At 61.0% G+C, this 110,242-nt stretch carries 105 protein-coding genes, 4 tRNA genes and 1 pseudogene (1 of these 110 cut by a window edge); 57 read left to right on the plus strand and 53 right to left on the minus strand.

Translation table 11 applies throughout. The annotated features are described in order from the left end of the window. Positions 1-313 precede the first annotated feature (313 nt). The gene (locus NCCP436_RS03375; RefSeq protein ID WP_220802380.1) at positions 314-1,024 is read left to right on the plus strand and encodes an ABC transporter substrate-binding protein; all 711 of its coding nucleotides are present in this window, start codon (positions 314-316) and stop codon (positions 1,022-1,024) included. 25 nt (positions 1,025-1,049) lie between these two features. Here the strand turns inward: NCCP436_RS03375 and NCCP436_RS03380 are convergent, their stop codons facing one another. Beyond that, positions 1,050-1,241, minus strand: a complete 192-nt coding sequence (locus NCCP436_RS03380; protein ID WP_220802381.1) for a hypothetical protein — start codon at positions 1,239-1,241, stop codon at positions 1,050-1,052. A 226-nt stretch (positions 1,242-1,467) separates the two neighbouring features. Between NCCP436_RS03380 and NCCP436_RS03385 the strand changes: the two genes are divergently transcribed. Continuing rightward, complete coding sequence (locus NCCP436_RS03385) at positions 1,468-2,310, plus strand: S1 RNA-binding domain-containing protein (protein ID WP_220802382.1); 843 nt, start codon at positions 1,468-1,470, stop codon at positions 2,308-2,310. A 56-nt stretch (positions 2,311-2,366) separates the two neighbouring features. Further along, positions 2,367-2,442 (plus strand) — tRNA-Thr (locus NCCP436_RS03390). A gap of 178 nt (positions 2,443-2,620) precedes the next feature. Here the strand turns inward: NCCP436_RS03390 and NCCP436_RS03395 are convergent. The 4 genes from NCCP436_RS03395 to NCCP436_RS03410 form a co-directional block, all read right to left on the minus strand. Further along, positions 2,621-3,049, minus strand: a complete 429-nt coding sequence (locus tag NCCP436_RS03395) for a glutaredoxin domain-containing protein (RefSeq protein WP_220802383.1) — start codon at positions 3,047-3,049, stop codon at positions 2,621-2,623. Positions 3,050-3,136: 87 nt separating this feature from the next. Beyond that, positions 3,137-4,198, minus strand: a complete 1,062-nt coding sequence (locus NCCP436_RS03400) for an AI-2E family transporter (RefSeq protein WP_220802384.1) — start codon at positions 4,196-4,198, stop codon at positions 3,137-3,139. Positions 4,199-4,422: 224 nt separating this feature from the next. Further along, complete coding sequence (locus NCCP436_RS03405) at positions 4,423-5,022, minus strand: Yip1 family protein (RefSeq protein WP_220802385.1); 600 nt, start codon at positions 5,020-5,022, stop codon at positions 4,423-4,425. 162 nt (positions 5,023-5,184) lie between these two features. After that, on the minus strand, positions 5,185-5,778 hold the full coding sequence (locus NCCP436_RS03410; protein ID WP_220802386.1) for a DNA-J related domain-containing protein: 594 nt from the start codon (positions 5,776-5,778) through the stop codon (positions 5,185-5,187). A gap of 99 nt (positions 5,779-5,877) precedes the next feature. On the opposite strand from NCCP436_RS03410, the gene ttcA reads away from it, so the two are divergent. The 3 genes from ttcA to NCCP436_RS03425 all read left to right on the plus strand — a co-directional run bounded on the left by ttcA (position 5,878) and on the right by NCCP436_RS03425 (position 8,974). Beyond that, on the plus strand, positions 5,878-6,702 hold the full coding sequence (gene ttcA / locus NCCP436_RS03415) for a tRNA 2-thiocytidine(32) synthetase TtcA (protein ID WP_220802387.1): 825 nt from the start codon (positions 5,878-5,880) through the stop codon (positions 6,700-6,702). 470 nt (positions 6,703-7,172) lie between these two features. After that, positions 7,173-8,237, plus strand: coding sequence for a 3-deoxy-7-phosphoheptulonate synthase (locus tag NCCP436_RS03420; RefSeq protein ID WP_220802388.1), 1,065 nt, complete (start codon positions 7,173-7,175; stop codon positions 8,235-8,237). A gap of 65 nt (positions 8,238-8,302) precedes the next feature. Continuing rightward, a complete protein-coding gene (locus NCCP436_RS03425; RefSeq protein ID WP_220802389.1) occupies positions 8,303-8,974 on the plus strand; it encodes a DNA-3-methyladenine glycosylase I in 672 nt (223 codons plus the stop codon). Here NCCP436_RS03425 and NCCP436_RS03430 read toward each other — a convergent pair. The 3 genes from NCCP436_RS03430 to NCCP436_RS03440 all read right to left on the minus strand — a co-directional run bounded on the left by NCCP436_RS03430 (position 8,964) and on the right by NCCP436_RS03440 (position 12,972). Continuing rightward, complete coding sequence (locus NCCP436_RS03430) at positions 8,964-9,215, minus strand: YheU family protein (protein ID WP_220802390.1); 252 nt, start codon at positions 9,213-9,215, stop codon at positions 8,964-8,966. The genes NCCP436_RS03425 and NCCP436_RS03430 overlap by 11 nt on opposite strands. Before the next feature lie 117 nt (positions 9,216-9,332). Next, positions 9,333-11,072, minus strand: a complete 1,740-nt coding sequence (gene ngg, locus NCCP436_RS03435) for an N-acetylglutaminylglutamine synthetase (RefSeq protein WP_220802391.1) — start codon at positions 11,070-11,072, stop codon at positions 9,333-9,335. Between the two features lie 130 nt (positions 11,073-11,202). Next, a complete protein-coding gene (locus NCCP436_RS03440; protein ID WP_220802392.1) occupies positions 11,203-12,972 on the minus strand; it encodes an N-acetylglutaminylglutamine amidotransferase in 1,770 nt (589 codons plus the stop codon). Between the two features lie 147 nt (positions 12,973-13,119). Between NCCP436_RS03440 and NCCP436_RS03445 the strand changes: the two genes are divergently transcribed. The 4 genes from NCCP436_RS03445 (at position 13,120) to NCCP436_RS03460 (ending at position 14,014) form a co-directional block, all read left to right on the plus strand. After that, positions 13,120-13,557 (plus strand): MarR family winged helix-turn-helix transcriptional regulator, encoded by a 438-nt coding sequence (locus tag NCCP436_RS03445; protein WP_375709464.1) that lies wholly within the window; start codon positions 13,120-13,122, stop codon positions 13,555-13,557. Positions 13,558-13,655: 98 nt separating this feature from the next. Further along, positions 13,656-13,731 (plus strand) — tRNA-Val (locus NCCP436_RS03450). 31 nt (positions 13,732-13,762) lie between these two features. Beyond that, a tRNA-Asp gene (locus tag NCCP436_RS03455) sits at positions 13,763-13,839 on the plus strand. 98 nt (positions 13,840-13,937) lie between these two features. Continuing rightward, positions 13,938-14,014: transfer RNA gene (locus NCCP436_RS03460), tRNA-Asp, on the plus strand. A gap of 147 nt (positions 14,015-14,161) precedes the next feature. Here the strand turns inward: NCCP436_RS03460 and NCCP436_RS03465 are convergent. The 5 genes from NCCP436_RS03465 to NCCP436_RS03485 form a co-directional block, all read right to left on the minus strand. Further along, positions 14,162-15,334 (minus strand): DUF4350 domain-containing protein, encoded by a 1,173-nt coding sequence (locus NCCP436_RS03465; protein WP_220802394.1) that lies wholly within the window; start codon positions 15,332-15,334, stop codon positions 14,162-14,164. Then, the gene (locus NCCP436_RS03470; protein ID WP_220802395.1) at positions 15,331-16,875 is read right to left on the minus strand and encodes a DUF4129 domain-containing protein; all 1,545 of its coding nucleotides are present in this window, start codon (positions 16,873-16,875) and stop codon (positions 15,331-15,333) included. Before NCCP436_RS03470 ends, NCCP436_RS03465 begins: the two co-directional genes overlap by 4 nt. Then, the gene (locus NCCP436_RS03475) at positions 16,862-17,842 is read right to left on the minus strand and encodes a stage II sporulation protein M (RefSeq protein ID WP_220802396.1); all 981 of its coding nucleotides are present in this window, start codon (positions 17,840-17,842) and stop codon (positions 16,862-16,864) included. The genes NCCP436_RS03470 and NCCP436_RS03475 overlap by 14 nt, the downstream gene beginning before the upstream one ends. Then, on the minus strand, positions 17,839-18,558 hold the full coding sequence (locus NCCP436_RS03480; protein ID WP_220802397.1) for an RDD family protein: 720 nt from the start codon (positions 18,556-18,558) through the stop codon (positions 17,839-17,841). The genes NCCP436_RS03475 and NCCP436_RS03480 overlap by 4 nt, the downstream gene beginning before the upstream one ends. Positions 18,559-18,644: 86 nt before the next feature. Then, positions 18,645-19,412: a DUF975 family protein gene (locus NCCP436_RS03485; RefSeq protein WP_220802398.1), complete on the minus strand. Its 768-nt coding sequence runs from the start codon at positions 19,410-19,412 to the stop codon at positions 18,645-18,647. Positions 19,413-19,583: 171 nt separating this feature from the next. Here NCCP436_RS03485 and sbcB point away from each other — a divergent pair, with 171 nt between their 5' ends. Next, positions 19,584-21,026 (plus strand): exodeoxyribonuclease I, encoded by a 1,443-nt coding sequence (sbcB, locus tag NCCP436_RS03490; protein WP_220802399.1) that lies wholly within the window; start codon positions 19,584-19,586, stop codon positions 21,024-21,026. 326 nt (positions 21,027-21,352) lie between these two features. On the opposite strand, the gene mvaT is transcribed toward sbcB, so the two are convergent. Further along, positions 21,353-21,727: a histone-like nucleoid-structuring protein MvaT gene (mvaT, locus tag NCCP436_RS03495; protein WP_220802400.1), complete on the minus strand. Its 375-nt coding sequence runs from the start codon at positions 21,725-21,727 to the stop codon at positions 21,353-21,355. A gap of 278 nt (positions 21,728-22,005) precedes the next feature. On the opposite strand from mvaT, the gene purU reads away from it, so the two are divergent. From purU to NCCP436_RS03510, 3 genes are read left to right on the plus strand one after another with little or no spacing between them, the layout of a single operon-like run. Continuing rightward, positions 22,006-22,857 carry a formyltetrahydrofolate deformylase gene (gene purU, locus NCCP436_RS03500; protein WP_220802401.1) on the plus strand — a complete coding sequence of 284 codons (852 nt, stop codon included), beginning with the start codon at positions 22,006-22,008 and terminating at the stop codon, positions 22,855-22,857. A gap of 50 nt (positions 22,858-22,907) precedes the next feature. Next, positions 22,908-23,336: a CBS domain-containing protein gene (locus tag NCCP436_RS03505; RefSeq protein WP_220802402.1), complete on the plus strand. Its 429-nt coding sequence runs from the start codon at positions 22,908-22,910 to the stop codon at positions 23,334-23,336. Next, positions 23,333-23,515 (plus strand): hypothetical protein, encoded by a 183-nt coding sequence (locus NCCP436_RS03510; RefSeq protein WP_220802403.1) that lies wholly within the window; start codon positions 23,333-23,335, stop codon positions 23,513-23,515. Before NCCP436_RS03505 ends, NCCP436_RS03510 begins: the two co-directional genes overlap by 4 nt. A gap of 63 nt (positions 23,516-23,578) precedes the next feature. Here NCCP436_RS03510 and NCCP436_RS03515 read toward each other — a convergent pair whose 3' ends face one another. After that, complete coding sequence (locus tag NCCP436_RS03515) at positions 23,579-25,456, minus strand: methyl-accepting chemotaxis protein (RefSeq protein ID WP_220802404.1); 1,878 nt, start codon at positions 25,454-25,456, stop codon at positions 23,579-23,581. Positions 25,457-25,618: 162 nt separating this feature from the next. On the opposite strand from NCCP436_RS03515, the gene NCCP436_RS03520 reads away from it, so the two are divergent. After that, positions 25,619-27,097, plus strand: a complete 1,479-nt coding sequence (locus NCCP436_RS03520) for a helicase HerA-like domain-containing protein (RefSeq protein ID WP_220802405.1) — start codon at positions 25,619-25,621, stop codon at positions 27,095-27,097. 45 nt (positions 27,098-27,142) lie between these two features. On the opposite strand, the gene NCCP436_RS03525 is transcribed toward NCCP436_RS03520, so the two are convergent. The 5 genes from NCCP436_RS03525 to NCCP436_RS03545 all read right to left on the minus strand — a co-directional run bounded on the left by NCCP436_RS03525 (position 27,143) and on the right by NCCP436_RS03545 (position 32,786). Continuing rightward, on the minus strand, positions 27,143-27,391 hold the full coding sequence (locus tag NCCP436_RS03525) for a hypothetical protein (RefSeq protein WP_220802406.1): 249 nt from the start codon (positions 27,389-27,391) through the stop codon (positions 27,143-27,145). A gap of 406 nt (positions 27,392-27,797) precedes the next feature. Further along, positions 27,798-28,703, minus strand: a complete 906-nt coding sequence (locus tag NCCP436_RS03530) for a DMT family transporter (RefSeq protein WP_220802407.1) — start codon at positions 28,701-28,703, stop codon at positions 27,798-27,800. A gap of 492 nt (positions 28,704-29,195) precedes the next feature. Then, positions 29,196-30,299: a DUF1513 domain-containing protein gene (locus NCCP436_RS03535; RefSeq protein ID WP_220802408.1), complete on the minus strand. Its 1,104-nt coding sequence runs from the start codon at positions 30,297-30,299 to the stop codon at positions 29,196-29,198. Between the two features lie 2 nt (positions 30,300-30,301). After that, a complete protein-coding gene (locus tag NCCP436_RS03540; RefSeq protein ID WP_220802409.1) occupies positions 30,302-31,363 on the minus strand; it encodes an imelysin family protein in 1,062 nt (353 codons plus the stop codon). A 10-nt stretch (positions 31,364-31,373) separates the two neighbouring features. Beyond that, the gene (locus NCCP436_RS03545; protein WP_220802410.1) at positions 31,374-32,786 is read right to left on the minus strand and encodes a di-heme oxidoredictase family protein; all 1,413 of its coding nucleotides are present in this window, start codon (positions 32,784-32,786) and stop codon (positions 31,374-31,376) included. Between the two features lie 263 nt (positions 32,787-33,049). Between NCCP436_RS03545 and NCCP436_RS03550 the strand changes: the two genes are divergently transcribed. Then, a complete protein-coding gene (locus NCCP436_RS03550) occupies positions 33,050-33,760 on the plus strand; it encodes an AzlC family ABC transporter permease (protein WP_220802411.1) in 711 nt (236 codons plus the stop codon). Next, entirely contained in the window at positions 33,760-34,089 is a 330-nt protein-coding gene (locus NCCP436_RS03555; protein WP_220802412.1) for an AzlD domain-containing protein, read from the plus strand. The genes NCCP436_RS03550 and NCCP436_RS03555 overlap by 1 nt, the downstream gene beginning before the upstream one ends. Positions 34,090-34,155: 66 nt before the next feature. On the opposite strand, the gene NCCP436_RS03560 is transcribed toward NCCP436_RS03555, so the two are convergent. From NCCP436_RS03560 to NCCP436_RS03585, 6 genes are all read right to left on the minus strand, one after another. Further along, positions 34,156-34,497: a HopJ type III effector protein gene (locus NCCP436_RS03560; RefSeq protein WP_220802413.1), complete on the minus strand. Its 342-nt coding sequence runs from the start codon at positions 34,495-34,497 to the stop codon at positions 34,156-34,158. Further along, positions 34,497-34,787 carry a DUF1244 domain-containing protein gene (locus NCCP436_RS03565; RefSeq protein ID WP_220802414.1) on the minus strand — a complete coding sequence of 97 codons (291 nt, stop codon included), beginning with the start codon at positions 34,785-34,787 and terminating at the stop codon, positions 34,497-34,499. The genes NCCP436_RS03560 and NCCP436_RS03565 overlap by 1 nt, the downstream gene beginning before the upstream one ends. A 65-nt stretch (positions 34,788-34,852) precedes the next feature. After that, positions 34,853-35,224, minus strand: coding sequence for a dihydroneopterin triphosphate 2'-epimerase (gene folX, locus NCCP436_RS03570; RefSeq protein ID WP_220802415.1), 372 nt, complete (start codon positions 35,222-35,224; stop codon positions 34,853-34,855). Then, complete coding sequence (folE, locus tag NCCP436_RS03575; RefSeq protein ID WP_220802416.1) at positions 35,224-35,784, minus strand: GTP cyclohydrolase I FolE; 561 nt, start codon at positions 35,782-35,784, stop codon at positions 35,224-35,226. Before folE ends, folX begins: the two co-directional genes overlap by 1 nt. A 21-nt stretch (positions 35,785-35,805) precedes the next feature. After that, positions 35,806-36,516: a dihydromonapterin reductase gene (gene folM, locus NCCP436_RS03580; protein ID WP_220802417.1), complete on the minus strand. Its 711-nt coding sequence runs from the start codon at positions 36,514-36,516 to the stop codon at positions 35,806-35,808. Between the two features lie 176 nt (positions 36,517-36,692). Next, positions 36,693-37,316, minus strand: a complete 624-nt coding sequence (locus NCCP436_RS03585; protein WP_220802418.1) for a hypothetical protein — start codon at positions 37,314-37,316, stop codon at positions 36,693-36,695. Positions 37,317-37,482: 166 nt separating this feature from the next. Here NCCP436_RS03585 and NCCP436_RS03590 point away from each other — a divergent pair, with 166 nt between their 5' ends. The 3 genes from NCCP436_RS03590 (at position 37,483) to NCCP436_RS03600 (ending at position 39,943) form a co-directional block, all read left to right on the plus strand. Then, a complete protein-coding gene (locus NCCP436_RS03590; RefSeq protein WP_220802419.1) occupies positions 37,483-37,935 on the plus strand; it encodes a flavodoxin in 453 nt (150 codons plus the stop codon). A gap of 126 nt (positions 37,936-38,061) precedes the next feature. Further along, a complete protein-coding gene (locus NCCP436_RS03595; RefSeq protein WP_375709465.1) occupies positions 38,062-38,838 on the plus strand; it encodes a class II aldolase/adducin family protein in 777 nt (258 codons plus the stop codon). 193 nt (positions 38,839-39,031) lie between these two features. Beyond that, the gene (locus tag NCCP436_RS03600; RefSeq protein WP_220802420.1) at positions 39,032-39,943 is read left to right on the plus strand and encodes an SDR family oxidoreductase; all 912 of its coding nucleotides are present in this window, start codon (positions 39,032-39,034) and stop codon (positions 39,941-39,943) included. Positions 39,944-40,032: 89 nt separating this feature from the next. Here NCCP436_RS03600 and NCCP436_RS03605 read toward each other — a convergent pair whose 3' ends face one another. The 5 genes from NCCP436_RS03605 to NCCP436_RS03625 all read right to left on the minus strand — a co-directional run bounded on the left by NCCP436_RS03605 (position 40,033) and on the right by NCCP436_RS03625 (position 44,916). Continuing rightward, positions 40,033-40,734 carry an ABC transporter ATP-binding protein gene (locus NCCP436_RS03605; RefSeq protein ID WP_220802421.1) on the minus strand — a complete coding sequence of 234 codons (702 nt, stop codon included), beginning with the start codon at positions 40,732-40,734 and terminating at the stop codon, positions 40,033-40,035. A 2-nt stretch (positions 40,735-40,736) separates the two neighbouring features. Continuing rightward, complete coding sequence (gene livG, locus NCCP436_RS03610; protein ID WP_220802422.1) at positions 40,737-41,504, minus strand: high-affinity branched-chain amino acid ABC transporter ATP-binding protein LivG; 768 nt, start codon at positions 41,502-41,504, stop codon at positions 40,737-40,739. Beyond that, on the minus strand, positions 41,501-42,757 hold the full coding sequence (locus NCCP436_RS03615; RefSeq protein ID WP_220802423.1) for a high-affinity branched-chain amino acid ABC transporter permease LivM: 1,257 nt from the start codon (positions 42,755-42,757) through the stop codon (positions 41,501-41,503). Before NCCP436_RS03615 ends, livG begins: the two co-directional genes overlap by 4 nt. Continuing rightward, complete coding sequence (gene livH, locus NCCP436_RS03620; RefSeq protein WP_220802424.1) at positions 42,754-43,677, minus strand: high-affinity branched-chain amino acid ABC transporter permease LivH; 924 nt, start codon at positions 43,675-43,677, stop codon at positions 42,754-42,756. The genes NCCP436_RS03615 and livH overlap by 4 nt, the downstream gene beginning before the upstream one ends. Before the next feature lie 117 nt (positions 43,678-43,794). Beyond that, entirely contained in the window at positions 43,795-44,916 is a 1,122-nt protein-coding gene (locus NCCP436_RS03625; protein WP_220802425.1) for a branched-chain amino acid ABC transporter substrate-binding protein, read from the minus strand. Between the two features lie 283 nt (positions 44,917-45,199). Between NCCP436_RS03625 and NCCP436_RS03630 the strand changes: the two genes are divergently transcribed. Then, a complete protein-coding gene (locus NCCP436_RS03630; protein WP_220802504.1) occupies positions 45,200-45,517 on the plus strand; it encodes a DUF2288 domain-containing protein in 318 nt (105 codons plus the stop codon). 68 nt (positions 45,518-45,585) lie between these two features. Continuing rightward, the gene (locus tag NCCP436_RS03635; protein ID WP_220802426.1) at positions 45,586-45,954 is read left to right on the plus strand and encodes a DUF5064 family protein; all 369 of its coding nucleotides are present in this window, start codon (positions 45,586-45,588) and stop codon (positions 45,952-45,954) included. A gap of 26 nt (positions 45,955-45,980) precedes the next feature. On the opposite strand, the gene NCCP436_RS03640 is transcribed toward NCCP436_RS03635, so the two are convergent. From NCCP436_RS03640 to pyrC, 3 genes are all read right to left on the minus strand, one after another. Next, on the minus strand, positions 45,981-46,199 hold the full coding sequence (locus NCCP436_RS03640) for a bacterioferritin-associated ferredoxin (RefSeq protein ID WP_220802427.1): 219 nt from the start codon (positions 46,197-46,199) through the stop codon (positions 45,981-45,983). A gap of 167 nt (positions 46,200-46,366) precedes the next feature. Further along, the gene (gene rnt / locus NCCP436_RS03645) at positions 46,367-47,041 is read right to left on the minus strand and encodes a ribonuclease T (protein WP_220802428.1); all 675 of its coding nucleotides are present in this window, start codon (positions 47,039-47,041) and stop codon (positions 46,367-46,369) included. Continuing rightward, positions 47,038-48,084: a dihydroorotase gene (pyrC, locus tag NCCP436_RS03650; protein ID WP_220802429.1), complete on the minus strand. Its 1,047-nt coding sequence runs from the start codon at positions 48,082-48,084 to the stop codon at positions 47,038-47,040. The genes rnt and pyrC overlap by 4 nt, the downstream gene beginning before the upstream one ends. Before the next feature lie 130 nt (positions 48,085-48,214). Here pyrC and NCCP436_RS03655 point away from each other — a divergent pair, with 130 nt between their 5' ends. Both NCCP436_RS03655 and NCCP436_RS03660 read left to right on the plus strand, forming a co-directional pair. Beyond that, entirely contained in the window at positions 48,215-49,135 is a 921-nt protein-coding gene (locus NCCP436_RS03655; protein ID WP_220802430.1) for an OmpA family protein, read from the plus strand. Between the two features lie 116 nt (positions 49,136-49,251). Next, positions 49,252-50,469 carry an argininosuccinate synthase gene (locus NCCP436_RS03660; RefSeq protein WP_220802431.1) on the plus strand — a complete coding sequence of 406 codons (1,218 nt, stop codon included), beginning with the start codon at positions 49,252-49,254 and terminating at the stop codon, positions 50,467-50,469. A gap of 163 nt (positions 50,470-50,632) precedes the next feature. On the opposite strand, the gene nadE is transcribed toward NCCP436_RS03660, so the two are convergent. Continuing rightward, positions 50,633-51,460 (minus strand): ammonia-dependent NAD(+) synthetase, encoded by an 828-nt coding sequence (gene nadE, locus NCCP436_RS03665; RefSeq protein ID WP_220802432.1) that lies wholly within the window; start codon positions 51,458-51,460, stop codon positions 50,633-50,635. Positions 51,461-51,849: 389 nt separating this feature from the next. Here nadE and NCCP436_RS03670 point away from each other — a divergent pair, with 389 nt between their 5' ends. Continuing rightward, entirely contained in the window at positions 51,850-52,386 is a 537-nt protein-coding gene (locus NCCP436_RS03670; RefSeq protein ID WP_259651434.1) for a cytochrome b, read from the plus strand. 221 nt (positions 52,387-52,607) lie between these two features. Here NCCP436_RS03670 and NCCP436_RS03675 read toward each other — a convergent pair whose 3' ends face one another. Beyond that, positions 52,608-54,488 (minus strand): DEAD/DEAH box helicase, encoded by a 1,881-nt coding sequence (locus tag NCCP436_RS03675; protein WP_220802433.1) that lies wholly within the window; start codon positions 54,486-54,488, stop codon positions 52,608-52,610. A 151-nt stretch (positions 54,489-54,639) separates the two neighbouring features. Between NCCP436_RS03675 and NCCP436_RS03680 the strand changes: the two genes are divergently transcribed. After that, positions 54,640-55,536 carry a DMT family transporter gene (locus tag NCCP436_RS03680; protein ID WP_220802434.1) on the plus strand — a complete coding sequence of 299 codons (897 nt, stop codon included), beginning with the start codon at positions 54,640-54,642 and terminating at the stop codon, positions 55,534-55,536. A 46-nt stretch (positions 55,537-55,582) separates the two neighbouring features. On the opposite strand, the gene mnmC is transcribed toward NCCP436_RS03680, so the two are convergent. Continuing rightward, positions 55,583-57,544, minus strand: coding sequence for a bifunctional tRNA (5-methylaminomethyl-2-thiouridine)(34)-methyltransferase MnmD/FAD-dependent 5-carboxymethylaminomethyl-2-thiouridine(34) oxidoreductase MnmC (gene mnmC, locus NCCP436_RS03685; protein WP_220802435.1), 1,962 nt, complete (start codon positions 57,542-57,544; stop codon positions 55,583-55,585). Positions 57,545-57,716: 172 nt separating this feature from the next. Here mnmC and pap point away from each other — a divergent pair, with 172 nt between their 5' ends. After that, positions 57,717-59,198 carry a polyphosphate:AMP phosphotransferase gene (gene pap / locus NCCP436_RS03690; protein WP_220802436.1) on the plus strand — a complete coding sequence of 494 codons (1,482 nt, stop codon included), beginning with the start codon at positions 57,717-57,719 and terminating at the stop codon, positions 59,196-59,198. Between the two features lie 124 nt (positions 59,199-59,322). Beyond that, a complete protein-coding gene (locus NCCP436_RS03695; protein ID WP_220802437.1) occupies positions 59,323-59,943 on the plus strand; it encodes a LysE family translocator in 621 nt (206 codons plus the stop codon). A gap of 14 nt (positions 59,944-59,957) precedes the next feature. Here NCCP436_RS03695 and plsB read toward each other — a convergent pair whose 3' ends face one another. Together plsB and NCCP436_RS03705 are read right to left on the minus strand one after the other, a co-directional pair. Continuing rightward, entirely contained in the window at positions 59,958-62,441 is a 2,484-nt protein-coding gene (plsB, locus tag NCCP436_RS03700; protein WP_220802438.1) for a glycerol-3-phosphate 1-O-acyltransferase PlsB, read from the minus strand. 114 nt (positions 62,442-62,555) lie between these two features. After that, positions 62,556-63,398, minus strand: a complete 843-nt coding sequence (locus tag NCCP436_RS03705) for an EamA family transporter (RefSeq protein WP_220802439.1) — start codon at positions 63,396-63,398, stop codon at positions 62,556-62,558. Positions 63,399-63,627: 229 nt separating this feature from the next. Between NCCP436_RS03705 and NCCP436_RS03710 the strand changes: the two genes are divergently transcribed. Next, a complete protein-coding gene (locus tag NCCP436_RS03710; RefSeq protein WP_220802440.1) occupies positions 63,628-65,508 on the plus strand; it encodes a diguanylate cyclase domain-containing protein in 1,881 nt (626 codons plus the stop codon). 53 nt (positions 65,509-65,561) lie between these two features. Here NCCP436_RS03710 and NCCP436_RS03715 read toward each other — a convergent pair whose 3' ends face one another. The 3 genes from NCCP436_RS03715 to NCCP436_RS03725 form a co-directional block, all read right to left on the minus strand. Continuing rightward, the gene (locus NCCP436_RS03715) at positions 65,562-66,113 is read right to left on the minus strand and encodes a hypothetical protein (protein WP_220802441.1); all 552 of its coding nucleotides are present in this window, start codon (positions 66,111-66,113) and stop codon (positions 65,562-65,564) included. 66 nt (positions 66,114-66,179) lie between these two features. After that, positions 66,180-67,376 (minus strand): MFS transporter, encoded by a 1,197-nt coding sequence (locus NCCP436_RS03720; RefSeq protein ID WP_220802442.1) that lies wholly within the window; start codon positions 67,374-67,376, stop codon positions 66,180-66,182. Positions 67,377-67,516: 140 nt separating this feature from the next. Then, complete coding sequence (locus NCCP436_RS03725) at positions 67,517-68,218, minus strand: glutathione S-transferase N-terminal domain-containing protein (protein WP_220802443.1); 702 nt, start codon at positions 68,216-68,218, stop codon at positions 67,517-67,519. A 172-nt stretch (positions 68,219-68,390) separates the two neighbouring features. Here NCCP436_RS03725 and NCCP436_RS03730 point away from each other — a divergent pair, with 172 nt between their 5' ends. Both NCCP436_RS03730 and NCCP436_RS03735 read left to right on the plus strand, forming a co-directional pair. Then, positions 68,391-68,828 carry an HIT family protein gene (locus NCCP436_RS03730; protein WP_220802444.1) on the plus strand — a complete coding sequence of 146 codons (438 nt, stop codon included), beginning with the start codon at positions 68,391-68,393 and terminating at the stop codon, positions 68,826-68,828. Between the two features lie 86 nt (positions 68,829-68,914). Continuing rightward, the gene (locus NCCP436_RS03735; protein WP_220802445.1) at positions 68,915-69,337 is read left to right on the plus strand and encodes a 3-isopropylmalate dehydratase; all 423 of its coding nucleotides are present in this window, start codon (positions 68,915-68,917) and stop codon (positions 69,335-69,337) included. Positions 69,338-69,354: 17 nt separating this feature from the next. Here NCCP436_RS03735 and NCCP436_RS03740 read toward each other — a convergent pair whose 3' ends face one another. Genes NCCP436_RS03740 through dapE form a run of 4 tightly spaced genes read right to left on the minus strand, consistent with a single transcriptional unit; the run spans position 69,355 to position 71,857 of the window. Next, positions 69,355-69,726, minus strand: a complete 372-nt coding sequence (locus NCCP436_RS03740; protein ID WP_220802446.1) for a hypothetical protein — start codon at positions 69,724-69,726, stop codon at positions 69,355-69,357. 5 nt (positions 69,727-69,731) lie between these two features. Next, the gene (locus NCCP436_RS03745) at positions 69,732-70,541 is read right to left on the minus strand and encodes a putative RNA methyltransferase (protein ID WP_220802447.1); all 810 of its coding nucleotides are present in this window, start codon (positions 70,539-70,541) and stop codon (positions 69,732-69,734) included. Between the two features lie 6 nt (positions 70,542-70,547). Beyond that, positions 70,548-70,718, minus strand: coding sequence for a hypothetical protein (locus tag NCCP436_RS03750; protein WP_220802448.1), 171 nt, complete (start codon positions 70,716-70,718; stop codon positions 70,548-70,550). Beyond that, a complete protein-coding gene (dapE, locus tag NCCP436_RS03755) occupies positions 70,715-71,857 on the minus strand; it encodes a succinyl-diaminopimelate desuccinylase (RefSeq protein WP_220802449.1) in 1,143 nt (380 codons plus the stop codon). Before dapE ends, NCCP436_RS03750 begins: the two co-directional genes overlap by 4 nt. Before the next feature lie 171 nt (positions 71,858-72,028). Between dapE and tcdA the strand changes: the two genes are divergently transcribed. Both tcdA and NCCP436_RS03765 read left to right on the plus strand, forming a co-directional pair. Beyond that, entirely contained in the window at positions 72,029-72,838 is an 810-nt protein-coding gene (tcdA, locus tag NCCP436_RS03760; RefSeq protein WP_220802450.1) for a tRNA cyclic N6-threonylcarbamoyladenosine(37) synthase TcdA, read from the plus strand. A 156-nt stretch (positions 72,839-72,994) separates the two neighbouring features. Continuing rightward, a complete protein-coding gene (locus NCCP436_RS03765) occupies positions 72,995-73,735 on the plus strand; it encodes an ABC transporter substrate-binding protein (RefSeq protein ID WP_259651435.1) in 741 nt (246 codons plus the stop codon). Positions 73,736-73,759: 24 nt separating this feature from the next. On the opposite strand, the gene NCCP436_RS03770 is transcribed toward NCCP436_RS03765, so the two are convergent. The 4 genes from NCCP436_RS03770 to NCCP436_RS03785 all read right to left on the minus strand — a co-directional run bounded on the left by NCCP436_RS03770 (position 73,760) and on the right by NCCP436_RS03785 (position 76,964). Next, entirely contained in the window at positions 73,760-74,170 is a 411-nt protein-coding gene (locus tag NCCP436_RS03770) for a SufE family protein (RefSeq protein ID WP_220802452.1), read from the minus strand. Further along, positions 74,167-75,372, minus strand: coding sequence for an aminotransferase class V-fold PLP-dependent enzyme (locus tag NCCP436_RS03775; protein ID WP_220802453.1), 1,206 nt, complete (start codon positions 75,370-75,372; stop codon positions 74,167-74,169). The genes NCCP436_RS03770 and NCCP436_RS03775 overlap by 4 nt, the downstream gene beginning before the upstream one ends. Positions 75,373-75,545: 173 nt before the next feature. Continuing rightward, complete coding sequence (gene dapD / locus NCCP436_RS03780) at positions 75,546-76,580, minus strand: 2,3,4,5-tetrahydropyridine-2,6-dicarboxylate N-succinyltransferase (protein WP_220802454.1); 1,035 nt, start codon at positions 76,578-76,580, stop codon at positions 75,546-75,548. A 36-nt stretch (positions 76,581-76,616) separates the two neighbouring features. Beyond that, positions 76,617-76,964, minus strand: a complete 348-nt coding sequence (locus NCCP436_RS03785) for an ArsC family reductase (RefSeq protein WP_220802455.1) — start codon at positions 76,962-76,964, stop codon at positions 76,617-76,619. Positions 76,965-77,115: 151 nt separating this feature from the next. On the opposite strand from NCCP436_RS03785, the gene NCCP436_RS03790 reads away from it, so the two are divergent. Then, entirely contained in the window at positions 77,116-78,750 is a 1,635-nt protein-coding gene (locus tag NCCP436_RS03790) for a Na+/H+ antiporter (RefSeq protein WP_220802456.1), read from the plus strand. Positions 78,751-78,784: 34 nt separating this feature from the next. Here the strand turns inward: NCCP436_RS03790 and dapC are convergent, their stop codons facing one another. Then, on the minus strand, positions 78,785-79,981 hold the full coding sequence (gene dapC / locus NCCP436_RS03795; protein WP_220802457.1) for a succinyldiaminopimelate transaminase: 1,197 nt from the start codon (positions 79,979-79,981) through the stop codon (positions 78,785-78,787). 227 nt (positions 79,982-80,208) lie between these two features. Here dapC and NCCP436_RS17755 point away from each other — a divergent pair. Further along, positions 80,209-81,216, plus strand: a pseudogene (locus NCCP436_RS17755) (cache domain-containing protein); the annotation flags it as partial. A 90-nt stretch (positions 81,217-81,306) separates the two neighbouring features. Beyond that, positions 81,307-82,071 carry a methyl-accepting chemotaxis protein gene (locus NCCP436_RS17760; RefSeq protein WP_375709467.1) on the plus strand — a complete coding sequence of 255 codons (765 nt, stop codon included), beginning with the start codon at positions 81,307-81,309 and terminating at the stop codon, positions 82,069-82,071. Positions 82,072-82,105: 34 nt separating this feature from the next. Here the strand turns inward: NCCP436_RS17760 and NCCP436_RS03805 are convergent, their stop codons facing one another. Continuing rightward, positions 82,106-84,808, minus strand: a complete 2,703-nt coding sequence (locus tag NCCP436_RS03805; RefSeq protein WP_220802459.1) for a [protein-PII] uridylyltransferase — start codon at positions 84,806-84,808, stop codon at positions 82,106-82,108. Between the two features lie 69 nt (positions 84,809-84,877). Next, positions 84,878-85,666, minus strand: coding sequence for a type I methionyl aminopeptidase (gene map, locus NCCP436_RS03810; RefSeq protein WP_220802460.1), 789 nt, complete (start codon positions 85,664-85,666; stop codon positions 84,878-84,880). 276 nt (positions 85,667-85,942) lie between these two features. Here map and rpsB point away from each other — a divergent pair, with 276 nt between their 5' ends. The 21 genes from rpsB to eno all read left to right on the plus strand — a co-directional run. Then, positions 85,943-86,686 (plus strand): 30S ribosomal protein S2, encoded by a 744-nt coding sequence (rpsB, locus tag NCCP436_RS03815; protein WP_220802461.1) that lies wholly within the window; start codon positions 85,943-85,945, stop codon positions 86,684-86,686. Positions 86,687-86,798: 112 nt separating this feature from the next. Beyond that, positions 86,799-87,662 carry a translation elongation factor Ts gene (gene tsf / locus NCCP436_RS03820; protein ID WP_220802462.1) on the plus strand — a complete coding sequence of 288 codons (864 nt, stop codon included), beginning with the start codon at positions 86,799-86,801 and terminating at the stop codon, positions 87,660-87,662. 282 nt (positions 87,663-87,944) lie between these two features. Continuing rightward, the gene (pyrH, locus tag NCCP436_RS03825) at positions 87,945-88,688 is read left to right on the plus strand and encodes a UMP kinase (RefSeq protein WP_179624470.1); all 744 of its coding nucleotides are present in this window, start codon (positions 87,945-87,947) and stop codon (positions 88,686-88,688) included. Further along, positions 88,685-89,242: a ribosome recycling factor gene (frr, locus tag NCCP436_RS03830; RefSeq protein WP_220802463.1), complete on the plus strand. Its 558-nt coding sequence runs from the start codon at positions 88,685-88,687 to the stop codon at positions 89,240-89,242. Before pyrH ends, frr begins: the two co-directional genes overlap by 4 nt. Before the next feature lie 16 nt (positions 89,243-89,258). Further along, the gene (gene uppS, locus NCCP436_RS03835; protein ID WP_220802464.1) at positions 89,259-90,011 is read left to right on the plus strand and encodes a polyprenyl diphosphate synthase; all 753 of its coding nucleotides are present in this window, start codon (positions 89,259-89,261) and stop codon (positions 90,009-90,011) included. Beyond that, on the plus strand, positions 90,005-90,820 hold the full coding sequence (locus NCCP436_RS03840; RefSeq protein WP_220802465.1) for a phosphatidate cytidylyltransferase: 816 nt from the start codon (positions 90,005-90,007) through the stop codon (positions 90,818-90,820). Before uppS ends, NCCP436_RS03840 begins: the two co-directional genes overlap by 7 nt. Next, positions 90,817-92,001: a 1-deoxy-D-xylulose-5-phosphate reductoisomerase gene (gene ispC / locus NCCP436_RS03845; protein ID WP_220802506.1), complete on the plus strand. Its 1,185-nt coding sequence runs from the start codon at positions 90,817-90,819 to the stop codon at positions 91,999-92,001. Before NCCP436_RS03840 ends, ispC begins: the two co-directional genes overlap by 4 nt. A gap of 58 nt (positions 92,002-92,059) precedes the next feature. Further along, positions 92,060-93,412 (plus strand): sigma E protease regulator RseP, encoded by a 1,353-nt coding sequence (gene rseP, locus NCCP436_RS03850; protein WP_220802466.1) that lies wholly within the window; start codon positions 92,060-92,062, stop codon positions 93,410-93,412. Positions 93,413-93,498: 86 nt separating this feature from the next. Beyond that, a complete protein-coding gene (gene bamA, locus NCCP436_RS03855; RefSeq protein WP_220802467.1) occupies positions 93,499-95,934 on the plus strand; it encodes an outer membrane protein assembly factor BamA in 2,436 nt (811 codons plus the stop codon). Positions 95,935-95,978: 44 nt separating this feature from the next. Then, positions 95,979-96,482 carry an OmpH family outer membrane protein gene (locus tag NCCP436_RS03860; RefSeq protein WP_220802468.1) on the plus strand — a complete coding sequence of 168 codons (504 nt, stop codon included), beginning with the start codon at positions 95,979-95,981 and terminating at the stop codon, positions 96,480-96,482. Between the two features lie 2 nt (positions 96,483-96,484). Further along, positions 96,485-97,540, plus strand: a complete 1,056-nt coding sequence (gene lpxD / locus NCCP436_RS03865) for a UDP-3-O-(3-hydroxymyristoyl)glucosamine N-acyltransferase (RefSeq protein ID WP_375709466.1) — start codon at positions 96,485-96,487, stop codon at positions 97,538-97,540. Positions 97,541-97,588: 48 nt separating this feature from the next. Then, positions 97,589-98,029, plus strand: coding sequence for a 3-hydroxyacyl-ACP dehydratase FabZ (fabZ, locus tag NCCP436_RS03870; RefSeq protein WP_220802470.1), 441 nt, complete (start codon positions 97,589-97,591; stop codon positions 98,027-98,029). Continuing rightward, positions 98,026-98,802, plus strand: a complete 777-nt coding sequence (gene lpxA, locus NCCP436_RS03875) for an acyl-ACP--UDP-N-acetylglucosamine O-acyltransferase (RefSeq protein ID WP_220802471.1) — start codon at positions 98,026-98,028, stop codon at positions 98,800-98,802. Before fabZ ends, lpxA begins: the two co-directional genes overlap by 4 nt. Before the next feature lie 77 nt (positions 98,803-98,879). Beyond that, positions 98,880-100,016, plus strand: a complete 1,137-nt coding sequence (gene lpxB, locus NCCP436_RS03880; RefSeq protein WP_220802472.1) for a lipid-A-disaccharide synthase — start codon at positions 98,880-98,882, stop codon at positions 100,014-100,016. A 14-nt stretch (positions 100,017-100,030) separates the two neighbouring features. Further along, on the plus strand, positions 100,031-100,621 hold the full coding sequence (rnhB, locus tag NCCP436_RS03885; protein WP_220802507.1) for a ribonuclease HII: 591 nt from the start codon (positions 100,031-100,033) through the stop codon (positions 100,619-100,621). 68 nt (positions 100,622-100,689) lie between these two features. After that, positions 100,690-104,220, plus strand: coding sequence for a DNA polymerase III subunit alpha (dnaE, locus tag NCCP436_RS03890; RefSeq protein WP_220802473.1), 3,531 nt, complete (start codon positions 100,690-100,692; stop codon positions 104,218-104,220). A gap of 241 nt (positions 104,221-104,461) precedes the next feature. Next, entirely contained in the window at positions 104,462-105,412 is a 951-nt protein-coding gene (locus NCCP436_RS03895) for an acetyl-CoA carboxylase carboxyltransferase subunit alpha (protein ID WP_220802508.1), read from the plus strand. A gap of 57 nt (positions 105,413-105,469) precedes the next feature. Continuing rightward, positions 105,470-106,792 (plus strand): tRNA lysidine(34) synthetase TilS, encoded by a 1,323-nt coding sequence (gene tilS, locus NCCP436_RS03900; protein ID WP_220802474.1) that lies wholly within the window; start codon positions 105,470-105,472, stop codon positions 106,790-106,792. Between the two features lie 150 nt (positions 106,793-106,942). Further along, the gene (locus tag NCCP436_RS03905) at positions 106,943-108,574 is read left to right on the plus strand and encodes a CTP synthase (protein WP_220802475.1); all 1,632 of its coding nucleotides are present in this window, start codon (positions 106,943-106,945) and stop codon (positions 108,572-108,574) included. Positions 108,575-108,577: 3 nt separating this feature from the next. After that, positions 108,578-109,423: a 3-deoxy-8-phosphooctulonate synthase gene (gene kdsA, locus NCCP436_RS03910; protein ID WP_220802476.1), complete on the plus strand. Its 846-nt coding sequence runs from the start codon at positions 108,578-108,580 to the stop codon at positions 109,421-109,423. A 146-nt stretch (positions 109,424-109,569) separates the two neighbouring features. Further along, on the plus strand, positions 109,570-110,242 hold the 5' portion of the coding sequence (gene eno / locus NCCP436_RS03915) for a phosphopyruvate hydratase (protein WP_220802477.1). The gene runs 617 nt beyond the window's last position; only the first 673 of its 1,290 coding nucleotides appear in the window; the start codon lies at positions 109,570-109,572; its stop codon lies off the right edge, out of view.

The raw sequence follows: 110,242 nt of genomic DNA on the forward strand, positions 1-110,242 counted from the left end.
CCATATTAGAACCAAATCGTGCTTTCTTGCACACAAAAGAAATAAAGCCTGTGTCTCCATCTCTAAATTGTCTTGCTTTGCCTGAATGCTTTCGATAGGAACGGCCGTATCAGCGAACTGGGGCTGCTGTGCCGGGCCTATTCGCCTTTAGGCATGCTCTCTCCCGTATGGATGTCGGAGGCTAACCAGCCTGGTTGCCGGCTGGAGCTGCGGATTACCAGTAGTACAGGGCTGGTGATGAAGCAGCCCGTGTGGCTATGCTCTGAAGGGAAGCCGGCAGGGGGATGCGATGTCTGGAAGATGGTTGGGAGCCATGCTGGCATGCCTGAGTCTGCCTGTAGCTGCCGAAGTGCTGAACATCGGTTTTGGCACGCACAAACCGCCCTATGTGTTCGAAGGGGAATCGCGTGGTCTGGAGTACGAGCTGGTTGTACGTGCGTTGGAGCTGGCCGGATTCGAACCGGTGGCCTATTACGCGCCCAGCGAGCGACTGCACCTGATGCTGCGACGCGGGGAGATCGATGCAATCACCACCACCCATGAGCACAGCGGGGTGAAGGCGTATTATTCGGACGTCTACATTCGCTATCAGAACGTAGCGGTGGCGCTAGCCAGCCGTGGCTATCGTATTGAGCGTATAAGCGATCTGGGTCAGTACTCGGTCAGCGCTTTCCAGCGTGCCCGTCTGCTGCTGGGACCAGAGTTTGAGCGCATGGCCATGAATAACCCGCGCTATCGCGAGGAGGCGCTGCAGATCAACCGCAATCGGCTGCTTTACAGTGGTCGTACCGATGTGGTGATCGGTGACCGCCTGATCATCCGTTACCTTGACCGGGAGGTGGCTGAACAAGTGGATGTCAGCCAGCCGCTGGCCTGGTTCGATGTCTTTCCTCCGACCTACTACCGCATGGGTTTTCGTGAGGAGGAAGCGCGTCGGCGTTTCGATCAGGGGCTGCTGCTACTGCGCGAGAGCGGGGAGTACCAGGCTATCGAGCGCCGCTACCGGTTGCCGGAAAGCCACTGAATGGCCTCGACGTCGGCAGGGGCTGTTACTTCTTGCTGATGGTGATCTGCCGCGTGCCGCCGTAGGTCTGGCCGCTGACGCCCTTGGCGATCTGCTGGATTTCTCCGCCATTCTGCAGAAAGGCCGCAACCTGCGCCTCGATGGACTCGCGGGTCTCTACTGCCGGGGCGGGTTTGCTGACTTTGTTGGCGGAGGATTTGACGCGGAGGGTAGCCATGACCTGATCTCTTGAAGGCGGGCGGCCGGCCATTATGCCTCATCGGGCCGGATTCTGCTTGTCCAGGCTGTTGGCAAGGTTCCGAGTAGCCTTCGCTGAAATCTGGCAAAGCCCGGGCTCGTCTGTCTTGCAGCGCATCCGACCGGTCGTCGTATGGCTCGCAAGACTGCCCGGTAACAGGCGGACTGGCGTAGAATGGCCGACTGTCTTGACGAGGTAAAACGCCATGGCCCTGATCGGTCGGATGAATTCTTTGCAAGTGCTGCGGCACACCGATTTCGGCTTGTATCTGGACGGCGGCGCCGACGGCGAGATCCTTCTGCCCAAGCGCTACATCCCAAAGGACGTGCCAAGCGGGGAGGATGACTGGCTCAACGTATTCGTCTACCTCGACAGCGAGGATCGGCTGATTGCGACCACGTTGCGGCCGAAGATCCAGTTGGGTGAGTTCGCCAGCCTCAAGGTGGTCGACATAAACCGCATAGGCCTCTTTCTCGATTGGGGTCTGCCTAAGGATCTGCTGCTGCCGCATTCGGAGGAGAAACGCCCGCTACAGGTGGGTGACTACTGCGTAGTCCATCTGTACCTCGATAAGCGCAGCCGCCGCCTGACCGCCACGGCCCGGCTGGATCGCTACTTGGACCAGACCCCGCCGAACTACCGGGTCGGGCAGGAAGTGGATTTGCTGGTGGTCGAGCGCACCGATCTGGGTTTCAAGGCCATCGTTGACGGCACGCACTGGGGGCTGATCCACAAGAACGAGCTATTCCGCTTTATCCGCAGTGGCATGCGTGAAAAGGGTTACATCCGCGAGGTGCGGGCAGACGGCAGGATCAGCCTGAGTCTGCAGCCGCTGGGGCGCGAGGCGGCCGACAGCCTGACCGGGCAGATACTCCAGCGCCTGCGCGAGCAGGATGGGGTTCTGGCGCTGGGCGACAAGAGCCCGCCGGAGCTGATCAGCGCGCAGTTCCGCGTCAGCAAGGGCAACTTCAAGAGGGCCATTGGCGGCCTCTACAAGCAGGGCCGGATTCTCATACACGACGACCATATCGAATTGGTCGATAAATGATGTGCGAATGACTTGAGTGCGCGCCTCGCAACTCGCATAATTCTCCGCGTTTTCAAGCCGGTGTAGCTCAGCTGGTAGAGCAGCGCACTCGTAACGCGAAGGTCGCAGGTTCGACTCCTGTCTCCGGCACCAGTAGAATCAAGGCCAGCAGCGATGCTGGCCTTTTTTGTTGGCCTCTTTTTCGACTTTTTGTCCAAATCCTGTCCATCTGATCTAGAGGGCAGTCGATGGCGTCTTTCCGTAAGCGTGGCGAGCTGCAGTGGTAAGCTCGTATCAACCGCAAGGGCGTTAATAACGGGTTTGCAATGCGTTACTGGTAGATGCGCTGGAAGCCGGTCACGCTGAAGCCGTTCATTCGCCGCTCACCAACCAGAATGATCGGTACGCCGTTTCCGCCCAGGGCGTCGTAGGCCTGGCGGGCGCGTGAGTCTTTCTCGATATCGTGCTCGATGAAGCTGATGCCGCTTTGCTGGAAGTACTGGCGCGCCTGCTTGCAGTAGCCGCACCAGGCGGCCGAATACATGAACACTCGCTTGGAGGTGCTGGCGGCTGTGGGGGAAAGTTTCTCGTAGTTGACGCTCTCGTAGGAGTTGACGCGTAGCGGGAGGCGCTCGGCCCGATCCTGGTTCTGTGGGCGATCGCCGAAATTCACTCGGCCGTTTTCATCCGTCCATTTGTAGATTTCGCCAGTGGCGATCAGGGGAAGGGTGGCCAGCAGGGCTAGGGCGAATCGCCTCATGTAGTGGGCTTCCATGCTCGTTGGGAAAGGCAAGCATAGCCCGGCGCCATCTGGGTGCGGAAGGCGCCGGCTGTATCCTGTTGGTGGTCAGCCGGGCAGACGAGTTTCCGGCCGGGGATCGAGCAGGTTCCAGCATGCGATAAACAGCGCGGCTATCAGCGGGCCGATAACGAAGCCGTTAAGGCCGAGCAGAGCCAGACCGCCGAGTGTGGAAATGAGGATCAGGTAGTCGGGCATGCGGGTGTCCTTGCCGACCAGTATTGGCCGCAGGATGTTGTCCACCATGCCGATTACCAGCACGCCGAAGGCAGTAAGAATCAGCCCTTGCCAGAGGCTGCCGCTGAGCATCAGGTAGGCCGCCACCGGGGCCCAGACAATGCCGGCGCCGGCAGCCGGCAGCAGTGACAGAAAGGCCATCAGTACCCCCCAAAGGAGCGGGCTGGGAATGTCCAGTAGCCAGAAGATCAGCCCACCAAGTGCGCCTTGTACAACCGCTACCACCAGGTTGCCTTTGACCGTGGCGCGTACCACACGGGTGAACTTGATCTGCAGTCGGTGCTTGGTGGAGTCCTCCAGCGGGATGGTGTCGCGAATGCTGCGGATTAGAGGGCGACCGTCACGTAGCAGGAAGAACAGCAGGTAGAGCATGACGAAGAAACCGACGAAAAACTCGAAGGTGCCCTGGCCTATGGCAAATACCTGGGTGGCCAGGAGCTGGCTGCCGGTCATGGCGAGTGAGGAGATTTTTTTCTGCAGTCCTTCCAGGTCGTGTAAGCCGATATTTTCGAGCTGCTGCTGCGCCGAAGGAGGCAGCATGGCGACGAAGCGGGTGACGTATTCGCCAATGTTCAGTTCGCCGGACTCCAGCCTTTGATACAGCGCACTGCCTTCAGCCACCACCGCCGAGGTGATGAAGATCACCGGCAGAATTGCCACCAGCAGGCAGATGGTCAGGGTCAGCAGGGCCGACAGGTTGCCGCGTCCTCCTGTTCGGCGAATCAGGCGGTCCTGTAATGGGTTGAACAGCACCGCCAGCACTACGGCCCAGAATATGGCGCCGTAGAACGGCAGCAGAATCCAGAAGAAGGCCACCGTCACCAGGAGGAGCAGGAGGATAAAGGCTTTGTTCTTGAAGGTCGGGTTTGGCATGGCGGCGTCCCTGTGGAGTTGTTTCCGTTAGTCCACCGGCTGTGGGCAAAGTGCCCGCTGACGCCTGTGGCAGCGGGCGAGTTCGGATGAGGGACAGGTTCTTTTCGTACGGATCGGGCGTTGTTCGTGGGCAGACGTTGCAGACTGATCGATAGGCTTGCGGAACGGTGAGGATGTTCTGCGTGGGGGAAGGTTGGGCCGCCAATTGGCGGCCCCGTGCAGGGTTAGCTGACGTAGACAGGGCCGATTCCCAGACCCCAGAGGATTACCGAGCTGGCTATCATCGCCACCAGCACGACCAGCCCCACGGCCAGTACCGAGCTGGAGAACATGAAGCCTTCGTCCTTGGGAATGTTCATAAAGGTCGGGATGCCGACATAGAGCAGGTACACCGTGTAGCAGATGGCTGCCGTGCCCACCACCATGGCCAGCCACAGGTGTGGGTAGAGAGCCGCGAGGCCGCCGATAAACAGCGGAGTGGCATTGTAAGCAGCGAATACGATGCACTGCGTGAGGCTGGGGTTGGCGTCGTAGGTTCGGGACATCCAGTGGATAAAGGCGCCCATCACCGCCACTCCGGCAAGCATCGCCAGATAGGAGAGGATGGTCATTACCATTGCACTGCTTTCGGTCAGCATCACCGGCGGGCGGTCGCCGATGGCCCAGCCGACCTGGGTGGTGCCAATGAAGGCCGAGATGGCCGGGATGGCTGCAAGCACCAGGACATGAGTGAGGTACATGTGGCTGATGGTTTCTTCCTCGCCACGTATTTCTTGCCATTCTTGATCAGGATGGGTGAGGAGCCCCCAAACGTGGTGGATCATGTCAGACACCTCCTTTCTTATGACGGTCGCCCCCCAGTGGAAATCCGGTGTGCTGACGCGACGCCGGCTGCTGCTCCGAATCTGTGCGACCTTATGCCGCAGTATAGGCGGCGGCTGAAGAACTCGTGGTGTCTGGAGTTAGAGCAAATTGCTCTCTCGGATTTAGTTGTAATAGCGTGTCAGAATTTCCATGGCCTTGTTGATCGACTGTAGCCGCTCTGTGCTGCCGCCCCGATCCGGATGGTGCTGACTGACCAGTTGCCGGTAACGGTGCTTGATACGAAGCATGTCCAGCGGTGCGCCGTCGTCCAGTTCGAACAGCTCCAGTGCCGCCTGCTTCTCTTGACTACCCTGCATGCGTGTCCAGAAACTGGTGAGCAGTCGCTCTACCTCCCGCTCGTCGGTGTCACGCAGATGAGTAAGGTCCAGGTAGTAGTCGCGCATCCCGTCCTGCTCGCTAAGTGCCGCCGTTCCTGGTTCGTAGGGCAGCAGGCGAATACGCAGCGGGCTGATTTGCAAGAGATGGCTTTGCTGCTGCCAGAGCCGGTCGCGCAGGCGGTAGAGGGCGTTGAACAGCAGGAAGTGGGTGCGAAACAGCACCAGCTTGTCGCTTAGCGGCAGATTGGGCAGGTGTCCGCTATGGCGGCTTTTCAGCGCCTGGATGAGGTCATACTCAGCCAAGCCCTCTGGCGTGGCCTGCAGCACCTGGAAGAGCTGATCGCAGAGGTCGAGGTTCGGGTCGAGATCGTCAGTCATCGGCGCAGCCTAGCATTTAACCGAGGACGGGGTAGGGCCTGCGCGTCATTGTGCGTAAAATGGCGCGCTTTCGTTCTCACCCCCGGATTTCGACGCATCATGGGCACTCTTTCAGTTAACCAGAACAAACTGCAAAAGCGCATTCGCCGCCTGGCCGGCGAGGCCATCACCGATTTCAACATGATTGAGGATGGTGACAAGGTGATGGTCTGCCTGTCCGGCGGCAAGGACAGTTACACCATGCTGGACGTGTTGCTGTATCTGCAGAAGGTTGCCCCGATCAAGTTCGAGATCGTTGCGGTAAACATGGATCAGAAGCAGCCAGGTTTCCCTGAGCATGTGCTGCCGCAGTATCTGGAGTCCATCGGCGTGGACTATCACATCATCGAGAAGGACACCTACTCGGTGGTGAAGGAGAAGATTCCGGAGGGCAAGACCACCTGCTCGCTGTGTTCGCGCCTTCGCCGCGGCACGCTGTACACCTATGCCGATGAGATCGGCGCGACCAAGATGGCGCTGGGGCATCATCGTGACGACATCCTGGAAACCTTCTTCCTCAACATGTTCTACGGTGGCACGCTCAAGGCCATGCCGCCCAAGCTGCTGTCGGACGACGGCCGCAATGTGGTGATCCGCCCGCTGGCCTACTGCGCCGAGGCCGATATCGAGGCCTACGCCAAGCTCAAGGAATTTCCGATCATCCCGTGCAATCTGTGCGGCTCGCAGGAAAACCTGCAGCGCCAGGTGGTCAAGGACATGCTGCGTGAGTGGGAGCGCAAGAGCCCGGGGCGTACCGAGATCATGTTCCGTGCGTTGCAGAACGTGCATCCGTCGCAACTGGCCGATCGCAATCTGTTCGACTTCCGCAGCCTGAAGATCGACGATAACGCCACGCCGCGCTTCGTCGATGTGATGAGTCTGTAATCCGCTTCGCTGCACGTGCCGCTTGCCAGGCTGTGAAGGCCTGGAGTATGGTTCGGCCATCGTTTTGGAGAATTTCATGCTGTCCAGTCTCGTTAACCTGCTATCCTCGCAAGCCGGCGCTACTCGCGCTGCGCTGGTGCGTGCGCAGCAGGTTCTGGCAGTGGCGTATTACTTTTTTGGGTATTGGTTTAGCCATAGGCGCGCCTGATACCCCACAGGCGGCCTGAGCACACAGGGTCGCCACCAGAGACGTTTCCAGAAAACCCCCGGTCGGCAACCCGACCGGGGGTTTTGTTTTTTCCGGCCAGAAACGGCCACAGATCGAGGAATCACAGATGAACCGTTATCAGCACTATTACCGTAGCTACTGGCGATTTAGCAGCCTCACCGACCTCTCGACATCCTTGTCTCGAACTACCAGATAGAGCCGTCGCGGCACCGCCCGCGCCGGCCAGGGAAACCACCAGATCATGAACGCTTCCGTCTCCGCCCAACTGATTTCCACCGCTACTCCAGTTACCCGCCGCAGTGCCAAGTCACTGCCCAGCCCCAGCGTATTGCGTCAGCGTCTGCCGCTACCGACTCCTCTTGCCGAACGTGTTCAGGCCGACCGTGCAGCCATTCGTGCCGTGCTTGACGGTCGCGATGACCGCCTGCTGGTGGTCGTCGGGCCCTGCTCGCTGCACGATCCGGTCGCAGCCCTTGAATACGCCGAGCGCCTGGCCGAGCTGGCGCCGCAGGTCTGCGACCAGTTGCTGTTGGTTATGCGCGCCTACGTGGAAAAGCCACGTACCACCGTCGGCTGGAAAGGCCTGCTATACGATCCGCATCTCGATGGCAGTGGCGACATGGCCGAAGGCCTGCGCCTGTCGCGTCAGTTGATGCTGGATATCCTCGCCCGTGGCCTGCCGCTGGCCACCGAGCTGTTGCAGCCGTTAGCCGTCGGTTACCTGGATGATCTGCTCAGTTGGGCGGCGATTGGCGCGCGTACCACTGAGTCACAGACTCATCGAGAAATGGTCAGCGGTCTGGATCTGCCGGTCGGGTTCAAGAACGGCACTGACGGAAGCGTCGGTATTGCCTGTGACGCCATGCGTTCAGCGGCGCACCCGCATCAGCACTTCGGCATCGACGAGCTTGGTCATCCGACGTTGCTGCAAACCACCGGCAATCCGTACACTCATCTGGTACTGCGTGGCGGTCATGGCGCGCCGAACCATGATCCGGCCAGTGTTGCCACTGCCCGTGAGGCGCTGCAACGTCAGGGTATTGCGCCGCGCATCATGGTCGATTGCAGCCATGCCAACAGCGGCAAGGATCCGCTGCGCCAGCCGGCGGTACTGGACAGCGTGATCGATCAGCGCCTGGCCGGCGATACCAGCCTGCGTGGGGTGATGCTGGAAAGCCACCTGTTCGATGGCTGTCAGGCGCTGGGGGGCGAGCTGCGCTATGGCGTTTCGATTACCGACGGTTGCCTGGGCTGGGATGGCACTGAGGTGGCTCTGCGCCACGCGGCCGAACGCCTGCGCGGATGAACGGCTTGCGAGGGCATGGCTTGTACGTGCAGGCTTGCTTATCCGTTTCCTGACAGGGTCGATCCATGCGTGACTACAAATGGCTGCACGAATACTGCCTCAATCGCTTCGGCTCGGCACAGGCGCTGGAGGAGCGTCTGCCGCAGCCGCGCAGTGATGCCGAGCTGCGCGCATTGGCCGACGACCGCTATTTGTCACTGATCAGCCAGCGTATCTTCCGCGCCGGGCTCAAACACAGTCTGGTGGATGCCAAGTGGCCGGCATTCGAGGAAGTGTTCTTTGGCTTCGATCCGGAAAAGGTGGTGCTGATGGGCGGTGAGTGGCTGGAGCGGCTAATGCAGGATGCTCGGCTGATCCGTCATCTGGGCAAGCTGAAAAGTGTGCCGCGCAATGCCCAGTTCATTCTCGATGTGCGTCGCGAGAAAGGCAGCTTTGGTGCATTGATTGCCGGCTGGCCGGTTGGCGATATCGTTGGCTTGTGGAAGTATCTGGCCAGGCATGGCAACCAGCTCGGTGGTTTGTCTGCACCACGATTTTTGCGCATGGTGGGCAAGGATACCTTCATCCCCACCGATGATCTGGTGGCGGCATTGAAGGCGCAGGGGGTGATCGACAAGGCACCGACCAGTCAGAAAGAGCTGGCGGCAGTGCAGGCCGTTTTCAACCAGTGGCAGGCCGAGAGCGATCGGCCGCTGTGCCAGCTATCGGTTATGCTGGCGCATACGGTCAATCACTGAGCGACTCCTGCAGCGCTTCCAGCCATTCGCGCGGTACATCGCGCCGCAGCGCCAGCTGGCACTGCTGGCTTTCCGGGTCGAACACGATAACTGCCTCGCCCCGCTCCAGCGCCCGACGCACGCGCAGCACGCGGGTTTCAAGCGGGGTTTCGTCGCCATTGTCGGTGCCATCACGAGTCACGAAGTCCTCGATCAGGGCGGTGAGCGTGTCGGCTTGCAGCAGGTGAGCGGGGATCAGCACGGTAGGAGGCTCCTGTTAAGGTGCCTATGATAGAGACGTAGTCCATTCTGCAACACCTGCTGCGACTGCTCTGAGCTCTGGCGGTTGCGTTTGTGACATCTGGCGTGCCCTGGCTGGTCAGCGTGGCGCCTGACTCAGCGGAAACAGCAGATCGACGAAGCGCTCGGCAGTCGGCTGCGGTTCGTGGTTGGCCAGGCCGGCCCGCTCGTTGGCCTCGATGAACACGTAATCGGGTTGATCGGCTGCAGGTACCAGCAGGTCGAGGCCGACAACCGGGATTTCCAGGGCGCGGGCGGCCTTGATCGCCGCGTCGCGCAGTACCGGGTGGAGAATCGCGGTGACGTCTTCCAGGGTGCCGCCGGTGTGCAGGTTGGCCGTCTTGCGCACGGCCAGACGCTGGCCGGCCGGTAGTACGCTGTCGTAGTCGAGGCCGGCGCCGTGCAGCGTGCGCAGGGTTTCGGCGTCCTTCGGGATACGGCTCTCGCCACCGGTGGCGGCCTGACGGCGGCGGCTCTGGGCGTCGATCAGTTTGCCGATGCTGTGGAGACCATCGCCGATGATCTCGGCCGGTCGACGGATCGCTGCGGCCACTACCTCGTAGCCGATCACCAGGATGCGCAGGTCATGGCCTTTGTGATAGCTCTCCAGCAGCACGCGCTGATCGAATACGCGGGCGCGTTCGATGGCTTCCTGCACTTCAACTGTCGTACGCAGGTCGACCGCCACACCCTGGCCCTGCTCGCCATCCACCGGCTTGACCACTACCGACCCGTGCTCGGAGAGGAAGCTGGCATTGTCTTCGGCGCTGCCGGCCAGGCGCTGGGCCGGCACGCTGAGACCGGCGCGCGACAGGGTGCGATGGGTCAGGCGCTTGTCCTGGCACAGGGTCATGCTCACGGCGCTGGTGAGGTCGCACAGCGACTCCCGGCAACGAATGCGCCGGCCGCCATGGCTGAGGGTGAACAGTCCGGCCTCGGCGTCATCCACCTGCACCTCGATGCCGCGGCGCAGGGCCTCGTCGACGATGATGCGCGCGTAAGGGTTGAGTTCGTCCTGGGGACCGGGGCCGAGAAACAGTGGCTGGTTGATGCCGTTCTTGCGCTTGAGGCTGAAGGTCTGCAGCTCGCGGAAACCCAGCTTGGCGTAGAGCTTCTTGGCCTGCTTGTTGTCGTGCAGCACCGACAGGTCGAGGTAGCTCAGGCCGCGGCTCATGCCGTGCTCGATCAGGTGACGTACCAGCACTTCGCCGACCCCGGGACGACTGCAGTGAGGGGCTACTGCCAGACACCACAGGCTGCTGCCGTTTTCCGGATCATGGAAGGCACGCTGGTGATTGAGCCCCATGACGCTGCCGATCACCGCGCCGCTGTCTTCGTCCTCGGCCAGCCAGTAGGTCGGGCCGCCTTCGCTGTAGGGGGTGAGCTTGGCCTGGTCGATGGGCAGCATGTTGCGGGTCTGGTACAGGCAGTTGATCGCCTGCCAGTCCGCTTCGTTCTGCGCACGGCGAATGCGAAAGCCACGGAAACTGCGGCGCGCCGGACGGTAGTCGGTGAACCACAGGCGCAGCGTGTCGGACGGATCGAGAAACAGCTGTTGCGGTGCGTGAGCGAGCACCTGATGTGGTGCGGCGACATACAGGGCGATATCGCGCTCGCCGGGTTGCTCGTTGAGCAGCGCTTCGGCCAGCACGGTGGGGTCCGGGTAGGTGTGACCGATCAGCAGGCGGCCCCAGCCGCAATGGATGGCCTGCGGCTGACTTGGCTGGCTGGCGTGATCTTCAGCCAGGCGCGCTTGCAGGCGCTCGTAGGAGGGCGTCTGGCCGCGCAGCAGGCGTTGGTTGAAGGCAGTGGAGCGCATGGAATAGTCCCTGTCCGTGTTCATTACGTCCGGTCTGAGCCGGATCGTCATTGAGTCGCGACAAATCCCGGCTTTGCCGGGCTACGACCATTGATCCCGCAGGAGCGGCCAAATGGCCGCTCCTTCTCTGTTACAGACCCTGTTCGCTCAGCCACAGGTTGAGCGCCGCCAGTTGCCACAGCTTGGAACCGCGTAGCGGTGTGAGCTGGCTCTGCGGGTTGGTCAGCAGCTGGTCGAGCATGTTCGGGTTGAACAGGCCGCGATCCTGGCTCGGATCGAGCAGCAGGTCGCGCACCCAGCCAAGGGTCGCGCCCTCCAGGTGCTTGAGACCGGGAACCGGGAAGTAGCCCTTGGGCCGGTCGATCACCTCGCTGGGAATGAGTTGGCGCGCGGCTTCCTTGAGCACGTACTTGCCGCCTTCGGGCAGCTTGAACTGAGCCGGAATACGCGCGGAAAGCTCGGCCACGCGGTAGTCGAGGAACGGTGTGCGTGCCTCCAGGCCCCAGGCCATGGTCATGTTGTCCACGCGTTTGACCGGGTCATCGACCAGCATCACCGTGCTGTCCAGGCGCAGCGCCTTGTCCACCGCCGCATCTGCCCCCGGCATGGCGAAATGCTCGCGAACGAACTCGCCGGCCATGTCGTCGGTCAGCCAGGCCGGTTGCACGCAGGCTGCGTATTCGTCGTGCTCGCGGTCGAAGAAGGCCGCGCGGTAGGCGGCGAAGGCATCCTTGGCGCCGTCGACCTGCGGGTACCAGTGGTAGCCGGCGAACAGTTCGTCGGCGCCCTGGCCGCTCTGCACCACCTTGCAGTGCCTGGCCACTTCCCGCGAGAGCAGGTAGAAGGCGATGCAGTCATGGCTGACCATCGGCTCGCTCATGGCGCGGAAGGCTTGCGGCAACTGCTCGAGAATCTCGTGCTCGCCGATGCGCAGCTGATGGTGGCGGGTGGCGAAGCGCTGGACGATCAGGTCCGAATACTGGAACTCATCACCACGTTCGCCGCCGGCGTCCTGAAATCCGATGGAGAAGGTCAGCAGGTTCTCCACACCCGCTTCGCGCAGCAGGCCGACCAGCATGCTCGAATCGACGCCACCGGAGAGCAGCACGCCGACGTCGACGGCGGCGCGCTGGCGAATGGCCACGGCCTCGCGCATGGTTTCCAGCGTCTGATCGCGCCATTCTTCAAGGCCGTAGCTGGCCTCGTCACCTTGCGGGCCGAACTGCAGCGTCCACCAGGTCTTCTGCTCGACCTTGCCGTCGGCGTCGATGCGCATCCAGGTGGCCGGTGGCAGTTTTTCCACGCCTGCCAGGATGGTGCGTGGCGCCGGTACCACGGCATGGAAGTTCAGGTAGTGGTTGAGCGCGATCGGGTCGAGCGTCCCGGCGATATCGCCGCCCTTCAGCAGGGCCGGCAGCGACGAGGCGAAGCGCAGGCGTTCGCCGGTACGCGACAGGTACAGCGGTTTGACGCCGAGACGGTCGCGGGCGATGAACAGGCTCTGTTTGTCGCGCTCCCAGATTGCGAAGGCGAACATGCCGTTGAGCTTGGGCAGCAGGGCTTCACCCCAGGCGTGATAGCCCTTGAGCAGTACCTCGGTGTCACCACCGGAGAAGAAGCGGTAACCCAGTGCTTCCAGTTCGCTGCGCAGTTCGGGGTAGTTGTAGATGGCGCCGTTGAACACCATCGAGAGGCCGAGATCGCTGTCGATCATCGGCTGGCCCGAAGCCTCGGCCAGATCCATGATCTTCAGGCGGCGATGGCCCAGGGCGATGGGGCCCTGACTATGAAAGCCATGGGCGTCGGGGCCGCGAGGGGCCAGGTGATGAGTGATGCGCTCGACTGCCGCCAGATCCGCGGGGCGTCGATCAAAACGTAGTTCTCCAGCTATTCCGCACATGGTTCCTTACCGGTGTTGCCGTTGGGGAGTGAGGGCGTCGGCGTGCCGAGCCTTTTACACCCAAACAAAACAATGCTTTCATGTCAAACTTTGTTATGAGGTAATTTGCTGGTTATGGCTGGAAATAACATTCCATTTGAAACCGATATGGCGGTTACTCAGGAATTCGAGATGCTGTTGTTTCAGGCCTTACGACGGCTTCAGCAGGCTGGTGAAGTGCACGCCAAGCGCCTGGCCCGCTTTGGTGGGCTGACTCCCGTGCAACTGATGGTGTTGCAGGTGCTGGCGAGGGAAACGCGGCTGACGGCCAGTGCACTGAGCAGTCGGGTCAGCCTTACCGCGGCGACGCTGTCCGGTCTGCTAGACCGACTGGAGGAGCGGGGGCTGTTACAGCGTCAGCGTGATGATCAGGACCGGCGCCGGCAGTGGTTGTTGATTAGCGATGCCGGTCGGGAACTGATTCGGCAGGCACCCTCGCTGATGCCGCCGGAGTTCAACCGTCGTTTTGCCGCGCTCAGCGACTGGGAGCGGTATGCACTGGCTGCTGCGCTGTTGCGTGCGGCCGAGCTGTGCGGGGAGGAGTGAAGACGAGTGGTCGGCACCGGTTTCTCATGAAAAAAATCAAGCAGGGTATTGACTTAGCCTCGCTGCCTGAATAAAGTGCGCGCCTCGCTAAGGCACATGGGTGGTTAGCTCAGCCGGGAGAGCATCTGCCTTACAAGCAGAGGGTCGGCGGTTCGATCCCGTCACCACCCACCATAGCGAAATCGGACGCAAGTCCGGCCGACGCGCAGCGGTAGTTCAGTCGGTTAGAATACCGGCCTGTCACGCCGGGGGTCGCGGGTTCGAGTCCCGTCCGCTGCGCCATTATTTTCCAGCACGATCAAGGTCGGGCTGAGATGGCAGGCCAGAAAGGCTGTCATCAGAAGTTACAGAGTTCTATTGGACGCAAGTCCAGCCGACACGCAGCGGTAGTTCAGTCGGTTAGAATACCGGCCTGTCACGCCGGGGGTCGCGGGTTCGAGTCCCGTCCGCTGCGCCATATCAAACCCGCAGGCTTTCAAAAGCCTGCGGGTTTTTGCTTTTCTGGCGCCTTCAGAGTTGCTCTGGCCGGCAGCATTCCCATGCCGCTCTTTGGCTGTGTCCGGAGGGCCAGCCTGCGCTTGGCGGTGGGAGCGTCAGGCCTGCGTCAGAGGGCGTTGCGCAGGGTCTGCAGCTGGGCAACCTGCCGGGTAAACTCGATGACTGATAGAGGCTTGTGTGCCAGCGGGCGCATCGCCTGACTGATTTGCCGGGAAGGCAGTCGGGTCAGCCGGCCGAGGACCTGCCACTGTTCCGCCACAGGCAGTTTCTCGTAACCGGGGTAGCGCCTCCGTGCGCGGCGCTGGATGTCCTGTTGCAGACCTTTGAGCAGGCCGCCTTGGCCGATGTGGCGAAGTTGGAAGTCGGCGCTGGCGCGCAAATGTTCCTCCAGGTGGCGGCGCGCCATGCTGGCCGGCGCTTGCAGTGGGCCCTGGCGCAAGCCGTGATGGCAAAGCATTGCCGTCAGCAGCAGGGCAAGGACAAGCAGGGCCAGGGGAAAGTTTCGTAGCAGCAACTTCAGCAGGTTGTCGCTATCTGTCTGGTAGACGAGTGTCACCGTGCTGTCCTGGCTCAGGTACCAGAGCAGCCAGGCATGGTCATAACGCCCGATGCTCTGGTTTTGCCAGATCCACGGGTCGCTGAGTACGGTGACCAGCCCGTCGCCGTGATAAAGCTGCAGCAGATGGGTGGCCTGGGCACTATTGGCCCAGGCATGGGCCCGGTTATCGGCGTCGTAAAGGTGATAGTCGGTGTCGAAGGCGACATAGGCCGGCTGATCTTCATTCTCCAGATATAGCCGGGTCAGCTCAGGGTAGGGGTTCTCTTCCTGTTCCTCGGCCAGTGCTTCTTGGTCCTCCAGTTCGTTGCTTAAATATTGCTGGATGCCGAGCAGGTCGAGCAGCAGATCGCCGCTCCGGCCCTCGTCCTCGTCCCACAAACGCTCGGCTACCAGCACGAGATGGCCGCCGTTGGCTGTCCACTGCAACAGGCGCTCGGCCTGGCGCGGGGTCATGTCGCTGCGGTCGGCCAGCAGCATCAGAGTGTGTCCGGGAGCGGGCAGCGTGCCGGTCAGGTTCAGGCTTTCGCTGTGAGTGATGGAAACTCCCTGGCGACGCAGGAAATGCTCTGCTGCCAGATAGGGATTTTGCCGGGCTTCTGGAGCAGGGCCGTGCTTGATCTCCTCCTGGTAGGGTTCCAGTCTGCCCAGCAGGTAACTGCCCAGCAGGCCTGTCACCAGTAGCAGGATCATGCTCAGGCTAAAGCCAAGGCGTCGGCTCATGAGGGCTGCTCCGTATCGAACAGGCTGCGCCAGCCTTGGCACAGCGCAGTTCGCAGTGCTTCCTCGGGCAGGCGGTGGCCGTAGGCCATGGCTTGCCAGTGGTGAGTCAGTTGCTGGCTGTAGTCCGTCAGATTCTGCTGCTGTAGGCCGGTAATCAGTTGCAGTACCTCGCCTTCGGTGTGCGATGACTTCAGCGGGAGCTGCTGTTCATGCAGCAGGCGGCTGAGCAGCGCCCGGTAGAGCAGCCCCAGTGCGGCACGAGGTTGTTCGGCCCAGAGGTGTTCGGCTTCACTGGCAACGTCCTGTGGGAGGCTTTCCGGGGTCAGTTCCAGGCCGAATAGCTGCTCGGGGGGGCTTGCCCGGTGTCGCTGCGGCAAACCAAGGCGCTCTCCGAAAGCGAGCAACCAGTGCTTGTAGCGCCAGAGTGCATAGGTGATCAGAGCGGCTAAAGCGCCCCACAGCAGTACCTCGAAGACCTGTGCGAGTGCTTTGAGTTGCAGGTTTTCCAGCAAGAGGTACAGGTACTCGAGCAGGACGGATCGATCCGTTTCCTTTTCCTGCTGCTCGTCGTTCAGGCGCCAGCGGGTGATGTTCTCACGGTGCTCGAAAGGTGGTTCGTCGAGTAGTTGCGTGATGCTCTGCTGCGCGGCCTGGCTGGTAAGTGGCTGTTTGAGCAGGCGCGGACTGTCGGGGCTGTTCTCGCTGGCCTGGAGCGGTGTTTCTGCCCAGACGTTCTGGCTTGGTGTGCCCAGCAGCACCAGGCAGCCCAGCAGCAGGGCGTAGGCGCTGCCGGTCAGGCGTTGGCGCAGGCGACGGAAGGTCAGTTCTATGTCCCAGGCCTCCAGCGCGGTGCGGCGGTTGAGGTAGAGGGTGAAGCCGCAGGCCACGTAGACCGGCTCCCAGACTACCAGTGCCAGCACATAAAGCAGGTTGGACAGATGCTCCAGCCATAGCCAGTGACCGCTGTTGTCCGAGAGCATGGTTTCCCAGCTCCAGTCATCATGTAACTGCGCCGGCAGCATCAGATAGAGCAGTGCGGCCAGCCCCATCCAAAGGATCAGTTCCAGGTGGACGCCGAGCACGGTTAGCCAGGTAGCTGCTCCGTTGTCGCGCTGACCGAGGACGATCAGGCGTTGACGGCGGGCCTTGCCTGACAGACCTTCCAGTTGTAGTACCGGCAGGTCGAAGCTGCGGGTCAGGCTTAGCCGGCGCCAGGTCAGGCTGGCCAGCAATTGTGGTCGCAGCAGGCGCGGTAGCGTGCGCAGGGACTGCTTCAGCGACGGTACATTGCCGAACAGTGCCTGTGACAGGATATACAGCGGCAGGCGTTCATAGGCGGGCTTGAGCCACCAGAAGAGCAGCATGACCCAGCTCGGATACTGCCAGAGCAGGGCGCAGAGCAGGGCGAACAGGGGCAGGGTGACCAGTGCCCAGCTGGCCATCAGCAGGCCGGCGTGGCGCCGCGCAAGCAGTACGCCGAGGTCGACGGCCTCCCAGGCCGTACGCGGGCGAATGGCCACGCTGGCTTCAGTCAGGCGCATGCTGCCTCCGTCCGGTCAGCAGCAGGTAGCACAGTACCAGGACCCAGAGCCCGCCGCCGACGGCATACTTGACCTGAGGGCTGGCAACCGTAGTGGATGACCAGAAAGCCTCGATGAAGGCTGCTGCCAGCAGGAACAGGATTACGCCGGCAACCAGCTGGATGGCCTTGCCGGCGGCCAAGCGCAGGGCTTCGCTGCGGGATCGCCGGCCTGGGGCGAGTAGCGCCCAGCCGAGTTTGATGCCGGCGGCTCCGGCCAGGGCGATGGCGGTCAGCTCGAAAGCGCCGTGGCCGATGACGAATGACCAGAAGGGTTCGCCGTAGCCGATACGTGTCAGGTGGCCGGCTATGGCGCCGATCATCAGGCCATTGAAGAGCAGGAAGAACAGGCTGCCGAGACCCAGCAGCAGTCCGCTGGCGAAGGTCTGAAAGGCGATGCCGATATTGTTCATGATGTAGAAGCCGAACATCAGCCAGTCGTCCTCGGCGCCACGATCACCGAAGCGCCCCAGACGACGGGCCTGCGGATCGTACATGCGTTCCATCTCGGCAACGTTGCTGGCGTCGAGCAGGCTGTAAATCAGTTCCGGATACAGATAGGTGAGCAGCCCCATCAGGCCCAGGCTGCCGAAGAACAACAGACCGGCGGCGCACACCGCCCGCCATTCTCGGCGTACGAGGCGTGGGAAGTCCCCGAACAGGAAGCGAACCATCTGCGCGGCGATGGTACTGCGGTGCCGGTAGAACTGTTGATGACCGCGTAGCGCCAGTTGCTGCAGGTGGTCGACCAGGTGGCTGCTGTAACCGCGTGCCTGAGCTAGCGCCAGATGCTGGCAGATCTGCCGGTAGCTGGCGGCGAAGTTGCTGCAGTCGGCATCCTTACGCTTGCGTCGTTCGAGTTGCTCAAGCAATTGGGCAAAGGATTGCCAGTCCTTTTGATGACGACTTTCGAACAGGCCCTGCTTCATTTCGACTCCCCCAGCAGGCCGTGGGCAATACCGTTGAGGCAGTCCTCGGCCTGGTTCTGCGGTACCTGCAATGGTTCGGCCAGCAGCCCGGCCAGTTCGGCACGGCGGGCAGTGGGCAGCTGACCGCCGCGCTCGGCGAAACCAAGCAATGCACGTTGTTCTTCCAGGCTCAGAGGGAAGGGAGCTTGCCGCGCAACAGCTTCGGGCAGTTCTGCTGGTACTGGTGGTATGTCGCGATAGACCACCAGTGTGCCGGCGGCGATGTCGCCTAGGCGCTTGAAGGCCCGATGGTTCAGACAGCTGAGAATGCCCAGCATGTAACCGAACGGCATCAGATCTACGAAGCGCAGCAGGTTGCGGGTCAGAGAGGCTGCCCAGCCGACAGGGGTGCCGTCGTCATGGATCACCCGCAGGCCAAGCAGCTGCTTGCCGGGCGAGCGGCCCTGATTGAGTACTTCAAACAGCACCATGTACCACCAGGTGACGAGAAACACGAGAATGCTGATCAAGCCCATGCCGAGCTTGCCCAGCAGGGCAAGTCCGAGGGCGGCGATCCCCAGAATTACCCCGCGGATTCCCAGGTCAATGGCAAAAGCCAGAGCTCGTGGTAGCAGTCCGGCTGGTCGTAGATGCAGGTCGATGCCTTCCGGTGTCTCGACCCGGTGGCGGGTGTCCAGTGGCGACGGCTGGGACGGAGCGCTTGAATTTGGCGGCATCGGCGAACTGCACAGATAAATCCCGATGCTAGCGAGCAGCGGGTAAGAAACGCAACCGGGCCGCTTCCGCAGCCCGGTGAACGGGTTTAACGACTTACGGGGAGAACGCCGAAGATGGTGCGGTAGAGCACGCCCATCGCTACGGTCAGCAGCGGAATGCTCCAGATCAACCCGATACCGAGCGGAATGGCGCTGAGCATAAGGATCAGACTGAGCAGCAGAAACAAGCCGAAGACCTTGAACCAATGTTGGCTGATGGCTTTTCGCGAGGTTTCCAGTGCCTGCCATGGGGAAAGACCGCGTTCGACTACCAGCGGAATTGCCAGCAGATAGGCCACCGCCAGATAGAGGCCGGGAATCAGCAGCAGGATCATGCCGATATAGATCAGCGCCATCATCACCAGAGCGGTGATGACCAGGGGAACGGTGCGGCCGAAGTGACTGAAGATTTCGTTAAAGCTTAGCGGCTGATCGGCGGCCCGGCGGATGCCTACCATGTTGATCCCAGCCATGAACGGATAGGCCAGAGCCGAGGCCAGCAAAGAAATCAGGAGTTCGCCGATCAGTGCAGCAAACGGGTTTTCGCTAATTACACCGAAGATACCGAAGATACCGAAGATGCCTCCGAAGATGAGTGTGGCGACGAACATCACCGCGTAGAACAGCAGAAAGCCACCTATGATGATGCCTTTGGTGCCTTTCACCTTGCTCCAGGACTCGCTCAACAGCTCGCCGATGCTGAAGTCGTAACTGCGGGCCAGCGCTTGCTCAACACTGGGTGTCTCCCTGGCGTCAGGTTGCAGCAGGTCGCTGGTGGGGGCTGCATAGGGATTGTGGGAGGGGCTGTCGCTCATGGAAGCATCCTTGCAAGGGGAGGAGGCAATCAGCTAATCCTAGTGGTCAGCTGGGGGGGCAGCAAGTCTGGACCTGTGATGGCTGTGCGCTGGTTCAAGCTTCGTTGGCGCGGTATGGAGCAGCGCCGATGTTAGACTGGCTGCCTTAAGGGATCAGGAAGGAAGCCGTCGATGACTGCCAGCATCTTCTGGTACGACTATGAAACCACCGGTATCAACCCCCGCTGTGACCGACCGTTACAGGTGGCCGGCATTCGTACCGATGAGGCACTCAATCCCATTGGCGAGCCGTTGAACCTCTACTGCAGGCTCAGTGACGATATTCTGCCGCATCCGGCGGCCGTACTGGTTACCGGTATTGGCCCGCAGGTGCTCAAGGCGCGGGGGCTGGACGAGGCCGACTTCGTTACCCGAGTGCATGCGCAGCTGGCGCTTCCCGGAACCTGTGGTGCGGGCTACAACACCTTGCGTTTCGATGATGAGGTCACTCGCTACAGCTTCTACCGCAATTTCTTCGACCCTTATGCTCGTGAGTGGCAGGGCGGCAACAGCCGCTGGGATCTGATCGATCTGGTGCGCACGGCCTACGCTCTACGGCCGGAGGGAATCGACTGGCCGCAGGAAGACGGGCGGGTGACGTTGCGTCTGGAGCAGTTGACGCGGGCTAACGGTATCGACCACGGCCAGGCGCACGACGCTCTCTCCGATGTGCGCGCCACCATAGGTCTGGCGCGCCTGCTGCGCGAGCGCCAGCCGCGCCTGTATGCCTTCCTCTACCAGTTGCGCAGCAAGCATCGCGTGCTGGAACAGATCCGCTTGTTACAGCCGCTGCTGCATGTTTCCGGGCGCTTTTCGGCTGCACGTCACTACCTGGCGCCGGTGCTGCCGTTGGCCTGGCATCCGCGCAATCGCAATGCCCTGATTGTCTGCGACCTGCAGGCTGATCCGAGCGTGCTGTTGGAGCTGGATGCCGAGACCCTGCGTAGTCGCCTGTATACCCGACGTGAAGAGCTGGAAGAGGGGCAGGCACCGGTTCCGTTGAAGCTGCTGCATATCAACCGTTGTCCGGTGGTTGCTCCGGTGTCGGTACTGCGTGATTCGGACCGGCAGCGTCTGCAGCTGGATTGGACGCTCTGCGAACGGCACGCGCAATGGCTCAGGGAGCATCAGGCTCTCTGGCAGGAAAAACTGGCGCTGATTTACCAGGATGAGTCGTTTGCTTCTGTCATCGATCCGGAACAGCAGCTTTACGATGGCTTTATCGGGGACCGCGACCGGCGTCTGTGCGAGCAGGTGCGCAGCAGCGCGCCGGAGGAGTTGGCTGCGCGTCACTGGCCTTTCGATGATCCGCGCCTGCCCGAGTTGCTGTTCCGTTACCGGGCTCGCAACTTTCCAGGCAGTCTTTCCGAGAGCGAGCGGCAACGTTGGTTCGATTTCTGTCGCCAGCGCCTGAGCCTGGCAGAGTTCGGCGCGCCCAATACTCTGGAGCAATTCCGCCAAGCGCTGGAAACGGTGCGAGCCACTTGCAGTCAGGAACAGCTGTCGTTGCTGCAGCAATGGCTGGCTTATGCTGAAGGTTTGCAGAAACGTTATCTGAGCGGTGAGCGAAAGTGACCAATCAGACAGGGACGCATGGAGGAAAGCTGAGGCTGCTCAAATAATGGCGATTGACTGGTAGTGCTGTCGAAATTGGAAAGCACATCTCTAGAGAAGTTATTCCGCTCGGGAGGGTTTTCGATAAACCTAATCTGGTGAATCCACGTGGTATTGCAGAAGTCTGCAGTTCAGGCGCGCGGAGATGGCGACGGGCGAAAAAATTTCCTGATGGGCTTTTCACTGTGCGGTACTGGGCAGCCTTTTTACGATATGGAAACCGTGCCGCCTCGATGGGGCCATAAAAAACGCCAACAAAGGCTGGCGTTTTTTGCAGCAAGGGAAGCTTAGCCCAGCAGAGTGGCCCAGCTTTCAACCACGTCGGCGCCCCATTTGACTTTCCATTCTTTCAGAGTCTTGTGATTGCCGCCCTTGGTTTCAATCACTTCGCCGCTGTGTGGGTTCTTGTACTGCTTAATTTTGCGCGCGCGCTTGGCGACCGGCTTGCTGGCGCGCACGTTCTTGCCGGACTTGACGGTTTCAGGATCAAGCAGGGCAATGATATCGCGCAGGGATTTTTGATATTCGCCCATCAGTGCGCGCAGTTTGCCTTCGAACTCCAGTTCTTTCTTCAGCTTGTCGTCTTGCGACAGGCTTTTCAGGCGTTCTTGCAGCTCCCTGATATTTTCTTCGATACTGCGGTATTCGGTGATCAGCGACATGGACATTACCTTGGCGTGAATTAGTTGTGGCTGTGTACAGTGAAGTAATAGTAATCAGGCCTCATAAGCAAGTAAACACCGTATAAACAAATAACTTCGCAGCAGTGCTACGACATGTTGCCAAAAACCATTACTAATATGGCATCTTGCAAACCTTGAAAAAGTTCAGCGACAGTCGCAGGTGGGCTGTTGCTCGAAGGCTATTGCGCTGGCTGCTGCAGTTTTGCCGATGCCTCGTTAGAATGTGCGACTTTTGCGCCTTCACTGGGGTTATCTATATGCGCACTTTCAGGCTAGTCATTTCCTGTCCGGATCGCGTCGGTATCGTTGCCAAGGTCAGTAGCTTCCTGGCGACCTACAACGGCTGGATCACCGAAGCCAGCCATCATTCAGATACCCAGAGTGGCTGGTTCTTCATGCGCCACGAAATTCGTGCAGACTCGCTGCCGTTCGATCTGGACGGATTCACTCAGGCCTTTGCGCCCATTGCCCGCGAGTTTTCCATGGAATGGCGCATCACCGATTCTGCGCGCAAGAAGCGCGTGGTATTGATGGCCAGTCGTGAATCACACTGTCTTGCCGATCTGCTGCACCGCTGGCACAGCAATGAATTGGACTGCGAAATTCCCTGCGTGATTTCCAACCACGATGATTTGCGCAGTATGGTGGAGTGGCACGGTATTCCTTACTACCACGTACCGGTCGACCCGAGTGACAAGGCTCCGGCTTTTGCCGAGGTGGAGCGCCTGGTGGCCGAGCACAATGCCGACGTGGTGGTGTTGGCGCGCTATATGCAGATCCTGCCGCCTGCGCTATGTCGCGAGTATGCGCAGCGAATCATCAATATCCACCACAGCTTCCTGCCATCCTTCGTTGGGGCCAAGCCCTACCATCAGGCCTCGCGTCGCGGAGTCAAACTGATTGGTGCCACTTCGCACTATGTGACGGAAGAGCTGGATGCCGGGCCGATCATCGAACAGGACGTGGTGCGCGTGTCGCACCGAGACGATATCGAGGAAATGGTGCGGCTCGGTAAGGATGTGGAGAAGATGGTTCTCGCCCGTGGTCTACGCTATCACTTGGAGGATCGGGTTCTGGTGCATGACAACAAGACGGTCGTGTTCGACTGATCAGCCGGCACCAGTACTTCGCCAGGAGGTATAGCGCCAGGAGGTTGTGCATGCTCAGTTCCATCAAGGTTCGGGACTATATGACCCGGCATTTGGTGACCTTTCGCGCCGAGACCGACTTGTTCTGTGCGATTCATCGGCTGCTGGAGCACCGCATTTCCGGCGCCCCGGTAGTTAATGAGCAGGGTGAACTGATTGGCCTGCTGTCGGAAGGAGATTGTCTGAACGGGATTCTTTCCGGAGCTTATTACGAGGCCACAGGGGGGACTGTCGGTGCCTACATGACCCGGGCTGTGGAAACAGTATCGCCGGAAACCGATATCATCGAGGTGTCCCAGCGTTTTCTGCGCGGGCACCGTCGGCGCTTTCCGGTAGTGGAGGAGGGGCGTCTGGTCGGACAGATCAGCCGTAGCGATGTGCTGCGCGCTGTCAAATCCATTGCTCAGCATGATGACAACTGGGAGCTGAGGAGCCATTGAGCGACGATCCACTGGAGCGGGCAACCGCCAAGGCGCCTCCGACCCTGGGCGAAGGCTGTGTGCGGCGTTTTGATCCGGATGCATTGAGCGACTCAGCCGGAACCGAGTTTGCAGACGCTGCCGAGCTATGGCGCAGGCTGCAGGAAGATTCGAAGGAAAACGACGAGCAGGATGGCTGAGCCTTGTCCGAGACGGGCGCGAAAAGCTCGCGCCCGCCTGTTCAGCTCACGGCAGTTGCCCGATCAGATGCGGAAGCTGTCGACCAACTGCTTGAGGCGTTCTGCCTGCTGTTCCAGATCTGCGCAGGCGCGCAGGGTCGCCTGCAGGTTTTCCACGCCTTCCTGATTGAGGGTATTGATCTCGGTGATATCCATGTTCAGCGACTCGATCACCGAGGTCTGCTCTTCGGTGGCGGTGGCCACTGACTGGTTCATTCCGTCGATTTCGCCAATGCGTGCAGTTACGGTTCCCAGGCGCTCGCCAGCCTGGTTGGCGATGTTCACGCTGTCCTCGCTGTAGCGTTGGCTTTCGGTCATGGTGGTGACCGATTCGCGCGAACCGACCTGCAGTTCTTCGATCATTGTCTCGATTTCCTGCGCCGACTCCTGGGTGCGGTGAGCCAGGTTGCGTACTTCATCGGCTACTACGGCGAAGCCACGTCCGGCTTCGCCGGCTCGTGCCGCTTCGATGGCTGCGTTGAGCGCCAGCAGGTTGGTCTGCTGGGAAATGCTCTTGATCACTTCGAGAATCTGGCCGATATCCACGGTCTTGCTGTTGAGGTTCTCTATCTTGTTGCAGGCATCGCTGATCTTTTGCGAAAGCTCGTTCATCGAGCGGATGGCCTGCTGCACCACTTGCCCGCCATCCTCGGCTTCGTGTCGGGCGTCGGTTGCCTGTTTTGAGGCTTCGGCGGCGTTTCGGGCAATCTCCTGAGCTGCGGCGCCGAGCTGATTGATTGCTGCCGCCACGCTGTTGGTTCGGCTGGCCTGCTCGTCGGAGTTGGCCATTGAGGAGTTGGAGGCTCCTAGCACCAGTTTGGCGACTTCGTTGACCTTGGCGGTGGCTTGGGAGACTTCACGGATGGAGCCATGGATGCGTTCGACGAAGCGGTTGAATGCGTTGCCCAGGGCTCCGAACTCATCATTGGATTGAATGCTCAGGCGCTTGGTCAGGTCACCCTCGCCCTGGGCAATATCCTCCATGGCCCGGCCCATGGCATGCAGGGGCTGCATCAGTGCGCGGATCAGTACGCCAAGCAGAGCAATGATCAGGATCACTGCGATGATCGTGGCGATGATGGCGGAGGCGCGGAACTCGGTCAGCATGGAGTAGGCACTGGCTTTGTCGACGGACAGGCCTACGTACCAGTTTACCGACGGCAGGCCGGTGATCCGGCTGAAGGTGTAGATGCGTGACTGACCGTTGTAGTTGACTTCGCTGATGCTGTTATCGATCGTCGGACTGTTTTGTGCAAAGACCTCCTTGAGGTTTTTCATTACCAGGCTTTGATCCGGATGTACCAGGACTGTCCCGTCCTGACTTACCAGGAAGGCATAGCCGATGCCGTCCAGTTTCAGAGTGCTAAGGATTTCGATCAGGGTTTTCAGGCTTAGATCACCACCGACGATGCCGACAGAATCTGCCGGAGTTGCGATGGTGACAGTCAGCGCGCCGGTGCCAGCATCGACGTAGGGTTCGGTGAGCGTGCTGCCACCGGCCTGTTGAGCTGCGCTGTACCAGGGGCGCTTGCGGGGATCGTAGTCAGCGGGCAGATCGTCTGCGGGGTACTGGTAGAAGCTGCCTGATGTAGTACCCAGGTAGATGGATGTGAAGGTGCTGGTCAGGCTTTTGTGCCCCAGTGCGCGCTTGGCGGTTGCTTCTCCGCCATCGTGGCTGATGGCTTCGGCCGTGTTTTCGACCAGCAGAATACGACCGGAGAGCCAGTTGCTGATATTGCTGGAGGTGACATCACCCATTTCGCGCAGGTAGCTTTCCAGATCATCGCGAATGGCGTTACGTTGCAGGACATCGTTGTACAGACTGAAGAGGGTGAAGGCGGTAACCACGACTAGCGATGCTGCCAGGAGGATCTTATGGCGAAATTGCAGGTTCTTAGTCATGTCGAGAGCGTCCGAGAGCCTTTAAACGTTCAGATTGGGATCGTCCGTCGCGTGCAACGGTTTTTTCGCTGAGTCCGGATGATGCTTAAGGCGTGATTCGTTATCGTCCTGTCACTACTATCGGCTCAATAGCAGTAAAGCTTTAAACGGAGAGATGGCAAGATGCCTTTAGCTGCGCAGTTGATATTGGGGGCCGGCGTTGACGGTCAGCCTGTGGGGCAGCCTCTGCGGCTGGCTAACCGTCATGGTCTGATTGCCGGCGCCACCGGTACGGGTAAGACCGTTACATTGCAGCGTCTGGTGGAAAATTTCAGCGATGCCGGTGTGGCCGTGTTCGCCGCTGACGTAAAGGGCGACCTGTGCGGATTGGGCGCGGCCGGAGCGGCGCAGGGCAAGGTTGCCGAGCGTATCGCCACTATGCCGTGGCTGGAGCACCGTGGGCAGGCTTATCCGCTGACTCTGTGGGATGTCCATGGACAGAGTGGGCACCCGCTACGTACTACGCTCAGCGAGATGGGGCCTTTGCTGCTTGGCGCTCTGCTGGAGTTGAGCGAAAGCCAGCAGGCGGCGCTCTATGCGGCGTTCAAGGTGGCGGATCGTGAAGGCTTGCTGCTGCTGGATCTGAAGGATCTCAAGGCATTGCTGGGGTATTTGCGAGATTCGCCGCAAGTGCTCGGTGAGGACAGTGCGTTGTTCACCAAGGCATCGGCTCAGGCGCTGTTGCGTCGTCTGGCCGGCCTTGAGCAGCAGGGCGGTGAAGCCCTGTTCGGTGAGCCGGCACTGCAGCTTGAGGATCTGCTGCAGCCGGATCGGGACGGCCGTGGACGGGTGCATCTGCTCGATGCGACCCGTCTGGTGCATGAGTCGCCCAAGGTATATGCCACCTTCCTGCTCTGGCTGCTGGCCGAGCTGTTTGAGCAGTTGCCGGAAAGGGGGGATGCCGACAAGCCGGTGTTGGCGCTGTTTTTTGATGAAGCGCACCTGTTGTTTCAGGACACCCCAAAAGCCCTGCAGGAGCGTCTTGAGCAGGTGGTTCGACTGATTCGTTCCAAGGGGGTGGGCGTGTACTTCGTGACCCAGTCTCCAGGAGATTTGCCGGACGCTATCCTGGCCCAGCTGGGCCTGCGCATTCAGCATGGTCTGCGTGCTTTCACTGCACGGGAGCAAAAGGCGCTGCGGGCCGTGGCTGACGGTTTTCGTCCGAATCCGGCATTTGATAGCCTCAGTGTTCTGACCGAGCTGGGCATTGGCGAAGCGCTGGTGGGGACTCTGGAGGACAAGGGCACGCCGGCCATAGTGCAGCGGGTGGCCATTGCCCCGCCGCAATCACGTATCGGCCCGCTGGGCGGCGCGGAGCGTGAGCAGATCGTGCGGGATTCGCCTTTGCGTGGACGTTACGATCGGGTCATCGATCGAGAGTCAGCCTATGAGCTGCTCACCACACGAGCGAAGTCGGAGCGTGAGAAGACGGCTCCCCTGCCCACCCCGACAGGGCAGAAAGGCAGTACCGGACTGAGTGAGATGGCTGGTGAGATGATCGGCAGTGCGATGAAGAGCGCGCTGCGTCAGGCTGCGAATCAAATCGGCCGGCAGTTGGTGCGTGGCCTACTGGGATCGCTGACGGGTACGCGCAAGCGCTGAGAACCGGAGCGGGGCGGCAAACCGTGCTGCCCCGCCAGAGGCTACTCAGCTGGCCTCGTTGTGGCTGGCAAGCCACTCTTCGCTTTCGCGGGCAGCTTCCAGGCGTTCCCGACGTTCTTTCTCGATACGCTCGAGTTCCTTGTCGAAGGCCTGATCGAGCAGGCTGGGTTTCTTGCGCCAGGGCTTACGGTCCGGTTCCGGTTGAGCGGCATAGGTGATGATCTCACCGCCGTAAACATCCTTGTAACGTTGCGCCTGGCGCTCAAGTTCAGCGCGCAGTTCGTCTTTCGTCACTAGTGTTTCCTGTTGTGCTTTTGATGATCGTCCGCCATGACGGGTAAAGCGTGGCGCTTCACTGTTAGAGTCAAGGCTCGATGCCATGCCGTGGGACAGTGTTAGGCGGCAGTTCCGGTCTTTAACCACGACGTCTCGCCGCACCTCGTACCGGTTTGGATGCCGGTTTGTCGTGAAAAGTTGCAGTGTGCAACGGCCGGATATTATGAGGAATCTCCGCAGTCTGTTCCAGACGCACGATATCGAGCGTTTTTGGAGCCCATATGGATGTCTGCGACGCAGTAGGGACACCAGCAACTACAGAGTAGGCATGCTCAACCTTTCGGGATCGATGGCGCCTCGAACCACCAAATGCCTGACTGCCAGCCGAGTGTGGCTGTGGCAAGGCAGACGAGGCGCTGCAGGGTCAGCGCCGATAGGCCAACAGGGCGACGCCGCTGACCACGATCAGCCCGCCGATCACCTGCAGGCTGCCCAGCACCTGGTCGAGAATTAGCCAGCCGAGCACCATGCCGGCTACCGGCTCCATGTTCATCACTGGTGAGTTTCGGGCGATGTCCAGCCGTGGCATACAGATGAACAGGGTGGAGAATGCCACGCCGTACAGCAGCACGAGGAACAGCAGGGCGATCCAGCCGCTTTCGGAGGTAGGCAGTGCCAGGCTGCCGGGCAACAAGTCGCTGACGCCTAGCAGGGCTGAGCTGGTGAATACCACCAGGAGCGTCAGCATGCTGCGTACGGATCCGGCGATTTTCGACAGCCGGTGTTCGGTGATCCACAGCGCTACTGAGAAGGCGGTAGCCGCAGTGAGGCCAAAGAGAATGCCGGTCAGCCACTGGCTGTCGGCGGAGATGCCTGCAGTCAGACGCGTTGGGATGTCCAGCACCAGAACCAGCCCGAACAGAATCATGCCCATGATGCCGATGGCTTGGCGGGTCGGCGCCGGGCCGCCCAGAGCCCAGCTAAGCAGGGCAAGCAGCATTGGCGACAGGTTGACTACCAGCAGTGCCAGCGCTACGGGGATACGGGCGACTGCCGAATAGATGCAGAAGCTCTGGATGGTTATCAGCAGGCCGAGCAGGATTTGCCAGTTCCAAGTGGATCGTCCCAGCTTCAGTGGTTCGCGTCGGCATAGCACCAGAGCTGCCAGTGCCACCAGGGTAACGCCGGCCCGGCAGAGCATGGCTAGCAGCAATCCTGTGTTGTGGTCAAAGGCAATGCGTGCGGCGACGTGGTTGCCAGCGAAGAGCCAGGCCACCATTGCGAGAGTCAGAACGGCAAGATGACGGGGAAAGGGGGAGGGGCGGTGCATGACGAAAAATCCTGTCAATCATTGTCCGAAATACTGGTTCTATTTAAGTCGCCGACCTTACGGAAGGCTTTTCGCAGCATATCCGTGGCTGCCAGAGCTGTCTGGGGAAAATACAGGGGGAGATGAGCGCCTGCTATCGGAACAATGAGCGGAATCAGGTGGGTGAGAGGCAGTGCTTTCACTCTGATTTGCTGTTCACCTTGCTTCTGATGGCACATTGCTAATATGTGCCTGGACCAGGCTTAAAGGGTGCACCATTGATTGCAGGATGCTGTGCAGCATGGTGTGAGCCTTTAATGCCCAGGCTGAAGCAGGGCAGAAACGCAGTATTGCTTCGGTTTGAGAGACTTGTGAGGGCGGCCGTTGCTGTGAGGAGTCGAGGGGCTGGCGAAGACCACCGAGTGACAGGGGGCAGGAAAAACGGAGCGGTGTTGCCGGAGACAACGCTCAGGTGCCTATATGGCGGCGTATTGGTCTACCCCAAGCTAAAACTTAGGTCAGACGCAGGTGGTTGTCCCATAGTCCTGACGGCAGTTCCAGAGCCTGGGTTGCAATCCGGCAGGCGCGGCAGTCATATAGGCGACAGCGGCCCTGACCGGAGCTGACTACGAAGCCTTCCGTCACTGCACCTACTCCGGCACAGTCCGGTAACGGTGCGTCCAGGCGCAGTGCGGCACTGTCCAGATCCCAGATATAGAAACGGTTGCCCCGAGGGGCGGTCATGGCCAGCAGGCGTAATTCGTTATGGATTGCGACACTGGCGGTGTACTGGTTCATCGCTGCGCGCTGCAGCTCGTCGAGGGGGAAGGGCTGGTACGGCTGACCGGGGCGCTTGATCGCCAGCAGCGGTACCCTGTCGTCAATATCACCCATGTACTGCTGGCCGCTGACTATGGTGCCGTCGTTTGCCACTGCCAGATGGCGGATGCTGTTCTGCTGATCCGCGAGGTACTCCTTGCTGACCAGGCTACCGTCGCGGCGCATCAGTACCAGGCTGGCTTCCATGGCATCAAGATTCATCTCGATGCGACTTTCGGCCTCGGTGCGAATGCCGCCATTGGCCACCACAAAAGTCTCGCCATCGGGCATCCACAGCAACTGGTGCGGGCCGACGCCGTGGCTGGCATGCTCGCCGTCGCGCTGTAGGTGGCTGCCGTCGAAACGGTAGACACCGATCACGCCGCGACCAGGCTCGAGGGTATCGTTCTCGGTGCTGTACAGCCACTGGCCGCCCTTGTGAAAAACCGCGTGACCGTTGAAGTGCCGGCCTGCCGGCGTGTGTAGCGTCTGCAGTAGGTTGCCGTCGCGGGTGTCGATCAGATAGCTCTCGGTGCTTGGCCGGCGGCCAACGAACAGGGCCAGCGGCAGCGCAGGGTGGGGGACTACGTCATGGCAGCGCTCGTTCACTCGGGTAGCAAAGGCGCGCCGACCGTCGAGATGGTAACCGACCGCATAGTGCTTACCGTCGGTGTCATCGCGCGCCGACAGCAACAGGGGGCGGGCCGATGGACCGAAGAGTGTCCAGCTTCCATAGGCGCCGGCTGCGGCAAGGCCGGCAGCCAGAGCGCCGAGACCGAGCAGGGTTCTGCGTTGCATGCTCAGTCTCCGTCGTGAGCGTTGAAGCCGATTTGCACGCCGAGGGCCCGCGCTAGTTCACCCTGTTGAAGACGGTGCAGGCGGTTGACGCTATCGTAGAGGGCATCCAGGTTGGTACGGCCAGCCTCGTCGGCTAGCAGTTCGCCGAGCGGACGATCCAGTGCGGCCAGACGCTGGCGGGTGTCTTGGTAAGCCTTGTCGATACGCTGACTCAGCTCGGCCTGATCCTTGTTCAGCAGGGACTGAAGGCCGTCGCGGTTGCTGCCGTGCCAGAGCTGTTCGGCACTGGCCAGAGTTGCAGCCATACTTGTCAGGCTGGCGCTGCTGCGCCAAGCCTCGGCCTGGTAAGGCTGCGGAATCCCCTTGATATCACGGCCCATGGGGGCGCTGAGTTTCTTCTTCAGGCCTTCAAAGGCACCGAGCTGCACTCGCAACAGTTCGGCGATGGCCTCGCCGGAATCGGCGTAGCGCTCGTTAGGGAAATGTTTCAGCTGCGCGGCCATGCCGTCTTCGGCTTGCCACTGGCCGAGGATGTCGGCAGCCAATGCCGCCTGATGCTGGCCGATGGCCTGTAGCAGCGGGCAATAACGTGCTTGCTGTTCGGCCTGGGTCAGATCCAGGCTCGGATCGAACAGCACGTATTCATAGGCGCTCAGGCCCTGTACCACCACGCTGGCCTTGGCCAGATCATCGGCGGTCAATTGCGGCTTGTTGTCCAGCAGAGTTTCCACCTGGCGGCGCACCAGATTCTTCTTGTCCGGCCAGAATTGGATCTGCCAGGCCCGGTTGCCTTCGGCCAGAGGACCAAGCAGCAAAGGTTGCAGCGCTGACCAGGCGCTCTGCGCAGCAGCAAAGGCCTGGCGCGCTGCCGGTAGATCGGCATTGCCGGCGCAAAATGCCGTAGCGTTTGCGGCGAGCTGGCGATCTGTTTCCTGCCAGGTTTTGTAGGCCGGCAGCAGTACACTATCGGCCAGCGAAGCGCTGACCCGCGCTCGGGGGTCTTCCTGAGCGCAACCGCTCAGGATCAGACCGAGTATCGAGGCGATCAGGGTTCTGTGAAGCATGGCAAGCTCCTTAGAGGGAGTTGAGGAAAGTGAGCAAGGCGCTGCGCTCGTCAGCATCGAATTTCAGCACCTGCTGCCTGGCGGCTTCGGCCTCGCCGCCGTGCCAGAGGATGGCTTCCAGCAGGTTGCGAGCCCGGCCGTCATGAAGGAAGCGAGTGTGACCGCTGACGTTCTGTGTCAGACCGATGCCCCACAGCGGCGCGGTGCGCCATTCCCGGCCATTGGCGAGAAACTCCTCGCGGCCGTCGGCCAGTCCTTCACCCATGTCATGCAGTAGCAGATCCGTATAGGGCCGGATCAGCAGGTTGGCCAGCTCAGGCTCGGCAGCAGCGGCCGAGGTAGTGAAGCTGGGGGTATGGCACTTCTGGCAGCCTGCCCGGTAGAACAGCTCCTTGCCTCTGAGCACTTCGGGGGCATCGACTTTTCTCCGCGCCGGTACGCCGAGGTTGCGGATGTAGAACAGTACGCTGGCAAGAATGTTATCGCTGACCTCCGGTTCACCGCCATGCACTGCCGTCAGGCAGTCAATCTGCGCCTGTGTGCAGTTGTCGGCAGGAATCAGCGTGCTGGTCAGCCCCATGTCGTTGGCGAAGGCGTCGGCATTTTGCTGGTTGAGCCCGGGTTGACCAGCTTTCCAGCCGAAACGGCCAAGAACCGTGCGTTGCTGCTGGCGGTCCCAGACCAGGTTGGGTCGGCCGGATATGCCGTCTCCGTCGGCATCGTCCGGGTCGACAGCGGCAAGAATCGCCTCCTCGGGAATGGCTTCAAGCAGCCCCAGGCCAATCATGGGAGGTGCCACCCGTACCGAGAAGCGGGTTTGCGGATGCATCGGGCCGTAGCCGAGCTGGCTGATCTGTAGCTCGGGTTTTTCCAGTTCGATCAGCGTTCCGTCGGCAAAACGCACCGGGACGCGGCTGTAGCTTAGTCGTACCCGACCTTCCGGGAGCACGCCGGGAATCGCCATATCCTGCAGTTGGGTGCCGTAGGTTGGCTCCGGCACCACACCAAGGCGCTTGACCAGCTCCGCCTGACCGGCAGCGGCGGGAATCGACAGACGCACCAACAGCGAAGCAGCGCTGCCGGCATCGGCAGCCGGCGGGTGACCACGACCGTCGCGGATATGGCAGTTCTGGCAGGCGTTGGTGTTGAACAACGGACCGAGGCCGTCGCGTGCGGTGGTGGTGGCCGGCGCAATTACCCAGGGGTTGCGGAAAAAACTGTTGCCCACGGCGAACTCCAGGCGGCGCTGCGCATTCAGGTTGGCCGAGGGCAGGGAGAAGGCGTTGTGATCAACCTTGCGCACTGTTGCCGCACCGGCTGACAGGGCTTCTCCGGGTTCTGCCGTGGTGAAGCGGGGGGATTGCTCGCAGGCAGTCAGGTTCAGAACCAGAAGCGGCAGCAGGCAGCGAAAAAACAGCGGCATCAACAAGCCATCCGGGCAGGCAGAGGATCTCAGGAGGCAAGATTAGCAGGCTAACGTAATTTAAATAAGATCAATTAGCATTACTGGCATGGCGCATCGCAGAGGAGTGAGTCCGCACGAATGTTCAAGACCGCGTAACGCCGTTTCCGCTAAGCTCGGCTTTTTATGGCGTTGATCGGGGCTCTTCAGCGAAGCAGTGGCACGACCTGTTCGCTTGTCACTCGGCGTAGTCAGTTCCCGGGGAACGCCGGCAAGGAGACTCAATGTCCCGTTATCACGAGTTCGCCCAGGGCGCACGCGACATGCTGCCTATGTTGCTGGGCGCCATCCCCTTCGGCATCATTTTTGGCAGTCTGGCCGGGGCGGCCGGTCTGGATGTCTGGCAGACGCTGGGCATGTCGGCACTGGTGTTTGCCGGCTCGGCTCAGTTTATCGCCATCAGTCTGCTGGGGGCTGGCGCCGGTATTGCCGTAGTGCTGCTGACTACTCTCGTGGTGAACCTGCGCCATGCTCTGTACAGCGCCAGTCTGCAGCCTTATGTGCGTCATCTGCCCAAGCGCTGGCGTATGCCTCTGGCCTTCTGGCTGACCGATGAAGCCTATGCAGTGGTGGTGCAGCGTTATGTGGCAAAGGGCGCCGGTAGTTATGGGCACTGGTATTTTCTTGGCGCGGCGCTGGCGATGTATGGCAACTGGCAGCTTTGTACGCTGGCTGGCGTACTGTTCGGCCAGGCGGTGCCGAATATCGGCGCCTGGGGGTTGGACTTCGCCATGCTGGCTACCTTTATCGGCATTGTCGTGCCGATGTTGCGCAATCGTCCGCAGGTAGCCGCCGCACTGGTGGCGGCAGCCGTGGCCCTGGCCTGTCATGGCTGGCCATACAAGCTGGGCCTGATGGCGGCAGCGGCCAGCGGTATCATCGTAGGTGTCTGGCTGGAGCGACGTCGGCCGCTGGCATTGGGAGAGCCCGTCTGATGGATATCTGGTTGCTGATCGTCGGCATGCTGGCGATCACCTTCGCCACTCGCTACAGCCTGTTTGCCTTTCCCGAGCTGCGCTTCCCGCCGCTGGTCCGTCAGGGGCTGCACTATGTGCCAACGGCGGTGCTGACAGCCATCGTGGTGCCCGGAATGTTGTTGCCGGACGGTCAGGTCTGGGCTCTTGGGCTGGACAATGCCTATTTGCTGGCGGGGCTGGCGACCATTGCCATTGCTGCCTTCAGCCGCAATCTGCTGGCGACCATCGGTGGGGGGCTGCTGGTGTTCTTTGCCTTGCGTGCGCTGCTGGGGCAGTTGCCCCTGTAGCACTTGAGGGTCAGGGTGAAAGAGTAGTATGCCCGGGGCGGCCGTCTGGCGCCCCGTGGCGAAAGGTCAGGCCTTGCGTCGTAGCGGCGGCTGTTCGAAGCTGACGCCTTCCAGACCGTAGTTCATCAATGCACGGATATTGCCGTGATCGCTACCGTCCGGTGTGGCAAGGACGCTACGGTAGTGCTCACCGAAAGCGCGCAGGGCTTCATCCTGGCTGAAACCTTCCAACAGGGCCAGGCCGAGGGTCTTGCACGAGCCTTCGTTCTGCCCAGCGGCATTTTCTACGTCGCCATTGCGAAAGGCGCTGGGCTGGTAGTCGTAGTGCTCGGCAACGAAGGCCAGGGTCTCGCTGAAGGCGAAATCATCCTGTTGCAGGCGGGCACGCAGCTCGCTCAGGGTGGTCATCAGTGCTTTCCTTTTTCGAATGCAGCCTTCTGCTCGGCAGAGGCCTCCTTCTGGTACCTGGCTTTCCAGTCGGCATAGGGCATGCCGTAGATGGTTTCCCGGGCCTGGTCGACGCTGACTTCTAAGCCCAGGTCATCGGCGGCAGCCTTGTACCACTTGGACAGGCAGTTGCGGCAGAAACCGGCCAGGTTCATCAGGTCGATATTCTGTACATCGGGACGGGTGCGCAGGTGTTGAACCAGGGCGCGGAAGGCGGCAGCTTCCACTTCGAGACGTTCTTGTTCGGTCATGCGGGCTCTCCAGAGGGCGAGGACTGGCGGCGATGATAAGAGCGCCTTGGGGCAGCTTCAAGCTGTCAGCGGTGACCTGCCAGGGTGATCGATACTGACTCGGCAAAGCGCAGGGCATGGGGCTTGTCCACCTCCACTTCAGCGTAGCGCACGGCCTGGTGGGTCATGACCAGATCCAGGATTTCCTGGGTCAGGCGCTCGAGCAGGGCGAAACGGTTGCCCTCCACGTGGGCGATGATCGCCTTGGTGATGGTCCGGTAGTTCAGGGCATGTTCGATGTCGTTAACCTGCACAGCATCCTCGGCCGAATAGAGGATGGTCAGGTTGATCAGCACGTCCTGCTTGTTATTGATCTCTTCTTCCTTGATACCAACATAGGTTCGCAGGCGCAGATCCTTGACGCGAATGCGCGCCATTCCAGGCTCCAGTCGAGGCATCAGCTGTTCCGTCCGATCAGTTGTAGAAATTCGTGGCGGGTGTTGTAGGAATCGCGGAAGGCGCCGAGCATTACCGAGCTGCTCATTACCGAGTTCTGTTTCTCCACCCCGCGCATCATCATGCACATGTGTTTGGCTTCGATCACTACGGCCACACCAGCAGCATGGGTAACCTGCTGCACCGCGTCTGCAATCTGCTTGGTCAGGTTTTCCTGGATTTGCAGGCGGCGGGCGTACATGTCAACGATTCGAGCCACCTTGGAAAGCCCAAGTACCTTGCCGGTGGGAATGTAGGCCACATGGGCCTTGCCGATGAAGGGCAGCAGATGGTGCTCGCACAGCGAGTACAGCTCAATGTCCCGGACGATCACCATTTCATCATTGTCCGACTCGAACAATGCGCCGTTGACGATTTCTTCCAGCGACTGCTGGTAGCCACGGCATAGGTACTGCATGGCCTTGGCAGCGCGCTTGGGGGTGTCGCGCAGACCTTCACGTGCAGGATCTTCGCCGAGGCCTTTGAGAATTTCGTGGTAATGCTGGGAAAGGGGTTCGCTCATGATGGTTTCCTGGGGCCTGGCTCACTTGAGGTGGCGGCCGCCGTTGAGGGTAAGTGTGGTGCCGGTCAGGTAGGGGTTGTCCAGCAGGTAGCGCAGGCTTTGGTAGAACACTTGCGGACCGGGCTCGATGCCCAGCGTCGATTTGGCCAGAGCCCGGGCACGGTAGTCGGCGTCGTCACCTTCGTTGAACATCAGCAGGGCCGGGGCGATGCTGTTGACCTTGATATGCGGGGCCAGGCGTGCAGCAAAGGACAGGGTAAGGCTTTCCAGACCGGCTTTGCTGGCGCAATAGGCCGGGCGGCGGGCACTGCCCTTGCGCACTACGTCGTCGCTGACATGAATGATGTCCGCCGGCTGCGAGCGCTGTAGCAGTTCACTGCAGTGCAGGTTGATCAGGTAGGGCGCGAGCATGTGCACGCTGAACAGGCGGCGGAAGGCTTCTGCCTCTTCTCCCGGATCTTCCTTCAGCCATTGCGAGGCATTGTGGACGATGGCTCGCAGACCGCTGCATTGTCGTTTCAAGGCGTCGATGAAGGAAAGAATACCGGCTTCATCGCTGAAGTCGGCCTGCAGCGCAAGGGCGCCGCGTTCGCGTAGCCGGGCGATGGCTGGGCGTTCCTGGCGGTAGCTGACGATTACTGCCTCACCATCCTCCAGCAGGCGTTCGGCGCAATACAGGCCGACACGCTGGCCGGCGCCGGTGATCAGAATGGGGAAGCGGGCAGCGTTCATGGCGGACTCTTGCAGGGTACGACGTGGCCTGGCTATCGCCTGTGGATAGTCAGACCGCCTGGCCAATGGTCCACAAAGCTATATGAGCACTGCAGTGAGTACAACCATGCGGCATGTATGGCTTTCTCTATCGCGGAGAGATTACGGCCTGGAGTTACCAAAGGGCCTGCCCGCTGCTAGCCAGCGGCTCGGTGGGGCTGGCCGGCAGCTGCGCCATTGTGTTGCAGCGCTTGATGCTGCTCGAACAAATACTGGAGCAACAACTGTTCGTCTTTGGCCTGACGGGCAACCAGGCGGTAGGCGTAACGCTTCCGGCTGACGCGCCGCACCAACCAGAGCTGCAGACATACCAGGCGCTGCCGTGGCAGCAGCAACCGCAGAGTCGGATTCGCTGCCGGGGTGGCTGAGCCAGTGTTGTGCACCAGCATGCCATCGTGCGACAGCTCCACTACCTGTAGGTCGCTGGTGTTTCCCTGCTCGTCCAGCAGCTGTAGTGGGGAAGAGGGCGACATACGCCAGGGGCGTTCGCTGTTGCTTCCCTCGAAGATTTGTGGAGCGCCCAGTTCCAAGCGCGGCGCGTCACTACCTTCCCGAACCAGATGCAGGGGAAAGCTCAGATGCTGTTCGTGCTGGCGGGTGTTTAGGGTCAGTTGCCCAGCCTCGTCCAACCGGCCCAGCAGCTCGCTCAGTTGTTCGCCAAGCTTCGGCTGTGCCTCGGCCTGTGGACGACTGGGCGGGTCGGCAAGGATCTGCTGGATATAGTCCAGCTCGTCCTGGGTTAGCAGAGGATTACTCGGCATCAGATCGACTCGGCAGGATCCTTGATGTTTCATCAGACCAGCTTCTATCGCGGGAGTTTGCTACGTTCGTCAGCTTTTGGGGTGGTTGCCTGCGCCAGTAAATCCGGGACGGCAGGCTTACTTGGGGCATAATGCCCGGCGTTTTCTCTGAAACACTGGAGTTGTCATGAAAATCGTCATCCTTTCAGGATCGGTTTACGGTACTGCGGAAGAGGTCGCCCGCCATGCCGAACGCCTGCTAAAGGCTGCGGGTCTGGAAGCCTGTCACAAGCCGAACCTGAGCCTGGACGAGCTGCTGGCTTTCGCCCCGGATGCCGTCCTGACCGTGACCTCGACCACCGGGATGGGCGAGTTGCCGGACAACCTGTTGCCGCTTTACGGCGAATTGCGCGAGCGCCTGCCAGCCGTATGGCACGGCCTGCCGGGTGCTGTGCTGGCGTTGGGCGACTCCAGCTACGAAAACTTCTGTGGCGGTGGGGAGCTGATTCGCGAGCTCTATGCCGAGCTTGGGCTGCGTGAGATGCAGGAAATGCTGCGTCTGGACGCCAGCGAAAGCGTTACTCCGGAAAGTGATGCCGAGCCCTGGTTGCAGGAGTTGGTCGCTGCGCTGAAAGCCTGAGTTACTACCAACTGCCGTATTGACCGGCAAGGTCATCAGGATGGCTGCCAGGGCGAGTTCCGACAGGTGGCAGGCGAACTAGACTGCAGTCACCACCAAACACATAACAATATCGAGGTGACCGACGTGAATGCTCCACTGACTCCTCCTGTGGTAAGGAACCAGGTGTCCGAGGCCGAATGGCGCACGCGCGTCGACCTGGCTGCCTGCTATCGCCTGATCGCTCTGTATGGTTGGGACGACCTGATCTTCACCCATATTTCAGCCAAGGTGCCGGGTACCGAGGACTTCCTGATCAACCCCTACGGGCTGATGTTCCACGAAATCACCGCCTCCAGCCTGGTGAAGGTCGATCTGGCGGGCAACAAGCTGATGGACAGCCCCTTCGACATCAATCCGGCTGGTTACACCATTCACAGTGCCGTGCACGAGGTGCGCCAGGATGTCGGCTGCGTATTGCATATCCACACTCCGGCTGGAATCGCCGTATCGGCGCAAAAGCAGGGGCTGCTGCCTCTGTCGCAGCAGTCGTTATTTGTCCTCTCCAGCCTGGCTTATCACGCCTACGAGGGAGTAGCGCTGAATCATGAGGAGAAGGCCCGGCTGCAGGCTGATCTGGGCGACAAGAGCTTCATGATCCTGCCCAATCACGGTCTGCTGACCGCCTTCGGCAACATCGCTGATGCATTCCTCGGAATGTTCACCCTGCAGCGTGCCTGCGAAATCCAGATCATGGCACAGAGCGGTGGCGCCGAGCTGATTCACATCCCGCAACAGATTCTCGATGGCGCCCGGGAGATGATTGCCGGGGTGATGAAAAGTCCTCAGGGGATGGGGGGCGCGTTGCCCTGGCCGGCACTGCTGCGCAGGCTCGATGCGCAAATGCCGGGCTATGACCAGTGATGGGGCTGACCGACTGGCGTACTTAGCCCTTTGCCTGCGAGCAACTCGGCTGTGAGTTGAGTGGCGAGCGCCAGCTGGTGTCCATCACACCGTATTATCGACGGGCATTCAGGCAGCTCAGGCGCCCTTGTAGTGTGTCGGACGCTACCGGACACTCGGGAAACTGCAAGCCATCCGCGAGGGAGCGAACCGAATGAGTGATGCTGTGCGTTTTGAAGATCAGGTGGTCGTTGTCACTGGTGCCGGTGGTGGCCTGGGGCGCGCTCATGCGCTGTTGTTTGCCCGCCATGGCGCCAGGGTTGTGGTCAACGATCTGGGTGGCAGCACCCACGGAGAAGGGGCCAGCGCCACCGCCGCAGATCGGGTTGTCGAGGAAATCCGTGCGCTGGGCGGCACGGCCGTGGCCAGTCACGATTCGGTGAGCGATGGCGAGCGCATCGTGCAGGCCGCTCTGGATCATTTCGGTCGTATCGACGTGCTGGTAAACAATGCCGGCATTTTGCGCGACAAGAGCTTCCACAAAATGGAGGACGCGGACTGGGAGCTGGTCTACAAGGTGCATGTCGAAGGCGCCTACAAGACTACCCGGGCTGCCTGGCCTTATCTGCGCGAGCAGAATTACGGGCGAGTTATTTTCACTTCCTCCACCTCCGGCATTTACGGCAATTTCGGTCAGAGCAACTACGGAATGGCCAAGCTTGGCCTGTACGGGCTGACCCGCACCCTGGCCATTGAAGGGCGTAAGAACAACATTCTGGTCAATGCCATTGCCCCTACCGGGGCCACCCGCATGACTGAAGGACTGATTCCCCCGAAGGTTTTCGAGCAGCTAAAGCCCGAGCTGATCAGCCCGTTGGTGGTGTATTTGGGCAGTGGAGCCTGTCAGGACAGTGGTGGTCTGTTCGAGGTCGGTGGTGGCTGGATCGGCAAGGTTCGCTGGGAGCGTAGCCTGGGCGTGGGCTTCGACCCTGCGGTCGGCTTTGGCCCGGAGGATGTTGCAGCCCAGTGGCAGCAGATCTGCGATTTCGGCGACGCTGTGCACCCGGCCGACAATATTGAGGCGTTGCGGGAAATGATGGCCAATCTGCAGAAATACGCTGTCTGAGCTGAAGCCCGAATACTTGGGAAACTCAGCTTTCGGCCAAAAGGAACCGCCCCGAAGGGCGGTTCCGGTGCTGCCTGGGTCGGCTAGCTCTAGCCGCCCAGATAGGCGTCACGAACCTTTGGATCATTAAGCAGCTGTTCGCCGCTGCCGCTCATGACTATGTGGCCGTTCTCCAGTACATAGCCGCGATCCGCCAGCTTCAGCGCCTGGTTGGCGTTCTGCTCGACCAGGAAAATGGTCACGCCATCCTTGCGCAGCTGTTCGATGATGTCGAAGATCTGCTGGATGATGATCGGCGCCAACCCCAGCGACGGCTCGTCCAGCAGCAGCAGCTTGGGCTTGCTCATCAGTGCGCGGCCGATGGCGAGCATCTGCTGTTCGCCACCGGACATGGTGCCGGCACGCTGGGCGAAGCGCTCCTGCAGGCGCGGGAACAGGTGTAGCACCTTTTCCATCTGTTCCTGATTCTCGGCCTTGCTGCCGAAGAAGCCGCCCATGGCCAGGTTCTCCTCGACGGTCAGGCGGGCGAACACGCGACGGCCTTCCGGCACGATGGCGATGCTCTTGCGCATGATCTCGGGGGTGTCCATGCCCACCAGTTCCTCACCCATGTAGCGGATGCTGCCGCTGGTGGCCCGCGGGTTGCCGCAGAGGGTCATCAGCAGGGTGGACTTGCCGGCACCATTGGCACCGATCAGGGTAACGATCTCGCCTTGCTCGACCTCGATGCTGACGTCGTGCAACGCCTGGATCTTGCCGTAGAAGGTGGAGACGTTCTGGAAACTCAGCATGCTTACGCCTCCCCCAGATAGGCTTTGATCACGTCCGGGTTGCTACGGATCTGCTCCGGCGTACCGTCGGCCAGGGGGGTGCCCTGGTTGATCACGTAGATGTGGTCGGAAATGCTCATCACCAGCTTCATGTCGTGCTCGATCAGCAGCACGGTGACACCGTGCTGGTCACGCAGCATGGCAATCAGCGCTTTCAGATCCTCGGTTTCGCGCGGGTTGAGGCCGGCGGCCGGTTCGTCGAGCATCAGGATGCTCGGACGGGTCATCATGCAGCGGGCGATCTCCAGACGACGCTGCTGGCCGTAGGCCAGGGTGCCGGCACTGCGGTTGGCAAAATCCACCAGGTTGACCTGCTCCAGCCAGTGCGCGGCGAATTCCATCGCCTCGCGCTCGCTGCGGCGGAAGCCCGGTGTCTTGAACAGGCCGGCCAGGTAGCTGGTGTTCAGGTGACGGTGCTGGGCTACCAGCAGGTTTTCCACCGCGGTCATGTCCTTGAACAGACGTACGTTCTGGAACGTCCGCACCACGCCCTTGGCGGCAATCTTGTGACCTGGCAGGCCCTCGATCGACTCGCCATTGAGGCGGATGCTGCCGGAGGTCGGCCGATAGAAGCCGGTCAGACAGTTGAATACCGTGGTCTTGCCGGCGCCGTTCGGGCCGATCATGGAGACCACTTGCTTTTCATTTACTTTGAGGGCCACCTCGTTGACGGCCAGCAGGCCGCCGAAACGCATGGTCAGGCCGCTCACTTCCAGGATCGGGCGGCTCATCGTTTCAGCTCCAGGTGGGGACGTTGCATCGGCAGAAGACCTTGCGGGCGCCAGACCATCATGAAAATCATGACCAAGCCGAAGATCAGCATGCGATATTCGCTTAGTTCGCGCATTTCCTGCAGCATCACCATCACCACGGCGGCAAGGATCACGCCCAGTTGCGAGCCCATGCCACCCAGCACCACGATGGCAAGAATCATTGCCGACTCGATGAAGGTGAAGGACTCCGGGGTGACCAGACCCTGGCGAGCGGCGAAGAAGCTGCCGGCAAAACCGGCCAGGCTGGCGCCAATGGTGAAGGCCGAGAGCTTGATCACGGTGGGATTCAGCCCCAGTGCGCGGCAGGCGATCTCGTCCTCGCGCAGTGCTTCCCAGGCGCGTCCGATCGGCATGCGCAGCAGGCGGTTGACCAGGAATAGGGTCAGTAGCACCAGCAGCAGGGCGATCAGGTAGAGGAAGATCACCTTGTACTGCGAGTTGTAGGCGATGTCGAAGAAGCCGTGGAAGGTAGGCATGTCGGCCGGCACGCGACGCTCGAAGGACAGGCCGAACAAGGTCGGCTTGTTCTCGTTGGCGATGCTGATGCCGTTCGGTCCACCGGTGTACTCGGTCATGTTGCGCAGCAGGATGCGGATGATCTCGCCGAAACCGAGGGTGACGATGGCCAGGTAGTCGCCGCGCAGGCGCAATACCGGGAAACCCAGCAAGAAGCCGAACAGCGCCGCCATCATCCCGGCCAGCGGCAGGCAGATCCAGAAGCCGAGACCGAAGTAGTGGGCGAGGATCGCGTAGCTGTAGGCGCCGACCGCATAGAAGCCGACATAGCCCAGATCCAGTAGGCCGGCCAGGCCAACGACGATGTTCAGGCCAAGACCGAGCATCACGTAGATCAGGATCAGTGTGGCGATATCCACCGCACCACGGCTGGCGAAGAATGGCCAGATCAGGGCAAAGGCGATCAGTCCGAGGATCACCCAGCGCTGTGTGGAGGGCAGGGTAAGGAAGTTGCTTGCCTGGCTTGGAATACCCGGCAGCGACACCCTGGCCCAGGCCGGCATGATGCGGTCACGCAGCAACTGCCAGATGAAGATCAGAACGGTGGCTGTACCGATGCACCACAGCTCGAACGCGGTGGCGCCTTCCACCTTCAGGCTGATTCCTACGGTGGAGAGCTTCAGGCCCAGTACCGGATAGGAAATGATCAGTACCAGCAGGGCGCTGAAAATCGCCGATTTGAGGTTCTTGCTCATACCTTCTCCACCTCCGGACGACCGAGGATGCCGGTGGGACGGAACAGCAGCACCAGCACCAGCAGGCTGAAGGCGACGACGTCCTTGTACTGGTCGCCCACCAGATCGGCCCCAAGGGCTTCGGCTACCCCCAGCAGCAGGCCGCCGAGTACCGCGCCCGGAATGCTGCCGATACCGCCCAGTACTGCCGCGGTGAAGGCCTTGATTCCAGCGAGGAAGCCCAGGTGCGGGTTGATCACGCCGTACTGCATGCTTAGCAGTACTGCCGCGACGGCAGCCAGAGCGGCACCGATGACGAAGGTCAGGGCAATGATGTTGTTGGTATTGATGCCCAGCAGGTTGGCCATTTTCAGGTCTTCTGCGCAGGCACGGCAGGCGCGGCCGAGGCGGGAGCGAGAGATGAACAGGGTCAGTCCCACCATGGCCACGAAGGTGACGATGAAGATCAGCACCTGCATGTAGGACACCACCACCCCGTTGCTGACGCTTTCACCCAGCACAAAATTACCGGGCAGCAGGTTGGGAATGGATTTGTCCTTCGAGTCCTGAGAAAGCAGCACCGCGTTCTGCAGGAAGATCGACATGCCGATGGCAGAGATCAGCGGAATCAGACGGTTGCCGCCGCGTAGTGGGCGGTAGGCGACTCGTTCGATGCTGTAACCATAAGCGCTGGTAACAATCATTGTGGCTGCGAAGGCCGCAATCATTACGAAGGGAACAGCGTCCAGACCGAACATGGCAAGCCCCGCGATCACAATGAAGGCTACGTACGAGCCGATCATGTAAACCTCGCCGTGAGCGAAGTTGATCATGCCGATGATGCCGTAGACCATGGTGTAGCCGATGGCGATCAAGGCATAGGTGCTGCCAATAGTCAGTCCATTGAGCAATTGTTGTAAGTAGTGATAAAGCTCTGGCATTGCCTAACTCCTGGGCCCAACGCAAAGCGGCGCTTGTGGCGCAGCGCAGGACCGGAATTCTTCTGATAAACAAAGCCCACTGGACGGGTCAGTGGGCTTTGGGCTCTGACGGGAAGCTTACTTGGCTTCGGACTTGGTGCCGTCCTGATGCCACTCGTAGACCACGAAGTTGAAGTTCTTCAGGTCACCCTTCTCGTCAAACTCCAGTTCGCCGGTAGGCGTATTGAAGGTATTGGAGCGCAGAGCTGCGGCTACTTTTGCGGTGTCGGTGCTGCCGGCTTTCTCGATGCCTTCGGCGATCACCTGAACGGCGGCATAGGCGGGGAATACGAACGGGCCGCTCGGGTCTTCGTTCTTGGCCTTGAACGCTTCGACCAGCGCCTGGTTGGCCGGATCCTGATCGAAGGACTTCGGCAGGGTAACCAGCAGGCCTTCGGAGGCCGGGCCGGCAATGGCCGAGATTTCCTTGTTGCCTACGCCCTCAGGGCCCATGAACTTGACGTTGAGACCGCGTTCTTTGGTCTGGCGCAGCAGCAGACCAAGTTCCGGGTGGTAGCCGCCGTAATAGACGAAGTCGACACCGGCCTGGTTGAGCTTGGCAATCAGTGCGGAGAAGTCCTTGTCGCCGGCGTTGATGCCTTCGAACATGGCGACTTTCACGCCTTTCTCTTCCAGTTTTTGTTTGACTGCGGTGGCAATGCCTTCGCCATACTGCTGCTTGTCGTGGATTACGGCAACGCTGCTGGGTTTGATATGGTCGGCAATGAAGTTGCCTGCAGTCGGGCCCTGCAGGCTGTCCAGACCGATGGTGCGGAAGATCAGCTCATAGCCGCGGGAAGTGATTTCCGGGCTGGTGGAGGCCGCGGTGATCATCAGGATGCCTTCATCCTCGTAGATGTCCGAGGCTGGCTGAGTGGAGCTGGAACAGAGGTGGCCGACGACAAACTTGACGCCGTCATTGACGATCTTGTTGGCAACGGCAACGGCTTGTTTCGGGTCGCAGGCGTCATCGTAAACCACGCCTTCGAGTTGGGCGCCATTGACGCCACCGGCCTTGTTGATCTGCTCGATGGCCATCTTGGCCCCGATGAACTGCATCTCGCCGTACTGGGCAACGGCACCGGTTACCGGGCCGGCCAGGCCGATCTTGATGTTGTCGGCTGCTACCGAATAGCTGGCAACCCCTGCCAGCGCCATTGCCGCGAACAGCTTGGAAATCTGCTTAGTAGCCTTGTTCATGAGTGCTCCACTCGTTGTTGTATCTATTGTTGTAGTTCTTGCTGCCTAAGCTGCAGAGCCGGATGGTATCCGACCAGGCCTCCCTGGCAACTGTACCGGAACAGTGTAGAGCGCTAATTTGCGTCTTGAAAAGCCGGTAGTGGGAGGCTGCTCACGGTGTGTCGCTTAAGTGCAATGAACGTATAGAAATACGGCGCGTCCATTCAGTCGGCTGCTTGTCAGGGGTACAGGCGGCGCTATCATGCGTGCCTGCACTGAACTGCCAACCTTAAGGGGCGTACCGATAATGGATGAAACAAGCACTCTCTATGCCAAGTTGCTTGGTGAAACTGCCGCCATTCGTTGGCAGGAGCTGCAGCCGTTCTTTGCCCGTGGGGCGTTGCTCTGGGTTGATGGTCAGGCGGATTTGATCGCTGTGGCGCAGGCCGTAGCCAGCGACGACCGCGACCAGGTGGCCGAATGGATGGCGCAGGGTGTATTGGGGCGGCTTGAAGATGGGCGTGCCGAGGATCTTTTGCAGCGCGACCCGCAGCTCTGGGCTGTGGTGGTGGCGCCCTGGGTGCTGGTTCAGGAGAGGGCATTGCAGGAGACGCTGCACTGAAGTGGTGCTTCAGCAGGGGCGCCGAGGCTGGTCTAGACTGCCTTGGGTCAGTCCATTGGAGCGTCCCCATGTTTGAGCCAGGTCATCTGCATCGCAGTCGTCCACCTGGTGCGGCCGGGCAGCCGGCTTACAGCATTGATTTCCATTATGAGGTTCGCCAGAACCCGCAGGAGGGTGCGATGCTGCACGGTCGACTGTCAGGGAGGATTGGCGAGCGCGATTTCGAGGAAACCTTCGAGCTACATCGGGACATGGCGTTCAACTTCGCCAGCGTGATCGGCCGTCTGCTGGCCCGCCATGGCCTGCATCCGGAGTCGGGCCTGATTATGCGCGAGCACAGTGAATATGATGTGATCTTCGAGGACATCCGAGCCAAGTTGCAGATTCGGCCGGGTGAAACGGTGGATCTCGATCATTTGCAGAGCGACGGTCTGTAGCAAAGCTCAGATCATCGCCGGAAGGTTCAAGCAGTAGCAAAGCCTGCGGGATAGGCGAGGGCAGCCTGGCTGCTTTGTACTTCGGCAATGGTTTCGCGTACCACCTGCTTGGCCAGACAGGCACACTTGCCGCACTGGCTAGCGATGCCAAGCGCACCGCGCACTTCACGGTAGCTGCAGCAGCCTTCGTAAACTGCATCGCGAATCTGGCCGTCGGTTACACCTTCACAGAGGCAGACGTACATAAGGCAAGGCTCGTCCTGGGTGATTCTTTGATGTCAGGGATACTAATGCTAATGAGAATGCTTGTCAAAGGCTGTTTGCGAGCATTCTCTCATCAGTGCAGGCCTGCCTTGGGACGAACCAATGAAGGAGGATTACAGGCGCCCCGGCGGACGCCTGTAATCCAGAGCTAGGAATAGAAATCGTCCCAGCCGCCCATTTCTTTCCAGCGGTTGACGATGCCGCAGAACAGCTCGGCGGTTTTCTCGGTGTCGTAGCGGGCCGAATGTGCCTCCTTGCCGTCAAATTCAATGCCGGCAGCCTGGCAGGCCTTGGCCAGTACGGTTTGGCCATAGGCCAAGCCGGCCAGTGTGGCGGTATCGAAGCTGGAGAAGGGGTGGAAGGGGTTGCGCTTGATGCCGCAGCGAGCTACCGCGGCGTTGAGAAAGCCAAGGTCGAAGCTGCTGTTGTGGCCTACGAGGATGGCGCGTTTGCAACCGGCCGATTTGATCGCCTTGCGCAGGCCCTTGAAGATTTCGCCCAGAGCATGCTCCTCACTGACCGCCATGCGCAGCGGATGGTCGAGCTTGATGCCGGTGAACTCCAGTGCGGCCTGCTCAATGTTGGCGCCTTCGAAAGGTTCAATGCGGAAGAACTGGGTGTGATCCGGATAGAGAAAGCCCGCTTCGTCCATGGCGATGGTGGTGGCGGCGATCTCCAGCAGAGCATCGGTCGCGCAGTTGAATCCGCCGGTTTCCACGTCCACTACCACCGGTAGGTAGCCACGAAAGCGGGCTGCCATCGGAGTTCGCGGGCCGGCTGGCAGGGTGGTGTCCAGTTCGTCTTCGAAGTTTTCTTCACTCACGCCGGTGTCTCCAGCAGTTTCCAGCGCAGCGTCTCGCCGGCGCGTAGCGGTACCACGGATTGTTCGCCCAGAGGCAGGCTGGCCGGCATGTCCCAGAACTGGCGCACCAGGGTGATACTGTCGGTGTTACGGGGCAGGCCGTAGAAGTCCGGCCCGTGATGGCTGGCGAAGGCCTCCAGACGATTCAGTGCATTGCGTTGCTCGAAGGCTTCGGCATACAGCTCGATGGCAGCATGGGCGGTGTAGCAGCCTGCGCAGCCACAGGCTGCTTCCTTGGCATGCTGGGCGTGGGGGGCTGAGTCGGTGCCGAGGAAGAAACGCTTATCGCCGCTGGTGGCGGCGTCGAGTAGAGCTTCCTGATGTACGTTGCGCTTGAGGATCGGCAGGCAGTAGAAGTGCGGGCGGATGCCGCCGACCAGCATGTGGTTGCGGTTGTACAGCAGGTGATGGGCTGTGATGGTTGCGCCCAGGTTGCTGGCCCGGCTCTGTACGAACTGCACGGCATCACCGGTGGTGATGTGTTCGAACACCACCTTCAGAGTCGGGAAACGCTCCACCACGCGTAGCAGATGTTCGTCGATGAAACGCTTCTCGCGGTCGAACACGTCAACCTCGGCGCGGGTCACCTCGCCATGCACCAGCAATGGCATGCCGGACTCGGCCATGGCCTCAAGTACCGGGAAGATGTTGTCGATGCCGGTCACGCCGGAGGCGGAGTTGGTGGTGGCACCGGCCGGATAGAGCTTGGCCGCGTGGACGAAGCCGCTGGCTTTGGCGTTGCGGATGTCCTCGGGTGTGGTGTTGTCGGTGAGATAGAGCACCATCAACGGCTCGAAGCGGCTGCCGGCCGGGCGGACGGCAAGAATGCGCTGACGGTAGGCCTCAGCCTCGGCGGCGTTGCGTACTGGAGGTACCAGGTTGGGCATGATGATGGCACGGCCGAAGGTGCGGGCCGCGTCGGCAACGGTATGCACGAGCACCGCGCCATCGCGCAGGTGAATGTGCCAGTCGTCGGGGCGCAAGAGTGTCAGTCGGTCGGACATGGGGGCTTCCAGGCGGGCAAATCAGTCTGTGAATGCTACCGGAAAAGCCGTCTGCAGGCACGGGCTATCAAGTTTCTCGCTCGGCGGCCGATAGTGCTGGCGAATACCGTGATTCAAGCTGGAGCCCGTCGTGCGTCCGTCCCTTCTTGCCCTGTTCAGTCTGTTGGCCGCCCTGCTTCTTTGTCTGCCTGCGCATGCCATCAGTTTTCAGACACGCTTGGAGCAGGTGGAGTGGAAGGTCGAGGGTGACCGCTTCGAGTGCCGCCTGAGTCAGCCGGTAAGTCATTTCGGCAGCGGTGAATTTGTGCGCCGTGCCGGTGAGCAGGTGGTATTTCGTCTGACCTCGCGCGAGCGCTGGCTGGGAGGCGGTTCGGCCGCCCTGCTGGCGGCGGCGGCCCCCTGGCAGCCAGGACGCGGAGACATCAGCCTCGGGATGGTGCGAGTCGGCCAGGGTGAAGTGCCATTCAGCAGTTCGCAGGAGCAAGGCGCACGTTTGCTCAGTGGTCTGCTGGAGGGGCGCAGCCCTGTTGTGCGGCACCGTACCGCCAGCGGTGGCGACGAGCTGGAGGTACGTCTGCTGCCGGTGAAGTTCCGCCAGGCCTATGAGGAGTACCTGGCCTGCACAGCCGGCCTGCTGCCGGTGAATTTCGATCAGATCCGCCAGGTGCAGATAGGTTTTCCGGGCGGAGGTATCGATCTGGATGACAAGGCAAGAGCCGAGCTGGATGTGATCCTGGATTACCTCCGGGCCGACCCGAGCGTGAATGGTTTTCAGCTTGACGGTCATGCTGATAACAGCGGCAACCGTTTGACCAATCGCGACTTGTCGCGGCGTCGGGCCCTGGCTGTCCAGGAGTATCTGGTGGCCGGTGGGGTTCCGGCCGAACGGATCGACGTGCGCTTTCATGGCGAGCGCTACCCGCTGGTACCGAACAACAGTGCTGCCAATCGTGCCAAGAACCGGCGTGTCACCCTGCGCCTGGATCGTCTGCCCGAAGCCGTTGTGCATGAGCAGAAGGACGAGCAGCCGGCCTCTGGCGCACAGCATTAACCAACCGTTTTAACTGCTGCTGCCGCCTGAACCAAAGGATCTGTCGCGCCCCTGTAAATTGGCTGGCAGGGGCAGTAGAATCCACGGTTTTACCGTACAACCCGTGGAGTGATGGCATGGCGGACGTCAAAAAGGTAGTTCTGGCCTATTCCGGTGGCCTGGATACCTCGGTGATCCTCAAGTGGCTGCAGGATACCTATAACTGTGAGGTGGTGACCTTCACCGCCGATCTCGGCCAGGGCGAGGAGGTCGAGCCGGCTCGTGCCAAGGCCCAGGCATTGGGCGTCAAGGAAATCTATATTGATGACCTGCGCGAGGAATTCGTCCGTGACTTCGTCTTCCCGATGTTCCGCGCCAATACCATCTACGAAGGCGAGTACCTGCTGGGCACCTCCATCGCCCGTCCGCTGATCGCCAAGCGCCTGATCGAGATCGCCAACGAGACTGGCGCCGACGCCATCTCCCACGGCGCCACGGGTAAGGGCAACGACCAGGTGCGCTTCGAACTGGGCGCCTATGCCCTCAAGCCCGGCGTCAAGGTCATCGCTCCCTGGCGCGAGTGGGATCTGCTGTCGCGCGAGAAACTGATGGACTATGCCGAGAAACACGGCATCCCGATCGAGCGCCATGGCAAGAAGAAGTCGCCGTACTCCATGGACGCCAACCTGCTGCACATCTCCTACGAGGGCGGCGTGCTGGAGGACACCTGGACCGAGCACGAAGAGGACATGTGGCGCTGGACCAAATCCCCGGAGGCTGCCCCGGATACCCCGACCTATATCGAGCTGACTTATCGCGCTGGTGACATCGTCGCCATCGACGGCAAGGAAATGACTCCGGCCCAGGTGCTGACCGAACTGAACCGCATCGGTGGCGAAAACGGCATTGGCCGTCTCGATATCGTTGAGAACCGCTTTGTCGGTATGAAGTCTCGCGGCTGCTACGAGACCCCCGGCGGCACCATCATGCTCAAGGCTCATCGTGCCATCGAGTCGATCACCCTCGACCGTGAAGTGGCCCACCTGAAAGACGAGCTGATGCCTAAATACGCCAGTCTGATCTACAACGGCTTCTGGTGGAGCCCCGAGCGTCTGATGCTGCAGCAGATGATCGATGCCTCGCAGGCCAACGTTAACGGTGTGGTGCGGCTGAAGTTGTACAAGGGCAATGTCATCGTGGTCGGTCGCAAGTCCGACGAATCGCTGTTCGACGCCAACATCGCTACCTTTGAAGAAGATGGCGGTGCCTACAACCAGCAGGATGCAGCAGGCTTCATCAAGCTCAATGCATTGCGCATGCGCATTGCGGCCGGCAAGGGCCGCAAGCTGCTCTGACAGACATCTGCTGTCTATCGCGTGAACCCCGGCCTTGTGCCGGGGTTTCTTCATTTTGGGCCTCTGAAAGCCGGGTGGTTGAGGAGCTTTCCTTATGAGGCTGCCGTTCCGCAGGGATTTCCCGGGCCGCTACAGGAGCGGAACAGCCGTCACCGTGCAGGCTTCAGGGTACCCGCGGCAGTTCGCGTTTGTGACGGGTGGCGTCATAGGTGCGGACGATGCTGGCGTAGGCTTCGTCGCTGACCTTTTCGCCATGCAGGAAGGCGTCGATTTCGGCGTAGCTAACGCCGTGCGCTTCCTCATCCGGTTTGCCCGGGCGCAGTTCTTCCAGGTCGGCGGTTGGGGTTTTCTGCACCAGATGTTGCGGGGCGCCCAGGTAGCTGGCAATGGCGCGTACCTGTTTTTTCACTAGCCCGGAAAGCGGAGCAATATCGCAGGCACCGTCACCGAATTTGGTGAAGAAGCCCATCACCGCCTCGGCAGCATGATCGGTGCCGATCACCAAGCCGTTGTGCGCGTTGGCGATGGCGAACTGGGCGACCATGCGGATGCGCGCTTTGACGTTACCCAGCACGAAGTCACGGCGGGCCTCACTCAACTGCTGCAGGTGAGTCAACTGTTCACTCAGACCATTGACGCCAGCGGCGATGTTGACCGTGGTGTTCTCGTCGGCACGGATGAAGGCCAGCGAATCCTGAGCGTCGTGCTCGTCGTGCTGGACATTGTGCGGCAGGCGCACGGCGATGAAACGATAGCTGTCGTCACCGGTCTCTGCGCGCAGTTCCTCCACCGAAAGTTGAGCCAGGCGACCTGCAGTGGTGGAATCGACGCCGCCGCTGATGCCCAGCACGAGTACCTTTAGCCCGGACTGCCTGAGGGCGTTTTTGATGAAGGCCTTGCGTCGCTCGATCTCGGCTACCAGCGCCGCTTCGTCGGTGAACGGTGGCACCACGTCTAGGGTGGCAGCAATTTCGGCTTGGCGGTTGTTCATGCAGGGAACCTCGCTAGGGGACGCTAAAAACGTGTTTCAGGAAACGGACGAAGCTTACGTGGATTCAACCTGAAAGTGCACGAGAGACTTGCACATCGGGACTTATGCCTGGGTTTTATCGGCGCTGATGAATTTCGGCTCAGATCGGTGAGTCATCGGAATGAAATACCAGCTTGCCATGCTAAAGGGCGAAGTTTCTCGGGAACGGACGTCATTGCCGTTGCCTGGCAGGCGGGCGATATCGGTTTGATATATCCGGTAACATCGCTGCCGGCTATCAAAGGTGAAATGCCCAGAGTCGGCGTATGACAATGGGCCATTGTCATGACTGCCAGTATTCACTCGGTGGTGAAGGCTGGTTGTATTTTAAAAAGCAGGAGAGAAGTACCGTGACATCTACCCTTCACGATTGTGAAAGTCGCTACGGCGCCATTACGCGTTTTTTGCACTGGGGCATGGCTGTTTTGCTGGGGTGGCAATTTGTCACCATTCTTGCCCATGAGCTGCTGCAAGAAAGTGCGCTGGACAAGTTTGCCTGGGGCACTCACAAGGCCAATGGCCTGCTACTGATGGTGCTGGTGACGGTGCGCATACTGTGGGCACTCTATAGCCACAGCCAGCGTCCTGCCTCAGTCAGTGTTCTGGCCCGGCTTGGCCATCTGGCACTGTATGGGTTGATGTTCGTTATTCCCTTCGTTGCGCTACTGCGGCAATACGGCTCCGGACGTGAGTTCGTTGCTTTCGGCATGAGCCTGATGCCAGGTTTTAGTGGCGAGAAGATCGAGTGGATGATGGCGCCGGCCAATCTGTTGCACGGCTCTCTTGGCTGGCTGCTGCTTGTGCTGGTGATTGGCCACGCGGCCATGGCTTTTATTCATCGCGGCCAGGGAGGAGAAGATGTGCTGGCGCGAATGATTGGCCGTTGAGTCATTGGCTATGGCAGATGTCTTACACGCATTGGCGTCATGGTCGACTTCTGCCCCTTCCGCTATCTGCGTAATCTACACACATCCCCTGCAGCGAAGGACTGCTGCAGTTCAAGGAGGATGACCAGGCCATGATGGCCATCGACAGGATGTCGGATGGTTGGGAAGAAACCCGCTTAGGCGGGTTTTTTGTTGCTTGGAAAAATGCCATGCCGAACGCTTCAGCGCGTCAGCAGGGCGCTGGCACCCTGGGCTCTGCGTGTGTACCAGAGCACCCGGCTGACGCCACGAGTGATCGCCACATAAGCCAGACGTCGTGCTTCATCTTGCATGGCCTGGTCGTAGCTGCCGCTGAAGAAACCGCAATAGGCATAGAGCGTATTGCGCAATGGGTGTTTCTCTGCCGGCAGGCAGTCGTCGAGGATGATCGCCACCTCGGCCTGCAGGCCCTTGGCTCGGTGGATGGTCATGGCCCGAACCGGCAAATTCTTTTCCAACTGGCTGCGCACCTGCTGCAGCGATTCATTGCGTCGACTGAGCAGCAATACAGCGCTGCGCTCGGCTCCTGGTCGGCGGGCAACGTGGTCGCACTGTGCGCGGATTTCGATCAGCAGTTTTGGCAGGTCGCGATTCAAGTCGAAGCGCTGAATCAGCCTCACACCGTGGTCGCCAGGTTGCAGGGGCCGTGCGGCGATACTGGTTCTGGCCTGCTTGTGGTGCACATCGCTGAGTACCTTTTCCGCATCGCGAATGACTGGCTCGACGCTGCGGTAGTTGGTGCTCAGAACCAGGGTGGTGCTGCGGCCGCCGTTATGGCTGGGAAAGTGCCGGTCGAAGTTGATGAACAGCTCCGGCGAACTGCCGCGCCAGCCGTAAATCGACTGCCAGTCGTCACCGATAGCCATCAGGCTGATGCGTTCACCAGCACCGTGCAGACGGCGATGTACGGCCTGCAGCCAGCGCACGATCTGCGGTGAAATGTCCTGGAATTCGTCGATCAAAAGGTGACTCAGGGCTAGCAGAGCAGGCGTAGGGCGTACCATGCTCCGGGCTTCACTGAGTCGGGCGAAGGCACTGTTGAAGGTGATCAGCCCCTGGCTGTGCAGTAGGGCCGCGAAGTGTTGCTGGAAGCGTTGCATGGTCTCGATGAAGTCGCGCTCGTGGCTGGCACAACTCAATCTTTCCGGCTGCAACTGCTCGAGGCGAATGCCCAGGCTCTCGGCAAAGTCGATCTGCGTGTATAGCAGTTCGTACAGCGGTAGGGCAGCAAACTCGCCGGCCAGGTTGCAGGTGTCCAGCGGCGCTTTCGGGATGTTTTTTTCGTCTTCCTTGACTGCCGGAAGCTGCAGTAGGCGATGCACCAGGACACGGAACCGTGAGTCCGCGCAATAGGCTTGCTGATAAGCCTGTTTCAGCAGGCGCAGCTGTGCCGAACGCAGGCGGGATCCGGTCAGGGGGTTGTCCGGCTCATCACCAGGCTCGTCCAGTTGTTCGAACCAGCGGACGTTGCCCAACTGTTCCCGGGCCACCGCGGCCATCGCCGCATGGAAGGTTCGGACGCATAGGCGCACATCACCGGTATAGCCCCAGAACTCCAGCAGCCGCCGCAGGCGCTCGCGTAACTCTGCGCAGGAAGCGTTGGTGAAGGAAATCACCGTCAGTCGCTGCGGATCGATGCCCAGGTGGCAGAGCATGAATACCACTCTCAGCACCAGAGTGCTCGACTTGCCGGAGCCGGCACCGGCAAAGATGCGGCTAAGTGGGGCGCGGCAAAGGATCATCGCCCACTGCTCGTCCGAAGGAGCACCGATCAGCCCGGCAGTCACTGCCCGGGCAACCTGCTCACGCATGGCCTGCGCCTGCGCGTCGTTCAGCCTGAAGCGAGTGATAGGGTAGATGCCTCCTGGGCCGGGCTTGTTGCGAGTCGTCCCAGTGGAGCTGCTGCGCTTGCGGCCGGTGGCTTTCTTTCGGCCTGGCTTGCGCGCCGGCTTGGCCGGCACAGCGGCTTCGCGCTCGGCGCGCAGGTAGGCGGTGGTTCGAGGGAAGTAACGGGCGAGGGTGCTGGATAGCAACTGCTTGTAGCGTGCGACGGCGGAAAACATGCGGTGGCGACGACCTGACTGGCAAAAGCGGCATGATAAGGTCTGCAACACTTATACAGGCAGTGATGGCGCGATGATAAATGCGCAATTTTATGCAAGCACCTGTGCAGGTATCTGTCCCAGACTGAAGGTAATTCTTGGGAGACCTTCGATGAATCTGTCGCTTTACCTGCTGACCGTCCTGATCTGGGGCACGACCTGGATCGCCATCAAGCTGCAGATGGGGGAGGTAGCTGTTGCTGCCTCCATCGCTTACCGCTTTGCCCTGGCCTCACTGGTACTGTTTGTAATGCTCTGGCTCAGCGGACGCCTGCAGTCACTGGATCGCCGCGGCCAGGGCATCTGCCTGGTGCAGGGGGTGTGTCTGTTCTGTCTCAACTTTCTCTGCTTCTATACCGCCAGTCAGTGGATTCCCAGTGGACTGATCGCCGTGATCTTCTCCACCGCTACTTTGTGGAATGCGCTCAATGCGTGGCTGTTCTTCAGGCAGCGCATTGCGACCAATGTGATGCTGGGCGGATCTCTGGGACTGGTAGGGCTGGGTCTGCTGTTCTGGCCGGAATTGGCCGGGCATCAGGCCAGCCGCGAAAGTCTGCTGGGTATCGGTCTGGCACTGCTTGGAACACTGTTCTTCTCGGCCGGCAACATGCTTTCCAGTCTGCAACAGAAGGCTGGAGTCCGGCCGTTGACCAGCAATGCCTGGGGTATGCTCTACGGTGCGCTGATGCTGGTCGGATTGTGTCTGCTCAGCGGTACACCATTTGCCTTCGAGTTCAATGTCCGTTACATCGGCTCGCTGCTGTACCTGGCGATTCCCGGCTCGGTGATCGGTTTTACCGCCTACCTGACTCTGGTCGGACGCATGGGGCCGGAGCGTGCGGCTTACTGTACCGTGCTGTTCCCGGTGGTGGCGCTGAACATCTCGGTATTCGCCGAAGGCTATCAGTGGACGCTGCCGGCCTTGCTCGGTCTGGGGCTGGTGATGCTGGGCAACGTGCTGGTATTTCGCCAGCCACGGGCTGCTGCCGCACAACCCCGCACGGTCTGAGTGATGTCGCTGGCTCCCTGAGACGATCAGCGCTATGGCGGCGGGTTTATTCGCCGCGAATCAGCCGGCGCAGGATGAAACGGTTGGGATGACAGGCTTCGGCAACGGGGCGAGGCAGCGGCAGCGGTTCGTCGTCCAGCCAGGCGGCGATCAGTTCGCCGGACAGTGGCGCGGTGATCAGGCCACGTGAGCCATGACCGCTGTTGACGTATAGGCCGGGCAGCCAGGGGCAGGGCCTGTCCGGCACCTGGCGGGCATCCCGAGCAAGCACCGCGTAGTGCCCGGAAAAAGCAGCAGCATCGGCCACCGGCCCGCTTAGCGGCAGGTAGTCCGGTGTAGTGCAGCGGAAGGCGGCGCGTCCCTGCAGTGTGACCGGGTCCAGAGCAGAGGCGTTCAGGCGGTTGGCCAGATCCTCGGATATTTCCCGAAGAAGCTGCAGGTTGCCCACATGTTCGGCGGTGCTGAGCTCAAGATCCTGGCTGTGAAAGTCGAAACTGGCGCCCAGGGTGTGCTCCTGCTCGCGCGGTGGAGCAACATAGCCTTCGGCACAGAGCACTGTGTGCAGTGCTGCACTGGCCGGATTGGCCGGTAGCCGGCTGATCTGCCCGCGGATACGTTTGAGCGGCAGTTGTGTCTGTGGCAGCAGGCGTTGTACCTCAGCCGCACAGGCCAGCACCAGCACCGGCGCCTCGGCCAGTACACCTTCAGCACCGTCGACGCGCCAGCCGTCCTCAATGCGGCTCAACTTCAGGGCTTGATGATAGGGCCGTAGCTCGATCGACGGATGCGCTGCCAGCAGCCGGCACAGCGCTGGCGGGTGCACCCAGCCGGCATCCGGGTAGAACAGGCCGCCGGAGTTCAGGGCGACACCGGCCAGAGCTTCGGCCTGTTCCTGGTTTAGCGGCTGCAGCAGATCCGCCGGGAAGGCTGCTGCCAGCTTGGCCTGACGCTCGCTTTCTCGGGGATTGAAGGCCAGCTGCAGCACGCCGCAGGCGTCCCAGTCCTGGCCGCGCTGCAGGCGTTCGAGCAGGCGTCGTGTATGACCGAAACCGGCGACAATCAGGCGTGACAGCGCGGTGCCATGGGCAGACAGCTTAAGGTAGAGCACTCCCTGCGGATTGCCCGAGGCCTCGCGGGCGGGTTCGTCGTGGCGTTCCAGCAGGGTGACTCGCCAGCCGCGCGCCGCCAGGCTGGCGGCAGTGGCACAGCCGGCCAGACCGGCACCGACCACCACGGCATGGCGTTCGCCTCGATGCTGCGGTGGTCGGTCGAACCAAGGGACGCCGGCTGCCGTGGGACTACCCTGAAAGGTTCCGGCGAGCATCTCGCGCTTGCGGCCGAAGCCCTTGACCCTCTGCATGGCAAAGCCGGCTGCGATCAGCCCACGGCGGACAAAGCCGGCACTGGTGAAGGTGGCCAGGCTGGCGCCTGGTGCCGACAGGCGCGCCAGCTCGGCGAATAGTGCGTCGCTCCACATCTCCGGGTTTTTTGCCGGAGCGAAGCCGTCGAGGAACCAGGCATCGATGTGAGCATCCAGTTGCGGCAGGCATTCGAGTACGTCGCCGATCATCAGCGTCAGTACCACACGCCCGCCATCGAGCAGCAGGCGTTGGAAACCCGGATGTATGGCGCGGTACTGCGCCAGCAATTCGCTGGCGTAGGAGCTCAGTTCCGGCCACAAGGCCAGGGCGCGCTGCAGATCCGTCACGGCCAGCGGAAACTTCTCGACGCTGACGAAGTGCAGGCGGGCATCGGATGGAGCATGTTCGGCAAAGGCCTGCCAGGCGCAGAGGAAGTTCAGTCCGGTGCCGAAACCTGTCTCGCCGATCACCAGGCGACCACCGGCGGGTAGGGCCTGACAGCGCTCTTTGAAGTGGTTGTGGGAGAGGAAGACGTGACGGGTTTCCTCCAATCCACTGACACGGGAGAAATACACGTCGCCGTAGCTGCGCGACAGTGGTTGGCCATGTTCGTCCCAGTCGAGCTGGGCGTGGTGGATATCGGGCATGACAGCGTTCCGCGGCGGACAGGCGGCAGATTCTAGGTTCTGCGGCAAGCGTCGTCGAGCAACCCCAGGGCGAGAAAGTAAGCAGCGCTGACGGCATCTTTCCGGCTTGTGTCTATCGGCAAGGAGCGGAGCGATCCGCTACGCTGTAGTCGTTATTTCCGGGAGCCGCTGCATGTTTGAATCCGCCGAGATCGGCCGTACCATCGACAAGTCCACCTTCGATGCCGAGGAGCCGGCGCTGCGCGAGGCACTGCTCGAAGCCCAGTACGAACTGCGCCAGCAGGCGCGCTTTCCGGTGATCGTGCTGATCAACGGTGTGGAAGGGGCCGGCAAGGGCGAGACGGTCAAGTTGCTGACCGAGTGGATGGATCCACGGCTGATTCAGGTGAGTACCTTCGACCTGCAGACCGACGAGGAGCTGGCCCGTCCGCCGGCCTGGCGTTACTGGCGACAGCTGCCACCAAAGGGGCGGATGGGCATCTTCTTCGGCAACTGGTACAGCCAGATGATTCAGGGCAGGGTAAACGGCCGTTTCAAGGATGCCGAGCTGGATCAGGCGATCGCCGGCGCCGAGCGTCTGGAGCGCATGCTCAGTGACGAGGGCGCGCTGATCTTCAAGTTCTGGTTCCATCTCTCGAAGAAGCAGATGAAGGCGCGGCTGGAGTCTCTGCGTGATGACCCGCTGCACAGTTGGCGGATCAGCCCGCTGGACTGGCAGCAGTCGAAGACCTACGACAAGTTCGTCCGCCATGGCGAACGGGTGTTGCGTCGCACCAGCCGAGACTATGCGCCATGGTACGTCGTCGAGGGTGTTGATCACCACTATCGCAGTCTAACTGTCGGACGCATTCTGCTTGAAGGGCTGCAGGCTGCACTGGCCAGTCCGCAGCGCCGCGCGGCCCAGCCGCATGTGGCACCGGTCAGCCGGCAGAGTAGTGCGCTGCTGGCCAGCCTGAATCTGAACCAGCGTCTGCCGCGTGATGACTACAGGCATCAGTTGGCCAGTGAACAGGCGCGTCTGGCGCGCTTGCTGCGTGAGAAGAAGATGCGTCGGCATGCGCTGATTGCGGTGTTCGAGGGCAACGATGCCGCCGGTAAGGGTGGCGCCATCCGCCGCGTGACCGGAGCGCTGGATCCGCGGCAGTACCGTATCGTGCCGGTGGCCGCACCCACCGAGGAGGAGCGCGCTCAGCCCTATCTCTGGCGCTTCTGGCGCCATGTGCCGGCTCGCGGGCAGTTCACCATCTTTGACCGTAGCTGGTATGGCCGAGTCCTGGTGGAGCGGGTCGAGGGTTTCTGCAGCGAGGCCGACTGGCTGCGTGCCTACGGAGAGATCAACGATTTTGAAGAACAACTGACCGATGCCGGGGTGATTCTGGTGAAGTTCTGGCTGTCGATTGACCAGGACACCCAGTTGCAGCGTTTTCGCGAGCGTGAAGCGACGCCGTTCAAGCGTTTCAAGATCACCGAGGAGGATTGGCGTAACCGCGAAAAGTGGGACGACTACGCCGATGCCGTGGGTGACATGGTCGACCGTACCAGCAGCGGCATAGCACCCTGGACGCTGGTTGAAGCCAACGACAAGCGCTTTGCCCGGGTCAAGGTGCTGCGCACACTTAACGATCGCATCGAGGCCGTGCTGGCCAAGGATTGAGAGGATGGCCTGATGTCAGGCGGGTTTGTTCGAGGCCTGCCGTTGAGACCGCACAGGGGCTGCGGCAGGATATACAGGGCTGTCTATAATTGGCGACCGTCATGCCGACTCCGGAGAGCCAGCGATGCCCTTTGTTGAAAATCTCATTGCCTTTACCCTGGCCGCTGCGTTGCTGACCCTGACGCCAGGTATCGATACCGCGCTGGTACTGCGTACCGCAGCCGTGGAAGGGCGCCGTCAGGCGTTGCACGCGGCGCTTGGCATCAATCTCGGCTGTCTGGTCTGGGGCGCGGCGGTGGCCTTGGGCTTGGGAGCCCTGCTGGCGGTCTCCGAGCTGGCCTACAACCTGCTCAAGTATTGCGGTGCTGCCTACCTGGCCTGGCTCGGGCTGAACATGCTGTTGCGTCCACGTCGCTCTCTGGCTCCGGCCCAGGTTGAGGGGCAGAGCAGCGCCAACTGGTTCCTGCGTGGCATGCTGGGTAATGTGCTCAACCCCAAAGTGGGCATTTTCTATGTGTCCTTCCTGCCGCAGTTCATTCCTGCGGGGCAGCCGCTGGTAGCCTGGACCTTCGGCCTGGTGGGCATTCATGTACTGCTCAGCCTGCTCTGGGCGTTGACGCTGATTGGCGCGACTCGGCCGCTGGCGCAGGTGCTGCGGCGCGAAGCAGTGATTCTCTGGATGGACCGCTGCACCGGGCTGCTGTTCGTGCTGTTCGCCGCGCGCCTGGCGCTGAGCCGGCGCTAACACGTGCGGCAGGCTTACACCACTGGTGCTTCGTCCTCCTGACGGTCGAGTGCCACCTGACGGATGGACAAGCGGATCTCGGCAGGCAGCACGCGTTTGGCAGCGCCTTCGGCCAATTCGCTGAGCAGCGGGTGGTGGCTGAGTCTGCCGGCCTCATCCTGACGCAGCACGCCTTGATCCAGCAGGCGCTGGATGAAGTGACGGAACAGGCTCTTGTCGAAGAATTCGGGTGCGTTGAGGCCGTGCAGAATCGATAGACGCTGGGCCATCACCGTACACAGGTTCTCCAGTTCCTCGGCGCTGATGACGTTCTGTCCGGCATTGAGCAGTAGGGCGGTCGCCATGTAGAAACGCTGCAGCGTCTGCGCCACCGTGCGCGACAGCAGGGTCAGCAGCACGAACTGGCGTGAGCTGGGTGCTGGGCGCATGTAAACGTCGCCGTCCCGGGTTAGCAGGCCCTGGCCGACGAAGGCGGTCAGCCACTGGTCGATCACGCTCTCCAGCTCAGCCGGATCCCAGCGGGTGAACAACTCGGCCTGCAGGTAGGGGTAGAGTGCCCCGGCATAGCGCAGGATCTGTTCGCGGCTGGTGCGCGAGCTGCTCTGGAAGAAGCTGGCCAGTAGCGCCGGCAGGGCGAAGATGTGCAGCACATTGTTGCGGTAATAGGTCATCAGGACGGCGTTGGCTTCGTCCAGATAGAAGATTTTGCCCAGAGCGTCATTCTGTTCTGCCAGCAGCTTCATACCCTTGACGTGTTCGATCAGCGCCGCACCGTCGCCATCCGGCAGAGTGGTGTGCGGCGAGTAGGGCACCGCGCGCAGCAGCGCCAGGTAGAGATCCAGTGTGCGCCGTAGCGAACCTTCATCCAGTGCCAGACGACTGGTGGAGAGCAGCGCCAGGGCCACCAGGTTGACCGGATTGACTGCTGCCGCCTCGTTGAGATGACGTGCCACGCGTTCGCCCAGGCGGTTGGTGGTTTCGTTGAGCCACTCCGGACGGTACTGGGGGCCCAGCTCCTGCTCGCGCCAGCCCGGTTGCTGCTGATCGAGGAACTCGGCCAGCCGGATCGGCTCGCCGAAGTTTACCGAGACTTGGCCGAAGCGTTGCTTGAGCGCACCAAGTACCTTGAACAGATCGAAGATCGACTCCTTCTTCTTGCTCGCGCCGCGCAGCTCGCCGAGGTAGGTGCGCCCCTCCAGCACGCGCTCGTAGCCGATGTAGACCGGCACGAAGACGATCGGCAGGCGGTGTGAACGCAGGAAGCCACGCAGTGTGATGGCCAGCATGCCGGTCTTCGGTTGCAGCGTGCGTCCGGTGCGTGAACGGCCGCCCTCGACAAAGTACTCCACCGGGAAACCCTTGCGGAACAGAGTGTGCAGGTACTCGTTGAATACCGCGGTGTACAACGGGTTGCCCTTGAAGGTGCGGCGCATGAAGAAGGCGCCGCCACGGCGTAGCAGACCGCCGATCAGCGGCATATTGAGGTTGACTCCGGCAGCGATATGCGGCGGCGTCAGGCCGTTGGTGAACAACAGGTAGGACAGCAGCAGGTAGTCGATGTGGCTACGGTGGCAGGGCACGTAGATAACCTCGTGGCCCTGGGCGATCTCCTGTACACCTTCGATGTTGTGCACCTTGATGCCGTCGTAGATTTTGTTCCAGAACCAGCTCAGCACCAGTTCAAGGAAGCGGATGGCGGTGTAGGTGTAGTCGGAGGCAATCTCGTTGCCGTAGCGCAGTGCCTGGGCCTCGGCTTTTTCCAGGCTGATTTTCTCGCGTTCGGCTTCCTCGATGATGGCCTGACGCACCAGCGGGTCGTTCACCAGCCCTTTGACCAGGTTGCGTCGGTGCGAAACGTCCGGGCCGATCACGGCGGCTTTCTGGTTGCGAAAGTGCACCCGCAGGATGCGATGCACCATGCGCAAGGTGCGTTCTTGCCCCTTGTTCTGGGCGATCAGTTCACGCAGATGGATGGGCGAGGAGAACTGTACGCGGGTCTTGCGCCCGAGGATAAGGATGCTAACCAGCCTACGCAGGCGCCCGGTTACCGCCCAGCTGTCGGCGAAAAGCAGCTTCCAGGCACTGGTTTCACGGTCCGGCGACTGTCCCCAGAACACACTGACCGGGATGATCTGGGCATCATCGACCTCGTGACGGCTCAGTACGCTGACCACCCGGGCGAGAGTTGGTGAGGTGCCGCGTTTGTCCGCTCGGCTGAACCAGCCCGGCTCACGGGTCAGATAGAAAAAACCGGCTGGCTCGATGTGTTGCCCCATGGCTACCGGCAGTACCGGGCGTGGTAGGCCGGACTTGCTGCACTCGCGATCCACCACCGCCAGATCACTCAGCGAAGGCTGTTGCAGCACATAGAACACAGGTTTGCTGCGGTCGAGCCTGAGACTAAAGGCGGACTGATTGATCGTCTCCGAGCGTACCCACAGGTACAGCACACGGCGCAGCACCCCGAAGACAAGGCGGCGGAAAGGGGAACGGGTCATACGGGCTCTTGGCAGTTAAAACGAGCGAATGCTCGGGAAGGCGGCTAGTGTGCCGCAAGCCTGGCTGACGGGCAAAAACTCTCGGTGCTTGTCCGACAGTCCGACCTGCTCCCGTCAGGCCAGTTTCATGAGCACGACGCCAGACATGATCAGGATGCAGGCCAGCAGGCGAATCGGTCGCAGTGGCTCCTTGAGCAGCAGCACGCCCAGCAGTACGGCCAACACCACGCTGCTCTCGCGCAGAGCGGAGATCAGTGCCACAGGTGCCTGGGTCATGGCCCAGATGACGATGCTGTAGGCCAGCATGCACATGGCTCCGCCGGCCAGACCGCTGCGCCAGTATGGGCCCAGTTGAAGAAAGGCCTGTGGCCCGCGGCTGATGGCCAGTACTGCGGCCATCACCGCACCGTTGACGACGAAAACCCACACCGAGTAGCTCAACGCATCGCCATTGAGGCGGGCACCAATGGCATCGCTTAGGGTGTAGCCGGCAATGAACAGGGCTGTGAGTAGAGCGCAGGCCAGTAAGCGGGCCTGTGTACCCTGACGCTGGCCGCCTCGCAAAGCCATCAGCCAGATACCCACAACCAGCACCAGCAGGCCGCCGAACTGCAGAGACGTGAGACGGTCGTCGAGTAGCAGCCAGGACAGCCCCGCCACCATCAACGGCGAGCTGCCGCGGGCAATGGGGTAGACCTGACCCAGATCACCGTACTGGTAGGCGCGGGAAAGAAAGAAGTTGTAGCCGATGTGCAGTAATGCCGAAAGGGCAATCCAGGGCCAGGCCGAGGCTATGGGCACGGCCACCAGCGGCAGGCCGAGTAATGCCACCAGACCGGCGCCGATCTGAATCAGGGTAGCGGTCAGAAAACGGTCGAGTCCGACCTTGAGCAGGGCGTTCCAGCCTGCATGTAGGGCGGCGGCGGCGATAACGGCGACAAAAACCGTGGTGTCCATGAATAGCCTGAAACAGTTGCAGCAGTTGGGCATCAGTCTGCCGTAGGGCTACCCTCGGGTAAACAAATTACATACCGATGGCGGAATAATGGCTCCTTAGGGCCTATGCTTGAATGCAAGGCAGCAAAATCAGTCGTCGCTATCGGACTGGTGCGCAGACTGCACGTACTGCCCTGCTGTACAGAACCAAACGGATGGCCCGCAACCTCCGGGCCTGGAGTGCTAGGTGATGATCCGGAGCAGTCCGCCGGTGGACGATGTCAGCGTCCGCCGCCGGCGCAGTGTCATGTTGTTGACCTTGTTGGTCGTTCTGGCCTGCGTGCTCATCCTGTGCGTCTGGCTGATTACTCTGCAGCGCGTTGCCTTCGAACGCGATCAGGCCATGGCTGCGGCGATGAAGTCCAATGCAAGCCTGGCCATCGCCTTCGAGCAGCAGGTCTCGCGTACTCTCCGGGCGGCCGAGCAGGTGGCGGTCTTCGTCCGTGAGCAGTATCAGCAGAAGGGAGACGACATTGATCTGCGTTCCTGGGTGGAGGAAGGGATCATCCGCGAGAAGATCTTTACCATCATCAGTGTGGTAAACGAGCACGGCGAGGTGGTCAGCAGCAGCCAGAGTAACGGCCCGGTGAACTATGCCGACCGGGATTTCTTCATCGCCCAGCGCAACGCCCGGGATGACCGCCTGTTTATCAACCCGCCAGTGCTCGGACGGGTTTCCGGGCGCTGGCTGATCCCTCTGTCACTGCGTATGGAGCGGGAGGATGGCAGCTTTGCCGGGGTGGTGGTGCTGGCGGTCAGCCCGGTGGATGTCACCCGTTTCCTCCAGCGCATTGATCTCAAGTCACAAGGTCTGCTCGAACTCAGCGGTCTTGATGGCGTAGTGCGCGCTCGGCGTATCGGTCAGCACAGCGAATTTGGCCTGGATGCGCGTCCGCTGGCCTGGTTCGAGCGGCGCAGGCAGCAACCGGTTGGTGAATTCTATGATACGGGCGAGGCGCTGGACGGCGTTTCCCGACTGGTGAGTTACCGTACCCTGAGCGACTACCCGCTGATGGTTACCGTCGCCACGGCCTATGCCGAGGAACTGGAGGCTACCCTGCAGCGTCGTACTACCTACCTGGTGGCGGCGCTGGGCGTTACCCTCGGGGTGATGTTGTTTACCGGCCTGCTGCTGATCCTGTTGCAGCGCCAGCGCGCGGCCACCGATGCCCTGCAAGGCAGTGAGGCGCTGTTCCGCGCCACCTTTCATCAGGCAGCAATGGGTATTGCTCATATCACCCCCGAGGGCGGCATCCTGCGTGTCAACCAGAAGTTCTGTCGCATGCTCGGGCGGCCGCCTGAACGCTTGCAGGGGCACAACATTTTCGAACTGAGCGACGCTGCATCGGCCAGCGCCACGCGCAGCTTTCTGCAGAAGCAGCTCGCCGATTGCGCTGCATCGGACTCGGCGGAACTGGAGAAGACTTACCGTCGAGATGACGGCACGCTGCTGTGGGTCTGCGAGGCGCTCGGCGTGGTGCGTAACTCCCTGGGCCAGGCGGAGTTTCTGGTGCTGGTCGCACAAGACATCACCGCGCGCAAGAATCTGGAAGCACGATTATCTTACGAGGCTCAGCACGATGTACTGACCGGGCTGGCCAACCGTATCTGTTTTCGCGAGCAGCTTGATCGGGTTCTGGGACTGGGGCGCAGTCAAGGACGCCTCTCTGCAGTGTTGTATATCGACCTGGACGGTTTCAAGGCGATCAATGACAGCTACGGGCACGTTGCTGGCGATATGCTGCTGCAACTTGTGGCCCGGCGTCTGGAGGGCTGTGTACGCAGCGAGGATACCGTAGCCCGTTTCGGCGGAGATGAGTTCGGCATCCTGCTTACCAACCTCAATAGTAGGCATGACTGCGAAGTGGTTGCTCGCAAGGTACTGGAGGTGCTGGAGCGGCCTTTCCAGTTGGGTGGTCATGTGGTGCGCATCTCAGCCAGTGTCGGCGCGGCGATGTACGAACTGCATGGTCGCGATGGCCACGAACTGGTGGCGCTTGCCGATAAGGCCATGTATTCGGCCAAGCACGCCGGCAAGAATCGTTTCTGTTGGGCAGTGGAGCAGGTCTGAGAGTCCCGTTGGTGCAAACCAAGAAGTGTCTGCAGGGCCAGCCAGGAAATGGCTTAGTCCAGCCGATAGCGTGTCAAATCGGCCTTGTTCAGCAGGCGCAGCTTGCCCGGGGCGAGTCGGTAGATGTCTTGGGCCAGACGGGCGTCTACGCCCATTTCGCGAAAGTAGCTGGCTGGGTTGAACGCCTGCCGGCCGTGAATGGCCTGGGCCAGGGCTGAATCGCCTGCATTAAAGGGGGGGCGGCGCAGAGCCACATGGCCGTTGATGGTGCGTTTCTTGCCCGCCGCCAGCAGGTAGATGCAGCTGCCTTGGCAGAGGCCGTCGGACGGTACCAGAGTCTCGAAGCCGGTTTCCCGCAGCAGGCGGCCCATACGGATGGCCTCCGGTGCGCTGCCACCGATGCTGTCGAGCAGGACGATTTTGCGTTTGTAGCGGCCGGGATTGTCGCGCAGGCCCTGAAGCAGCCTTTCATAGTCACCCGGTACGATCTCCTCAGCGATACGTGCAGCCAGCAGGCCGGAGCTGGCCTCTACCGTCACCTGTGCCAGGGTGGCCGGAGTGACGAGTAGGGAGATGACAAGCAAAGCAAGACGCAGGGTGGACATTGGCAGGGGCGTAATATGGATCAGGGAGGCAGAAGATACCTGTCCTGCGTGTAGCATGCACCTGCCTCAGCCGTTCCCGGCGCGGCATTGCAGGCGCCATGCCCAGGCGAACAGCGCGAGGCCGCCAAGTGCCGTGACGGCACCAATGTAGCCGGTAACCGTCCAACCCATCCCGGCACTGATGGCCAGGCCGCCCAGCCAGGGGCCAAGGGCGTTGGCGATGTTGAAGGCTGCATGATTGGACGCGGCCGCCAAGGTTTGCGCGCCGCTGGCTACATCCATCAGATGGGTTTGTAGTGCCGGTCCGAGAGCAATCATGGTTCCCAGGGCGAAAATCGCCGGCAGCACTGTCCACAGGCTGTGTGCGGCCAAGGGGAAGAGCAGCAGCACCAGCGTGCTCCAGGCCAGGATCCAGGCCACTGCGCGCAGGCGCAGACGGTCGAACAGCCAGCCTCCGGCGCTGTTGCCGACGATGCAGCCGGCGCCGAACACGCCCATGGCCAGCGGAATCCAGCCGGGACCGGTGCCGGTCACTTCCAGCAGAGTGGGCGCCATGTAGCTGAACACACAGAACATGCCGGCAAAGCCGATGGCACCAATACCCAGGGCCAGCCAGATCGGAGCGCGGTTGAAAGCTCGCAGTTCGCCGGACGGGCTGCTGCGCTGTTCGTGCGGATCGCTTGGCAGAAATGCAGCCACCATGGCTACGGTGCTGAGGGCAATGAGCCCCACCAGAGTAAAGGCATAGCGCCAGCTCATGAACTGACCGAGCCAGGTGGCAAGTGGGTTACCGATCAGGATTGCTATGGTTAATCCCATCAGTACGCGGCTAACGGCCTTGGCGCGCTGGTGCGGCGCTGCCATGGAGGCCGCCACCAGCATGGCGATACCGAAATAGGCGCCATGTGGCAGGCCCGCGATGAAGCGGAACACCAGCAACGGCTCGTAACGCGGAGCCACAGCGCTGGCAAAGTTGCCGAGGGCAAAGCAGCTCATCAGCAACAGCAGCAACAGCCGGCGTGGCAGGCACGCACCTAGCAGGGCCAGCAGTGGAGCTCCGACTACCACGCCCAGAGCGTAAGCGCTGATCAGGTGACCGATCTGTGGTTCGCTGACGCCCAGATCCTGCGCCACGTTGGGCATCAGACCCATGATGGCAAATTCGCCAGTGCCGATGGCAAAGCCCCCAAGCGCCAGTGCCAACTGAATGAGAAGAACGGCGCCGGGCGACAAAGTGGCCGTAGCTGAGGAGGAGGTGTCCATGAAAGGCCTAAGGGCGGGAGATCAGGCTATCGATTATAGGTGGACGGCAACTGCCTGGATACCGGCGGTCGCTCTGCGACGGGGCTTGCAGGCCTTTGTTGAAGGGCAGGTGCCGCTGACGGCACCTGCGTCGGTCTACTTCAACCGCGCGCCGGGATGCTCAGGCCATGCTGTACCGCTGGACGGGCAAGGAAGGCTTCGAGCACGCGGCGCACGTTGGTAAAACGTTCGAATTGCACCAACTCGCCGGCCTCGTAGAAGCCAATCAGGTTACGCACCCAAGGAAACACGGCAATATCGGCGATACTGTACTCGCCGACGATCCACTGGCGTCCTTCCAGGTGTCGATCGAGTACACCAAGCAGGCGTGTCGACTCGGCCGCGTAACGGTCACGTGGGCGCTTGTCTTCGTACTGGCTGCCGGCAAACTTGTGGAAGAAGCCGAGCTGGCCGAACATCGGACCGACCCCGCCCATCTGCCACATCAGCCATTGCAGCGTTTCATAGCGTCGTGCCGGATCTGCCGAGAGCAGACGGCCGGTCTTTTCCGCCAGGTAGATCAGGATCGCGCCGGACTCGAACAGTGGCAGCGGTTTGCCGTCCGGGCCGTCGGGATCGAGGATGGCTGGGATCTTGTTGTTTGGGTTTAACGAGAGAAACTCGGGACTGAGCTGGTCTTGGCTGTCAAAACTGACCAGATGCGCTTCGTAGGGTAGACCAAGTTCCTCCAGCATGATCGAGACCTTGACCCCGTTGGGTGTGGGCAGCGAGTAGAGCTGCAGGCGATCCGGGTGGCGGGCCGGCCATTTGCGGGTGATGGCGAATGAACTGAGATCGGTCATACGGGCTCCAGAACAGGTGACGAGACGGTGTGATCAGAACATGGATCGGCAGCCGCGGAAAATTGATCTGCCAGTTATTTCTCATCAACCGGAACGATGTTGCCCGGTTCCCTGCGCGTGCGCGAGCCGGTATGGTTCGCTTTTTTATCATCCGGCAAGGGAGTCCATCGGCATGAGCCTGCAAGGTACCTACGATCCCCAGAACATCTTCGCCAAGATCATTCGTGGCGAGGCCCCCTGCTACAAGCTCTACGAGGATGATCAGGTGCTGGCCTTTCTCGACCTGTTCCCGCAGTCGAAAGGGCACAGCCTGGTGATCCCCAAGCGCATCGAGGCGCGCAATCTGCTGGAAATCGACGAGGCCAGCCTGGCCAGGGTCATGGCGGTGGTGAAGAAGGTGGCGCAGGCGTTGATCGACGAGCTGCAGCCCGATGGTGTGCAGGTGGCGCAATTTAACGGCGCACCTGCCGGGCAGACGGTGTTCCATCTGCACATGCATGTGATCCCGCGCTTTGTCGGAGAGAATCTGGGCATTCACGCCGCCGGCAAAGCCGATCCGGCCGAGCTGGAAGCGTTGCAGGTGCGCCTGGCGAAGCGTCTTCAGGACTAACGGGGATTGTCGGCAGCGGCGCGACTTGCCCGCTGCCTTGCCTGCGCCAATACTCAGACGGCATTCATCTGCCCATGGAGGGCTTCATGCGCTCGATCTGTATCGTGCTTTCCCTGTTGCTGGCCGGTTGTTCTTCGTACCGTGGCAATCCCGAGGACATCCGTCCAGTTTCGGAGGATCGCCTGCTGGCGTTTCAGGAGCCTAGGGCCGAGGATGCCCGGATTGTTGTCAATCGCGATTTTGGTGTGATGGGGGGTGGTTGCTACGTCGCCATCGAGGTGGATCGTCAGGTGGCCGCCCGCATTGGCGTAGGTGAAGTGGCGACCTTCCACGTGCGCCCGGGTACCCGAGTGGTGGGCATTACGCCGGATCGTATGGACGATACCCTGTGCGGCCTGGGCAGGCTGCTGCGAGAAGTGGCGGTACCACTTCGTGAGGGGGAGACTCAGCGGCTGCGTATTATCAGTCAGAACCGTGGGGGGTTCGATATCGTCCCGGACACGCCCTGACGGGCGGCCCGTCGCCCTTAGTCCGTGCGCCAGAGGATCTCGCTGACACCCTCGGAATCGACCTTGATCCAGCGATCGGCCTGTTCCTCGTCCTCGTCCTCGACCCAACTGCCGGGAGCACAACGCACCTGTACACCGAGTGCCGCATGGGCGTCGCGTGCGCAGGCCAGGTCGTCCGTCCAGGGCGTGCTATCGCTTTCCAGGTAGAGGCTGTGCCACTTGCCCACAGCGCCCGGCAGCCAGGTCACCGGTATCGTGCCGGCGCTGCACTTGAAGGTCTGGCCCTGCTGTCGCCAGTTGTCGCAGGGGCCGAGAGCTTTCTCCAGCCATGCCGTCACGGCATCACGCTCGACGTCTTTCAGGTAGATCTCGATATCGGGTTGGCGCATGGCATTCAGTCCTGGTGTTTGACGATCCAATCGTAGCGGATGGCAACGGTCACTTCTAAGGGCTCGGCAATCACAGCTTGCCGTCGTTCGGCGCTGGCTCGCCAGCCGTGCGGCGTCATTGCCAGCAGATCGGCGCGTGCCTCGGCGTTGTCGAGTGGCAGGCGGTAACGCAGGGTTTCGCTGTGTGTCAGATGCATACCGGGCGGAATCAGCGACAGGTGCTTGCGGTCGTCATAGTCGCGCACCTCATCGTACAGTTTCTGGCGCAGCTCCAGCAGGTGTTCACGGGTTGGTCCCACGCGCAACAGGCCGCCACCGTTCGTTAGCAGTCGGCGCGCCTCATTCCAATCCAGCGGGCTGAATACGCTGGCCAGCAGGTTGCAACTGGCGTTGGCCAGCGGCACCCGCGCCATGCTTGCTACCAGCCAGGTCAGTTGTGGCGCCCGTCGGCATGCACGCCTGACTGCCTCGCGAGAGATGTCCAGGGCATGGCCGTCGGCATCGGGCAGGGCGCTGGCGATCTGCTCGGTGTAATAGCCCTCGCCGCAGCCGATGTCCAGCCAGCGTGCCGGCGTGCGTTCGGCGGCCAGTTCGGCCAGGCGTCGGGCCAGGGGCGCGTAGTGGCCACCGTCGAGAAAGCGCCGGCGCGCTTCGACCATGGCCTGGTTGTCACCGGGATCGCGGCTGTTCTTGTGCTGTACCGGCAGTAGGTTGTAGTAGCCCTGGCGGGCGCGGTCGAAGCTGTGCCGGTTGGCGCAGGCCAAGCCACTGCCGTTGGGTTCGAGTGGTTGTTGGCAGAGGGGGCAGACAAGCATCTTGGGCTATCCGCGAACCGTGCGCCGCAGCGCAACCGGCAGTAGGGTGAAAGGCAGGCAGCGACGAGACATATCGCGCGGATAGGCCAGCAAGGCGTAGCGCCCGGGCCGCTGCCGTGGTGCAGGCAGCGGCGACAGGCTACTGCGGTAGGCAGCCGGATACATAAGGATCTTCATGCGAGCAGTTTCACCAGCGTCCGGTAGTAGATTTCGGTGAGCAGATCCAGATCGCTGGCCAGTACCCGCTCGTTGATCTGGTGGATGGTGGCATTGACCGGGCCCAGCTCGACTACCTGGGTGCCCAGGGTGGCGATGAAGCGTCCGTCGGAGGTGCCGCCACTGGTCGAAGGAGTAGTCTCGCGTGCGGTGACTTCGTGAATGCTGGCGCTGACTGCATCGAGCAACTCGCCCGGCTGGGTGAGGAACGGCAGGCCGGACAGCGCCCACTCCAGGTGATAGTCGAGGCCGTGTTTGTCGAGAATCGTCCGAACTCGCTGCTGCAGTCCCTCGACTGTGGACTCGGTGGAAAAGCGGAAGTTGAATACCGCCTTTAGTTCTCCCGGTATCACGTTGGTGGCGCCGGTTCCGGCGTTGAGATTGGAAATCTGAAAACTGGTTGGCGGGAAGTAGGCGTTGCCGTCGTCCCAGTGCTCGGCGGCCAGCTCTGCCAGTGCCGGCGCAGCCAGATGGATGGGGTTTCTGGCCAGGTGAGGGTAGGCCACGTGGCCCTGTTTGCCGTAGACGGTCAGGGTGCAGCCTAGCGAACCGCGGCGGCCGTTCTTTACCACGTCGCCGAGCAGGTTGGTGCTGGAGGGTTCGCCGACGATGCACCAGTCCAGGCGCTCGGCGCGTTCGCGCAGGCGCTCGACCACCGCGCGGGTGCCGTGCTGGGCCGGGCCTTCTTCGTCGCTGGTGATAAGAAAGGCGATGGCGCCCTTGTGCGAGGGATAGTCGGCAACGAAGCGTTCGACGGCGACGATCATGCTCGCCAGGCTGCCCTTCATGTCTGCCGCACCGCGACCACAGAGCATGCCCTGATCATCGATGCATACGTCGAACGGCTGATATTGCCAGGCATCCAGAGGGCCGGTAGGCACCACGTCAGTATGGCCGGCGAAGCATAACACTGGGCCTTCGCCGCCACGACGAGCCCAGAAGTTCTCCACTTCCTCGATACGCATGGGCTCTACCTCGAAGCCGCAGGCGGCCAGACGGCGCATCATCAGTTCCTGGCAGCCTTCGTCGAGCGGGGTGACGGAAGGGCGGCGGATCAGGTCGAAAGCGAGCTCCAGGGTAGGGGTCAGGGTGGCGGTCATCGTGGCTCCGGTACAGCGGCAGGCGTGAAGGTCGGCCATCTTAAAGCAAAAGCCCGAATGTCGCAGGTGCTGCAGCTGAGCAGCAGGCTTGGGCCGTTGGCACGCCGGGCCTATAATCGCGTTCCTCTCATCAACCCAGCCCGGCGCAGCCGGCCTGCTTCCGAGACTGAAATGAATACAGAGGATCAGCGTTTTGGCGGCATCGCCCGACTCTACGGGCAGGAGGGCTACCGGCGTCTGGCGGCGGCGCATGTAGCGGTGGTCGGCATCGGCGGCGTGGGCTCGTGGGCGGCCGAGGCTCTGGCCCGTAGTGGGGTGGGCGAGATATCCCTATTCGATCTTGATGATGTCTGCATCACCAATACCAACCGGCAGCTGCATGCTCTGGACGGTACTGTGGGCAAGCCCAAGGTCGAGGTAATGGCCGAGCGCATCCGTGCCATCAATCCAGCCTGCATAGTACGTGCGGTGGCAGACTTCGTGACCCGCGAAACCATGGCTGCTTACATCACCGAACAGCTCGACGGAGTCATCGACTGCATCGACAGCGTACCGGCCAAGGCGGCTCTGATCGCCTGGTGCAAGCGGCGCAAGATCCAGATTGTTACCACCGGTGGTGCTGGCGGGCAGATCGATCCGACGCAGATCCAGTTTGCCGACCTGAACAAGACCTTCAACGATCCACTGGCCGCCAAGGTGCGCTCGATGCTGCGCCGCGACTACGGATTCTCGCGCACACCTGGCCGCACCTACGGAGTGCCCTGCGTGTTTTCCACCGAACAACTGCGTTATCCAAAGCCTGACGGCAGCGTGTGCCAGGCCAAGGGCTTCGTCGGTGAAGGCGTTCGCCTGGACTGTGCCGGTGGTTTTGGCGCGGTGACCATGGTAACCGCGAGCTTTGGCCTGGCGGCCGCTGCCAAGTTGGTGGACAAACTGGTGGCCGGAGCCAGGCGCCCGGCTGAGCGCCGTTCCAGAAGCTGAGGCTCTGCTGCCAGTCTCCTGCTTGTCTATGCTGAAGAACTGAAGGCGTTGCCGGTGTTGGCGACCTGCAGTCTACGAGTCGAGGTGCCCGTGAGAGCGAGTTCTTCACAGACCAGATGGCGGACATGCTTTCTGGCGCTGCCCATGCTTTGCGCCATGTTCCTTCCATTGCAGGCCGAGCCGCGTCAGGTGCGCATAGGTACGGGCGACTGGGCGCCCTATGTGGATCAGCAGCAAGGCGACGGTGGTGCTTTGCCACGGCTGGTTAGCGCTGTGTTTGCCGAGGCTGGCTATCAGGTCGAATACTTCTTCCATCCTTGGGATCGCAATGTGTTGCTGCTGCAGCAAGGCCAACTGCACGCCATCATGCCTTACAGTTGCAGCCCCAGCCGACTCAACTACGGTCTGTGTAGCGATCCTCTGGTGCGGGGTGAGCTGGTGCTGTTCCATCGGCGGGAGCGGTCTTTCGACTGGGAGCGCATTGAGGATTTGCAGGGCTACCGGATCGGTACGACGCTTGGTTACTCGTACGGGCTCCTGTTCGACGAGGCCCTGCGCGATGGGCGCTTGAGTGTGCGCCAGGGCAGCAAGGACGATACCGGTTTCCGTCTGCTGGAACTGGGGCGCATCGATCTTCACCCGCAGGATCGGGCTGTCGGCTACGCCATGCTGCGCCGCCTTTTCCCGATAGATGGCGGTAGCATCACTCATCATCCCCGTTACCTGAACAGTGAGTCCTTGCGCCTGCTGTTTCGCCGTGATCATCCCGAAAGTGCCGAGCTGCTGCGTCTCTTTAACGCCCACTTGCGCCGTTTTGCCCAGAATGGTGATTTGCAGCGACTGCAGCAGGCGGTTAACAGCGGCAATGCCGATGACTGGCAGCCCGGCAAGCTATGAGCGAGCGCGTTATGCACGGCCGACTTAGGTTGTCTGTGCCAGTTCGCGCATGCGCTGCAAAACTGCATTGAGTCCGTTGCTGCGCGATGGCGACAGTTGTTTCTGTAGGCCGAGCCGGGCGAACCAGTCGTCGAGATCGAGGTTGAGCAGTTCCTTACTGCTTAGCCCCTCTACTCGTACCAGCAGCAGCGCCAGCAGGCCGCGTAGCAGACGTGCCTCGCTGTCGGCGCGAAAGTGCAGGCGGCCGTCGCGTTGTGTCGCTGCCAGCCACACGCGGCTTTCGCAGCCATGAATCCGGTGCGCGTCCGTCCGCTCGCTATCGTCCAGTGGCTCCAGCCGTTCGCTCCACTGCATCAGCAGGCGCGCCCGCGCTTCCCAGCCGGAGCAGGTGGCAAAGGCTTCCTCGGCCTGAAGGGCGCTTTGTGCAAGAGTCATCGCAGCAGCTCCAGTGCCTTGTCCAGGGCATCGAAGAAACGCTGAAGATCTGCCCCGTCGTTGTACAGCCCCAGCGACACACGAATTGCTCCGGGCAGTTGCAGGCGCTTGAGCAACGGCATGGCGCAGTGATGGCCGGCACGCACGGCGATACCCTGTTCGCTGAGCAACTGGGCCAGATCCGCATTGTGTACAGCATCGACATGGAAACAGGCCAGCGCCTGCTGCGGCTCACCGAGCAACCTGACGCCGGCACGCTGGCGCAGGCCGGCCAGCAGCCGCTGATGCAGCGCCGCCTCATGGGCCGCAACCGCCTGCTGATCCAGGCTGGTGAGCCAGTCCAGCGCGGCGCCAAGGCCGATTACCGCCGAGACCGGTGGTGTACCTGCTTCGAAACCCAGCGGTGCCGGGCGGAAGCGAGCAGTCTGATAGTCAGCCTCAAGCACCATCTCGCCACCGAACTGCCAGTGCTGCAGGTGGGCCAGTGCATCGCGGCGACCATAGAGCAGGCCGACGCCATCCGGGCCGTAGAGCTTGTGGCCCGAGCAGACGTAGAAATCACAGCCTAGCGCCTGTACGTCCGGCCGCTGGTGAACCGCGCCCTGGGCACCGTCCACCACGCTGATCGCACCCATCTGACGGGCCTGTTGCAGCAGCGGTTGCAGTGACTGCCGGCGGCCGAGCACGTTGGATAGTTGCGACACTGCCAACAGTCGGGTACGTGGGCCGATCAGGCTGCTGGCGGCATCCGGATCGATATCGCCTGCGGCGGTCAGCGGCAACACAGCCAGCTTTAGCCCCTGGCGTTGAGCAAGTTGCTGCCAGGGCAGCAGATTGGCGTGATGTTCCTGTGCGCTGATGACGATCTCGTCACCTGCTCGAAACAGAGTCTGCAGTCCGTAGGCCAGCAGGTTGAGAGCCTCGGTAGTGCCGCGGGTCAGGATGATCTCTTCGCGACTGGCCGCATTCAGCCAGGTGGCTGCCTTGTCGCGGCTGGCCTCGAAGGCACGGGTGGCCCGCTCGCCCGGCAGGTGCTGGGCGCGATGGACATTGGCCGCACCGCCGGCCAGGTAACCGAGCAGGGCGTCGATTACCGCCTGAGGCTTTTGCGCAGTGGCGGCACTGTCCAGATAGGTCTGGCCTTCGGCCTCTAGGGCGAGGATGCCGGGAAAGTCGCTACGCCAGGGGGAGATCAGTGACATGAATGCTTCCAGAGAGCATCTGGCCGTTAAAGGTTGGATTTAACCTGTCGCCAGCGGTCACCAGAGACAGTACGCAATAAGGCAAGGATCGATCCGGGCTTTGCCGGTCTGAATGAGCGATCCGAGCCTTATTGCAACCCAATGGGCTGGCGCAGCAGCGTTAAACCAACTTCTCAGTTGTGAGCGTGCAGAGCTTCGTTCAGCTCGATGGCCGACTTGTGGGTCTTGCACTCTACGGCGCCGGTCAGCGAATTGCGGCGGAACAGCAGATCCGGCTGTCCGGCCAGTTCGCGGGCCTTGACGACCTTGACCAGGGCGTTGTTCTCGTCCAGCAGGTTCACCTTGGTACCGGCGGTGATGTACAGGCCGGCCTCGACGGTATTGCGATCGCCCAGCGGGATGCCGATGCCGGCGTTGGCGCCGATCAGACAGCCTTCACCCACGCTGATGACGATGTTGCCGCCGCCGGACAGGGTACCCATGGTGGAGCAGCCACCACCCAGGTCGGAACCCTTGCCGACGTACACGCCAGCCGAGACACGGCCTTCGATCATGCCCGGACCCTCGGTGCCGGCGTTGAAGTTGACGAAGCCCTCATGCATCACCGTGGTGCCTTCGCCGATGTAGGCACCCAGGCGCACGCGGGCGCTATCGGCAATGCGCACGCCGGCCGGTACGACGTAATCGGTCATTTTCGGGAACTTGTCCACCGAGAATACTTCCAGCAGCTTGCCCTTCAGGCGTGCTTCGAGCTGGCGTTCGGCCAGTTCGCTGAGATCGATCGCACCCTGGCTGGTCCAGGCAACGTTGGGCAGCAGCGGGAAGATGCCGGTCAGGTTCAGGCCGTGCGGCTTGACCAGTCGATGCGACAGCAGGTGCAGCTTGAGGTAGGCCTCGGGGGTGCTGGTCAGCGGCGCATCTTCGGCGAGGAAGGTGGCCACCAGTGGGTTATGGCTTTCGGCCAGACGGGTCAGCAGGGCGGACTGGGTCGCGTCGACGGTCTTGAGCGCTTCGGCCAGGTCAAGGGCCTGGCTGGTGCTGAAGGTGATGGCCTGATTGCCGCCCTGGTAGCCGAGCTGCTCTGCAGCCAGGCTGGCCAGTTCACTGGCCGGCTTGAGCAGGGGCAGGGCGTAGAAGACTTCCAGCCAGTTGCCCTGACGGTTCTGGGTGCCGACGCCGAAGGCGAGACTAAAGAGAGTGGTGCTCATGGAGTAGGTTCCTTGCAGCAAAGTCGTGGAAAGGTTTCAGGCCAGCGCGGCCTGGTAGGCATCCGATTTGAAGCCGATCAGCGTTTTATTGCCCAGATCCAACACCGGGCGTTTGATCATCGAGGGCTGGGCCAGCATCAGTTCGATGGCCTTGTTCTGATCAAGGTCGGCCTTTTGCGTCTCATCAAGCTTGCGGAAGGTGGTGCCGGCACGGTTGAGCACTGTTTGCCAGCCATGCTCGTTGCACCATCTTTCCAGGCTGGCGCGGTCGATCCCGGCGCTCTTGTAGTCGTGAAAGCGGTAATTCACCTGGTGTTCGTCGAGCCAGGTACGGGCTTTTTTCATCGTGTCACAGGCCTTGATGCCATACAGCACGAAAGTCATTGATCTTCCTCTCACGTGTGGCGAGCCGGAATTATCCGGAAAATGCGATTGGCGATTATGCCATGGAGCGCTTTGTCGTGGCGCGGAGCGTCGCAGCGCCTGTCGCCGGGTTAGAATGCGTTTCTTTTCTCCCAATCCGCCGGAACCACCTATGCAGCTACTTCACACCATCCTGATCATGCTTCTGGTGGTCAGTGGAACGCGCATCACCGCCCAGTTCATTCCTTTGCCTCTGCCGCTGCTGCAAATACTGGTCGGTGCTCTCTTGGCAGTTCCGGTGTTCGGGTTGCATGTGCGGCTGGAGCCAGAGCTGTTTTTACTGTTGTTCATTCCGCCGCTGTTGTTCGTCGATGGCTGGCGCATGCCCAAGGGACAATTTCGCCAGCTGCGCACACCGATCCTGCTGCTGGCCTTTGCGCTGGTGTTCTTTACCATTCTCGGCGCGGGCTACTTCATTCACTGGCTGCTGCCACAGGTGCCGCTGGCGGCCTGTTTTGCACTGGCGGCGGTGCTCTCGCCCACCGATGCGGTGGCAGTATCGGCCATTGCCCACGGGCGCTTGCCGGCTACCCTGAACAACCTGCTGCAGGGCGAGGCGCTGATGAATGATGCTTCCGGCCTGGTGGCCTTCAAGTTTGCAGTGACCGCTGTACTGACCGGGGTGTTCTCCATCGGCGATGCCAGCCTGCAGTTCATGCTGGTGGCGGTCGGCGGGCTGCTGGTAGGGGTGGTGCTGAGCTATCTGCTGGGGCGTCTAAGGGCCTGGATGATCGCCCGCGGCTGGGAGGATCCGGCTTCGCACGTGCTGCTGCTGCTGTTGTTGCCGTTTGCCGCCTATGTGACGGCCGAGCATCTGGGACTGTCGGGCATTCTTTCGGCGGTAGCCGCCGGGATGATGCAGAGTCGTCTTGATCTGCTGCCGAAACAGACCACCACGCGTCTACTCAACCGCAGTGTCTGGACGCTGCTGGAGTTTACCTTCAACGGGCTGATCTTCCTGCTGCTCGGGCTGCAGCTGCCGGATATCGTCACGGCGGCACTGGCTAACCACGAGGATGTATGGGCATTCCTGGGCTGGGCATTGCTGTGTGTAGTGAGCATCTATGTGGTGATGATGTTGCTGCGCTTTGTCTGGGTCTACGGTTACTGGCGCTGTTCAGGAGCCTGGCGACGCCTGCGCGGGCGACCGACGCGTTTTGCCGGTCAGTCGCGAATGGCGCTGAGTGCGGTTCTAACCCTGGGCGGGGTACGCGGGGCAGTAACGCTAGCCGGTGTCATGTCGCTACCCTTGCTGCTGAACAGTGGTGAGGCGTTCCCGGAGCGGGATCTGCTGATCCTGATTGCCGCCGGTGTGATCCTGCTGTCGCTGCTGGTGGCGGCGATGACGCTGCCAAGGATCCTGCCGCTGCTGCCGCAGGACAACGTGGCACTGCACGAACAGGCACTCAATCGTCATCGCTCGCGGATACTGGAGGCAGCCATCCGCTATCTGGAAAGCGAGGATGAGCGTGCCGCGGATGCCGAAAGTGCGGTGGCCTCGGCCGAGATAAAAGCCAAGCTGATGAGCGAATATCGTGAGCTGCTGGGGCGTACCGGTACGACAGAGGAAGTGCGCGAAAAAGTGCGCGAGATGGATCGACTGGAATATCGTCTGCGTCTGCAGGCTTTGCGCACCCAGCGTCTGGAACTCTACCGCATGCGCAAGGATGACGAGCTGGATGACGACCTGCTGAGCGAAATCCTGCGCGATCTAGATATTGCCGAGGCGCGACTGAACAAGGGCTGAGGCGGGCGGCGCGCAGAGTCGCCGCCCGCTGCACTCAATTGCTACGCAGGAAGCGGGCGATTCGCTCGGCGGCTTCGATGCACTCGGCCAGTGGGGCTACCAGTGCCATGCGCACACGACCGGCGCCGGGGTTGACGCCATTGACCTCGCGCGACAGGTAGGAGCCGGGCACCACGGTCACGTGTTCGGCGGCGAATAGCTTGCGGGTGAAGGTGGTGTCGTCGCCCGGAGTTTTCGCCCAGAGATAGAAACCACCGTCCGGACGCTGTACATCCATCACTGGTGCGAGGATCTGCAATACGGCATCGAACTTCTCTCGGTACAGGTCGCGGTTGGCGCGCACGTGCGCCTCGTCGTTCCAGGCGGCGATGCTGGCCAGTTGGGTTTGTACCGGCATGGCGCAGCCGTGGTAGGTACGGTATAGCAGGAAGGCCTTGAGGATGTCGGCGTCACCGGCCACGAAGCCCGAGCGCAGTCCCGGCAGGTTGGAACGCTTAGATAGGCTGTGGAACACCACGCAGCGCTTGAAATCGCTGCGGCCCAGCTCGGCACAGGCGGTCAGCAGGCCTGGCGGGGGAACGTCCTCGTCAAAGTACAGCTCGCTATAGCACTCGTCGGCAGCAATCACGAAGTCGTACTGGTCGGCCAGAGCGATCAGCTTCTTCAGGACTGGCAGTGGAATCAGCGCGCCAGTGGGGTTGCCAGGGGAGCAGAGGAACAGGATTTGGCAGCGTTGCCAGACCTCTTCCGGCACTGCGTCAAAGTCCGGGTTGAACCCCTGCTGCTCCAGACATGGCAGGTAGTGTGGCTCGGCTCCGGCGAGCAGGGCGGCACCTTCGTAGATCTGGTAGAAGGGGTTGGGGCTGACCACCAAGCCTTTGGCGCTGCGGTCGACCACGGTCTGAGTGAAGGCGAACAGTGCTTCCCGAGTGCCGTTGACCGGCAGCACATGCCGTGCGGCATCCATCCAGCCAGCAGGCACGGCGAAGCGCTGCTCGCACCAGTTGACGATGCTCTGGCGCAGCTCTGCCAGGCCCAGAGTGGTGGGATAGACCGCCAGTTTGTCCAGGCTGTCGGTCAGAGCCTGGGCAACGAAGTCGGGTGAGCGATGTTTGGGTTCGCCGATGGACAGGGCGATTGGCGAGCGATCGGCGGCGGGTTGTGCTCCGGCGAGCAGGGCGCGGAGCTTTTCGAACGGGTAGGGCTGCAGCTGGGCGAGGGCGGGATTCATGGTCTTTGGGCATGTCCTGTTTGGGCAACAACAAGGCTGCGGACACTAGCACGCGAAGCCGTTCCGGGAAATTCCCGATTGCTGACCGTTTGTTATCCGTTTAGGTCGCGTTGACGATAGTTGCGGGGCTCAAGCATGGGCAGTGGCGGCCGATATGCCGTTTCTCCGAAACCTCTTCCTGTGAGTCCTGCCCAGTCATGCGTACCATCAAGTTCAGCCACAAAATCATGCTGGCTGCGTCCCTGGTCGTTATTGTCGCCTTTGCATCCTTTGCTTTTTATAACGACTACCTGCAGCGCACCTCCATCCGCCAGGGATTGGCGAACTACCTGAATGATGTAGGGGTGGTGTCGACCAGCAATATCCAGCACTGGCTGGAAGGGCGCATGCAACTGCTGGACAGCCTTGCGGAATCGGTGGAGGAGGATAGCTCGGCTGTGGCGCTGACGAAGAGCCTGCAACAGCGCAGTGTTGCTTCGGCGTTCCTGTATGCCTATTACGGCGAGGCCGACGGCACCTACACGCAGTACCCGCCGAGCAGTCTGCCTGCCGGCTATGACCCGCGCCAGCGGCCCTGGTACAAGAGTGCGGCTGGCATGAATGGGCCGGGCCTCACGCCGCCCTACCTGGCGGCGGATCCTCGCGATGGCATGCTGATCACCATTACCCGGCCGATTCTGGCTGGCGGCGGCCTGCAAGGCGTGGTGGGCGGCGACCTGAAGTTGCAGACGGTGGACGATATTCTCAATTCCTTCGATCTGGGCGGCATGGGCTATGCCTTCATGGTCGATGAGCAGGGCACCGTTTTGCTGCACCCGGACAAGGAGCGAGTACTCAAGCGTCTTTCCGATATCTATCCGACGGGAGCTCCACGTCTCTCATCGGAGTTGCAGAGTGTCACCGGGCCTGATGGCAGCGAGCGCATCGTCACCTTCCAGCCGGTGAGCGGGTTGTCCGGTGTGCGCTGGTATGTGGGCTTCTCCATTGACGAAGACAAGGCCTTCGCCGCTCTGCATGAATCGCGTCTGTCGGCGCTGATGGCCACGCTGATCGGTGTGGTCACCATCCTGGTGCTGCTGGGCATGCTGATTCGCTTCCTGCTGCGGCCGCTGCATCTGATGAGCCAGGCCATGAGCGGCATTGCCGACGGCGAGGGGGATCTGACCCAGCGTCTGACGGTGGCCTCCGGCGACGAATTCGGCGAGTTGGCCGAGGCTTTCAATCGTTTCGTCGAGCGTATCCACGAGTCGATTCGCGAGGTGGCCTCGGCCACGCGTGAGGTGCATGCACGGGTCAGTACCGTGGTGCAGGCTTCCAATGCCTCTATGAGCAATTCCAGCGAGCAGGCGGTGCGTACCGACAGCGTGGCGGCGGCGATCAACGAACTCGGCGCCGCCGCCCAGGAAATTGCGCGCAATGCTGCCGATGCCTCGGTGCAGGCCAGTGAGGCGCGGCGCGATGCTGAAGAAGGCCAACACATGGTTGAGCGCACGCTGGGCTCGATGTCGGAGCTGTCACAGAAGATTCAGGCGGCAGGCACTCATATTGAGATGCTCAGCGAGAAAAGCGACGACATCGGGCAGATCCTCGATGTCATCAAGGGCATTTCCGAGCAGACCAACCTGCTGGCGCTCAATGCCGCCATTGAGGCTGCCCGTGCGGGCGAGGCCGGGCGTGGTTTTGCCGTGGTGGCCGACGAGGTGCGCAACCTGGCACAGCGCACGCAAAGCTCGGCGCAGGAAATCCAGCAGATGATCGAACAATTGCAGGCGGGTGCCCGGGAGGCCGTGGCTACCATGACGGAGAGCCGACGCTACAGTGACGATAGTGTGCGCATCGGCGAGCAGGCAGGCGACAATCTGCGTGGCGTGACCCGGCGTATCGGGGATATCGACGGGATGAACCAGTCGGTGGCCACCGCCACGGAAGAACAGACCTCGGTGATCGAGAGCCTGAATATGGACATTACCGAGATCAACGTCCTCAACCAGGACGGAGTACGCAACCTGGAGGCCAGTTTGAGTGCCTGTACCGAGCTTGACCAGCAGGTGCTGCGGCTTCGGCAACTGGTAGACAGCTTTAGGATCTGACAGGAGGCCCGGATTATCGATCCGGGCCTCTGTTTCAGAAGGTGATATCGCTCGTCTGGCTGGAGGTAATGCTTGGCTCGGCCAGCTTGCTGATGATGGCCTGCTGCAGGCGGGCGCAAAACTCCGGGTCGGACAATGGCTGATTGTCGGCATCGGTGATGAAGAACACGTCTTCTACCCGCTCGCCGAGGGTGGCAATCTTGGCGTTTTGCACCGACAGATCGTATTCCAGGAAGATCCTGCCGATGCGTGCGAGCAGGCCCGGACGGTCCGGAGCGGTCAGTTCCAGGATGGTGACTGGTCGCTGCGCGTCGTTGTGGATGGTCACCTGTGGGGCGAAGGCGAAGTGCTTAAGCTGGCGCGGCACTCTGCGCTGGATGATGGTGGGGTATTCGTCCGGATTTTTCAGCGCTTCGATCAGGCCATCGCGGATTTGCTGGATACGCTGCGGGTTGTTGCCGATTGGGCTGCCGTCGGCCTCCAGCACCACGTAGGTGTCGAGGGTGAACTGGCTGGTGGAGGTGATGATCCGGGCGTCGTGGATGTTCAGGTTGAGCTGGCTCATGGCCGCCACCGTCACCGCGAAGAAGTCATGCTGATCCGGGGCGTAGATAAAGATCTGCGTGCCACCCTCGAACTCGTGCTGGGTGGTTTCCTTGATCAGCACCAGTGGGCCGGCATCGTCGGGATGGTGCAGGATAGCCTCGGTGTGCAAGGCGACGTCGTCGGCAGTGTGACGCAGGAAGTAGTCGTCGCCCAGCTGGCTCCATAGCTGTTCGGCCTCGTCCTGGTCGGTGCCGGCGCGCAGCAGTATGTCCAGTGCCGCGCTTTGCGTCTGGCGAATCTGCTCCTCGCGATCCAGTGGATTCTCCAGGCCGCGACCGAGGGCGCGTTTGGTCTCGGTGTAGAGCTGGCGCAGCAGGCTGGCGCGCCAGGAATTCCATAGGCGTGGGTTGGTGGCGTTGATGTCGGCCACGGTGAGCACGTAGAGGTAGTCCAGGCGAGTCTGGTCGCCGACGAACTGGGCGAAGTCGTGAATTACCTGTGGATCCGACAGATCCTTGCGCTGCGCGGTGGTGGACATCACCAGATGGTTCTGCACCAGCCAGACGATCAGTGCGCTGTCCCAGGCCGGCAGGTGGTGGCGGCGGGCGAAAGCCTCCGCGTCCACTGCGCCCAGCTCGGAGTGATCGCCGCCGCGCCCCTTGCCAATGTCGTGGTAAAGACCGGCCAGGTAGATCAGCTCTGGCTTGGGCAGTTTGTCGATCAGCTCGCTGGCCAGCGGAAACTTCTCGGCCAGCTCCGGCCAGCGGAACTTGCGCAGGTGCTTGATCAGATTGAGGGTGTGAGCATCCACCGTGTAGATGTGGAAGAGGTCGTGCTGCATCTGCCCGACAATATGGCCGAATTCCGGCAGGTAGCGGCCCAGAATGCCGTAGCGGTTCATCCGTCGCAGGTTGCGGTGGATACCTTCACGGCATTTGAACAGCTCAATGAACAGGCTGGTATTGCGGATGTCCTTGCGGAAGTCTTCGTCGATTTGCTCGCGACTGTCGCGCAGCAGACGAATGCTGTCGGCGCGCATGCCCTTGATCTGCGGATTCTGGGCCAGCAGCACGAAGACTTCGAGGATTGCAAAAGGGGTGCGTCGGAATACGTTCGGGTGGGTGACCTCGATATAGCCGTCACGTACCTGGAAGCGACTGTTCAGCGGCGTTGCCGGGCTGCTCTCGCTGCTGCGCAGGATGACTTCCTCGAAGTGCTGGTTGATCAGATCCGACAGCTCCGAGATGCCCATCACTACACGGTAGTACTTCTGCATGAAGTGCTCGATGCTGCGCCTGCCGTTGCCATCCTGATAGCCGAGCAGTGCAGCTACCTTTGCCTGGTAGTCGAACAGCAGACGATCCTCGGCGCGATCTGCCAGCATGTGCAGGGCGTAGCGTACTTTCCAGAGAAATTCCTGGCTGGATGAGAGCAGGGCATACTCGCTCTCCAGTAGAAAACCCTGGCCGACCAGCGCCTGCAGGTTGAGGGTGCCGAATTGGCGGCGGGCAACCCAGAGCACGGTCTGGATATCGCGCAGCCCGCCGGGTGAACCCTTGATGTTCGGCTCAAGATTGTATTCGGTGTCGTTGTATTTGGCGTGGCGCGCTTTGCGCTCGTCGCGCTTGGCCAGGTAGAAAGCCTGGCTTGGCCACATGGCATGCGTGTCGGTGACCTGCTGCATGCGCTGGCGTAAATGCTCCGGGCCGGCGATGGTGCGGCTTTCCATCAGGTTGGTTATAACCGTCAGATCGGCGCGGGCCTCTTGGGCGCATTCGTTCACCGAGCGCACGCTCTGCCCCACCTCCAGGCCGATATCCCAGAGCAGAGTGAGAAAGCCCTCAATGGAGTCGCGGAAGAGCTCGTGATCGTCATCGCCGAGCAGGATCAGCAGGTCGATATCAGAGTAGGGGTGCAGCTCGCCGCGGCCATAGCCGCCGACCGCTACCAGGGAAATGGCGCTCTCGTCGCTCCAGGAAAAGCGTTTCCAAGCTTCCTGCAGAATGTGGTCGACGAACCAGGCGCGCTCCTGCACCAGTCGGCGGATGTCGTGTCCGGCGCGGAAACGTGCGTCGAGCACCTCATGAGCCTGACGAATGGCCTTCTTGAAGGCGGCAATGGGGCTGGACTTCAGGGCCAGTTCGGCCTGGAACTGGCCGCGGTCAAACAGTTCGGGATCCGTCTGCGACATGGCGTTCGCCATCCTCTGAAAGATCAAAGGGGGCGAACTGCCCCCAGGGGCTGGTGGGGGCGATTGGAGTTAGCGGCCGACTGCCGTGCGGGCGATGGTGTCGTCGCCGCGTAGCGTAAGAATTTCATAGCCGTCGGCGGTGACCAGCACGGTGTGCTCCCACTGGGCAGAAAGCTTGCGATCCTTGGTGATGGCGGTCCAGCCGTCGCCCAGCAGGCGGGTTTCCGCGCGGCCCTGGTTGATCATCGGCTCGATGGTGAAGGTCATGCCTTCCTTCAGTTCCATGCCGGTACCGGCCTTGCCGTAGTGCAGTACCTGGGGCTCTTCGTGGAACACCGCACCGATACCGTGACCACAATATTCACGTACAACAGAAAAGCCGTTGCGCTCGGCGTGCTTCTGGATCACCTCGCCAATATCGCCCAGGCGGGTACCCGGCTTGACCAGTTCGATACCTTTATAGAGGCATTCCTGGGTGATCCGGGTCAGGCGTTCGGCCCACTCGGCGACTTTGCCGACCATGAACATCTTGCTGGTATCACCATGGTAGCCATCCTTGATCACAGTGATGTCAATGTTGAGGATGTCACCATCCTTCAAAGGCTTGTCATTGGGAATGCCGTGGCACACCACATGGTTGATCGAGGTGCAGATGGACTTGGGGAAACCCTTGTAGTTGAGCGGCGCGGGAATGGCCTTCTGCACGTTGACAATGTAGTCGTGGCAGATGCGGTCGAGTTCTTCAGTGGTGACGCCCGGCCTGACATGTTCACCGATCATCTCCAGCACTTCGGCAGCCAGACGGCCGGCCACGCGCATTTTCTCGATTTCTTCGGGGGACTTGATGGTGACGGTCATGGCAACTCTCAGGGCAAGCGGTAAAGAAAGGCGCCATGTTAGCAGGTTCTGCAGACAGGCCCCAAAGCTCCCTTGGTGGTCGACAGTGCGGGAGCGTCTTAAGGGGGAAGCTTTATAGCCTGTTGCGCTTTTTTGTGGTATAAAACGCGCCGCTTTGCGGGCAGTGCGCCCTCCAAGCCTGAACCCACACACGTATCGACACGGTTTCCTGGGTGCCTGAAAGGGTTGGAAACTGGGATGCGTGGAGGCCTAACCCGACTTATTTAAGGAACTATCATGTCCCAAGTCACCATGCGCGATATGCTGAAGGCCGGTGTGCACTTCGGCCACCAGACCCGTTACTGGAACCCGAAAATGGGTAAATACATTTTCGGTGCGCGCAACAAAATTCACATCATCAACCTCGAAAAGACCCTGCCGATGTTCAACGAGGCGCTGTCCTTCGTTGAAAAGCTGGCTGCCGGCAAGAACAAGATCCTGTTCGTCGGTACCAAGCGTTCCGCTGGCAAGATCGTTCGTGAAGAAGCTGCTCGTTGCGGTTCGCCGTTCGTCGATCACCGTTGGCTGGGCGGCATGCTGACCAACTACAAGACCATTCGTGCTTCGATCAAGCGCCTGCGCGAGCTGGAAACCCAGTCCCAGGACGGCACCTTTGCCAAGCTGACCAAGAAAGAAGCTCTGATGCGCACCCGTGATCTGGAAAAGCTGGATCGTAGCCTGGGTGGTATCAAGGACATGGGTGGTCTGCCGGACGCTCTGTTTGTGATCGACGTTGATCATGAGCGTATCGCTATCACCGAAGCCAACAAGCTGGGTATTCCGGTTATTGGTGTGGTCGATACCAACAGCAGCCCGGAAGGTGTTGACTACGTCATCCCGGGTAACGATGACGCCATTCGCGCCATCCAGCTGTACATGAGTGCCATGGCCGATGCTGTGATTCGTGGTCGCAGCAATGCTGGTGGCGCCACCGAAGAGTTCGTCGAAGAAGCCCCGGCTGCCGAGAGCGCTGAAGGCTAAGCGTCCGCGTCAGGCATCTGGCGTTATGCGCTTGTGCAAGAAGGGGGCTAGGCCCCCTTTTTGCCACCCACAGATTTGATTTGGTTGAAGACCTACCGAGAGGATTTTCAAGATGGCAGAAATTACTGCAGCCCTGGTTAAAGAACTGCGCGAGCGTACTGGCCAAGGCATGATGGAGTGCAAAAAAGCCCTGGTTGCTGCCGGCGGCGACATCGAGAAAGCCATTGATGACATGCGCGCCTCCGGTGCCATCAAGGCCGCCAAGAAGGCTGGCAACATTGCTGCTGAAGGTGCCATCGCTGTTCGCGTTGAAGGTGGCCGTGGTGTGATCATCGAAGTCAACTCGCAGACCGACTTCCTCGCTCTGCAGGACGACTTCAAGAACTTCGTCAAAGAAAGCATCGACGAAGCCTTCGAGCAAAACCTGACCGACGTCGCTCCGCTGGTTGCTTCCCGTGAGTCGGCCCGTGAGGCTCTGGTGGCCAAGACCGGCGAGAACGTCAACATCCGTCGCTTGAGTGCTGTTGCCGGTGAAACCGTTGGTTCCTATCTGCACGGTCACCGTATCGGCGTTCTGGTTGTTCTCAAGGGCGGCAACGAAGAGCTGGCCAAACATGTGGCCATGCACGTGGCTGCCTCCAACCCGGCCGTAGTGACTCCGGATCAGGTTTCCGAGGAGCTGATCGCCAAGGAGAAAGAGATCTTCCTGCAGCTGAACGCCGAGAAGATCGCCGGCAAGCCGGAAAACATCGTTGAGAACATGGTCAAGGGTCGCATCAACAAGTTCCTGGCCGAAGCCAGCCTGGTCGAGCAAGCCTTCGTCATGGATCCGGAAGTCAAGGTTGGTGATCTGGTGAAGAAGGCCGGTGCCGAAATCGTTTCCTTCGTACGCTTCGAAGTGGGCGAAGGCATCGAGAAGGTCGAGACCGACTTCGCTGCCGAAGTTGCCGCTCAGGTTGCTGCCAGCCAGCAGTAAGCGGTTCGGCCAGAGGGTTGCTGGTCATTTTGCCGCGACTGCGGTTTGGTCGCCGAGTCGGCTGCGGGCGTGACGTTGGTCTTGTCCGCGACACTGCCGGTGTGATCAGCAATCCGGTCCCCTAAGAGGCTGCTCGCTTGCGCGTGCGGCCTCTTTGCCAAATAGCGGGGTGACAATGCATTAGCGGCCGTGCAACCAACGGTCGGTGGCACAATCGAAGTGCCGAGTAATCAGCAGCACTGGCTGCTCACGAATTTCCAATCGCCGCAGGAGAGACTTGCAATGGCTCAGCAGACGACGGGTCGCCAACCTCGCTACAAACGCATTCTGCTCAAACTGAGCGGCGAAGCTCTGATGGGATCCGAGGACTTCGGCATCGATCCCAAGGTGCTGGATCGCATGGCGCTTGAAGTCGGCCAGTTGGTCGGCATTGGCGTGCAGGTTGGCCTGGTGATCGGTGGTGGCAACCTGTTCCGTGGTGCCGCACTGTCGGCGGCCGGTATGGATCGCGTTACCGGCGACCACATGGGCATGCTGGCGACTGTGATGAACGCGCTGGCCATGCGTGATGCGCTGGAGCGATCGAACATCCCCGCCATCGTGATGTCGGCAATCTCCATGGTGGGCGTAACTGACCACTATGATCGTCGCAAGGCCATGCGCCACCTCAAAAGTGGTGAGGTGGTGATCTTTGCCGCCGGTACCGGCAACCCGTTCTTTACCACCGATTCGGCTGCTTGCCTGCGGGCCATCGAGATCGACGCGGACGTCGTTCTGAAGGCGACCAAGGTTGATGGCGTGTACACTGCCGACCCATTCAAGGATCCGCATGCCGAGAAGTTCGAACGGCTGACCTATGACGAGGTGCTGGATCGCAAGCTGGGTGTGATGGATCTGACAGCTATCTGCCTGTGCCGCGATCACAACATGCCGCTGCGGGTCTTCAACATGAATAAGCCGGGCGCCCTGCTCAACGTGGTTGTAGGTGGCGCCGAAGGAACTCTGATCGAGGAGGATGCACAATGATCAACGATATTAAGAAAGCCGCCCAGGCGCGCATGAGCAAGTCCCTGGAAGCGCTGGATCGCAACCTGGCCTCCATTCGTACCGGTCGCGCCCATCCCAGCATTCTGGACAGCGTCAAGGTTCCGGCCTGGGGTAGCGAAATGCCGCTGAATCAGGTGGCCTCCATTACCGTTGAGGACGCTCGTACTTTGAAGATCGTCGCGCATGACAAGAACCTCAGCGCTGCTATCGAGAAGGCCATCCTGACCTCGGATCTGGGCCTGAACCCGAGCAGTGCAGGCACCACCATCCGTGTGCCGATGCCGGCTCTGACGGAGGAAACCCGCAAGGGCTACACCCGTCAGGCGCGCGGTGTCGCCGAGGAAGCCAAGGTTGCGGTGCGCAACGTGCGTCGGGACGCTTTGGCCGAGCTGAAGAAGCTGTCCAAGGCCAAGGAGATCAGCGAGGATGAAGAGCGTCGCGCGGCCGACGAGCTGCAGAAAATCACTGACAAGTTCATTGCCGACGTGGACAAGGCGCTGGAGCTCAAGGAAGCGGATCTGATGGCCGTCTGACGGCTGAGCACCAGACATGGATAAGAATAAGCAGGGGGCGGTGCCCCGGCATGTCGCCATCATCATGGATGGCAACAACCGCTGGGCGAAAAAGCGCCTGTTGCCAGGTGTGGCCGGACACAAGGCCGGCGTCGATGCGGTACGTGCAGTAATCGAGGTGTGTGCCGAGTCGGGTGTCGAAGTGCTGACCCTGTTCGCCTTCTCCAGTGAAAACTGGCAGCGGCCTGCTGAAGAGGTCGGTGCCTTGATGGAGCTGTTCCTGGGGGCGCTGCGTCGTGAGACGCGGCGCTTGCTGGAAAACGACATCTGCCTGCGCATCATTGGTGACCGTTCGCGCTTTCATCCGGAGCTGCAGGCTGCCATGCGCGAAGCTGAGCTGATGACGGCAGGCGAGCGCCGTTTCACGCTGCAAATCGCTGCCAACTACGGTGGTCAGTGGGATATTGCCCAGGCCGCTCAGCGTCTGGCTCGCGAAGTGCAGGCCGGGCATCTGCAGGCCGAGGACATCACTCCTGAGCTGTTGCAGGGCTGTCTCGCTACTGGTGATCTGCCGTTGCCGGATCTGTGTATCCGAACCGGCGGCGAGTATCGCATCAGCAATTTCCTGCTCTGGCAACTGGCCTACAGCGAGTTGTACTTCTCCGACCTTTATTGGCCGGACTTCAAGCACGATGCCATGCGCCAGGCGCTGGCCGATTTCGCTACCCGCCAGCGTCGCTTCGGCAAGACCAGCGAGCAGGTGGAAGCCGAGGCGCGCTCTCAATGTTGAAACAACGAATCATCACGGCACTGGTGTTGTTGCCTGTCGCGCTGGGCGGTTTCTTTTTTCTCGATGGCGCGGCCTTCGCACTGTTCATTGCGGCGGTAGTTGTACTGGGTGGTTGGGAGTGGGCGCGTCTGGCAGGTTTTTCCAGCCAGTCACTGCGCATAGCCTATGCAACTCTGGTGGCGCTGCTGCTGTTGGGCCTGTATCGCATGCCTGTGCTGGCACCCTGGCTACTGGGGGCGGCGGTGTCCTGGTGGGCGCTTGCCACGCTGATGGTGCTGACCTATCCGGACAGCAGCCGTTACTGGGGTGGTCTGCCCGGCAAGTTACTGATCGGTCTGCTGATTCTGCTGCCTGCCTGGCAGGGGCTGGTGCTGCTAAAGCAATGGCCGCAGGCCAACGGTCTGATCATCGCGGTGATGTTGTTGGTCTGGGGGGCTGATATCGGCGCCTACTTCGCCGGCAAGGCTTTTGGCAAACGCAAGCTGGCGCCCAGGGTTAGTCCGGGCAAGAGCTGGGAGGGATTGTATGGCGGGTTGGCCAGCAGTCTGCTGATTACCCTGCTGATCGGCCTGCAGCAGGGCTGGGAGGGCTCTGGTCTGCTGCTGGCGTTGGGGGGCGCAGCCTTGGTGGTGTTGGTCTCGGTGGTTGGTGACCTGACTGAAAGCATGTTCAAGCGTCAGGCTGGGATAAAGGACAGCAGCAACCTGCTGCCCGGCCATGGTGGTGTTCTCGATCGCATCGACAGCTTGACCGCAGCCATTCCGTTGTTTGCGGCGTTGCTCTGGCTGGCTGGCTGGGGGGTGGCCTGATGGCGCCACAGCGGGTCACGGTTCTTGGGGCTACCGGTTCCATTGGTCTCAGTACCCTGGATGTGATTGCACGTCACCCCGAGCGTTATCAGGTATTCGCTCTGAGTGGCTACTCGCGATTGATTGAATTGGAGGCATTGTGTCATCGACATCGCCCGGCATATGCCGTGGTGCCTGATGCCGATGCTGCAAGGTCGCTGCAGGCACGTCTGCGTGCAGCCGGTCTGGATACCGCTGTGCTGGTGGGTGAGGAGGGCTTGTGCAGCATCGCCGCGGCTCCCGAAGTCGATTGCGTGATGGCGGCCATCGTTGGGGCGGCTGGGCTACGCCCGACGCTAGCGGCGGTGGAGGCAGGCAAGAAGGTGCTGCTGGCCAACAAAGAGGCGCTGGTGATGTCCGGTGCGCTGTTCATGCAGGCGGTGCGGCGCAGTGGGGCGCTGCTGTTGCCGATCGATAGCGAGCACAATGCCATCTTCCAGTGCCTGCCGGGCGACTATGCTCGCGGTCTTGAGATGGTGGGAGTGCGTCGGATACTGCTGACGGCGTCCGGTGGGCCTTTCCGCGAAACGTCGCTGGCGGATCTGGAGCACGTGACTCCGGAACAGGCTTGTGCTCATCCCAACTGGTCGATGGGACGCAAGATTTCCGTCGATTCGGCCAGCATGATGAACAAGGGTTTGGAGATGATCGAGGCCTGCTGGCTGTTCGATGCCCGCCCCGAGCAAATTGAGGTGGTCATCCATCGGCAGAGCGTGATCCATTCACTGGTCGATTATGTCGACGGTTCGGTGCTGGCACAGCTGGGTAATCCGGACATGCGCACGCCCATCGCCCATGCTCTGGCCTGGCCGCAGCGAATCGACTCCGGAGTGGCGCCGCTGGATCTGTTCAGCCTGGCGCGCTTGGATTTCGAACGCCCGGACGAGCAGCGTTTCCCCTGCTTGCGTCTGGCTCGCGAGGCCGCCAGTGTCGGTGGTGGCGCGCCGGCGGCTTTGAATGCGGCCAATGAGGTAGCTGTGGCGGCCTTCCTGCAGGGACGCATTGGTTTCACTGATATCGCGCGTATGATTGAGTCCGTATTGAACGCACAGCCGGTGCAGGCAGTCGAAGCGCTCGATGCAGTGTTCGAGGTGGATCGTCGCGCTCGTGCGCTGGCCAGCGAGTGGCTCGCCAGCTACTAGCAGACCGAATTCAACGTGGTGGTGTCCGGACAGTGGCCAGCCGGGCTGGAGAAGTGAAATGAGTGGGTTGTACATGCTGGTTGGCACTCTGATTGCGCTCGGGGTGTTGGTCACCTTTCACGAATACGGGCACTTCTGGGTGGCGCGTCGCTGTGGCGTGAAGGTGCTGCGTTTCTCTGTCGGTTTTGGAACGCCCTTGCTGCGCTGGCATGACCGTCAGGGCACGGAATTCGTAGTGGCCGCCATTCCTTTGGGTGGCTATGTGAAAATGCTCGACGAACGTGAAGGCAATGTGCCGCCCGAACTGGCCGGCCAGGCCTTCAATCGCAAGAGCGTGCGTCAGCGGATAGCCATAGTGGCTGCCGGGCCGCTGGCCAACTTCCTGCTGGCTCTGCTGTTCTTCTGGTGTGTCGCCATGCTCGGCAGTCAGCAGGTGCGTCCGGTAATTGGTGCCGTGCAGCCTGACAGTCTGGCTGAGGCAGCGGGCCTGCGCGCCGGGCAGGAGATTGTGGCCATTGATGGAGAGGCGACCAGTGGCTGGGCGGCAGTCAATTTGCGACTGGTGCGCCGTCTGGGCGAGAGTGGCACGCTGGAATTGCGGGTGCTGGAGCCAGGTTCCAGTCTCGAGGTGGCCCACCGGCTGATACTGGACAACTGGTTGCGTGGGGTGGATGAGCCCGATCCACTGGCTTCACTGGGCATTCGTCCCTGGCAGCCGCTGATAGAGCCGGTGCTTGGCGAGCTTGATCCGGAGGGGCCTGCACGGGCCGCCGGACTGCAGAGCGGTGACCGGCTGCTGGCACTGAATGACGTACCGCTGGATGACTGGCTGGAACTGGTCGAGCGCTTGCGTGCACTGCCTGGTGAAACGATTGTGCTGCGTTACGAACGCTCCGGCGAAGTGCGTGACCTGCGTCTGACGCTGGCCGTGCGTGGCGATGGAGCAGAGCAGCGTGGTTATCTGGGGGCTGGCCCGCAGCGTGCTGAGTGGCCTGCGGAAATGCTGCGCGTGGTACGCTTCGGCCCCTTTGAGGGAGTTGTTGAAGGTGCTCGTCAGACCCTGGCCATGAGCCTTTTGACCCTCGATTCACTGAAGAAAATGCTGCTGGGCGAGCTGTCGGTAAAAAACTTGAGTGGGCCGATAACCATTGCTAAAGTGGCGGGCGCTTCAGCTGAGTCGGGGGTGGGGGATTTCCTGAAATTCCTGGCCTACCTGAGCATCAGTCTGGGGGTTCTCAATCTACTGCCTATTCCTGTGCTGGATGGTGGGCATCTGCTGTTTTACCTGGTCGAGTGGGTGCGTGGTCGCCCCTTGTCTGAGCGGGTTCAGGGTTGGGGGATGCAGATCGGCATTAGTCTGGTCATCGGGGTTATGTTGCTGGCCTTGGTCAACGACCTCAGCCGCCTTTGAATGTTGCCGAATGCGCGCTTGAGATTCACAAGAAGTGCCGTCATACGCGGCAGTTTTTATCGTCAGTTGGAATAAGAAAGGACTTCATGAAACGTCTGCTGCTACCTGCGGTAATGTCCGCATTGATGATCGCCGAAGTTCACGCCGAGTCCTTCACCATCTCCGATATCCGCGTCAATGGCCTGCAGCGGGTTTCCGCCGGTAGCGTTTTCGGTGCGCTGCCGCTGAACGTCGGCGAAAACGTCGATGAGCGCCAATTGGTGGAGGCGACCCGCTCCCTGTTTCGTACCGGCTTCTTCCAGGACATCCAGCTCGGCCGCGACGGTGATGTGCTGGTGATTACCGTGGTCGAGCGCCCCTCCATCTCCAGTATCGAGATCGAGGGCAACAAGGCCATCACCACCGAGGATCTGCTCAAGGGACTGAACCAGTCCGGTCTGGCCGAAGGCGAGATTTTTCAGCGCGCCACCCTTGAGGGGGTACGTAACGAGTTGCAGCGTCAGTACGTAGCCCAAGGTCGCTATTCGGCCGAGATTGAGGCTGAAGTGATCCCTCAGCCGCGCAACCGCGTGGCCCTGAAGATCACCATCAACGAAGGTACTGTTGCGGCTATTTCCCACATCAACATCGTGGGCAATACCGTCTTTTCTGATGAAGATCTCATCGATTTGTTCGAGCTCAAGACTTCCAATTGGCTGTCGTTCTTCAAGAACGACGACAAGTATGCCCGCGAGAAACTCTCCGGCGACCTTGAGCGTCTGCGTTCCTATTATCTGGATCGCGGCTATATCAACATGGACATCAGTTCTACCCAGGTGTCCATTACGCCGGACAAGAAGCACGTCTATATCACCGTCAACGTCGAGGAAGGTGACAAATACAGCGTCCGCGAAGTGAAGCTTTCAGGTGATCTCAAGGTTCCGGAAGAAGACGTGCGCGCGCTGCTGCTGGTCAAGGAAGGTCAGGTGTTCTCGCGCAAGATCATGACTACTACCAGTGAGCTGATCACTCGCCGCCTGGGCAACGAGGGCTACACTTTCGCCAACGTCAACGGCGTGCCCGAGACACATGACGAAGACAAGAGCGTATCGATCACCTTCTTTGTGGATCCGGGCAAGCGTGCCTACGTCAACCGCATCAACTTCCGCGGCAACACCAAGACTGAGGACGAGGTGCTGCGTAGGGAAATGCGCCAGATGGAAGGTGGCTGGGCCTCGACATACCTGATTGACCAGTCCAAGGTGCGCTTGGAGCGCCTTGGCTTCTTCAAGGAAGTCAACGTCGAGACGCCGCAGGTGCCGGGTAGTGATGACCAGATTGACGTCAACTACAGCGTTGAGGAGCAACCGTCGGGTTCCATTACTGCCAGCGTCGGTTTTGCTCAGAACGCCGGTCTGATCCTTGGCGGCTCGATCAGCCAGAACAACTTCCTGGGTACTGGTAACCGCGTCAACATCGGTCTGACCCGCAGCGAATACCAGACCCGGTACAGCTTCGGCTTCGTCGATCCCTACTGGACCGAAGATGGCGTCAGCCTGGGCTATAACGCCTTCTACCGGACTACCGACTACGACGAACTGGATGTCGATGTGTCCAGTTATGCGGTGGATAGCCTTGGCGCCGGTATCAATATCGGCTACCCGATCAGTGAAATCTCGCGCTTGAGCTATGGCCTGAGCGTGCAGCAGGACACTATCGATACAGGACGCTATACCGTTGACGAGATCGTCGACTTTATGGAGAACGAGGGCGACCGCTACCTGAACTTCAAGGGCTCGATCGGCTGGTCCGAATCGACCCTGAACCGTGGTGTGCTGGCCAATCGCGGCTATTCGCAGAGTCTGGTGCTGGAAACTACTCTGCCGGGCAGTGACCTGTCGTTCTACAAGATTGACTACCGTGGCCAGATTTTTACCCCGATCAACGACAAGTACACCCTGCGCTTCCATACCGAGCTGGGCTATGGCGACAGCTACGGCAGTACTGCCGAGCTGCCGTTCTACGAGCATTACTTCGCTGGTGGTTTCAACTCGGTGCGTGGCTTCGAGGACAACAGTCTCGGCCCTCGCAGTACCCCGAGTAAGATCGATGCCAACTCTCCGGGCGCCAAGCCCATTATGGGCAAAGACAAGGATGGCAACGATGTTGTTGTCGGCTACCGGGACAAATACGGTCGTCTGACCGACCCGGATCAGGATCCGCTGCCCTTTGGTGGCAACGTGCTGGTGCAGGGTGGGGTTGAGTTGCTGTTCCCGATGCCTTTCGTCAAGGATCAGCGTTCACTGCGTACCGCGCTGTTCTGGGATGTGGGCAACGTATTCGATACCAACTGCACCTCCCGGCAGAAGAAAAACAGCGACAGCTGCGACATTGACTTCAGCAACCTGGCCAGCTCCGTGGGTGTCGGCCTGACCTGGATCACCGCACTCGGCCCGCTGAGCTTCAGCCTGGCCATGCCGATCAAGAAGCCGGATGATGCAGATACCCAGGTCTTCCAGTTCTCCCTTGGGCAAACCTTCTAAAACCGTACCACCGAAAGCCAACAGTCTTGTTGCAGGAGTGCATTGTGCGTAAGTTGACTCAACTGGTTCTGTTCACCGCCGCTCTGATCGCCACTCCGGCGTTCGCTGAAATGAAGGTGGCCGTGCTGAACTATCAGATGGCGCTGCTGGAGTCCGATGCAGCCAAGCGTTATGCCGTCGACGCCGAGAAGAAGTTCGGTCCCCAGCTGAACAAGCTCAAGGCCCTGGAAAGTGACGCCAAGCGCATACAGGATCGCATGATCAAGGAAGGCGAGAAGATGCAGCAGGCTGAGCGCGAGCGTCTTGAGCTTGAGTTCAAGCAGAAGGCCCGCGACTTTCAGTTCCAGTCCAAGGAGCTGAACGAGGCCAAGGCCATTTCCGATCGTGAGATGCTGGCCAAGCTCAAGCCGAACCTGGACAAGGCCGTCGAGGAAGTCATCAAGCAGGGCAACTATGATCTGGTGCTTGAGCGCGGTGCGGTGATTGATGTCAAACCCCAGTACGACATTACCCGCCAGGTCATCGAGCGCATGAATCAGATGCGTTGAGCATGAGTGCCGCATTCACTCTTGGCCAGTTGGCCGAGCGCCTGGGAGCTGCTCTGCGTGGCGCCGAAGGCAGGATCATTACCGGGCTGGCCACTCTACAGGATGCCGGCCCCGAGCAACTGAGTTTTCTCGCCAATGCGCAGTACCGCAAATACCTTGCAAATACTGGCGCAGGTGCGGTTCTGCTTACCGCGACGGATGCCGAAGGCTATGCCGGTGATGCGCTGATTGTAGCCAATCCCTATCTGGCTTATGCCCGCCTGTCGCATCTGTTCGATCCCAAGCCTGTTGCGCCTGCCGGTATCCATCCCACTGCACAGGTAGCGGGCGATGCCGAGGTAGATCCCAGCGCGAGCATCGGCCCCTATGCGGTCATCGAGAGCGCTGCGCGTATCGGTGCCGGGGTCAGGGTCGGCGCGCACTGTGTGGTCGGTGCCCGCAGCGTGATCGGCGAGGATGGTTGGCTGGCTCCGCGGGTGACGCTTTACCACGATGTGAAGATCGGCAGACGCGTGGTTATCCAGTCCGGTGCTGTGATCGGTGGCGAGGGCTTCGGCTTTGCCAGCGACAAGGGCGTCTGGCAGAAGATCGCCCAGATCGGAGGGGTGAGCATCGGCGATGATGTCGAGATCGGTGCCAACACCACGATTGACCGCGGTGCCCTGTCCGATACCCTGATCGGCAATGGCGTCAAGCTCGACAACCAGATCATGATCGCGCACAACGTACAGATCGGTGACAACACCGCCATGGCCGGTTGCTGCGGCATCTCCGGCAGTACCAAGATCGGTCGCAACTGCATGATCGCCGGCGGTGTGGGCATGGTTGGCCATATTGAGGTGTGCGACAACGTATTCGTCACCGGCATGACCATGGTGACCCGCTCGATTACTGAGCCGGGAGCGTATTCTTCCGGCACTGCCATGCAGCCGGCTGGCGAATGGAAGAAGAGCGCGGCGCGTATCCGGCAACTGGACGAGATGGCCAGGCGGCTGCGTGAGCTGGAAAAACAGCTGGCTGCCGTGACCCAGGGCGCCGATGACTCATCTGATGCCTGAGTGCGGTTTTGCCGTACTCCTTTCCTCTTTTACAGGCTGAACCCGGACATGATGGACATCAACGAAATTCGTGAATATTTGCCGCACCGCTATCCCTTCCTGCTGGTGGATCGTGTGGTGGACCTGGACGTCGAAGGCAAGAAGATTCGCGCCTACAAGAATGTCAGCATCAATGAGCCGTTCTTCAATGGCCACTTCCCCGAACACCCGATCATGCCGGGCGTGCTGATCATTGAGGCCATGGCCCAGGCAGCCGGAATCCTCGGCTTTAAGATGATGGATACCAAGCCTGCCGATGGCACGCTGTACTATTTCGTCGGTTCGGACAAGCTGCGTTTCCGTTCCCCTGTGTTGCCGGGCGATCAGTTGGTACTGGAGGCCCAGTACCTGAGCGACCGCCGCAGTATCTGGAAATTCGAATGCCGTGCTACGGTTGATGGCAAGGAAGTCTGCTCCGCTGAAATCATCTGTGCGGAACGCAAACTATGAGTTCTGTGGATCCTCGAGCCATCATCGACCCCAGTGCCAAACTGGCCGACGACGTTGTCGTCGGTCCGTGGAGCATTGTCGGGCCCGATGTGGAGATCGGTGCCGGGACCGTGATCGGTCCGCACGTGGTGGTCAAGGGTCCCACCGTCATTGGTAAGCACAACCGCATCTACCAGTTTTCCACGGTTGGGGAAGACACTCCTGATCTGAAGTACAAGGGTGAGCCGACCCGCTTGGTGATTGGCGACCACAACGTTATCCGTGAGGGTGTCACTATTCACCGCGGTACCGTGCAGGATCGTAGCGAGACCACTATCGGTAATCACAATCTGATCATGGCCTATGCTCATATCGGCCACGACAGCGTGATTGGCAACCACTGCATTTTGGTCAATAACACCGCGTTGGCTGGCCATGTCTGGGTGGACGACTGGGCCATTCTCTCCGGTTATACCCTGGTGCATCAGTTCTGCCGCATCGGTGCGCACAGCTTCTCCGGTATGGGCACTGCCATCGGCAAGGATGTACCGGCTTTTGTCACGGTATTTGGCAATCCGGCCGAGGCGCGCAGTATGAACTTCGAGGGCATGCGTCGGCGCGGCTTCTCCGCCGAGGTTATCGCTGCGCTGCGTCGCGGCTACAAGCTGGTCTATCGTCAGGGCCTGACTGTCGAGCAGGCGCTGGCCGAGCTGGCTGAGTCGGCTGCACAGTTTCCCGAGGTGGCGCTGTTCCGTGACTCCATCCAGGCTTCTACGCGCGGTATTACCCGCTAGCTACAATCGGCCCGGTGTGCCGCCCGCCCTTGGTCTTCCGGCTCGGGCCGCCGATTTCCGACAGGTTTCCAATGTCCATGAGTAGACCCCTTCGTGTCGCACTGGTAGCTGGTGAGGCATCCGGCGATATTCTCGGCGCCGGGCTGATGCAGGCGATCAAGGCTCGCCATCCAAATGCAGAGTTCATCGGCGTTGGCGGCCCGCGTATGGAAGCTGAGGGCATGAAGTCCTACTTCCCGATGGAACGTCTGGCGGTAATGGGCCTGGTTGAGGTGCTGGGAAGGTTGTTTGAGCTGCTCGGCCGTCGTCGCCAGTTGGCGCGAGACCTGATCGCCGTCCAGCCCGACCTGTTCATCGGCATCGATGCGCCGGACTTCAATCTGGATCTTGAACACAGGCTGCGCCGTGCAGGCATTCGTACCGTGCATTATGTCAGTCCTTCGGTCTGGGCCTGGAGGCAGAAGCGCGTTTTGAAGATTCGCGAAGCCTGCGATCTGATGCTGACGCTGTTTCCCTTCGAGGCGCAGTTCTACGAGGCGCATCAGGTGCCGGTGCGTTTCGTCGGCCATCCACTGGCTGATGTCATTCCGCTGGAGGCGGACCGCACAGCTGCCCGTCGGACGTTGGATCTGCCCGTAAATGAGCCGGTCATCGCCCTGCTGCCGGGTAGCCGGGGGGGGGAAGTGGCGCGTCTTGGCGAGTTGTTTCTGGAGGCCGCCGCACGGATACGTGCGCTGCGGCCGGGCATTCGTTTCCTGTTGCCGTGCGCCACGCCTGAGCGACGCCAACAGCTGGAGCAGATGCTGGCCGGTCGCGACCTGCCGCTGACGCTGTATGACGGTTGCTCCCATGAGGTATTGGCAGCCTGCGATGCGGTACTGATTGCTTCCGGCACTGCTACCCTGGAAGCCCTGCTGTACAAGCGGCCGATGGTAGTGGCTTACCGGGTGGCGCCGATGACCTATCGCATTCTCAAGCGTCTGGTGAAAAGCCCCTATATTTCGCTGCCCAATTTGCTGGCCGAGCGCATGCTGGTGCCCGAGCTGATCCAGGAGGCGGCCACGCCCGATGCACTGGCTCAGGCACTGGTGCCGCTGATCGATGGCGGTCAGATACAGACCGAGGGCTTTGATGTCATCCACCGGGCGCTGCGACGCAACGCCTCGCAGTCGGCCGCTGAGGCGGTGCTCGGTCTGGTGGAGCGCTTGCGGTGAGGGGACAGCAGAATCTGGGGCTGGATTTCGCTCCGGTAGAGGAGTTGGTCGCGGGCGTTGACGAAGTAGGCCGTGGGCCTTTGTGCGGGCCTGTGATGACGGCTGCGGTAATTCTCGATCCGGCGCGACCGATTCGTGGCCTGAATGATTCCAAGAAACTCTCTGAAGCCCGTCGCGAGGCTCTGTTCGAGGAAATCCGGGAAAAGGCCCTGGCCTGGTGCATTGCTCGCGCCGAGGTGGAGGAGATCGATCGGCTGAATATCCTGCACGCCACCATGCTGGCCATGCAGCGGGCTGTCGAGGGGCTGGCGGTGACGCCGAAGCTGGCACTGATCGACGGCAATCGCTGCCCGAAGCTGGCGGTCCCCTGTGCCCCTGTAGTCAAGGGGGATAGCCGGGTGCCGGCGATAGCCGCGGCGTCCATCCTGGCCAAGGTCAGCCGTGACCGGGAGATGCTGGAACTGGATCGGCACTATCCCGGCTATGGCATTGCCGGACACAAGGGTTACCCCACGCCCGTTCACCTCGAGGCGCTGCGCCGGCTCGGGCCGACGCCGATCCACCGGCGTTCCTTCGCCCCGGTACGGGCTCTGCTGGAAGACTGAAGCTGGCCCTCAGCCGAAGCGGTTGGGCTACAATCGCCGCTTTGTCGTTCTGATCAGCAAGGCAGCCCATGTCCCAAGCGTTTGTCCACCTGCGTCTGCACACCGAGTACTCCCTGGTCGATGGCCTGGTACGGGTCAAACCGCTGATCAAGGCGGTGGCCGGGGCTGGCATGCCAGCAGTAGCAGTCACCGACATGAGCAATATGTGCGCGCTGGTGAAGTTCTACAAGGCGGCCATGGGTGGCGGGATCAAGCCGATCTGCGGTGCCGACATCTGGCTGGCCGCAGCCGAGGAGGACGGCCCGCTGACGCGCATGACGCTGTTGGCGATGAACGCCCAGGGCTACCGCAACCTTACCGAACTGATCTCGCGCGGCTGGACCGAGGGGCAGAGCAACGGTCTGGTCATCATCCAGCGTGACTGGGTCAAGGAGGCGGCCGAGGGGCTGATTGCCCTGTCCGGCGCCCGCGAGGGCGAGGTGGGGCAGGCGCTGCTGGCCGGTGACGAGGCATTGGCTGAGACGCGTCTGCGCGAGTGGCTGGCGGTCTTCCCGGAGCGTTTCTATCTCGAGGTGCAGCGCACCAACCGTATCGGCGATGAAGAGTACCTGCATGCCGCCGTGGCACTGGCCGAGCGTGTGGAGGCGCCTCTGGTGGCGACCAATGATGTGCGCTTCATCAAGCAGGACGATTTTGAGGCGCACGAAACCCGCGTCTGCATCGGTGAGGGACGCACGCTGGACGACCCGCGCCGGCCGCGTCACTACTCGGATCAGCAGTATCTGAAAACGCCGGCGGAAATGTGGGAGTTGTTCGCAGACTTGCCCGAAGCGCTGGAAAACACGGTCGAGATTGCCAAGCGCTGCAACATCGAAGTGCAGTTGGGCAAGTACTTCCTGCCCGATTTCCCTACACCCAATGGCATGGGCATTGACGATTATCTGCGGCATGCCTCCTTTGAAGGGCTGGAAGAGCGCCTGCGTGTGCTGTTGCCCAAGGACACTCCGGACTATGAGGCGAAAAGGCAGGTCTATGTGGACCGCCTCAATTTCGAGCTGGACATCATCATCCAGATGGGCTTCCCCGGTTACTTCCTGATCGTGATGGACTTTATCCAGTGGGCCAAGAACAACGGCGTGCCGGTAGGTCCGGGACGTGGCTCGGGTGCCGGCTCGCTGGTGGCCTATGCGCTGAAGATTACGGATCTTGATCCGCTGGCCTACGATTTGCTGTTCGAACGCTTCCTTAACCCGGAACGGATCTCCATGCCCGACTTCGACGTCGACTTCTGCATGGACGGCCGCGACCGGGTGATCGATTACGTGGCCGAGAAATACGGGCGCAATGCGGTGAGCCAGATCATCACTTTCGGTTCCATGGCGGCCAAGGCGGTGGTGCGTGATGTGGCGAGGGCTCAGGGCAAGTCCTACGGTCTGGCCGACCGTCTGTCGAAGATGATTCCCTTTGAAGTGGGCATGACCCTGGAAAAAGCCTACGAGATGGAGGAACCGCTGCGCGAGTTCCTCAAGAACGACGAAGAAGCCCAGGAAATCTGGGACATGTCGCTCAAGCTCGAGGGTATTGTGCGTGGTACCGGCAAGCACGCTGGTGGCGTGGTGATCGCGCCAACCAAGCTCACTGACTTCTCGCCGATCGCTTGTGACGAGGAGGGTGGCGGTCTGGTGACCCAGTTCGACAAGGACGACGTCGAGCAGGCCGGCCTGGTCAAGTTCGACTTCCTTGGCCTGCGCACCCTGACCATCATCAAGTGGGCGATGGAAACCATTCACCGCATCCAGAAGCGCGAGGGCGCTTCGGACGAGGAACTGGTCAATATCGACTTCATCCCGCTGGATGACAAGAAAACCTACGACATGTTGCAGAAGGCGGAAACCACTGCGGTCTTCCAGCTTGAATCACGCGGCATGAAGGAGCTGATCAAGAAGCTCAAGCCCGACTGTCTGGAAGACATGATCGCACTGGTGGCGTTGTTCCGTCCGGGGCCGTTGCAGTCGGGCATGGTGGACGACTTTATCAACCGTAAACACGGTCGTGCCGAGCTGTCCTACCCGCACCCGGATTATCAGTACGACGGCCTCAAACCGGTATTGGCGCCTACCTATGGGGTGATCCTGTATCAGGAACAGGTGATGCAGATTGCCCAGGTGATGGCTGGCTACACCCTCGGCGGCGCGGACATGCTGCGTCGTGCCATGGGCAAGAAGAAGCCTGAGGAGATGGCCAAGCAGCGCGGCGGCTTTATCGAAGGCTGTGCGAAAAATGGAATCGATGCTGATCTTGCAGGCAACATCTTCGATCTTGTGGAGAAGTTCGCTGGTTACGGTTTCAATAAGTCGCACTCGGCTGCCTATGGTCTGGTTTCCTACCAGACCGCCTGGCTCAAGGCGCATTACCCGGCCCCGTTCATGGCTGCAGTGCTCTCGGCGGATATGCACAACACCGACAAGGTGGTGATTCTGGTGGAAGAGTGTCGCAACATGAAGCTGCGCATCGATCCGCCGGATGTAAACGTTTCCGAGTTCAAGTTCACCGTCAACGATGACGGTCGCATTGTCTACGGTCTCGGCGCGGTCAAGGGCGTCGGCGAAGGGCCGGTGGAGGCCATCGTCGAATGCCGTGCGGAAGGTGGCCCGTTCAAGGATCTGTTCGACTTCTGCAATCGCGTAGACCTCAAGCGTATCAACAAGCGTACTCTGGAGGCGCTGATCCGTTGTGGCGCACTTGATCGTCTCGGACCGTACTATCAGGACGAACTCAAGGCTTACCAGGCCAGCGTCGACAAGAACCGCGCAGTGCTGCTGGCGTCGATGGAGGAGGCGGTGCAGTCCGCCGAGCAGACTGCGCGCAGCGCCGAGAGCGGCCACATGGATCTGTTCGGTGGCCTGTTCGCCGAGCCCGAGGCGGATGTCTATGCCAATCATCGCAAGGTGCGCGAGCTGCCGATCAAGGAGCGCCTGAAGGGGGAGAAGGACACCCTGGGCATCTACCTGTCGGGGCATCCCATCGATGAGTACGAAGGTGAGATTCGTCGTTTTGCTCGTCAGCGCATTGTCGAGCTCAAGCCGGCGCGTGACCTGCAGACTGTCGCCGGGATGATCGTCAACTTGCGAGTGATGAAGAACAAGAAGGGCGACAAGATGGGCTTCATCACCCTTGATGATCGTTCCGGTCGCATCGAGGCCTCGCTGTTTGCCGATGCCTTTGCCAGCAACCAGGCGCTGCTGCAGAACGACGCGCTGGTGGTGGTCGAGGGCGAGGTGAGTAACGACGAATTTTCTGGCGGTCTGCGCCTGCGCGCCAAGCGCGTGATGAGTCTTGAGGAGGCGCGCACCAGCCTGGCTGAAAGCCTGCGCCTGAGAGTGGATCGCGAGTCGTTCAGGGGAGACCGGCTGCGTTGGCTGGCTGATCTGTGCAGCAAATATCGTGGTGCCTGTCCGGTCACAGTCGACTATCAGGGCGAGGAGGCCAAAGCGCTGCTGCAGTTCGGTGACGACTGGCGCATCGAGCCGGCTGATACTTTGATTCAGGCATTGCGTGACCAGTTAGGGCGCGACAACGTCTTTTTGCACTACCGCTGATTGCGAGGGGTAAAGCCTCTTTGTGTCGGCAAAGACACCTACGGGTGTCGACCCGTTGCGCCCGATCCCTTAAGGTAGGGCGCCTGAAAACAGCTGAAGAACGATCTGTGCTGTCGTTGTCGCCCGACCGGGCGCTGCGTTGCAGCCTGCGAATGCGGTCTTTCGCCTCGCTTGCGTTTCTCAGCCGTCCCACTGGATACAGCTCCCCGGCCACTTGGCCGTCGACGCAAGACGGATGACTATGAACCCGAACTTCCTCGATTTCGAACAGCCGATCGCCGACCTGCAAGCCAAGATCGAAGAGCTACGCCTGGTCGGCAACGACAACGCGCTGAATATCAGTGACGAGATTGCCCGTCTGCAGGATAAGAGCAGCGCCCTGACCGAAAGCATCTTCGGCAACCTGAGCAGCTGGCAGATCGCTCAACTGGCACGCCATCCGCGACGTCCCTATACCCTGGACTATATCCAGCATATCTTTACCGAGTTCGATGAGCTGCACGGTGATCGCCACTTCTCCGACGATGCCGCCATCGTTGGTGGTGTGGCGCGTCTGGGGGAGCAGCCGGTGATGGTCATCGGTCACCAGAAGGGGCGTGACGTGCGCGAAAAGGTGCGTCGCAACTTCGGTATGCCGCGTCCTGAAGGCTATCGCAAGGCCTGCCGCCTGATGGAAATGGCCGAGCGCTTCAAGATGCCGATCCTTACCTTTATCGACACGCCGGGGGCTTACCCGGGCATCGATGCCGAAGAGCGCGGCCAGAGCGAGGCCATTGCCTGGAACCTGCGGGTGATGGCGCGCCTGAAAACCCCGATTATCGCCACCGTCATCGGTGAAGGTGGCTCGGGGGGGGCACTGGCTATCGGTGTTTGCGACCAGCTCAACATGTTGCAGTACTCCACCTACTCGGTGATCTCGCCGGAAGGTTGTGCCTCGATCCTCTGGCGTACCGCCGAGAAGGCACCGGAAGCGGCCGAGGCGATGGGCATTACTGCAGAGCGTCTGAAGGATCTGGGCATTGTCGATGAGGTGATCGCTGAGCCGCTGGGTGGCGCTCACCGTGACCCGGCTGCCGCCTCGGAGTCCATCCGTCAGGCGCTGATCCGACAGTTGGCCGAGCTGCAGAAGCATGACAGCGCCGCTCTGCTGGAGCGCCGCTACCAGCGCCTGATGAGCTACGGCATAGCCTGATCGCGTCAACCGGTATTGCAGCGGGCCTTCGGGCCCGTTGTTGTTTAAGCTTGACCAATGAATGCTCTCGAAACCCGCCTGCGTCTAATGCTGCAGCCCTGGCTCCGGGCTCCGGCCTGGTGCATTGCCTATTCTGGTGGCCTGGACTCCACCGTGCTGCTGCACTTGCTCGCCAGCTGGGCTCGCCAGGAAAAGCTGCCACCACTGCGGGCGCTGCACGTACAGCATGGACTGCAGGCGGCCGCCCAAGCTTGGCCGGCCCATTGCGCGCGTTTCTGCCAGCAGCTTGGCGTTAGTCTGGAGGTGCTGGAGGTTTCTGTGGAGGAGGGCGCCAGCCTCGAACAGGCTGCGCGTCGGGCCCGCTACGCTGCTTTTGCCCGGCACTTGCAGAACGGTGAGTTGCTGATCTGTGCCCAGCATCGTGACGATCAGGCCGAAACTTTACTGTTTAGGTTGTTGCGCGGCGCAGGTGTGCGCGGGCTGTCCGGGATGCCGGCAAGGAGGACGCTGGGGCGGGGGCAGTTACTACGTCCGCTGCTCGACAGTTCGCGCGCTGAGCTGATGGCCTATGCCCGCCAGCATGGCCTGAGCTGGGTCGAAGATCCGAGCAACGCTGATGAGCGCTTCAGTCGCAACTTCCTGCGCCGGCAAGTACTTCCTCTGTTGCAGCAGCGCTGGCCGCAGGCCTCTACCACGCTGGCGCGCAGTGCCGGGCACTGCGCCGAAGCGCAGCAGCTACTGGGCGAGTTGGCAGAGCTGGATCTGGCCGTTGCGAGAGGCTCGTCATCGTTGCCCTGGCTGTCATTGCCATCGCTGCAGCTTTCGGCCGTTGCCGCCCTTGGCGAGGCCCGTCAGCGTAACCTGCTGCGTCACTGGCTGGCAGACCTGACGCGGATGCCGGACAGCGAACATTGGGCTGGCTGGCAGAACCTGCGTGATGCGCGCATCGATGCCGAGCCGGTCTGGCAATTGGAGGATGGCCAATTGCATCGTTCCGATGACCGGCTGTGGTGGCTCAGCGGCGATTGGCTCGATATGCCGGCGCCGTTGCGACTGCCTTGGATACCGAGCGGAGGAAGCAGTCTGCTGCCGGGTAATGGCCGTGTCTGGCTGCTGGGCGAGCTGCCGGCAGGGCGCTGGCAGTTGCGTTACCGATCAGGTGGCGAGAGCATGCAGTTGGCCGGTCGCGGGCGTCGCGAACTCAAGCGGTTGCTCAACGAATGGCGGGTGCCGGCCTTTGTGCGTGGTCGCCTGCCGCTACTGTTCGACGGCGAGGAACTGGTTGCCGTGGCCAACCTGGCCTGCTCGGCGCGCCTGCAGAACCGTGGCGTGCAACTCTGCTGGTCGCCGCCGACCGGCGCGCAACGTTTGAGCTGGTAAGGCCTTTAGGGTAGACTACGCTCCCGTCTTAACAGTGCTTTGCCGAGTCCCTTCAGGAGCTTGGCGAGCCTGCTATTGTTCTTGAGTGATGGCGTTTCTTCGCTTTCCCCGGCGGCACTGACCGCTTAACGCAGACTTCTAGGGTTTTTCATGACGCGCTACATCTTCGTCACGGGTGGTGTTGTTTCTTCATTGGGGAAAGGCATCGCCTCGGCTTCACTGGCGGCCATCCTGGAGGCGCGGGGCCTGAAGGTCACCATGCTCAAGCTCGACCCCTATATCAACGTCGATCCGGGCACCATGAGCCCGTTCCAGCACGGTGAGGTGTTCGTCACCCACGACGGCGCCGAGACCGACCTCGACCTGGGTCACTACGAGCGCTTCATCCGCACCACGATGAGCAAAAGCAACAACTTCACCACCGGTCGCGTATACGCAGACGTGCTGCGCAAGGAGCGTCGTGGTGATTACCTGGGCGCGACCATTCAGGTCATTCCGCATATCACCGACGAAATCAAACGTCGCATTATCAAGGGCGCCGGTGACGCCGACGTGGCCTTGGTGGAAATCGGCGGCACTGTCGGTGACATCGAGTCGCAGCCGTTCCTTGAAGCCATTCGCCAGCTGCGTGTGGAGGTAGGTGCCAAGCGCGCGATGCTGATGCACCTGACCCTGGTGCCCTATATCGCTACCGCTGGCGAGACCAAGACCAAGCCGACTCAGCACTCGGTCAAGGAGCTGCGTTCCATCGGTCTGCAGCCGGATGTGCTGGTGTGCCGTTCCGACCATCCGATCGACGTGTCTTCCCGTCGCAAGATCGCCCTGTTCACCAACGTCGAAGAGCGCGCGGTGATCAGCCTGGAAGACGTCGACACCATCTACAAGATCCCGGGCGTGCTGCATGCTCAGGGCCTGGACGACTTCGTCGTCGAGCGGTTCGGCCTGCAGTGTGGCCCGGCCGACCTGTCCGAGTGGGAGCGGGTGGTTGATGCCAAGCTCAACCCGGAAAAAGAAGTCACCATCGCCATGGTCGGCAAGTACATGGAACTGCTGGACGCCTACAAGTCGCTGATCGAAGCGATGAGCCACGCCGGCATCCAGAACCGCACCAAGGTCAATCTGCGCTACATCGATTCCGAAGATATCGAGAACAAGGGCACCAGCCTGCTCGAAGGCGTGGACGCCATTCTGGTTCCTGGCGGCTTTGGTCTGCGCGGTGTGGAAGGCAAGATCAAGACCGTGCAGTACGCACGCGAAAACCGGATTCCCTACTTGGGTATCTGCCTGGGTATGCAGGTCGCCGTGATCGAATACGCGCGCAATGTGGTTGGCTGGGAAGATGCCAACTCCACCGAGTTCGATACTGCCAGCAGCCACCCGGTCGTTGGTCTGATCACCGAGTGGCAGGACGCCACCGGCGAAGTGGAAACCCGCAGCGAGGACTCGGATCTGGGCGGCACCATGCGCCTGGGAGCTCAGGAGTGCCAGTTGCAGGCCGGTTCTCTGGTTCACCAGTGCTACGGCAAGGACGTGATTGTCGAGCGCCATCGCCACCGCTATGAAGTGAACAACAACCTGCTGCCGCAGCTGACCGATGCCGGCCTGAAGGTAACCGGTCGTTCCGGTGACGGTGCGCTGGTGGAGGTGGTCGAGGCGCCGGATCACCCCTGGTTCGTGGCCTGCCAGTTCCACCCGGAATTTACCTCCACGCCGCGTGACGGTCATCCGCTGTTCAGCGGTTTCGTCAACGCCGCTCTGGCTCACCAAGTGAAGAAGGCCTAAGGCATGACGCAGAAGATCATCAAGGTTTGCGACATTGAGATCGCCAACGACAAGCCTTTCGTGCTGTTCGGCGGGATCAACGTGCTGGAGTCGCGTGATCTGGCAATGCAGGCTTGTGAGGAATACGTCAAGGTGACCGAAAAACTCGGTATCCCCTATGTATTCAAGGCCAGCTTCGACAAGGCCAACCGCTCTTCCATCACCTCGTTCCGTGGTCCTGGCCTGGAAGAGGGCATGAGGATCTTCGAGGAAGTGAAGAAGACCTTCGGTGTGCCGGTGATTACCGATGTGCATGAGCCGCATCAGGCGGCTCCGGTGGCTGAGGTTTGCGACATCATCCAGTTGCCGGCCTTCCTCTCGCGGCAGACCGATCTGGTGGTGGCCATGGCCAAGACCGGCGCGGTGATCAATATCAAGAAAGCACAGTTCCTTGCTCCGCAGGAGATGAAGCATATCCTGCGCAAGTGTGAGGAAGCCGGAAATGACCAGCTGATCCTTTGTGAGCGTGGCTCGTCCTTTGGCTACAACAATCTGGTAGTCGATATGCTGGGCTTCGGCATCATGAAGCAGTTCGAGTACCCGGTGTTCTTCGACGTAACCCATGCCTTGCAGATGCCTGGTGGTCGTGCCGATTCGGCTGGCGGTCGCCGCGCCCAGGTCACGGATCTGGCCAAGGCTGGGATGAGCCAGGGGCTGGCCGGTCTGTTCCTTGAAGCCCATCCGGATCCGGATAATGCCAAGTGCGACGGCCCCTGTGCGCTACGTCTGGACAAGCTGGAACCTTTCCTTGCTCAGCTCAAGCAGCTGGACGATCTGGTGAAGAGCTTTTCTCCGATCGAGACTGCCTGATCCAGCCATATTCCGGTAAAGTACCGGCCCAGCAAAATTTATCCTGACCCGCTGGTCAGGGCGTGACGCCGATCTGCCTCCGGGCGGCGGCGGTCTCGCGCAGCCCGGCTTCCCTCTTATCGTCAACCTTTGGAGTGTTAACAAGAATGGCAAAGATCGTCGACATCAAGGGTCGTGAGGTTCTCGACTCCCGTGGCAACCCCACTGTGGAGGCCGATGTAATTCTTGAAGGAGGCATCGTAGGCAGTGCCTGTGCACCGTCTGGTGCGTCCACCGGCTCACGTGAAGCACTGGAGCTGCGTGACGGCGACAAGAGCCGCTACCTGGGCAAGGGTGTGCTGAAGGCTGTGGCCAACATCAACGGCCCGATTCGCGATCTGCTGCTGGGTAAGGACGCTGCTGATCAGCAAGCGCTTGACCGCGCCATGATCGAACTGGATGGCACCGAGAACAAAGCCAAGCTGGGTGCCAACGCCATTCTCGCGGTGTCCCTGGCCGCTGCCAAGGCTGCCGCTCAGGCCAAGGGCGTGCCGCTGTACGCGCATATCGCTGATCTCAACGGCACCCCGGGCGTCTACTCCATGCCGGTGCCGATGATGAACATCATCAACGGCGGCGAGCATGCCGACAATAACGTCGATATCCAGGAGTTCATGATTCAGCCGGTAGGCGCCAAGACCTTCGCCGATGCCCTGCGCATGGGCGCCGAAATCTTCCATCACCTGAAAGCCGTGCTCAAGGCCCGTGGCCTGAATACTGCTGTCGGTGACGAAGGTGGCTTCGCGCCGAACCTGGCTTCCAACGAAGACGCCCTGGGCG

It is taken from the genome of Pseudomonas sp. NCCP-436 (genome assembly GCF_019656335.1).
Classification (GTDB): Bacteria; Pseudomonadota; Gammaproteobacteria; order Pseudomonadales; family Pseudomonadaceae; genus Aquipseudomonas.

Bases quoted from the DNA above. Each gene is read 5' to 3' on its own strand.
- pyrH (WP_179624470.1), top strand. From the start codon at position 87,945: ATGGCTCAGCAGACGACGGGTCGCCAACCTCGCTACAAACGCATTCTG.
- NCCP436_RS03385 (WP_220802382.1), top strand. From the start codon at position 1,468: ATGGCCCTGATCGGTCGGATGAATTCTTTGCAAGTGCTGCGGCACACC.
- NCCP436_RS17760 (WP_375709467.1), top strand. From the start codon at position 81,307: ATGAGCAATTCCAGCGAGCAGGCGGTGCGTACCGACAGCGTGGCGGCG.
- lpxA (WP_220802471.1), top strand. From the start codon at position 98,026: ATGAGTTCTGTGGATCCTCGAGCCATCATCGACCCCAGTGCCAAACTG.
- NCCP436_RS03545 (WP_220802410.1), bottom strand. From the start codon at position 32,786: ATGCCGCTGTTTTTTCGCTGCCTGCTGCCGCTTCTGGTTCTGAACCTG.
- NCCP436_RS03735 (WP_220802445.1), top strand. From the start codon at position 68,915: ATGCGCTCGATCTGTATCGTGCTTTCCCTGTTGCTGGCCGGTTGTTCT.
- bamA (WP_220802467.1), top strand. From the start codon at position 93,499: ATGAAACGTCTGCTGCTACCTGCGGTAATGTCCGCATTGATGATCGCC.
- NCCP436_RS03710 (WP_220802440.1), top strand. From the start codon at position 63,628: ATGATCCGGAGCAGTCCGCCGGTGGACGATGTCAGCGTCCGCCGCCGG.
- tsf (WP_220802462.1), top strand. From the start codon at position 86,799: ATGGCAGAAATTACTGCAGCCCTGGTTAAAGAACTGCGCGAGCGTACT.
- pap (WP_220802436.1), top strand. From the start codon at position 57,717: ATGTTTGAATCCGCCGAGATCGGCCGTACCATCGACAAGTCCACCTTC.
- NCCP436_RS03775 (WP_220802453.1), bottom strand. From the start codon at position 75,372: ATGTCACTGATCTCCCCCTGGCGTAGCGACTTTCCCGGCATCCTCGCC.
- NCCP436_RS03535 (WP_220802408.1), bottom strand. From the start codon at position 30,299: ATGCAACGCAGAACCCTGCTCGGTCTCGGCGCTCTGGCTGCCGGCCTT.
- nadE (WP_220802432.1), bottom strand. From the start codon at position 51,460: ATGAACAACCGCCAAGCCGAAATTGCTGCCACCCTAGACGTGGTGCCA.
- uppS (WP_220802464.1), top strand. From the start codon at position 89,259: ATGGATAAGAATAAGCAGGGGGCGGTGCCCCGGCATGTCGCCATCATC.
- NCCP436_RS03530 (WP_220802407.1), bottom strand. From the start codon at position 28,703: ATGCACCGCCCCTCCCCCTTTCCCCGTCATCTTGCCGTTCTGACTCTC.
- kdsA (WP_220802476.1), top strand. From the start codon at position 108,578: ATGACGCAGAAGATCATCAAGGTTTGCGACATTGAGATCGCCAACGAC.
- livH (WP_220802424.1), bottom strand. From the start codon at position 43,677: ATGCCAGAGCTTTATCACTACTTACAACAATTGCTCAATGGACTGACT.
- NCCP436_RS03560 (WP_220802413.1), bottom strand. From the start codon at position 34,497: ATGACCACCCTGAGCGAGCTGCGTGCCCGCCTGCAACAGGATGATTTC.
- NCCP436_RS03635 (WP_220802426.1), top strand. From the start codon at position 45,586: ATGTTTGAGCCAGGTCATCTGCATCGCAGTCGTCCACCTGGTGCGGCC.
- dapC (WP_220802457.1), bottom strand. From the start codon at position 79,981: ATGAATCCCGCCCTCGCCCAGCTGCAGCCCTACCCGTTCGAAAAGCTC.
- NCCP436_RS03705 (WP_220802439.1), bottom strand. From the start codon at position 63,398: ATGGACACCACGGTTTTTGTCGCCGTTATCGCCGCCGCCGCCCTACAT.
- NCCP436_RS03540 (WP_220802409.1), bottom strand. From the start codon at position 31,363: ATGCTTCACAGAACCCTGATCGCCTCGATACTCGGTCTGATCCTGAGC.
- NCCP436_RS03410 (WP_220802386.1), bottom strand. From the start codon at position 5,778: ATGACTGACGATCTCGACCCGAACCTCGACCTCTGCGATCAGCTCTTC.
- NCCP436_RS03740 (WP_220802446.1), bottom strand. From the start codon at position 69,726: ATGCGCCAACCCGATATCGAGATCTACCTGAAAGACGTCGAGCGTGAT.
- NCCP436_RS03680 (WP_220802434.1), top strand. From the start codon at position 54,640: ATGAATCTGTCGCTTTACCTGCTGACCGTCCTGATCTGGGGCACGACC.
- NCCP436_RS03395 (WP_220802383.1), bottom strand. From the start codon at position 3,049: ATGAGGCGATTCGCCCTAGCCCTGCTGGCCACCCTTCCCCTGATCGCC.
- ngg (WP_220802391.1), bottom strand. From the start codon at position 11,072: ATGCGCTCCACTGCCTTCAACCAACGCCTGCTGCGCGGCCAGACGCCC.
- NCCP436_RS03805 (WP_220802459.1), bottom strand. From the start codon at position 84,808: ATGTCGCAGACGGATCCCGAACTGTTTGACCGCGGCCAGTTCCAGGCC.
- NCCP436_RS03640 (WP_220802427.1), bottom strand. From the start codon at position 46,199: ATGTACGTCTGCCTCTGTGAAGGTGTAACCGACGGCCAGATTCGCGAT.
- fabZ (WP_220802470.1), top strand. From the start codon at position 97,589: ATGATGGACATCAACGAAATTCGTGAATATTTGCCGCACCGCTATCCC.
- pyrC (WP_220802429.1), bottom strand. From the start codon at position 48,084: ATGTCCGACCGACTGACACTCTTGCGCCCCGACGACTGGCACATTCAC.
- NCCP436_RS03515 (WP_220802404.1), bottom strand. From the start codon at position 25,456: ATGACTAAGAACCTGCAATTTCGCCATAAGATCCTCCTGGCAGCATCG.
- NCCP436_RS03505 (WP_220802402.1), top strand. From the start codon at position 22,908: ATGCTCAGTTCCATCAAGGTTCGGGACTATATGACCCGGCATTTGGTG.
- NCCP436_RS03695 (WP_220802437.1), top strand. From the start codon at position 59,323: ATGCCCTTTGTTGAAAATCTCATTGCCTTTACCCTGGCCGCTGCGTTG.
- NCCP436_RS03605 (WP_220802421.1), bottom strand. From the start codon at position 40,734: ATGCTGAGTTTCCAGAACGTCTCCACCTTCTACGGCAAGATCCAGGCG.
- tcdA (WP_220802450.1), top strand. From the start codon at position 72,029: ATGAATACAGAGGATCAGCGTTTTGGCGGCATCGCCCGACTCTACGGG.
- dapE (WP_220802449.1), bottom strand. From the start codon at position 71,857: ATGACCGCCACCCTGACCCCTACCCTGGAGCTCGCTTTCGACCTGATC.
- NCCP436_RS03590 (WP_220802419.1), top strand. From the start codon at position 37,483: ATGAAAATCGTCATCCTTTCAGGATCGGTTTACGGTACTGCGGAAGAG.
- NCCP436_RS03475 (WP_220802396.1), bottom strand. From the start codon at position 17,842: ATGAAGCAGGGCCTGTTCGAAAGTCGTCATCAAAAGGACTGGCAATCC.
- NCCP436_RS03895 (WP_220802508.1), top strand. From the start codon at position 104,462: ATGAACCCGAACTTCCTCGATTTCGAACAGCCGATCGCCGACCTGCAA.
- map (WP_220802460.1), bottom strand. From the start codon at position 85,666: ATGACCGTCACCATCAAGTCCCCCGAAGAAATCGAGAAAATGCGCGTG.
- tilS (WP_220802474.1), top strand. From the start codon at position 105,470: ATGAATGCTCTCGAAACCCGCCTGCGTCTAATGCTGCAGCCCTGGCTC.
- NCCP436_RS03400 (WP_220802384.1), bottom strand. From the start codon at position 4,198: ATGCCAAACCCGACCTTCAAGAACAAAGCCTTTATCCTCCTGCTCCTC.
- dapD (WP_220802454.1), bottom strand. From the start codon at position 76,580: ATGAGCACCACTCTCTTTAGTCTCGCCTTCGGCGTCGGCACCCAGAAC.
- NCCP436_RS03425 (WP_220802389.1), top strand. From the start codon at position 8,303: ATGCGTGACTACAAATGGCTGCACGAATACTGCCTCAATCGCTTCGGC.
- NCCP436_RS03790 (WP_220802456.1), top strand. From the start codon at position 77,116: ATGCAGCTACTTCACACCATCCTGATCATGCTTCTGGTGGTCAGTGGA.
- NCCP436_RS03375 (WP_220802380.1), top strand. From the start codon at position 314: ATGCTGGCATGCCTGAGTCTGCCTGTAGCTGCCGAAGTGCTGAACATC.
- purU (WP_220802401.1), top strand. From the start codon at position 22,006: ATGCGCACTTTCAGGCTAGTCATTTCCTGTCCGGATCGCGTCGGTATC.
- NCCP436_RS03420 (WP_220802388.1), top strand. From the start codon at position 7,173: ATGAACGCTTCCGTCTCCGCCCAACTGATTTCCACCGCTACTCCAGTT.
- NCCP436_RS03565 (WP_220802414.1), bottom strand. From the start codon at position 34,787: ATGACCGAACAAGAACGTCTCGAAGTGGAAGCTGCCGCCTTCCGCGCC.
- rpsB (WP_220802461.1), top strand. From the start codon at position 85,943: ATGTCCCAAGTCACCATGCGCGATATGCTGAAGGCCGGTGTGCACTTC.
- NCCP436_RS03750 (WP_220802448.1), bottom strand. From the start codon at position 70,718: ATGAAGATCCTTATGTATCCGGCTGCCTACCGCAGTAGCCTGTCGCCG.
- NCCP436_RS03770 (WP_220802452.1), bottom strand. From the start codon at position 74,170: ATGACTCTTGCACAAAGCGCCCTTCAGGCCGAGGAAGCCTTTGCCACC.
- sbcB (WP_220802399.1), top strand. From the start codon at position 19,584: ATGACTGCCAGCATCTTCTGGTACGACTATGAAACCACCGGTATCAAC.
- mvaT (WP_220802400.1), bottom strand. From the start codon at position 21,727: ATGTCGCTGATCACCGAATACCGCAGTATCGAAGAAAATATCAGGGAG.
- NCCP436_RS03480 (WP_220802397.1), bottom strand. From the start codon at position 18,558: ATGCCGCCAAATTCAAGCGCTCCGTCCCAGCCGTCGCCACTGGACACC.
- folM (WP_220802417.1), bottom strand. From the start codon at position 36,516: ATGAACGCTGCCCGCTTCCCCATTCTGATCACCGGCGCCGGCCAGCGT.
- NCCP436_RS03725 (WP_220802443.1), bottom strand. From the start codon at position 68,218: ATGACCGATCTCAGTTCATTCGCCATCACCCGCAAATGGCCGGCCCGC.
- folX (WP_220802415.1), bottom strand. From the start codon at position 35,224: ATGCCTCGACTGGAGCCTGGAATGGCGCGCATTCGCGTCAAGGATCTG.
- NCCP436_RS03625 (WP_220802425.1), bottom strand. From the start codon at position 44,916: ATGAACAAGGCTACTAAGCAGATTTCCAAGCTGTTCGCGGCAATGGCG.
- NCCP436_RS03715 (WP_220802441.1), bottom strand. From the start codon at position 66,113: ATGTCCACCCTGCGTCTTGCTTTGCTTGTCATCTCCCTACTCGTCACT.
- NCCP436_RS03720 (WP_220802442.1), bottom strand. From the start codon at position 67,376: ATGGACACCTCCTCCTCAGCTACGGCCACTTTGTCGCCCGGCGCCGTT.
- NCCP436_RS03405 (WP_220802385.1), bottom strand. From the start codon at position 5,022: ATGATCCACCACGTTTGGGGGCTCCTCACCCATCCTGATCAAGAATGG.
- frr (WP_220802463.1), top strand. From the start codon at position 88,685: ATGATCAACGATATTAAGAAAGCCGCCCAGGCGCGCATGAGCAAGTCC.
- NCCP436_RS03465 (WP_220802394.1), bottom strand. From the start codon at position 15,334: ATGAGCCGACGCCTTGGCTTTAGCCTGAGCATGATCCTGCTACTGGTG.
- NCCP436_RS03470 (WP_220802395.1), bottom strand. From the start codon at position 16,875: ATGCGCCTGACTGAAGCCAGCGTGGCCATTCGCCCGCGTACGGCCTGG.
- NCCP436_RS03785 (WP_220802455.1), bottom strand. From the start codon at position 76,964: ATGACTTTCGTGCTGTATGGCATCAAGGCCTGTGACACGATGAAAAAA.
- NCCP436_RS03440 (WP_220802392.1), bottom strand. From the start codon at position 12,972: ATGTGCGGAATAGCTGGAGAACTACGTTTTGATCGACGCCCCGCGGAT.
- lpxB (WP_220802472.1), top strand. From the start codon at position 98,880: ATGAGTAGACCCCTTCGTGTCGCACTGGTAGCTGGTGAGGCATCCGGC.
- NCCP436_RS03600 (WP_220802420.1), top strand. From the start codon at position 39,032: ATGAGTGATGCTGTGCGTTTTGAAGATCAGGTGGTCGTTGTCACTGGT.
- NCCP436_RS03660 (WP_220802431.1), top strand. From the start codon at position 49,252: ATGGCGGACGTCAAAAAGGTAGTTCTGGCCTATTCCGGTGGCCTGGAT.
- NCCP436_RS03555 (WP_220802412.1), top strand. From the start codon at position 33,760: ATGGATATCTGGTTGCTGATCGTCGGCATGCTGGCGATCACCTTCGCC.
- plsB (WP_220802438.1), bottom strand. From the start codon at position 62,441: ATGACCCGTTCCCCTTTCCGCCGCCTTGTCTTCGGGGTGCTGCGCCGT.
- NCCP436_RS03380 (WP_220802381.1), bottom strand. From the start codon at position 1,241: ATGGCTACCCTCCGCGTCAAATCCTCCGCCAACAAAGTCAGCAAACCC.
- dnaE (WP_220802473.1), top strand. From the start codon at position 100,690: ATGTCCCAAGCGTTTGTCCACCTGCGTCTGCACACCGAGTACTCCCTG.
- NCCP436_RS03730 (WP_220802444.1), top strand. From the start codon at position 68,391: ATGAGCCTGCAAGGTACCTACGATCCCCAGAACATCTTCGCCAAGATC.
- mnmC (WP_220802435.1), bottom strand. From the start codon at position 57,544: ATGCCCGATATCCACCACGCCCAGCTCGACTGGGACGAACATGGCCAA.
- lpxD (WP_375709466.1), top strand. From the start codon at position 96,485: ATGAGTGCCGCATTCACTCTTGGCCAGTTGGCCGAGCGCCTGGGAGCT.
- NCCP436_RS03615 (WP_220802423.1), bottom strand. From the start codon at position 42,757: ATGAGCAAGAACCTCAAATCGGCGATTTTCAGCGCCCTGCTGGTACTG.
- NCCP436_RS03745 (WP_220802447.1), bottom strand. From the start codon at position 70,541: ATGCTTGTCTGCCCCCTCTGCCAACAACCACTCGAACCCAACGGCAGT.
- rseP (WP_220802466.1), top strand. From the start codon at position 92,060: ATGAGTGGGTTGTACATGCTGGTTGGCACTCTGATTGCGCTCGGGGTG.
- NCCP436_RS03675 (WP_220802433.1), bottom strand. From the start codon at position 54,488: ATGTTTTCCGCCGTCGCACGCTACAAGCAGTTGCTATCCAGCACCCTC.
- NCCP436_RS03905 (WP_220802475.1), top strand. From the start codon at position 106,943: ATGACGCGCTACATCTTCGTCACGGGTGGTGTTGTTTCTTCATTGGGG.
- folE (WP_220802416.1), bottom strand. From the start codon at position 35,784: ATGAGCGAACCCCTTTCCCAGCATTACCACGAAATTCTCAAAGGCCTC.
- NCCP436_RS03445 (WP_375709464.1), top strand. From the start codon at position 13,120: ATGGCGGTTACTCAGGAATTCGAGATGCTGTTGTTTCAGGCCTTACGA.
- NCCP436_RS03840 (WP_220802465.1), top strand. From the start codon at position 90,005: ATGTTGAAACAACGAATCATCACGGCACTGGTGTTGTTGCCTGTCGCG.
- NCCP436_RS03765 (WP_259651435.1), top strand. From the start codon at position 72,995: ATGTTCCTTCCATTGCAGGCCGAGCCGCGTCAGGTGCGCATAGGTACG.
- NCCP436_RS03485 (WP_220802398.1), bottom strand. From the start codon at position 19,412: ATGAGCGACAGCCCCTCCCACAATCCCTATGCAGCCCCCACCAGCGAC.
- NCCP436_RS03520 (WP_220802405.1), top strand. From the start codon at position 25,619: ATGCCTTTAGCTGCGCAGTTGATATTGGGGGCCGGCGTTGACGGTCAG.
- ttcA (WP_220802387.1), top strand. From the start codon at position 5,878: ATGGGCACTCTTTCAGTTAACCAGAACAAACTGCAAAAGCGCATTCGC.
- NCCP436_RS03585 (WP_220802418.1), bottom strand. From the start codon at position 37,316: ATGCCGAGTAATCCTCTGCTAACCCAGGACGAGCTGGACTATATCCAG.
- NCCP436_RS03550 (WP_220802411.1), top strand. From the start codon at position 33,050: ATGTCCCGTTATCACGAGTTCGCCCAGGGCGCACGCGACATGCTGCCT.
- livG (WP_220802422.1), bottom strand. From the start codon at position 41,504: ATGAGCCGCCCGATCCTGGAAGTGAGCGGCCTGACCATGCGTTTCGGC.